We start from the raw sequence: 115,343 nt of genomic DNA, 5'->3' as shown, positions 1-115,343 counted from the left end.
CCTGGAGAAGCTAACGGCACTCGTTTAAACCAAGCCTCGGAAAGCCGGGATTACCTGGTTTACAGCACCACGGGAGAAGAATTTACGCAAAATCGTCAAGTCCCTATTGGTTCCAACTGGCCGAGCAAAACAACTGATGCTCCTCCGAAACCTGCGGTTATTTATATTACCAAAATTGCATGAGCTTAGTTGCTCAATATTCTCAACTGTTCTAGAATGATTTACAGCGTAATTCTAGACACCACATATTTTTTTTTTGAGAGAATTTCGCAATTCAGTATAAAGCAAATTTGTATCCGCTCTCATAAACACAAAATAGCAAATTTACGTAATAATGGGAACTGTTGTGCTTATGCCAAAGTGACTAAATATACTTTATATCTCTGAGATTTTTACTGCTAATAACTTGTAGCCTTCCGATATTTTTTATGGAGCCAACAGCATTACTTTTTTCAGCGGACATATTATAGGATGAACTGCACACTCGGAGCGTGAATTATTTATAATTTAGCAGAGTTCCTTGAGACACTTCATCTACCTTTTGGCTGAGCCAAGCAAAAACTATCTACTAAAGAAGAGAGCGAATACAAATCGCTAATTGTATGAGTAAATCCTAATTTGATTTGACCATGTTTACAGGGTGGTGGCAAATCTATTGGATACCTTTGACCGCTTTAAATTCAAGCAAAAACAAATCTAACCAACAAAGGAATCTTAGAGAATGTATTCTACAAATCGTCCTGTAAACAGCAGTTTTTCACAAAACACAAACAATAACACTAGCAGTTCCTTACCACAAAGACTGTTTACTCGTCGCGAAGTAATTCCGCCACGTAACGACGTACTTTGGAGAATCGAGCGCGGTGCAGTTCGGACATTAACCTGGAGTGAAGATGGGGCATTCATCACTCTAGGCTACTGGGGTCCGGGAGATTTGGTTGGCTATCCACTTACAACCGTTAAGCCTTACCAAATCGAATGTCTAACCAGCGTTGAAGTAAGCGTTCTACCACCTCAAATGTGGCATCAAGACGTTGAAGCCTTGGTTTCTCACATTCAACAGTCAGAGGAGTTACTTAGTATAGTACATCGCAAACCAATTTCGCTACGTTTGTGGCAATTTTTAGTTTGGTTGAGTGAAAAGTTCGGTCGTGAAGTAGAACAAGGTAAACTTATTGACCTGAACGTTACTCATCAAGAGATGGCAGAAGTATTAAATACAACACGTGTTACCGTAACTCGTTTATTGCAACAGTTTGAAGACGAGCAGGTTTTGGTGCGTCACAAACGTCGCATCATTATACGTTTACCTAATAAAGATGGTAGAAAATAATCATCTTGTTAAATGGTTAATACTGTTAACCACTTAACCTTTTTCTGGTAGAATTAGCTTGTTTATTCATAAGTAGAATCCCTTAATTTAAACTTAATCTTAATTTTTATTAAATAAGAATTTTTAATTTAAGGGTAAAACTTATGATTTTACGTGTAAGCACAATTTTACCGGTGTGAGTGAGAAGATGAGAAAACTAATTTGGGATATTCTGAAACTAAGTCCAGTAATTGCAGCAGCTACAGTTTTTACTGCTAACAGTGCATTTGCAGAAGAAGTTAACCAACAAGTAACGCCTGTTGCTGAGTTATCTGAAGAAACAGATTCGATGGCTCAGGTAACATCAGTATCGCAGTTTTCTGACGTACAGCCAACAGATTGGGCATTTCAAGCATTGCAATCATTGGTAGAGCGTTATGGTTGTATAGCAGGTTATCCTAACGGTACATATCGGGGGAATCGCGCTTTAACTCGTTATGAATTTGCCGCTGGTTTGAATGCTTGTTTGGATAGAGTTAACGAACTGATTGCAGCGGCTACGACAAATATTGTTAGTAGAGAAGATTTAGCAACTTTACAACGTTTACAAGAAGAATTTAGTGCAGAGCTAGCAACCTTGCGCGGTAGGGTAGATGCATTGGAAGCTCGTACCGCTGAAATAGAAGCAAATCAATTTTCGACTACTACTAAATTAGGTGGTGAAGTAATATTCGCTTTCTCTGATGCTTTTGGCGAGGCTATTGGTGATACAGACTTAGAAAGTAGTGCAGATAATACAACCTTTAGCAATAGGGTACGTTTAAACTTTGATTCTAGTTTTACAGGGAAGGATAAATTAAGAGTCCGCTTGGAAGCTGCAAACGTGACCAGATACGATAATGTCACAGGTACCGACATGGCTCGTTTGGGCTTTGACTCAAATAACGATAACGACTTTGATATTGGTGAAATGTGGTATGAGTTTCCACTCAGCGATGCATTACGGGTGAAAATTGATGCCGTCGATGCCGAATTTAACGACAACATGGAAGTTTTTAACCCTGCCTTTGAAAGCAGTGGTAGCGGTGCTATTTCTCGCTACGGACGTTTTAGCCCTATATACCGTCAAGGTGGTGGTGCTGGTTTAACATTAACCTTCGCTCCTAAATCTCCAATCAGCGCATCAGTTGCTTACACGGCTGATGAAAACAGCGACCCCGCATCCGGTCGTGGACTTTTTGACGGTAATTATACAGCCATCGGTCAAGTTAGTTTCAAACCAAGTAAAGCCATTGGTCTTGGTCTTACCTATGCTCGTAGATATCAAAATCAAGAAGGTGGCGTTAGCTTATTTAATTCTACAGGTAGCATTCTTGCCAATCAGCCCTTTGGTGAAGTTGCAACTACTGCCAACCACTACGGCGTACAAGCTTTAGTAAGCCCCACTTCTAAAATAGCTCTTTCTGGTTGGGCTGGTTTTTCAGACGCAACAGCCAAAACCGGACCAAATCAAGGTGCGGATGCCGAAATGTTCTACTGGGCTGCTGCGTTGGCTTTCAGAGACTTTGGAACAAGAGGTAGTACCCTTGGTGTGATCTTCGGTCAACCACCTAGAGTAACCAGTAATGATATTGCTGATAGTGAAGATGAAGATGCTTCTTATCACTTAGAAGCGCTTTATAAATTGCCTATCAATGATAATATTGCTATTACTCCTGGCGTGTTGGTGATTTTCAATCCAGAATATGATAACGATAACGACACCATTTATGTAGGTACTCTTCGTACTACTTTCAAATTCTAAGATGGTGCGAGCAATTTTAATTTTATAAACTTTACGAAGCCTGTTTTTGCAGGCTTTTTTTGTGATTATCTTTAAAGAAAGCAGCAGCTTGAATCCAATCGGAAATTTTAACACAAAGAAGCTCGGTATCTTAAAGGTACCGGGCTTCTGAGTATTTTGGGTTAATTCAAATTCACATCTTGCAGCATTGTTGTTAAGCCTAAATTCCCGCCTTGTAAGCCGGAGGCTTTCTCGCAGAGAAATTGATTGATGCGGCTAATAGACAAAGTACGTTAAAACGCACTAAAAGCCTTATTCAGTCTTGTTTAGAAGACTTTGTATGTGAGCCTTGGAATAAATTCCAAGGCTGTTGTTGGTAATCGTGCAAGATGTGAATTTAAACTGACTTTTAAAAGTAAACTTCAAATAAGCTCGCTACATATAGTAAGTATTGTGATAAAAAATACCAATAAAAATTAAAAAATCTGCTATAAAACTTTAAATAGAAAACGAACGCTAATATACCTATAAACGATAATTACCTACCAAAAATATATAAAAACAAGAAGAAATCTGCAAAAAGTGTATTAGTTTACTTGTTTTAACTACTATATATAGATTTTAATTAAACACAACAGTCATCAGTAAATATTCGTAAAATAAAAAACGAATAACTTGATGCTGCCCCAAACGGTAGGTGTGAGTGAGAGAAAAAATGACAAAGCTTTTCTGGAACGTTTTCAAGTTAAGTCCAGTAGTTCTTGCTGCAACATTTTTCGCTGCTAACGGCGCATTCGCTGGTGAAGCAACCGAAAAGACCACTTCTGTTGCCGAGCTATCGGGGGAATCTAACAACATTGGTCAAGTAACATCCGTTTCCCAGTTTTCCGACGTACAGCCCACCGATTGGGCATTCCAAGCATTGCAATCTTTGGTTGAGCGCTACGGTTGTATTGCTGGTTATCCCAACAGCACCTTCCGTGGAAACCGTGCTTTAACCCGTTACGAATTCGCTGCTGGTTTGAACGCTTGTTTAGATCGCATGAACGAATTGATTGCGATCGCAACCGAGCAAGTTGGTTCGGGTGACATGGAAACCTTGAAGCGCTTGCAAGAAGAGTATGGTGCTGAATTAGCTACTCTACGCGGTCGTGTAGATAGTGTGGAGTCCCGCACTGCACAATTGGAAGCTAACCAGTTCTCCACTACTGCTAAGTTAAGCGGTGAAGTTGTATTTGCAGTTTCTGGTGCTTTTGGCGATGAGAAAGCTAATGGTAGCTCAGATGACGTAGAAGACAACGTAATCTTAACAAACCGCGCTCGTTTGAACTTTGATACCAGCTTTACTGGTAAAGACAACTTGAGAGTTCGTTTACAGGCTCGCAACACTCCCGATTTTAATGGTGCAACAGGCACCAGAATGTCTCGCTTGAGCTTTGATGGTGATAACGGTAACACATTTGACCTCACCGAATTAAACTACAGCTTTAATGTAAAAGGAGTTAAGGCTAAGCTTGACGTTAATGAGGCTGATATCTACGAAAACGTCAACGTATTCAACCCCTTGTTCCAAAGCAGTGGTGGTGGTGCTATCTCTCGTTACGGACGTTTCAGCCCTATCTACCGTGCTGCGAGCGGTGACGCTGGTTTAACAGCAGTGTTAGGTGGTAAGAAGTCTCCGATTAAATTGAGCGGTTCTTATAGCTCTGGTAATCCAGCTGACACCGAGACTGGTATTTTCAATGGCAACAATGCTTTCTTAGGTCAGGTAGAAATCCAGCCTATAAAAGCTTTGAACATAGGTGCAACTTACGTGCGTCGTTTCGATGATGGCAGTGACACTAACGTTACTGGTAGCACGGGTAGTAGCATAGCTGGCAATTCTGCTAGAAGACCTTTTGGCAGTGGTGTTGCAACTACCTCCAACCACTACGGTGTACAAGCTGCTTTACAACTCAACAAAAAGACAACTCTTGGTGGTTGGTACGGTTTTGTTGATGCAGATGAAACTAGTGGTACTGGAGATTCAGAAGTTGAGTATTGGGCTGCTACACTCGGCATAAAAGACTTTGGTGCTAAGGGTAATACCTTGGGTTTAATCTTCGGTCAGCCACCTAAATTGACTCAAATCAGTGGTGTTGCAGGTGCTACTAAAGACGAAGATACTTCTTACCACTTAGAAGGTCTTTACAAGATGAAGCTTAACGACAACATCGCCGTTACTCCTGGCTTGTTAGTAATCTTCAACCCCGAACACAACAACGATAACGATACTGTTTACGTAGGTACATTACGTACAACCTTCAAGTTCTAAATCGATATCTATAAAAGAGTTCAAAATAACTAGACAGTAGGGAGTAAGTAAGTTACTGCTCCCTGCTTTTTTAGTAAGTAGGTAGGTGTAATTAAATATAAGATAAGACCTCACCCTCAATCCCTCTCCTTAGTAAGGAGAGGGAAGCGATACGGCAGGGTGAGGTTTTATATTTAATTTGACCCACTTGTCTATAAATATACGAAGATTCATCTTAAAATTTAGCAGCATCAAAAATTTGCTCCACTGTTAAATTTAACTCAGGGAATACTTTTGATTGAATGGCTCCACTTGTTAATGGAGTTCTGACATACTGACCATTTACTAATTCACACAAAGTAAAAGTTGGTTTTTTTGGACTGCCAATAAACTCTTTACCACCAAGACCTAAATAATCAACAATCCAGTATTCGGGTATGCCAATATCGCTGTACTCGTCAAACTTTAATGCGTAGTCGTCTTGCCAATTTGTACTAACCACTTCTACAACTAATGGAACTGTTGCGCTTTGAGAAACAGTAGATTCCTTTCTATACAATGGCTCGTTTGCTAAATTACGCTTGTCTAATACTAGAACATCGGGCAAAAAACCAGAATTTTTACCAATTGGTTTTATTAATACTTTGGGAGCAATAAAGTAAGGTAAATCAAAATTTTCAAATTTGGCTAATAATTTTCTAATCAAAAACCCTGTAACGTTTTCATGTTCCCCGATTGGTTGAGCCACTTCTACAAGTATCCCATTATGTAACTCATATCTCTTATCTCCCGTTTCTAATTTGACAAAATCTTCAAATGTGATTAAGGTTTCTGTTAATATTTTAGGTAGTGTTTGAGTCATTTTTTCCCTTTAGTATTTATTAATCGGGCATTCTTTGGGAATTATCCGCAGGTAGCCTATCGTTACTCCAAGCCCACCACACATGAGAGCAGTTACAGTAATAAAATTCTTGCCATTTTCGACGATACCCTTCTGTAACTACAGGGGAACGTCTATTTATCCAAACCTTTTCGGCTTCACGACTGGTTGAGCCACACTTAGGACAGCAAAATTCAAAAGCATGAGTGGCTTGAGAAGTCCATTGGGGAGCTACAGGAGCAAAAGCATCCATAAAAATTAATACTTAGTAAATATTGGGGATTGAACATTGGGCATAGGAAAGCCTTCTATTTACTTTACTATTTTCAGCTAAGTATTTTCAGATAAGACAAAAAAATTAGTAAGTAATGAATTTGTAACGGCTGGAGATTGCAACCGAGCCTTTCAATGACTCAAAATAGTTGAGCGCGGGTATTTTTCTATAAATAAATAAATTAGATTGGTTAAAAATAGACTTAATAATTACTACTTGAGTCGAGTCTATAACGTTTGAATAAAAGTATCTATTAAGAAAAAAAATACTCATAAACTTCTATTCCCAATTCTCAATTACCAACTTTTAATTATGGAGCCAAAGGTAGAAATTCGCCGTTTGTCAGATTTAATGCCTGCTTCAGCTAGGAATACGATAAAAATAATTAGTAAACCGGAACAAACAAAAGTAATTGATGCATCGTTTCCATTACCTTGGCATCGAGAAAGACCTATATATATTAACTTTGATTTGTGGCGCAATCTGACAAAGCAACAACGGGATTTATTACTGTTACGTACTGTTAGCTGGTTAACAGAAATACAGTGGTTTAAACCAAATATATATCAAGGTGTGGCGTTAGTTGGACTTTTTGGTGGTTTGATAGAAGCGGCTCAAGGTGATGCAGTAGGAGTAGTTGCCGCTGGTGGATTAAGTGCGATCGCCCTTCTGCGTATGTACCGCAACAATCGTTCTCAAGAGTCGGAAGTTGCTGCTGATATGGCTGCGATTCGTTTGGTACAGCGACGAGGTTATAGCGAAGCGGAAGCAGCAGAATATCTTTTAAAAGCAATCGAAACCATTGCAAAAATCGAAAAGCGTTCTATTTTAAACTTCATCGAATTGATTCGTTGTTCAAATTTGCGAACAATGGCAGGTTTTTCAGAGTTAGGAGTTAAAGGATTTTAGATTTTGGATTAATAGTTAGTTTCTCGGAAGTAGGAATTAATAAGTAGGTTGGGTTACACACGAAAAAATTTATTGAATCTGTAACGAAAATCTAGATTAATCGTGTTGTAACCCAACATCATGATTGTAGATAGATATGATTAAATACGAGCGAGCAATGCAATGTTGGGTTACGACGCTTCAGGAAATTATTTGTTACTTATTAAATATTTTGTGCGCCTAACCCAACCTACCAACGATTAATTACCAATTCCCAAATCTAATTATTCACAGTGAAAAAGCTTATATTCGTAACCGTCAATACTTGGTAAATCTCGATTGTCTGCAATACAGTTATTAACTTCTGCTGGTGCGTGAAAGTTTACCAGCCATAAATCAATTGGTCGTGATAATCTTTTTAATGTATTTTGCAAAGTAATTGTAGGGGCTTTTCTATCTTTATCTTGATGAGCAAGTAGAAATCTTACGTTTAAGTTTTGATTTAAGTTTTGATTTGAATCTGCAAGCTTAAATTCTCTGGCTACTCCAATAGTTTCCCCTATTTGAACGTGGGTTTTTTGAGTAGTAGCGATAAGTACTGGGTTTTGGGATGTTTTTTCGATTAATTTTACAAATAAATCTGGACGATAATATTTTTGATATCCTAAATTGCAAACGACGGTAATTGAACTAATAAATCCCATTAGCAAAATTATCGCGACTGCTTGTTTACCCGTGACTCCCCATCTAATCTTTTCTGCGCTTTTATTATCGCAAATTGTTGCTAAAATAGCTCCTACTAAAACCATTACTGCGGGAAAATAAACAAAGTTATATCTAGCACCGCGTGTTAAGTCAATTCCGAGAAAATAAGTAAATATAAAAAATAAAGTGATTGCTCCTAAAATAAAGCTAGATAATGCCTGAATTATTAACTTATTTTCCGATGATGATAACTGCACTTTATAACTACGAATCAAAATCGGTATTAACCAAATAAAGAAAATAATCATTCCCAATCCAGAAACAATTACCACTGCTAATTGAGATGCTTCAACTGGTAATAAGGAAATCATTGTAATCCAAGCGGCTATTGCTTGAAAAATTGGACTAATCCAAGCAAATCCAACACGCTCTCCTTGAATCCAATCGGTTAAATCATCACCGTAACTATTGTTAATAAATATTGGTATCCATATTAATCCCGCAAAAAATGTCCCAAGAGCAACTGCATAAATACGTTTCCACGGAGAACTCAAAAAACTAAAAGTGTGTTCAACTACTGTATTTTTGTTTCTCCACTCTTTCCACATCGTAAACATCAAAACAAAAACTTCGGCACAAAGAGTCAGAGCAAAAAAGTAATGAGTTGCAATACCTAAAGCGTTAACTATTACCCAACAAAATGCGATATTAATAGGTAATTGAGTGCGATTCTTTATATGACGTAAGGTAATAATTAAACAAGCAAGAGATGCTATAACCCACAGAATAGCTAAAGTATAATGACGGGCTTCTTGCGCTAAAAAAATACCAAATGGCGACACTGCCATCATTGCAGCAGCTAAATGACTTATCAAACGGGAACGAAACGCCAACCAGCTTAAACCAAATATTGCTGGAATTGATAATCCACCGAATATTGCAGCCAGCAAACGCGCACCCCATACAGAAACTAAACCTGCATTTGTGGGAAATAACTTCAACCACAAGTGAGTCAATACGAAATATATTGGCGGATGGTTACTTTCATTAAATAAATTAGTTAAAACATCGCTGACACCAGCTGAGGGATTTGGCTGTAGCGGTTGCAACAAAGTATTAATAGTAATAGCTTGGTTTAAAGGTACTCCTAAAAAACTATTTCCCAAACTAAATACTAAAGTCGAAAATTCATCAGTCCAAGGAGATTTACCAGACAAATTAGTCAAACGCAAGCTAATTCCGATGACTAGCCAAACTAAAAGCAGTAAAATGTGAAACCACCGGGAATATATGCGAGCCATAGCTAAGTGTCAACTCATCTAGTTCGATAGTAGACGCTCTTATATAATTAAAGTTCGCCTTTTAAATAATATAATTATTTAAAACTATTTGACTTGCGTAACTCGCCAACTAAGTTTAAGATTCACCCAAAAATTCCATACGGTAGCTACGGCAATAGCAATTAAATTTGCAATATAACGATTAGAAATAACAAAATTAAATACTAAATTCAAAACCAACACATTAATTGCTAATCCTGCAAAACAAATTATATTAAACTTCAAGAATCGCTTCAAACGTTGTTTCAGTCCTTTTTGTTCCATCGCGACATCGGCAAAAGTCCAAGCATCATTCCACAAGAAATTATTAAAGATAGCTATTTCTCCCGCAATAATTTTACTACGAGTCAAAGGCAAACCTAAAGTATTTGGGTCGCTGAGTAAATAAAGTATTGTCATATCTACGAATACTCCGCTTAAACCCACCAAACCGAAGCGAATAAATTTACCGATGGGAAAACCCCAGCGCAGGCTTAATTGTGCTACCTTTTCCGAAGAAAAACGCAGCCTTAACAAGTGACGAATATAGTCAAGATAATGCTTCCAACTCACTTTGCTTTCTCCATCTTGACGCTCGCAAAATACATAACCAACTTCAGCGATTTCGTCTACTTTTCCTCTTCCTAAAACTTCTAACAGAATTTTGTAGCCTATAGGATTAAAAGCGATATCTTCTATGCAGCTACGACGCACCATAAAATAACCGCTCATCGGATCGGAAACTCTACCCGTGACTCGCGGTAATATAATCAATCCTAACAATTGAGCGCCGCGAGATAACAAACGCCGAATAAAACTCCAGCTACTTACGCCACCACCATTCACATGGCGACTCGCAACAGCTAAATCGGATTTTTTTTCAATAGCATTTAATAATTGCAACAATATATGGGGTGGATGCTGCAAATCTCCATCAATTACACCTAATATTTGCCCTCTAGAATTTTGCCAGCCCCGAATTACCGCAGAAGAAAGCCCTCGTTCGTTTTCCCGTCGCATCACCTGTAAGTGCGGGAATTCTGAAGTCATCGACAAAGCGACTTCCCAAGTACCATCCGGGCTATTGTCGTCAACTATAATTAGCTCGTAATCTCCTGGTATACTTTCATCGAGCAAGCGAGTTAATGTTCTGACGATTTTATTGATATTACCAGCTTCAAGGTAAGTGGGAATAACCAATGAAAATAAAATGCTTTGATTGGCAATACCCGCTCTAGGTGGTAATCGAGGAATCCGTAACTCTCCGCTTGGCACTGATAAAAGATTCTTCGGTTGGATGATACTCATGAAGAAAAATAATAAGCTGGCAAAGTGCTTTTAGTTATTATGCTTGAAATTCACTTTTTTAGAATGGGTACTATGAGTTATTAGTTCGGAGTTAAAAGTTAAAAGTTAATAGTAATATTTATCCTAACTCTCCTTGTCTCCCCATCCCCCCACTCTCCCCCTTCTCACTCAATTCGGTAATTTACGTTACAAACCGATATTACCTGTAAAAATAATATATATGCCTTTATGTGCCTTCATTTTTGAAAAACGCTATTTTTTCCAAAAATTACTATGAAAGTTTCTGTCAAAAATACAGTCGATGCAATTCTTGAATGTGCCTTGAGGGGTGATGATTTATCTCCTGAAGAAGGAATTACGTTATTAAAACAAACCGACAACAGCGTTATAAATGCTATCAACACAACAGCCGACAAACTACGATTTTCCCAAGCCGGAGATACCGTCACTTATATAATTAATCGAAATATTAATTTTACTAACATATGCGAGCAACACTGTAGTTTCTGTGCATTCAGAAGAGATGACGGTGATGAAGGTGCTTTCTGGCTGGATTGGGGACAAATTTTAGAAAAAACTACAGACGCAGTAAAAAGAGGTGCCACAGAAATCTGTATGCAGGGAGGATTGAACCCCGAAGCCAAAATAGATGGTAAATCTTTAACTTACTATCTCAAATTAGTAGAAACCATCAAGCAAGATTTTCCTCAATTACACCTTCATGCTTTTTCCCCCCAAGAAATACAATTTATCGCCAAACTTGATGGACTAAATTATGCCCAAGTAATAGCCGCTTTACAAGAAGCTGGTGTAGGCTCCATGCCAGGAACAGCGGCAGAAGTACTAGACGATGAAGTCAGACGCATTCTTTGTCCCGAAAAAACCAACTCAGCAACTTGGTTAGAAATTGTTAGCACTGCCCATCAATTAGGTTTACCCACTACCAGCACCATGTTGTCGGGACATATCGAAACCGTAGAGCAACAAATTGGACATTTAGAAAAACTGCGATCGCTACAAAAAACTGCCGTAAATGAAGCTTATCCGGCTCGAATAACGGAGTTCATTTTGTTACCATTTGTCGGTCAAGAAGCTCCAAAACCCTTACGTAAACGTGTAGGACGCGACCAGCCAGAGTTAGATTCGTCACTATTACTTACTGCTGTAGCCAGAATTTATTTAGGTAACTGGATACCGAATCATCAGCCAAGTTGGGTAAAGCTAGGAATTGAAGGGGCTGCCAAAGCTTTAAATTGTGGCTGTAACGATATTGGCGGCACATTAATGGAAGAGCATATTACCACAATGGCAGGTGCTGTAGGCGGTACCTGTATGGAAGTCGAAACTCTACAGAATACTATTACTGCTTTAGGAAGAACATATCAACAAAGGAATACGCTTTATGAAAAAGTGTGACAATTTTGGATTTTAGATTTTAGATTTACCTGTTTGCAACTGCTCACTGCTAACTGTTCACTGATAACTGCTTCACGCTTCTTCAAAAACGATCCCTACGATACAAATACAAGATACGATGGACGTTGATTTAAGTATTTGTTCACATTCAATGCATATGAAACACTATTGGTCACGTTTACTTGCCTTAGTTTTAGTTGTAGTCATAGGTTTGACTGGATGTTCGGGTAGTCGAGATCAACTCAGTGGAGATTATCGTCAAGACACTCTAAATATAGTCAGTGTATTGAGAGAAGCCTTAGCTTCACCTGATGATGCCGCTGACAAAGCAGCAGTTCAAGCAGATGCACGTAAAAAGATTAATGAGTTTGCAGCTCGTTATCAGCGTAACAACTCTGTATCAGGTTTAAGCTCCTTTACAACCATGCGAACTGCTCTTAATTCTTTAGCTGGACATTACAGTTCTTACCCAAATCGTCCCGTACCTGAAAAGCTCAAAAATCGTTTGGAAAAAGAGTTTAAGCAAGTCGAAACTGCGCTCAGACGTGGTTCGTAGTTACTCTATCTTTTTTTGTTCGCGGTTAGTAGTTCACGAAAAACAACTGCTAACCGTAACAATTTATTAAATTTTCATTATTTCTAATTTATTATCAATTATTCTTTATTTGCTTTAAATCGAAGCTAAACATTAACTGTTTAGACTAATTCCCATAATCATAAATACTGCACTTGTATTACACAATCGGGCTGCAAAAAATCTATCGCTTGCATTTCAAGTTTATACAAAGTGGGCTATAATGCCTAGTTTTTACAGCATTACTTTGATCTTGTTAGAAAATTGCTAAATAGAGCAAGCTTTTAACAAGGGGAGAAGAAATTGCATCGTTACCTTAAACCGAAAAGCAAGTAGTTTTTGGCACAAGTATTAAGAGGATGTTTGAAAAGTATTATGTTTTACTTCCAGCACCTGGGAAACCTAACCCCCCTGCCCCCCTTCCCTATGAGGGAATGGGGGTAATAAGCCTCTCTCCTTTTAGGAGAGAGGTTTGGAGAGAGGTTCCTAGTATAGTTATTGACGCATTCTTACATCCTCTAAGACCTTGTGTATTTTTGGGTTTATTGATAGAAATAAAAAATCAAAAAATGGAAGTATTATATCTAGCTGTAGATACTACGGTATAGTTGACGAGCAATAAAACAAACATATAATTGCTTTTAATTACTTGAAGTTGCCTTCTTGACATTTAGAAAAAAATCGAATAATGATATACGGCAACAGAAATAAGATATTAGAAGTCGATAAAATATAGGCTTCAAAGCTCCCATTGCAAAATTATGTAATAAAATACACGTTACCGAATAAAAGTGTATTGGGGTTGGTAAAAATTTTTAATTTTATTAGTGAATATGTCTAAGCTTGCCTTGAGTGTCGCAAAGCCAAAGTTAATTTTACGACAACTGTTTGCAGTAATTTTCAGTACGACTTTATTTCTTCCTTACCTCAAAAGTCAGCCAGCAAACGCACAAGTAACTAGTTACTGTCACATAACATCTACCGCAGTAAAAGAAAAAGAAAAGTTGCGTTTGTCAGCACAAAAAGGCGATCGCGAAGCCGCAAATCGTTATCAGCAATTAGTGAGACAGCACTCACAAGCTGTAAGTGACTGTCGCAGAAGCACTTGGCCCCAAGTCCAAGCAATCTGGTTGCGCTTGTATCCCTGTGACGTTCAAGCGGGGGCACTTGACAGAATTATGGATAATGTTGTTAACAAAGGCTACAACCAAGTTTATGTAGAAACTTTTTACGATGGGCGAGTATTGTTACCAAAAAACTCGAATCCTACAGTATGGCCTTCCGTACTTCGTGACAAAGGTCAAGAAAACACCGATTTATTGGCGCAAAGCATTCAAAAAGGGCGCGAGCGGGGATTAAAAGTATATTCCTGGATGTTTACCACCAATTTTGGCTATACCTATGCCAAACGTAAAGATCGAGAAGAGGCGATCGCCCGCAACGGAAAAGGTCAAACTAGTTTGTATGTAGTAGATAACGGTTCTCAAGTATTTGTAGATCCTTATAATTTACAGGCTAAGCGCGATTTCTATGAAATGGTAACGGAAGTAACGCGCCGTCGTCCTGATGGTGTACTATTTGATTACGTGCGCTACCCGCGTCAAGCAGGTAAAGATTCCATCGCTACGAGAGTTACAGATTTGTGGTTGTACAGCAAATCTACTCAACAAGCCTTATTTCAACGAGCGCTGAATAACAAAGGATTGGGAATGATTCGGCTATTTTTGAGCAAGGGATACGTTACATCATCAGATATAGCTAAGCTTGACAAACAGTATCCTCAAGAAGGAGAACCCTTATGGCAGGGGCGCACTCCACCGATTCAGCAAAAAGCACTTAACTCTCCACAACAAAGACAACCCTTACTGCAATCAGAATTGTGGCAGCTTTCCGTTGCTCATGCCATGCAGGGTATTCTAGATTTTGTAGCACTAGCAGCTTATCCAGCCCAGCAAATAGGAGTTCCCGCAGGAGTCGTATTTTTCCCCGGTGGAAATAAAACAGTAGGAAAAGGTTACGATTCGCGCTTACAACCTTGGGATAGATTTCCTAATTCCTTAGAATGGCATCCGATGGCTTACGGAAAATGCGGTACTAGTAACTGTATTGTTTCTCAAGTAAAACGAGTTATAGATACCGCTAAACCAGGAACCCAGGTAATTCCAGCCTTAGCGGGAGCTTGGGGTAAATCCATCAGCAATCGTCCACCTTTAGAAAAACAAATGCAGGCTTTAAGTCAATACAAGCCATACATCAAAGGAGTTAGCCATTTTGCTTACTCTTGGCAAAATCCCCAAGATGACAACGATAGAAAATTCTGTCGGGTACGTTAATTTTTTAGGGAGTAGGGAGTTATGAGTTAGGAGTTAGGAGTTATTTTTCCCCTTGTCCCCTTGTCCCCTTTTCTCCCCCTCTACCCCCTCTACCCCCTCTACCCATCCCCCCTCTCAAAAATAACTACAATCTCTGTGGCTGCAACTTCAAATAATCAATAAAATCCAGAAGCTCTGCATCATTTAATTGCTGACGGGAGCGTTTTTGATATCTTTGCTGCAAATATTCTCTTCCTTGTTCGGTACTCCAATTTAAAAGTCTTAAATACTTATCGGATTGAGCAATTAAATTTTCGCGCAATTCAGCAGTTGTAAACTCGGTACTAAATTGTGCTTTGCGATTAATTTTTAAACCGATATTTTGTCCTAAAACTTGCCAGTTAATTTCTTTATGTTCCTCCCAATTTACATCTATACTTCTGTAAGTTGCTGGATTGTAAACTTTACAAAAAACAACTTTTTTATCACCAGGTTCAATGGTAATTGTTAATGGCTGCTGTAATTCTTCAGCACTGACTTTATCCAAAGACATTAACAAACCTTTAGAAAAGTAGGAATCGCTACCCGATCGCACAACGTAGGGCTTATCTGCGAGAATATATAAATCTGTTTTTTCCGTTTCTCCAAATGAAGTTTCTACTTTTTTATTAACTTCGATTCCAGTGATTATCCCAGTCAAAGCTTTATCGTAAATTGGAATCTGCTTTTTTTCTTCAGAAAGTGCGTACCAGCAGTAATCATTTTCTCTGCTCACAAAAATATACTGCAATCTTGGAATTGAGCCAAAGCCTAATTTAATATCCATGTTTCCGTAAATGCTTTTACTAATTAATGTTTTTTACAATCTGCCCTAAATGGCTTTATATATATAATTCCCTCAACAACAGCGAAATCATCACTCAAACTGTATTCTTATTGGCAAGCATAAGAAAATTTATCCCGCAAATACGATTCGACTCTTCCGGGATAAACTAATTAGCCAGTCTATCATCAATTATAGTACTAGTGTATTGTAAAGAAGAAATTAGAAAAATAAATGATGTAGAGACGTAGCAGTGCTACGTCTTCCATCACGTCTGTGGGAATTGCAGTTGCTCTCTATTAACCGCCAAAAAAGTAGTTCATATTGATTTGAATATCAGTACTCGAACCAACTACAAATACAGCCGAATCGCCGAACTTAGGGGGGCCAGTAAGAATTCGAGGATTTCGAGAAAATCCGAAACCTTCTTTAGGTATACCTAAACCGTTCGTATTAAGTTTGCCATCGCCATTTTTATCGTGAAACATTGCGATCGCATAGGTTCCGGCTTTTAAAGCAGGAATATTCAGCTTTGCATCGCGATCGTCAAGCTTAACGCACTGAGCTTTGATAGCACGTTCATTATTGCTAGGAAAACCGCGACTGCTAGAAAAAAGGCTAAAACAAACTTGTCCTGTTTGATTTTTAAGTCCCTTAACTGTGACAGAAAGATTACTATTTACACTACCTTCAGCACTGGGTAAAAATGCTAAATTTCCAATAACACTTAGAAGTGCAATGCCGACTTGAAACTTATTCTTTAGTAAATTCATAGAAATTGCTAACAACAAACTCTTACAGAATAAAGCAAATAAATTACTCTATAAATTTACTAGTACACAATATTACGGCTTTATCAGTGTATTTTACAATTGAGCGTAGTTTTACTCTTAACCCAAAGTATCTGGATCTACACCCAGCGCTTTTAAACGTTCCGCCAGCATTTGCGCCCTATTTTCCGCTTCTTGACGGCGTTCTTCAGCTTCAGTAATACGTTCTTCAGGGGTAAAATATCTTTTTCCTGATTCGTCGTACCAATACATCCATTCTCGCGTGATACCTTGATAAGTTCCTCTTTCGCAACCAATTCCTAAACCAATCTCCGACAACCAAACGGGATTTCCGGACTGTAAAACATATTCGCCATTCATTAACTTATACACTTCCAAAGGTGCTTTGCGGCGACGATGGGGATTGTAAACAACGTAATATAAAATTTCTAATTCAGCATAAAATTCTTTCTTGGTGCTATATTCTCCTCGATAGGTTTGGGAAACAACTTCTAAAACCATACTTGGAAGTTTCTGCTCTTCCCAAAGTACATAACTCAAGCGTAGAGTTTCATCAATAAAACGCTCAACACCCAAACAGAGAAACCCATCGGGGACAATAGCCGGTTTCTTTGCATCATAATAAACTCCCATATCTACCCCAAAAAACCAATCCCGACGTTCAGCCCAAATCAAAGCCAGTATAGCTTTGAGCAAACCGGGAATTAAATCTTGTAATTCATTATCCACAGGAGTTTCGTCAGAGTCTGGTAATTCTTCAGAAGAAGGTAAGCAGTGTAACGGGTTGTAGTTTAGCATGGAAGGTTTACCACAATTGATGCGATTCTATAGATATTTTAGTTAACTATCGCAAAGAGATAAATCGTAAATAAAATCGCCCGCAGGTTAGAAACCTGGGGCTACAAGAACAAAGCCCGTCTGCACGGGCTATTTACAGCATATTTGATCTTTTCAAAATACATTCGGACGGGCAGGGATGCCCATCCCACAAGAGTTTTACAATATGATGGTGTGCCTCATTTATCTGCAAAATGCTGTATTTTTATCAATTATAGGGTGTGTGACTAGGGTGTTGATTCTGTGTCCTTTTAAGGCATAAAAAATCATGCAAAAAACGTGTTTGCCCCCAAGATATTGCCCTCTCCCCCTTCCCCTCTCCCAAATTTGGGAGAGGGGTGCCCGTTAGGGTGGGGTGAGGGAGAAAGATTATGGTTGTTACCGACATAAAAGTTGTATGAACTTTAAGCATAAAAATCTCTCCAAAGTCAACACCCTAGTGTGTGACGCTGCGACAAATTTAATAACTAATTAAAATGCGATTAAGCGTCACGTACCAATAATATTTCTGATTAACTCAAAATTCCCATACGTGTTCGGGATTATTCAATGCAGCGCGAACGTTACTTAAATTAGCCAAGTCTTTAAAAGGGCTAGATTTAGCAATTTCCGTAATCGAATTTAAAGCAATCGCTAACTGTTCGTTATCACCCGATACAAGCGCATTATCAACTACACCAAACAAAGCGCGAAAGTTTTCCGCACGCTCATCAAAAGAGCGATCGAGGTATGTTATTACTAATTCGCGTTGAGCATTAATTCGAGCGATCGCTTCTTTTTCCCAAGCTTCGATATCGCGGCGTTTAGTACGTTCTTGTTCTGCAATTGTAAGGTATTCCGTGTAAGCTGAAACCATTTGTTCAAGAGATTCAGCAGGGTTTAAATTTTGCAGCCCAAAAGTTTTTATTTTCTTAAGTGACATATTTAATAACCTCACAGACTGCGGTATCTAGCAGTAATTGTCGCGGTTGCAGGATTTAATTGTCCTTTTCTATCTAAAACAGGAGTTTTCATGATTTCTGAAATTGCCTTTATCAGTAGCGCTACCTGTTGAAATTTATCTGCGTCCTGATTTAGATCGAAATACGGTAGAGATTCGAGTTCGTCAAGTCCTTTAATTGCGCGGTTATTAAGAGATTCGAGTAAATCTGTTAGCTCGAAAATCCGCTTTCTTACCTGTATTAAAAAATCCCCAACAGATTCAATCTCAGCGATCGCTTTATTAATTTTAGCCTCATATTTTCGCGCCTTGGTTAAAGCTTTTTCACCTTGACCTGCAAATACAAAACCACCAATCAACAAAGCCGGACCAACTGTAATTCCACCTAATACAAGAGAACCAAGTGCCATACCACCGCCACCAGCAGCAAGCGAGCCACCACCTAACCATGCCAAAGTTGCATTTGTCGCAGCAGCACCGCTTAAACCTGAGATAGCAGTTCCCACCGTTCCTCAACCCAACCTACTAACTTTCTTTCTTCTGCGCTCCTCCGCGTTTTCCTTTGCGCTCCTTTGCGTTAAAAAAATATATCCCAAGGCGTTTTTTATTCCGAATTGCTTCTCTTACAACCCCATAAAAAAAAGGACAGGTTTCAAAACCCATCCTTTCATCAAAAAAATTACTTCAAAATCAAACTAATTACCAATCTTCGGCGCACTCATTGACACCGCAGGAACTTCCCGTTGAGCCAAACTCGGTACCGAATCGCGCAATCTTTCGGTTAATTGAATTGTTGTCGCATCGTAAATTTGAGTCAAAATTTTCGGATACAAACCAATTCCGATAATTGGAATCAACAAACAAGCAACAATGAATATTTCGCGGGGTTCGGCATCTATAAGATTCTGAGTAGAAGTCAACTCTTTGTTTTCTTCACCGTAGAAAATCTCCCGCAACATTGACAGCAGGTAAATCGGTGTCAAAATTATACCTACTGCCATTAAGAACACCACGAAAATCTTGAAGGTGTTGCTATAAGCATCGCTGGATGTAAAACCAACGAATATCATTAACTCTGCCACAAAACCGCTCATTCCTGGCAATGCTAAAGAAGCCATCGAACAGGTGGTAAACATGGCAAAGATTTTACTCATTCTTTTACCAACACCGCCCATTTCATCGAGCATTAAGGTATGGGTTCTATCGTAAGTCGCACCAACTAAGAAGAACAAACTTGCTCCAATTAATCCGTGGGAAACCATTTGCAATACAGCTCCACTCAAACCTAAATCGGTGAAGCAACCAATACCAATCAGCACAAAGCCCATGTGAGAAATTGAAGAGTAAGCGATTTTACGCTTCAGGTTACGTTGTGCAAAGGAAGTTAAGGCGGCGTAAATAATATTCACAACCCCCAAAATTATTAAGGCTGGCGCAAAATAAGCGTGTGCATTGGGAAGCATTTGAGCATTCATCCGAATCAATGCATAACCGCCCATTTTTAACAAAATCCCTGCCAGCAACATATGCACGGGGGCTGTAGCTTCACCGTGGGCATCTGGCAGCCAAGTATGTAGGGGAATAACGGGTAGTTTGACGGCGTAAGCTATGAAAAAAGCTGCATACAGCCCCAGTTCCAGCTTGAGGGGAAAATCTTTTGCGGCTAACGTTGCCATATCAAAGGTAATGTTATCGCCGTAAAATGCCATGCTTAGGGATGCAAGCAAGATAAATAACGAAGCACCAGCGGTATACAAGATAAACTTGGTGGCTGCATAATGCCGCTTTTTACCTCCCCAAATTGACAATAGGAGGTAAACCGGAATCAATTCGAGTTCCCACACTAGGAAAAATAACAGCATATCTTGAACTGCAAATACGGCAATTTGTGCGCCGTACATTGCTAGTATCAAAAAGTAGAATAACTTGGGTTTAAAGGTAACTGGCCAAGCTGCTAAAACTGCCAGCGTGGTAATGAATCCAGTCAAAATAATTAGAGGCATTGACAAACCATCTGCCCCTACCGACCAATTTAAACCTAATTGGGGAACCCAAGAATAACTCTCTACCAGTTGCAAATCGGGATTAGAGAAGTCGTACTGGGTGTAAAAAGCGGTAACAATCAGCGCAAAATCGATCAAGCCGACTATAAGAGCAAACCAGCGTACTGTTTTACCGTCTTTATCCGGAATGATGGGAACTAACAGCGATGCTGCTATGGGCAACAAAATAATCGTTGTTAGCCAAGGAAAATTAGCTATATTCATCGAAAAAGTTAGGAAGGAATAATAAATTTTGGCTATCAACTACTAGCTATTAAGTAGCAGTTTTTTTTTGATTTGGCGTTAATGTTCCGGTTGATTTAACAAAAATTGATTGCTTTGGGAATGGGTAATGGGTAATTGGGCATGGGGCATGGGGCATTGGGGATTGGGCATTGAGTGAGAGGAGAAGATGGGGGGATGGTGAGACAAGGGGACAAGGGGACAAGGAGAATTTTAACCTTTAACCTTTGACCTTTAACCTTAATAACTCATAACTCCTAACTCTTACCCTACTCCTCATAAGCTCAAAAAGATGAAGGCAGATAAATTAGTTTTTCTGCCTTCATCCTCATCAATCTAATTCACAAGTAGAAACGTAACATATGACATTTCTACATCAGGTAACACCAAAGACAATTACTAAGCCCAAAACTGCCCCAAAGATAATCAAGGCGTAGAGTTGTGCGCGTCCGGTTTCTATGTACTTGAGACTTTCACCGCTGAAAAGGGTGAAAATTCCGGTGAGGTTAACGGCACCATCGACAACGCGGAAGTCAACTTCTAATACTTGTCTGGCTAAACGACGCAAGCCGAGAACAAATACGCTGTGGTAAATATCGTCAAAGTACCACTTGTTGAGAGATAGCTTGTAAAGCGTTGGAAATTTGGCTGCAATGGCTGCTGGATCGATTTTTTTGACTCGATACATCAACACTGCCAAGATAATTCCGACAACGGCGATCGCTACGGAAAGTCCTGCCATCGTGTAAAACTCGGTGGCATCGAATTCAGCCGTTTTTTCCATCACTTCAGCTAAAGTTTCACTGGGTGGATAGATAAACTCCTCAAAATAATTGGCATAAGGAGTTCCTACCAAACCAATTAGCATCGAAGGAATTGCCAAAACCGCTAAAGGTAAAGTCATCGTCCACGGTGATTCATGTGGTGTATCGCTGTGTCCGTGACTGTCGTGTGAATGGTCGTCATGAGTTTCTGCCAATTCTCCCTGCTTCATTGCTCCAGGGTCAAAATTGGCTGCAACTGCTGGTTTTGTCAACTGCTGCAAAATACTTTCGTCTTTACCCTTGAATTTGCCTTCAAATGTCATGAAATACATTCTAAACATATAGAAAGCGGTAAGTCCGGCAGTTAACCAACCTACAAACCACAAGAATGGGTTAACTGCAAAGGCTGAACCAAGAATTTCATCTTTTGACCAGAAACCTGCAAAAGGTGGAATACCTGAAATTGCCAAACAACCAATCAAAAAGGTAATTGCCGTAACTGGCATATACTTCCGCAGTCCGCCCATTGCTCGCATATCCTGCGCCACAACTGGGTCATGACCGACAACTCCTTCCATTCCGTGAATTACCGAACCGGAACCGAGGAACAGCATCGCTTTAAAGTAAGCATGAGTCATCAAATGGAAGAAACCGGCGGTATAAGCACCTACTCCCATCGCCAACACCATATAGCCAAGTTGGGAAATGGTCGAGTAAGCCAAACCTTTTTTGATGTCGTTTTGGGTAACGGCAATTGTTGCCCCCATAAACGCCGTAAATGCTCCAACATAAGAAATTACGGTCATTGCTGCCGGTACGTTTTCAAATACCGGGTACATCCGGGCAATTAGGAAAACGCCCGCTGCTACCATTGTCGCCGCGTGAATCAACGCGGAAATGGGGGTAGGGCCTTCCATTGCATCCGGGAGCCAAACGTGCAGCGGAAACTGAGCCGACTTCGCTACGGGGCCTAAGAAGACCAATATCGCAAACAATATCGCCAGAGCATTGCTTAAAGAACCAGTTTGTACGAGTTCTGCGAGGCGATCGCCCATTACCTCGAACTCGAAGCTTCCGGTTGCCCAAAAAAGTCCTAAGATGCCCAACAACAGACCAAAGTCACCAACCCGGTTGGTAACAAACGCTTTTTGGGCTGCATCTGCTGCTAACTTGCGATCGTACCAGAAGCCAACCAGCAAGTAGGAACACATCCCTACGAGTTCCCAGAATATATAAATTTGTACTAGGTTTGGACTAACTACCAAACCCAACATTGAAGAGCCAAATAAACTCAAATAGGCGTAAAACCGGACGTATCCTGGGTCATGGGCCATATAGCCGTCGGTGTATACCATCACCAATACAGCCACACTGGTAACAATCGCCAGCATCACCGCTGTAAGGTGGTCAACGGTATAGCCCATATTCAAATGAAAGCTACCTGCTGCTGCCCATTCCAAGGTGCGCGTATAAGTCGGGTGCCCTTGAATTTGACTCCATAACAAACTAAACGACAGCCCCATTGCTGCTGCCATTAAAGAAATTATTAATACGGCATTTAGCTGTCGTAGGCGGTTAGTCACCTGATTAAACGAGATTAAGCCTAAGCCTACCAGCATCGCTCCTAAAAGCGGTAAAACTGGAATCAGCCAAGCATATTGATAGATCACTTCCATCATTGATGCCTACTTTTAGAATTTTTCACTTTTATTAGAACATTGTTACGAAGCAGAAAATGTTTCGTTGCGACAGAGAAAAATCTCCGTCCTTCGTCAATTATCCATCCGCCCCGCAATTGTCCCGGTTGGAACTGTTAACAATTGTGACACACACAATTTTAGTTAAAATACCCCACCCAAGGGGTATTTGGGTGGGGTTATTAAAATAGTCTGATGACAGATTGCTAATTTGAGCTAATAATGCAGTCCCTTGCAAAGTGCTGCAATATAAGGCAATTAGACGCTTTTTAACTGCGTAACTAGCGGCATACCCCAAGGAAATATAGCGATTTAATTCCTTCCACAATTAAAAAAATTTTGCCTTTTCTTTATAGCTTTGTTACACCCACAATAAAATCAAAAGTATTCGCTTCAATAGCTCTTAGCTACACCGCTTGATTTATCTGTTGGTATCACTAATTGAACAATTAGCGGCTTTATTGTAACTCACCGCTAATTGAAGACCACTAAAATCAAAGATTTTTAGCGGGGATCATAAACCGTTTAGCTAAAAGCTAAAAGCGGTGGAGTTTCAAAGATCGATCAAATGACGGATAGAGCGTTTCTGTTTATTTAGGCACCAAGCTTGATCGAGCGACGACTTAATTTTGCTGTTATTTTACTGCTGTAAGTTTGGGGTAAATTCGTATAGCAGTATTTCATTTCATTCAGAGCCGTAAATAAGTCGTCTCTACCGCTAAAACCTTCCAAACGCTTTCTCACTATGCCGTTTTCAATCAATAGCAAGGTGGGAAGAGTTTTTAGTCTGTAGGTAGTAGAGAGTTTAAAATTATCATCGGCGTTCACTCCAACTAACTTAATTTCTTCGCCACATTGAGATGTAAATTGCAATAATAAAGGTTTTATGATGCGACATAAGCCGCACCAAGGTGCTTCAAAATTAACTAAAACTGGAATTTGAGATTCTAAAACTTCTTTTGTAAATGTACGTTCATTAACCGACAACACCATGATGCCTCTTGAACTTAATGGTTTTCATTCATTACTAAAATCGCGTCTGCAATTTGATGGCAACAGCACTTTATAGAATTTTATACTCGTATGTTCTCCAAAAAGCATTACTTACTTGTATAAAACATCTATTTTTTTGTATAGCACTCTTGTCATGTAATTATGACAAATAGCTCGCTGTTGAAATTTTCGACTTTTGGTCAAAGCTGCCGTCATCCAATATAACCTCCCATTACAAAACTGGCGTTAATTATTCACCCTGAAAGGGCAGATGACACGAGCAACCTTCATACTATTAAAACTCTACTTTCCTAAAAAAACACCTCCGAGACAAAGCCATTCTATTTGTGTCACAGCAAATTATTTAAAGATGCCGAAGCAGGCTTATTAGTTAACTCGTTTGTGTTAAGGTTCGCGCGGCTAGGGAAGCGTACCTTATAGTATTACGTGCGGCGAGCGCGTTTCCCTTAGCGAAGTATACCTGTATGGCGATTGAAATAGCCAGCGAGCTTATTTTTACGGAAATTGTAACCCATATCAGGAGAAATGTTTGAATTTATCCTACATCGAACTGGTTGCAACAGATGGGTCGTGGATTCAATATTTTTGCATTTGAGATGCCTGTTGCCTTCTGTGCTTCAGTTCTATTGGCTTACCATTTTACCCTACTAGTTAAACCGAACAAAAAGGGGTGCGACCACCAAATTAAAAGTACAAAGCCAGCAACACCAAGATAAGCAGGTCGTAAGAATTCCTTACCTTTGATAGATTGACGACCATCGATAATTGCAGCAAAAGGAATAGTGCTAGTACGTTGTTTTACTTTTTCAAAAGCTTCACCATAACGCGCATATAAACGGCGATCGCCATGCCATACAGCAAATAAATGGTGGGCTACTAATCCGATAGAGGTAATTAATGTAAAAGTAGTACCTATCCACAGAGTATGAGCAACGCACCAAATTATTTGTCCTACCATTTGTGGATGGCGGGTAATACGAATAATTCCTGTTTCGTACAGGTGAACTTCTGGCTTGGAGATAGCAGCAACTTCCAGTAGATTAAATGTGGAAGGATATAAAAATATAAAAGAAATTGCCGATAATACCCAGACCAAAATCTGTATTCCGGGCACATTTTGTACTTGCCACAGCTGCAAGCCATCATAACGATGGTTAAAAAAATAAATAATTAATATTACAGCCAATATCAAGCTGACAAGTGCAAATAAAATCCGATAAAGCCTTGCTCCAATGAGCTTTTCTGCTTTTGACCGCAGGGCTGCTCCTCCACTGTGAGCAATTGCAAAAGTCAATAACAGCCCTAGCATGACACAATGAGTGGAGGTAAACCAACTCGGCACAATAGTATACATAGATAAAGTAATTTAAAGGCAATTAAATCTAGTACAACCAATACCATATTCCTAAAAAAAACAGGACTTTGGTCAAGATGTTGTGATACTGTCTTTTTCGGGTAATGCGGCTTGCCGTTTAATACGCATTGTTATCATTCATGCCTTGTCAAAATAACGATTAGAAAGTCTGAAAGTCCGAATGTTACCAATATTACTTATGCACCTTTTCGTGGGTTAAGCCTTATGTCTGACCTTCCTTTTACTTTAGATCAGTTACGAATACTCAAAGCAATAGCCGCAGAAGGGAGTTTCAAGCGTGCTGCTGACAGCCTCTATGTCTCCCAGCCAGCCGTGAGTTTGCAAGTGCAAAATTTAGAAAGACAGTTGGATGTGCCTTTATTCGACCGTGGAGGTCGTCGGGCACAGTTGACTGAAGCAGGGCACTTACTTTTGAGCTATGGGGAAAAAATCCTTGGTTTGTGCCAAGAAACTTGTCGCGCCATTGAGGATTTGCAAAATCTTCAAGGGGGTACTTTAATTGTCGGTGCTTCTCAAACCACGGGGACTTATCTTTTGCCTCGGATGATTGGGATGTTCCGACAGAAATATCCAGACGTGGCGGTGCAATTACACGTTCATTCAACTCGTCGCACGGCTTGGAGTGTGGTTAACGGACAAGTCGATTTGGCTATTATTGGTGGTGAGATTCCCGGAGAATTAGCGGATTCATTAGAGAAAATTCCTTATGCTGAAGATGAATTGGCATTAATTATACCTGCATCTCATCCATTCACCAAACTCGAAACCATCCAAAAAGAAGACCTATACAAATTGCAGTTTATTGCTTTAGATTCGCAATCTACTATCCGTAAAGTAATAGATCAAGTGCTAACACGCCACGATATCGACACGCGGCGTTTAAAAATTGAAATGGAACTTAATTCCATTGAAGCAATTAAAAATGCCGTGCAATCTTCTTTGGGGGCTGCTTTTGTTTCTACTAGCGCTATTGCCAAAGAGCTACAAATGGGAATGCTTCACTTTACTCCGATTGATAGCGTGGTTGTTAAGCGGACGCTGTGGTTGATTTTTAATCCCAATCGGTACAGATCCAAAGCCGCAGAAGCCTTCAGTCGAGAAATACTACCTCAGTTTGCCGCTCCTGGGTGGCATATAGATATGTTGAAATCATCACATACTTCCTTGGCAGTAAATGCATTAGAAGTACAGGCATCCAACTTTAAAGAAAGTTAAAGTGTTGTTAAATGTGTTTTGTCATAGTAGTAACTACGAACATGACACCGACTTTATTAGTAAGACAAAAATAATTATACGCTTTTCGACTATTAACCCTTGTTAAGTTGAACGTTGTTGTGTAAATATTTCTGTCGGACTACTTAAAGCCGGACTTTACCGTTCGCAATTTCATGCAAATTGCTCGTGACTATATGACTAACAATGGATATTTACTGTACTCGTCCCCAGTGTCCTCGTCCGCAGAACCATTTTGTAGATTTAGACGATAACGCAACCCTGAGAACGGCACAGCAAAAATACTGTACTGCTTGCGGGATGCCTTTAATTTTAGCCGGACGTTATTTACCTATAAAGCTGCTTGGAAGAGGAGGTTTCGGAGCAGCATTTTTATCGCGCGATCGCCATACCCCTCTAATACGTCAATGCGTGGTAAAGCAGTTTCTACCAGCAGGAGATTTAAGTCCGACTCAGCTACAGTTAGCGCAAGATTTATTTGAAAGAGAAGCAGTAGTTTTAGAGGAGATTGGCTCGCAACACGACCAAATTCCTGACTTATTTGCTTATTTTCCTGTGATAGTTCCTGGCTTGCAATCAAACCAACAAGACCAATTTTTCTATCTAGTACAGGAATATATTGATGGAGAAAACTTAGAAGAAGAATTAACAATTAGGAGGGAATTCTCGGAAGCAGAAGTATTGTTCGTAATGCGTTCAATTCTCCCGGTATTGCAATTCGTTCACGATAAAAATATCATCCATCGGGATATCAAACCTTCCAACATCATGCGCCATCGTAACGGTAAGCTTTTCTTACTAGATTTTGGCGCAGTCAAGCAAGTAACAAACAGTCCGAGTGGGGCTGGCAATTCATCTACGGGAATATATTCCTTGGGATTTGCACCACCAGAACAAATGTCTGGAGGACAAGTATTTCCTTCTACAGATTTATACGCTTTAGCTGTAACTATTATTTTGTTATTAACCGGACAAAAAGATATAAGCGGACTATTTGATGCCTACAGCAACCAGTTACAATGGCGAGACAAAGTAAATGTTAGCTCTCACCTTGCCGAAATCTTAGATAAAATGCTCCGTAGTGCGCCCAATCAACGTTTTCAATCGGCAGAAGAAGTTTTGATTGCACTTGACGATTCCGCACAACCTATACCCATACCCGATACTTCTCTTAATAACCATCAGCCCCAAGTAATATCACAACCAGCACCTCCACCGCTGCCAAAACCAACTACTCGTAGCACACTAGTACCAGCATTCTCTACATTGGAATTATTAGCTGGTTCTGCTTTTAGCGGTATGATGGGTGCTTTAATTTCCATAGCTTTTTTCAGCCTACTTAATTCACCTCCTATTACTTTTGTTATTTGTGCTGTAATTTTAGGAATTTTAATTTTTGCCCAAACCAGGCGATGGATCGAAAAATGGGATTTAGTAATTATTCCTGCGATTACTTCATTAATTATATTTTTTATTCCCTTGTTACAAGGTGAACTTGTCATTCAAGAGATAATTATTTTATCTTTAGCAGCAAGCTTAATTACAGTTGCTCTTACATCACTATTTCGTATTATCTATAAAATATTATCTTTAATTATTTAACTAACCTTAAACATCTCTTAATTTTTAATTAACTTAAACGACTTGATTCCAATTAGTATATTAAGTTCTGTTACATAAATTGTAATTATCAATTATTATTGGTGATTACAAAATGTACTATTGGTAACATACCAAAAAGTTTGTAAATTTAATCAGTTGCAAAGTGTGTTCTTGAATCGCGATTTTTGATCGAGATATATTGCTATTAACTAAAATATCCTAGTTTTAGGATGATTTTTTTAGACTACAAAAAATCAACTCAAGACTTTATTAAAATCTGAGAACGCTATATATAGGAGTTATAGATCGAATGCAATATATTGTTTTCAAATGTATTGCACTCGACAGAAGAAACGTATACATAAAATGTCTTTCTTCGCGATTTAATCAGGCAATATACTCAAGCGATGCAGACAAAGCATATTTAATCTATAGGTATATAAATTCATGTATATAAATTCTGTAGATTATTTATCAAAATTAAGTGATAGGGGCATCTATTTCTAATTTTATTTATCTCTATAAGAGATAGTGCCGACGGAATTAAATTATTCTTTATTATTGTCAATCACTAAATATATGGCGCAAAAAAACGAGACCCCGATTATAGTTTTAGCCCTGCTAATTACTCTCGGTTTAGTAGGTGGAGTATATTGGTGGTTGGCTAATAGCTATGATATTCGACTTGGTTTTTTTGCCAATAATCAATCTCAAGCCAACCTGCTATCAGGGGAGAAAAGCTTTGCTTCCATCGAACAAGTTCCTTCTGGATTGTTTAGCTACGGGGGCAGTACTACATGGGCACCTATTCGTAAAGAAGTTGATTCTGCGATCGAAACTGCTTTACCTAAATTTCAACTCCGCTATACAAATCCAACTACAGCTGCCCCCGGTTCTGGCACTGGTATTAAGATGTTGTTGAACAATCAGTTGGCTTTTTCTCAATCTTCGCGATCGGTGAAAGATAAAGAATACCAACAAGCGCAACAGCGAGGTTTTAAACTTGAAGAAATTCCAGTTGCTATCGATGGTATTGCGATCGCTGTTAACCCTAACTTAAATATTCCGGGGCTTACCTTAACTCAACTCAAAGATATTTACACTGGAAAAATAACTAACTGGCAAGAAGTTGGCGGAGAAAATCAAAAAATAGTACCATTATCCAAAATTAGTGAGGGAGGTACTGTTGAATTTTTCGTTAATAACATTTTGGACAAAGAAAAGTTTGGTCAAAATGTTGAAAAAATTTCGACTACTACTGAGGCTTTGAGAAAAGTAGCTCAAAACATGGGTGGTATATACTATGCTTCTGCACCCGAAGTTGTTGGGCAATGTGGTATTAAGCCTTTACCTATAGGACGAATTCAGTCGAAATTAATTCCGCCCTATAAAGAACCATATATTCCACCAACTGAATGTCCGCAAAAGCGCAATCAATTAAATATGGATGCTTTTAGAAATGATGAATATCCTATGACTAGACGCTTATTTGTAGTGGTTAAGAAAAATGATCAAACTGACGAACAAGCAGGTACTGCTTATGCTAATTTGTTACTCACCGATCAAGGTCAGAAATTAATTTCTAAAGCCGGATTTGTCAGAATTAGATAATGTCTGATATTTTCAAGCTAATAGTCAAATTATCTTTTGACAATTGGCTATTAGCTATTTATTAGAAAACAAAAATATAATATTTAAAATAAATAATTTCCAATGTCACAGAAAAATGAAACTCCAATTCTGATTTTATCTTTACTAATTACCACTTTACTTATAGCCGGTGGATGGTGGTGGTTCAAGAAAAATAGTGATGCTAATATTACTTCTCTTATCAAATCTCAACCGAATAAACCCGATTTGGATACATCAAATACACCAGCAGTTCCTCCAGTTTCAACATCGGGAACGGGTGGTAATACTTTTGCTTCTGTAGAAAATGTCCCTACTGGATTATTTAACTACGGAGGGAGTACCTCTTGGGCACCAATAAGAGAATCAGTAGATAAAAAAATTCAGGCAGAAAAAACCGATTTTCGTCTGCGCTACGTACAACCTTTAAATAGTACGGCTGGTTCCAGTTCTGGTATTGAAATGCTAATCAACGATAGATTGGCGTTTGCTCAGTCTTCAAGACCATTGCTAAATAGTGAATTAAGCCGTGGTAAGCAACGGGGATTCACTCTCCAACAAATTCCTGTAGCTATAGATGGATTAGCAGTAGCTGTTAACCCTAATATAAACGTTCCGGGATTAACTATAGAACAGTTAAAGTCAATTTACACTGGCAAAATAACTAATTGGAACCAAGTGGGTGGTGCAAATATACCAATTCAAGCCTACTCACGTCGCATCAGTGATGGCGGCACGGTAGAACTATTTGTTCAAGACGTTTTGGGTGGTCAGCCTATGGCTTCAACGGTGGAACTTGTATCCACCACCACCCAAGCGCTACGAAAAGTAGCAGCTAGTCTTGGCGGTATTTATTACGCTTCTGCCCCAGAAGTCGTACCTCAATGTTCAATCAAATCCTTGCCGTTGGGGCGAACGCAAGGGAAATACGTTGCTCCCTATCAAGAACCATTCGTCCTCCCTTCAGAATGTCCTCAATCGCGCAACAAATTGAACATTGAGGCTTTTCAGTCTGGTGATTACCCGATTACCCGAAATTTGTTTGTGGTGGTCAAACAAAACGGGCAAACCGAACAACAAGCAGGTGTTGCTTATGCCAACTTTTTACGGACTCAGCAAGGACAGGAACTCATTACCCAAAGTGGGTTTGTCAGAATTCGCTGACACAAAGCTGCCGACAAGCCGGTACATATTAGCTCGCTTTACTAATAGACTCTGCTGGCAAGCAGATTAAATTATCCCCTTGAGTAAGGATTAGACCCCGCTGGCGCAACTTACCCATTAGGCGAGTTACGGTGACGCGAGTCGAACCGATTGCACTGCCTATTTGTGCATGAGTGAGGGGGAAGGGCAGACAATACCCATGAATTACTTCGGGGTCATTTTCGCTCATCGCCGGTTCTCCGTATTCCTCAATTAATAAAGTGAGGAAACCTAAAAGTCGGTCGATTGTGCGTCGCTGTCCTAAGGCGCTCAACCACAACAGTTTACGCTGGTGTTGATACCTAAAGGCATCCATAACTTCGCGGCGAAAATGAGGCCAATTATCTAAATCGTGCCAGTACATCCACAACACTGCTGTTTGGTCAACATGAGCGTATGACTGCAAGGTGAAAGGTGATTGAGCAACAATTTCAAATGGCTGTCCCGCACCGACAAAACCCAAGAATGCTTCTTCAGGAGTTCTGTTAATCCGGCGAGACGTTAATTGTGAAGCAGTGGCACTCACTTGAGCGGTTCCCACCATGCGGATCGCACCCCTTTGCACCAAATACAGCAACCCAGGTCTAGCTGGAATTCGCTCATCTTTGCTAAAGGTGCGGCAGCGATAGTGTTCTTGTGCCCAATCAAGAATTCGTTGCCAAGTTAAAAAAGGACGTGATGCCTCGGAGAAAGAGGATTGAGATTGCATAGGTAACAAAGAGCGTTCGGCTGAAGACAAAGACGACATAAAAAGGTGCAAGGAGTGTCTTTGTGAAAGGCCATCTTAGGCGTTAAACCGCCTGGCCAGCTATCCAAAAGGTAGAAATGATCGCTTCTACTCTTTTGTTATACTCTTACTGTACAATGTTTGTAGTAAAGTTTACCCAGAATTCACTAAATTTTATGCAATTCTAATATTCTTTGACCAAATATAAAGATATGTCTTAAGACGGATGACATAAAATCAATGTTTCTGGGTTTACAGTGTTGTCATCAGTATCTTATGTGCATTAAAAGTTACTAGTGAGTAAATACACAGCAATAATCCAGCTAATATACGGTTATTTGACTAGAGCAATGAGTATTTATGCTCTGTCATCAGAATATAAATATATTGAAAAAAAAGATATTCCTCTATCTAAAGGTAAAAGTGATATTAAAATATCTTATATATCAGGTATAGCGTTTCACCTCTCGAAATCTCATAATTCCCAGACTTTTCCCATAGCTAATTCAATAGCTTCTTACCTATCAGCAGATTTGACCGCTCATTTTACGGTAGAGGTTCTACCTTCAGGTTTGATTCAGATACAAGTCACAGACTCACTTTTAGCTGTTTGGCTGCAAAGTTTTATCGAGCAAAACTGTAGTGTAAAGGCAAGCCCAGTTAACTTCAAAGCTAAGATCGATGGTTTAAGCGATTGTGTATTTTCTATTCAATACGTTCATGCACGCTGCTGTTCTTTATTGAAACTGGCACAACAAGAAAAATTAGTTGACTTTAATATTGACTGTAATAAAAATTCTTCTGAACCCATACCTTGGCTTAAAAGTGATGGACAACTTCGTTTAAACCATCAAGCCGAACGCTGTTTGATTGGAAATTTGGTAAGAATTGTAGATGAGTTACAGCCAGTCATTGTTCGTCCAATTAAATGGGAAGGAGCAGCCCTTAGTTTAGTAAAGGCGTTTGAAGGTTTTTGGTCAACTTGTCGCATTCACAACGACTTAAAAATTACCGCACCAGAACTTGTTATGGCTAGAATCGGATTGCTCATGACTACTCAGTCGGTGTTAAGGTTTCTGCTTGAAGAAAAATTGGGTATATCGGCTTGGTTGGAATTGTGAGTCGGGAGATGGGGAGAGGAGACAAGGGGACAAGGAGATCAAAAACCATCACTTACGACTAATAACTAATAACTCCTAACTCCTAACTCCTAACTCCTAACTATTACTTATTCCCAATGCCCCATGCCCCATGCCCAATTACCAATTACCAACTCCTAACTCCCAACAACTAACCACTAACTCCTCATGAATGAAAGCAATATAAAGTTTTATAACAACTATTGACTAATCAAATAGGTTCAGATATATTAGCCCTTGTGTGAGGAGCGAACCAGTAAGGGCACCGAGACGAAACACGGCCAGTCGTCGGTGCCCTTTCTGATTTCGTAGCATTTATTCGCAACAATCAGATTTTTTGCTACTTCCTAATAAAAATTTTTCAATTGCTGCGGCTGCTCCATCTTGCTCTACATCGGGAGCTACCCAGCTAGCTATATCTTGAACTTGAGTTGGTGCGTTACCCATTGCTACGCCGATACCAGCATATTCGAGCATTTCTACATCGTTAAAGTTGTCGCCAACCGTCATTACGTTGGTTTTTTGCAAGCCTAATAATTCTTCAGCTATATAGCGTACCGCAGCTCCTTTATTTACTAAAGGATTAGTTGCTTCAAAAAAAGTGGCTACGGATTTGGTTAGATAAAGTTCTGCTGGGGTATATTGCAGACGCAAATTATCAAGTAATTTATCGATAACTTCCGTGTCTTGGCACAGAGCGAGAATTTTTGTTGGTTCGTTGTTTAGAGTAGAGCGCAAGTCACCTACAGGAATTGGTGCAATACCGGAACGTTGTCCGTAGATTTTTGTTTCTTCGGTTAATTCTCGGACGTAAAGTTGGTCATTTATATAGAAGTGGACGGATAAAAGCTGACGTAGAGAGGGTTGTTCAAAATAATCCAAGAGTTTTAATGCTACTTCCTTGGGAACGGATAAATGCTGGTGAATTTTTTGGGAAACTGGATCTTGAATCCAAGCCCCTTGATAAGCTATTAACGGTAAAGTAGAGCCGATTTGAGCGTGGTAGTGTAAAGCCGAACAGTACATTCTACCAGTGGCGATCGCAACTTGAATTCCTTTTGCTTGGGCTGCTTTTACTGTTTCTATTACGCGATTGCTGATTTTATTAGATTCTCCGGCAATGGTGCCATCAATATCTAAAACTAGTAGTTTAATATCTTGGGCGGATATATTCCCCATGCTGTTAGATTCCCATTAATATACTTAAGTCCCAGTTAGAGATTAACAGGTGAAGGGAAAAAATATTGGTTAAATTATAGAAACCCGGTTTTTTTGAAAAAGCCGGGTTTCTTAATAACTCAAATTTTGAAGATTTTATGTGATTTCAAGAAGCAATATTTGAAACAGATTTACGACGACGGACAAAAGCTAGTGCTGCAAAAGAACCTAAACCAATTATAGTTCCGGGTTCTGGTACAGCTTTGACAAAATTTCCTTGGGATTTTCTAGCAACTACTTTGAAATCAGGACCCTTAAATGTACCGTCTGCTGAGAGTTGAATTCCACTTAAGTTAGTAACTCCTAACTGGGCTAGGCTGACTCCCCAAGAACCAACTTTTTGACTATTATCAATTTCCTTTGTATCTATTTGAAAACCGGCATCTTGTTGCTCTTTTCTTAATAACTTAATCGCATTACCAATAATATTTCCTGTACTATCAATAGCTTGGACGCTTAAGTCACTGTTCCTACCTCGTTCCCAGAAGAACAAGCTATCTAAGCCCGAATTATCTGCTTTAATAACACTATCGAAAAATACATTGATATTAAATGAACCATTGTCTTCTGTGTCAACAATATTGTTTAAGTTGCTATTTCCTAAAAATTTGGCAATTTCTACTTCATCAGGGTCTTCAGCAGTAATTACAGGGGCGCTAGCTTCATCACCTTTATCTGTACTTGCTGCACCGCTATTTTTGTTGTTGGTTCTCTGTGTATTTTTGTTAATTACAGCTTTGTTAACAAAGGAAAACTGATTAATAGTCTTTTCGTTTTGCTCAATTGATTCTAATAAAATATCTTTTTTAGCATCAGTCTTTTGGGTAACATTAGTTGTGAAACTCGCAGCTTGAGCGGAATTAGAAACAAATAGAACTGTACTAACTGTTAAGCCGATAGAAGTAACTAATTTACTAAATTTCATTTTATTTCCCTTCTCTATAAAATTTATCGTTTTTTTGAAGCAATTTGTTTTGCGCTTCATGTTTTAATTGTGTTCTATCAGGTCTACAATACACATCCGCAAACATCCCGAACAATATTTAAAGTTTAGGAATGCGAAATTCAACTAATTTTGAAGCTAGTTTTATGTTGAATAAAATTAGATATAAAATGCAGCTTTAGTTGTAAACTCCACTAACTCATGAGTGCAAAAAATATTTAGGAATTTGATAAAGATAGTATTGATATTTATAAAGACACTTTAGTTTTATGCTGCATTCAGCTAATAAACCGGGGTTTTTCACTAATGGCTTAGTCAGAAGATGAAGTTTTAGGTTACGTAAGTAAACCCGGCTTGTTTTAATTTATTTGAAATCTTAAATTTCGATTCTTAGTTTTCTGCTGCCGGAATAGTGTTTCGCAGCGGTAAATATAAAATTTTACTTCTCGACTAAAACAAATGTTCCAAAAGGGAACCAACTGATTAAAATAAATAGATGTCCCCAATTACACCTTCTAATCAGTTGACTTCCGATATAAGTTCTCCTAAAAATCCCACATTCGTCTTGGTTGACGGACATTCTCTGGCGTTTCGTTCTTATTTTGCTTTTGCTAAAGGGCGAGATGGTGGACTTCGTACCAAAACGGGTATACCTACCAGCGTGTGTTTTGGCTTTATTAAGTCTTTGCTCGAAGTAATGGAAAAACAACAACCTGAAGCGATCGCCGTTGCTTTTGATTTGGGTTTACCAACTTTCCGCCATCAAGCTGATGATACTTATAAAGCCGATCGTCCGGGAACCCCAGAAGATTTTATTCCCGATTTGGAAAATCTCCACGAATTACTTACGGGATTAAATTTACCAATTTTGACTGCTGCGGGTTTTGAAGCAGATGATGTTTTAGGAACCTTAGCGCAAAAGGCTTCTAATGCAGGATATCAAGTTAAAATCCTCACGGGAGACAGAGATTTATTTCAGTTAGTTGATAAAGACAAGCAAATTAGCGTTCTGTATTTGAATAAGGAAGCTCTACAGCGTTCGAGTAAGGGGTTAAAAGAGTTTCACTCGGAAGAAGTTAAGGAAAAATTAGGGGTTTTACCAACTCAAGTAGTTGATTTTAAAGCACTTTGCGGGGATAAATCGGATAATATTCCCGGCGTGAAGGGAATTGGAGAGAAAACAGCAGTACAGTTGCTCGATACTTACGGTACTCTGGACAAAGTTTATCAGTCTTTAGATGAAATAAAAGGCGCAACTCATAAGAAACTCGAAGCGGGGAAAGAAGATGCGGAAAAATCCAAGTTTTTAGCGAAAATAGTTGAAGATGTTCCGTTAGAAGTTGATTTAGAAGAGTGTAAGTTAAAAGGTTTTGAGAATAGCGAACTCAAGCCAATTTTAGAAAAGTTAGAATTTAGCTCTTTTTTGAAAAAAATTAATCAGCTTCAGCAAAAGTTTGGCGGTGATGTTGAAGAAATAGCACAAGCGGAAGTTATAGAAGTTGAAGATGATGATTTATGGTTTTGGACTTATGAAGAGACATTAGAATCCCAAAAGCAAAAGACTTCTCCAATTCAACCGCGCATCATTGATACGGAAGCAAAGCTTAAAGCACTAGTTAAAATACTCAAAAAAATTAAAAGTACCGAAACACCCGTCGCTTGGGATACCGAAACTACCGATTTAGAACCGCGAGATGCTGATTTAGTTGGAATTGGCTGTTGTTGGGGAAATGAACCCTCGGAAGTTGCTTATATTCCTGTGGGACATAAAAACGGCAATAATTTGGATAAAAATGTTGCTTTAGAAGCCCTACGTCCAATTTTAGAAAGTGCAGATTATCCGAAAGCTTTTCAAAATACTAAATTTGACCGTTTAGTTTTGCGATGTCAAGGAATTAATATTGCAGGGGTAATATTTGACTCGATGTTAGCAAGTTATGTTCTTAATCCCGACAGCAGTCACGGATTGAGCGAACTTTCTCAAAAATACTTGAAATTGACAGCTAAAAGTTACGTTGAGTTGGTTCCGAAAGGTCAAACTATTGCGGATGTTAGTATTTCTGAAGTCGCAGATTATTGCGGGATGGATGCTTATACCACATTTGGGTTAGTCGCAAAACTGCGGGAAGAATTGAACAATTTTCCCCGTTTATCAAAGTTGTTATTAGAAGTAGAACAACCGCTTGAAGAAGTCTTAGCGGACATGGAATATCAAGGAATCCGTATTGATTCAGCTTATTTAAACGAACTTTCGCAGCAGTTAGAAATCGATTTAAAGAAGTTGGAAGAACAAGTACAGGAAATAGCTGGAGAAAAATTTAATTTAGGTTCTCCCAAACAGTTGAGTCAAATATTATTTGATAATTTGGGATTAAATAAAAAGTATTCTCGTAAGATTAAAACCGGATATTCTACAGATGCGGCAACTTTAGAAAGGCTGCAAGAAGACGATGAAACTGGCATTATCGAAGGCATTATTGAATATCGGACATTATCCAAACTAAAATCTACCTATGTAGATGCACTTCCAGCTTTAGTTAGGGAAGATACTAAGCGAGTGCATACAGATTTTAATCAAACAGCAACTTCAACTGGAAGGCTATCTTCTTCCAATCCAAACTTACAAAATATTCCGATTCGTACAGCTTTTAGCCGTCAAATTCGTAAAGCTTTTATCCCGGAAGAAGGTTGGTTGATAGTAGCTGCGGATTACTCGCAAATTGAGTTACGAATATTGGCTCATTTGAGTCAAGAACCAGTTTTGGTAGAAGCTTATAACAATAATCAAGATATACATACCGTTACAGCGCGGTTGGTATATGAAAAAGATGATATTTCTTCGGATGAAAGACGAGTAGCTAAAACTATTAACTTCGGTGTAATTTACGGAATGGGTTCGTTGAGATTTTCCCGTTCAACTGGTATAGATAAAAATCTTGCTAATGAATTTATTAAAAGATTTTATAGTCGATATCCAAAAATTTTTGAATTTTTGGAAAGTTTGAAAAAACAAGCAATTTCTCAAGGTTATGTAGAAACAATTTTAGGGCGCAGACGCTATGTAGATTTTACTAGTAGAAATTTAGTCAACCTAAAAAATGTTAATCCCGAAGAAATTGACTTAAGTAAATTGAAAAATATAGGAGCTTACGATGCGGGATTGTTGCGCTCTGCTGCTAATGCTCCAATTCAAGGTTCTAGCGCCGATATTATCAAAATTGCTTCGATAAAAATACACGAACTTTTGCAAAATTATCAAGCCAGATTATTGTTACAAGTTCACGATGAATTAATTTTTGAAGTTCCTCCTCAAGAATTGTCAGAATTGCAAATCAAGATTAAATCAGTGATGGAAAATGCTTTAGAATTAAGCGTTCCTTTACTGGTGGAAGCAAAAGCAGGTGATAACTGGATGGAAGCGAAGTGAATCAATTATCAATTATCAATTACCAGTTAGGTTCGTAGTAAGCGATTTATCGCTCGGATTAAGTGGCTCAAGCCCTTACTACGAACTTTTGTTAATAAAATTTGTAATAGTTTAAAAATCTTCATCTACAAAAAATTCGGCATCATCTTCATACCGTCGAGAAGTGCTTCGTTTTGAGTTGGATTTTCTCAATAAAGGTTGCAGTACGCTTGCAGCAATGATTCCGACTGCGACAAAAAAAGTCAGTAGTAACCCGACTGGAATTTGAACTGATTCAAATGTTAGAAATCTTAACGATACTGGGGTGGCATTTTGCACTGAGATAATAGCGATCGCCATTATCCACAAGGCTACAATTATTGATAAAAGCAGGTTTACGGTTGTTTTCATAAATAATACAATACATAAATAATACGAAAAAGCACTTGTGGATGTATGAGGTTTCTGATTCAAATAATCCGGTGCTTTAATTATTATCTTTATATTAAAGTAGAATTCAGGTTAAATATGCAAGCAGTAACAGCATCTCTAATAGCTACCCAGTCAATCTAAACTTTTATAGCTTTTTAGTTAAACTTACAAAAATCCCAGTCATTATAGATAAAAGCTAATTTGATTAAAGATTTAGTATTTTAGCAAACAAAAAGCTCTTTAATATCCACACCTATAGTTTCAAGAGTTAAAATATAATTTCTAAGTGCATTACCTTTAACTGGACGCTATCAATTTTAATTGAATTGAGCGGGGTGTAAGAGAGTTTAATATAGTCCGGTTTTGGACAATTGGTTGGTATTTAAGATTAAAACCATACGAAAACGTCCAATTTTTGCCTGTAGATAATACTTAAACCTTGCATTTTCACCGCTGCTATCGCAATGTCAAGCCCTATAAGACTTTTCGCCAGCTATAATCTGTGGAGTTTAATTGCCCCGGCTTCAGGGCAACAACGCTGGCACTGTCAGATGAAACGGGGATTTATTAAAGCACGGCAAGATGAACCCAAAGTTAAAGCTTTATTGAAGGCGAAAGTCACTGCATCCCAGCGTATAGGTTTGCTCGCACAAAAGGGTGTTTATGAGTTTCACCACAATAGAAATCTGCTCAATTCTGTTGATGGTGTAGAAAAGGTTGCACGACTTTTAAAATTAGGAAATTTAGCCGATGAAATTCAAGAACGAGTGCGACAAATTTTAAAAAAATATCAAGATGCGCCTTTACTTTTAGATAAGCGCATTATGTTATTAACTCGTGGAGATGAAGGCTTTCCCAAACCTATTTTTATCGAACGCGAACAGTATCATTTTCGTTTGTATGCAGCGATGGACTGCGTTTTAAACGAATCCGATAGTACACTACATATTATAGATTTTAAAACAGGTAAATCTCCTTTTGACCGCCGACAAGCATTAGTTTATTTACTCGCAGCACGTTATCTGTACCCAAAATACCAGGCGAGCGCCTCATTTTATAATTTGGAAATGGGTAAGAAGTCTCACGTAATTACTGTTAGTAGTAGCGAATTAAAATTGATTGAATTTCATCTGAGCTATATTGCCCAGAAGCATCAAAAAGATTTACAACAATATCATCAAAATACAGAAAATTTTAGTCAAATATTTCCTGCTAATCCCGGTTATCACTGTCGCTTTTGTCCGTTTCAATCTATCTGTGAATTTTCAGTTGCATCAGATGGGGAGTAAGGAATTGGGAATTGGGCATTGGGAAGCAGTTTGTGATTAAAAATTTATTCTTCCTTGACTTAATAGCTTATATCCAACTGAAATCGTTCCAAAACTAATAAAGAAATTCCATAAACTAGTTGGTTTTAAAAGAACTCCTCCACTTAAGAAAACTAACACTATGCCGATGGTGAGTAAAATCCAGCCGAAGTTACCAGTTTCTCTAGGAAAAAATACTAGTGATAAAACACCGCCTATAATTCCTAAAACGGAACCAACTGCTGGCAAGCTTTTATAATAGTATTGATAGTAAGTACTTGAAAATATAATATTTTGACCTAAATAGTAAATGCCGATTAATAGTAGAATTAACCCGATAAATTTAATTAACAATCTGCCCATATTGTTTTAGCTATTTTTCATTTTTAATTATGCTTTATTTTATTTGAGTTTCACTGACAAACACCTGCTAGATTGTACGGAAAAATATTTATTATAATTTTGTAGATTGTAGTTCATAGCTCGTAGCTCGTAGGTTGGGTTAGGCGCATGAAAAAACTAGTTTCCTAGTTAAAATTGGCATTGCGCCGTAACCCAACATTAAATTGTCAGCATTCAAATATCGTTTATCTCAATGGTGATGTTGGGTTACGACACTAAAAATATAGATTATCGTTACAAGTTAAATTTAGTTTTCGCGTCTAACCCAACCTACTAACTATTCCCAATGCCCAATTCCCCATACTAATTTATTTAAAATAAGATAAATCAATGTTCCCGAAATGAATGCTTAAAGCGATATTCAATTCTTCCAATGATTCTACTAACCAATCAATACTGCCAGCAGTTGCTAATTCATAATGATTGAATAAAATTGCAAAGCGTTTGGCTAAATAAGGCTTGGATTTACGGCAAATTAAAATAATTTTTAATAATAATCCTATGGAGCGAATTGAACCTTGATTAGTAATTAAATCAATAAAAGTAAAATGCTGGGGTGATGAAGAACTTTCGACTATTAAAAAGTTAAGTAATTGAGTGCAAGTTCTGACAATTAAAAAATCATTAACTTGTTGATAATCTGCTTGGGGTAAAGTATTTTGTAATTGAGTATATAACCGCTGATGAAATTGATGTTTTCCGTATTCCCAGTCAATTCCAGATATGAGGTATTCGTATAAATCGTCCTTATAAGCACTTAAAGTAGTTGCTTGACTGCTGTAATGTAAAAAGTTGTACGCTAAATCTCTGTAGCTACTTTCACCTTCGACTTTACCAACAAAACTTTTTAAAGCAAGATTTACTTGAGTATCGCTCAATAATGTAGGATTATTTACAGGTTGTATAATTCTATTTTTTCTAGATTCCGAACTATTTGTGGCTATTTGAGAAAGTCTGACTAGATAAGTCACATATTGAGATAAATCAATTTCAAATTTCTTTTGCACCTCGGCTTGAATTTGTTTTACTATCCACTGATGCTCAATAGTTGAATCTTCGCTGAGCAAACATTGTTCGTGTAAGTAAGGATATCGGCGAATTAAACTTACTAAAGATTGATTTTTATTATCTACCAAAGAATTTGTGGTTTTATTTATAACTTGAGCAAGACGCTGTAATGTCGAGTATTGCTCGCCTTTAAGAAAACCTTTTACTAATTCGTGTAAGCTTCTAATAGATTTGTTACGAGAAGTAATAATTCTGTTTCTCGAAGGAGGATTATTAAAAGTAGCAATTAGTTGATATATAGCGTGATGCTTTTGAGGCTGCATATACCAACGATTAATTAAAATGTGACAGCAGCGGTTTAGAAAAAAATAAAATTCTTTTTCAGACTTTTTTGATGCTGTAATCTCGTCTAATGCAGATAAAATTTCTCTTTCAGGGTAATTTGTACCTTCAATAAACAAATTCCGAAAGCATTCAATTGTCTCCGAGGGCGTATGCAACTGCACCAAATCAAACAGATGTTGATATATCTGTTGTTGTGGAGAATCATGTTTGTAGAGATTGGGGTTGACAGAAAGAGTCACGTTTTTATTACCGTTTCCTATAAATTCAGCAATATCAGCAAGTGCTTCGATATTTTAAAATAATTTTTACCGATTGTTTGACAATACTCAAGGTAATTCTATATATAGAATATGGCTACCAAGAATATTTTTGATTTTAGATAACACCAAACACTCTGCATTATTTTTTTTTGAGACAACTGCATCCGAAAACTCCGATCAAATACTTCTAAAAAAAAATATTCTCTCTTCGCATTATTTCCCTTAATCGACTAAATAATCGTGAGCAATAATACTGATTTATGTATCGATTTAAAAATATTTTTATACATTCAGGACTTACGCAACTGGCACAGTGCGATCGCCATTTAGTAGTGCGTATGTATTAAATCAGAAGAATGCGTTTCATAATTTTGTTACTAGAATTAGTAACAAAATTAATGATGTATTTCGTTGTTCAAAATTTTATGAGAAAATTGATATAGGGTGCATTGAAAAATTGATTAGCAATGAGATTTACTAAACTTGATTATTGTCAATACTTACTTAGTAGTCAAATTAACTACACTATAACTAATTTAGCAGAACATTTGAAAAATATTAGTCATGATAAAATTAATTATTATTTAAAAAATGAAAAGTTAACTCCTCGCTTACTTTGGGATAATGTAAAAGATTTAATAGTCCTTGATGAAGATGCTTATATTGTATTTGATGATACGGTTGTAGATAAAAGATTTTCAGAGTCAATAGAAATTGTTAGAAGACAATATAGTGGTAATGAGCATGGCATTGTTAAAGGAATTGGAATAGTAAATTGCATATATGTCAATCCTAAGACGTTACAATTTTGGGTAATAGATTATAGAATTTTCAATCCTGAAAATGATGGTTTAACTAAAATTGACCATGTAAAAAATATGCTCATAAGTCTGGTATATCAAAGAAATTTGCCTTTTGAGACAGTTTTGATGGATACATGGTATGCAGTCAACAAATTAATGCTTTATATTGATAGTTTAGATAAAGTTTATTATTGTCCATTAAAAGCTAATCGCTTAGTTGATGATAGTTTTGGGAAAGAAAAATATAAAAACATTAAATCTTTAAAATGGAGTGATGAAGATTTAGAAAGTGGTAAAATAATAAAAATTAAAGGGTTTACTGCTAATAAAAAGGTGAAACTTTTCTGTGTTACTGTCTCTACCGACAGAACAGATTACGTCGCGACTAATGACTTATCTCAAAGTTCCATAGATGTTGCACAAAAGGTGTGTAAAATCCGTTGGAAAATAGAGGAGTTATGCCTTCGGCACGCTCCGCTAACATCGAGAAATAAAGCAGTTAACTGGTATTGAATCATGCCAATGTCGCAAAGCACGTCTTCAAAGAAATCATATTGCTTGTGCAATGTTAGTCTGGCTTAGACTTAAAAACTTAGCTTATAAAACAGGTGAAACTGTTTATAAAATCAAGCATAACTTACTATCTAATTATCTAATCGAGCAGCTAAAACGCCCAGATATTATCATGTCTCCTGTGTAGCTTTTTATGCGCTCGGTGCGCTTCGCGCACCATAGAAGAGTGCCAGTTGCGTAAGTCCTGACATTAAAGAAAAAACAAGCATATGTTTTTCAAATTACAAAAAACTTGGTTCATTTAGTGAAGAGATGATGAAGCAAGGCAAGGGGGAGAGAGGGGGGGATGGGGAGATGGGGAGACAAGGGGAAATTCCGGCAAGTAGCGAGTAACGAGTAGAGAATGAACAGGTTTTTACTTGCTACTTGCTACTCCTAATTCCTAACTCCCAACTGTTCCCCGTTCCCTAAAAACTTTGTAATTCTTCGAGAATAGTGAACCGAATGTGGTTTATTGCTAATTCACCAATAGAAACTTGTTCTTTTTCGATGCGTTTTCCTTCGGAGCTTAATGTTTCAAAGGAAATGCCTTTACCAATTTCTACATGAAACCAGCTTAAGCCCATGAAATAGCGTGTAGGATGGGGGCCGTCTCTTCCGACATCATCGGGGTTGGATTCCATTGGCAACCAACCGAAGCCGGGAATGTAAAATTCTAACCAAACATGGTTGTAGTCTGGCTGTAAGGGAATACCTTTTTTCTCTGCATAGGGCGGGCATTTATAGCGCCCTACTGTACGGCAAGCGATACCGTTTAAACGACACAGTGCTAATAATAAACCTACGTATTCACCGCATGAACCAGTACCCCGTTCTAAAACAATATCTGGGGTATCGATATGGGGTTTAATGCTGTAAGACAATTTGTCGTAAACGTAATTGCGAATATTGTACATTTTTCGCAATATGTTCGTTTCATTGCCTACTGCTTCAATGGCTGCTTCGCGAACAATATTGCTATCCATTGCTAAGTCGTCATCATCAATTAAGTAACGATTAATAAATTCTGTTGGTAGTGAAGAAGCATTTTCTACGTCGCGGGGAGTAAGACGATATTTGATGCAACGTACTTCTAAAATAGCTTTCCAACCCAAAAGGTGACGCTCTCCAGGAGCTAAAGTATCAAACTTAAATAAGGCTACTCGTTGTCCACCGATTATTTCTTCAGTAAAAGGTAAACCAACTGGTTCAACCTTTATTACCTTTTGACGTTCGGTTTCTGAAGGTAGAGCGATACGCCATTCTAAATTATGTAAATATACCTCTTCTAAAGGGTCTATTTGTTCTACGTAAGACATTTCCAGCAAATAACCATTAGAAACAGCGGTGCGTTTTTCCCGATTGAAATGGTAATTGAGGGGATGAACAAAAGCGCGATCGCGATAGGTTAGTTCGTGGTTTGGTTCTGCGTTGGGATTGTCTCGGATGTAGGGTTCTTCGGATGAGTAAGATACGTAAATACTTTGTTTTTTGCTCGCAGAATCGGTATGTACTGCTATTCCTGTTGGGGATTCAAAAGGTGTGAGTACGCTGAATTGAATTTCACCTGTGGCTCTATCGAGGAAATAAACTGATTGTTCTACGGTATCGCAAACTAAAAGGGCTTCTTCAGTAACGGCTAAGTTTTCCACTCCCACACCAGGAGCGTAAAATCTAGCTATTTCTTTACCCGTATTTCGATTGAAGACAATAATTTTACCGAGTTTTTCACAGCTAACATAAACCGTGGAACCCCAAACAGCTACACCGTCAATAGGATAAGGTAAAGTAGCAAAATGCTCCAAACCCAAAGAATCTAACTTACATGAATAAACGCTATTATCTCGCGTTACCCATAAGGTATCTTCCCACAGCGCCAGACCCGTAACATCCATAAATTCTCGAGTTTGATGGGAATTTATGATTTTTGTATTGTCATTTGAGGGGTCAATTTGCAGTAGATGTCCGAGTCTTGGATCGACAGCAATCAATGTATCTTTTTTAAATACGATGCCGTATAAAGAAGCAACAGCAAACGGTCTAATAGTTTTTTGCCCAATCATCTGGCTAACTGTCAAAGCGGGAAGTACACTCGTCATATTAAGGCAAATCGCTCAAAGGTTTCGCAGGTACTACATTAATTGCGATACTTGTTACTTGGCAATATGTTTAGAGAGATGGGGGGGATGGGGAGAATTTTAAGCTTTGTTATTCCCAATTACCCATTCCGCTTTGGTTTCAGCAGTCGCTCATGGGGGAGGGAGACCCCCAAGACCGCGCTGCTTCACTAATTCCCTTCTTTGTTTCCTCGACTATATAATCAACTACGTCTTCTAATTTGCCCGCACGCTTATAAACTTCCCGCTGACGTGATGCTGCCGTTCCCTTCTGCAAAATTTCTTTAACAATCGCGGAAACTTCATCCCAATCGCCATATTCTTCCAAGGATGGACGCACGAAAGTTAAAAATTTATTAATTAATTCTTGTGCTGGAACGGCGCTTTGTTCTTCCACATCCAATAAATCGGCATCTAAACCGTAACGTGCAGCCCTCCAGTGAGCGGCGCGGATCAGCTCGTGACGGGCTTTCGGGTAAGAATTTTCACTTTTTGCCTGTTCGTAACAAGTATGGGCTAAAGCGCGTGTAAGTCCGGCTAGCATCACCGCTTCATCCACCGTCATACACACATCAGCCATACGAAACTCTACCGTTGGGTACTTTACACACAGCCGCATATCCCAGTAAATCTTAGTTTCTTCTTCTACACTTTTACTTTTAACTAAAGCTTCTACAACTTTTTTATAATCATCTACCGATTCAAAAATTAACGGTGGCCCCGATATCGGCCATCTACCCCAAACTTCGGTACGATAGCTAGCGTATCCCGTATCAGTGCCCATCCAAAATGGAGAAGAAGCACTCAGCGCTAACATCGGAGCTAGCCAAACTCGCGCTCGATTCATCACTTCAACGGCTAAATTGCGATCGCGAATTCCCACATGAACATGACAGCCAAAAATAATTTGTTCTTTTCCTAGCTGTTGATATTCTTCGATCAAATTTTGATAGCGTTCTTTGGGAGTCACATCCTGTTCCTTCCATGTGGAAAACGGATGAGTTCCAGAAGCAGCTATGCGATCGCCATCTTTCGCAGCAGCGTCAATTACTCCCTTTCGCAATCGCACTAATTCCCTACGCACATCAGCCAAAGTTTGACAAACAGGAGTATCTATTTCAATTTGTGAAAGCTGAACTTCCGGATGCACCTTCTCGCCAATTGTTTTCTTCGCAAAAGGTAAAATTTGCTGTACCCGCGAAGTCAATTCCCGCGTTTCGGGATTAAGAATTTGATATTCTTCTTCCACTCCAATAGTGAAATCTTCTGTTTGAGGAGCCATGATTAAATTTTGGATTTTAGATTTTAACAACGGATGCGTGTCTTTTGGATTTTGGATTTTAACAACAGATGATTTTGTGCAGGGATTTTAACATTTGTTTGGAATTGTCATCTACCTAACATTTGACACAAAAAATAATCTTAAATCTTCAGTCTGTGGATTCAATTATCAATTATCCGGAACTTGATTGATCGAGTCAGCGTTAAGTCTTGGGAAGAAATTTGTTTCCCTAGCACCAGTAATATTTCTGTTCCTTGTTTTCTATCTAACCTGCTAAAACACGCTTACTATCAATGGATAAGTAATTTAAACCCTGCATATCAATCAAACTTCTGCTTGATAACTGATAATTGTTAATTGGTAACTGATAATTGAATGGTTATCCCACTAATGCTTTAGCTATGATTGTTTCTTGTAACCATTTCCTTTAACGTACAAAATGTCTGCCCATTCTCTGCCCGAACATGAAGCCGTTTGGCATAGCTTAGAAGTAGATGAAGCGATAGAACTGCTTTCTGGTAATGCAGATACTGGCTTAACGTCTCAAGAAGTTGAATCGCGACTGCAAACATATGGTACAAATGAATTAGTTGAGTCTGGCGGACGCGGTAACTGGGAAATTCTGCTGGATCAGTTCAAGAACATTATGTTGTTGATGCTGATTGCTGTGGCCATTGTTTCGGGGGTTTTGGATTTACTGGCTTTACAGTCAGGTAATTTAAAACCGGGTGAAGTTCCTTTCAAAGATACGATCGCAATTTTGGCGATCGTTATTCTTAACGGTATTTTGGGCTATCTGCAAGAAAGCCGTGCTGAAAAGGCTTTGGCTGCATTGAAAAAACTTTCTTCTCCTAACGTGCGGGTGATTCGCAATGGTAGGTTACTCGATGTGGAAGGTAAGAATTTAGTGCCGGGAGATATTATGCTCCTCGAAGCCGGGGTTCAGGTGGCAGCAGACGGACGTTTAGTTGAACAATCTAATTTACAAATACGAGAATCGGCGCTTACCGGAGAAGCGGAAGCTGTTAATAAACGGGTAGAAATGAAGTTACCTGAAGAAACAAGTTTGGGTGACAGAATTAATTTAGTTTTCCAAGGTACGGAAGTTGTTCAAGGGCGTGCCAAGGTTTTGGTAACTCACACCGGAATGAAAACTGAGTTGGGTAAAATTGCTGAGATGTTGCAGGCTGTGGAAACAGAAGATACACCGTTGCAGCAGCGCATGACTCAACTTGGTAATGTGTTGGTTTCGGGTTCTTTGGCTTTAGTAGCGCTGGTAATTATTATCGGTTTACTTCGCGGTGGGAATTTACAAGAGTTGGTGGAAGTTTCTCTAAGTATGGCTGTGGCTGTAGTTCCGGAAGGTTTACCGGCTGTAATTACGGTAACTTTGGCTTTGGGAACTCAGCGAATGGTTCGTCACAATGCTTTGATTCGTAAGTTACCGGCGGTGGAAACTTTGGGTTCGGTAACTACTATTTGTTCTGATAAAACTGGCACGTTGACTCAGAATAAAATGGTGGTGCAGTCAGTTTGTACCAGCCAAAATATATTAAAAGTAACGGGAGAAGGTTACGTTCCTCAAGGTGATTTTGAAGTTGATGGCAAAAATATTGATATAGAAGATTATCCAGAAATTCCACCTTTATTAGTTCCCTGTGCTGTTTGTAATGATGCGGTTTTGCAGCAGGAAAAAGGTGATTGGATAATTCTTGGCGACCCTACCGAAGGTGCTTTAGTAACCTTAGCAGGGAAAGGGGGAATCGAACAAGACCAGTGGAACAGTAAATTACCCCGAATTGGCGAATTTCCTTTTTCTTCCGAACGCAAGCGGATGAGCGTCATTTGTCAGGTGGAACAAATAGATACTGGTGTTTCAATTATTCCAGATGTTGACCCCGCAATTAGCAATCTGGTAAAGAATAATCAAAATTATTTGATGTTTACCAAAGGTTCGCCAGAATTAATTTTGCAACGCTGTACTCAAATTTTTGCGGGAAATAGTGCGGTTGAACTTACTCAAGAACAACGAGAACAAGTATTAGCAGCAAACGAGCGCATGGCTAGTCAAGGTTTGCGAGTATTAGGTTTCGCTTACAAACCAATATTCTCAAAACCACCAGAAAATTCCGAAGAACAATACGAACAACAACTGGTATGGTTGGGATTGGTAGGAATGCTCGACGCTCCACGTCCGGAAGTAAGAGCAGCAGTACATGAATGTCGGGAAGCGGGAATTCGTCCGGTGATGATTACCGGAGATCATCAACTTACAGCCAAGGCGATCGCCACCGATTTAGGTATTGCCAACTCTGACGATAAAGTGCTGATAGGTCAAGAATTGCAGCGGATGAGCGATGCTGAGTTAGAAAAAAATGTCGATCATGTCAGCATCTACGCAAGAGTTTCCCCCGAACACAAATTACGCATCGTCCAAGCTTTACAGCGTCGCGATAAATTTGTAGCCATGACTGGCGATGGTGTTAACGATGCTCCAGCCCTCAAACAAGCCGACATCGGTATTGCAATGGGAATTACGGGTACTGATGTTAGTAAAGAAGCCAGCGATATGGTGTTATTAGATGACAACTTCGCTACCATTGTTGCTGCTACTAAAGAAGGTAGGGTGGTATATACAAATATTCGCCGCTTCATTAAATATATTCTCGGTAGTAACATCGGTGAAGTTATCGCGATCGCCGCAGCACCGATTTTGTTACCGATGGGAGGAGTCCCCTTAACTCCGCTACAAATTCTGTGGATGAATTTAGTAACTGACGGTTTACCAGCTTTAGCATTAGCGGTTGAACCTCCGGAACCCGATGTCATGAAGCGTCCACCCTTCAGCCCCAAAGAAAGTATTTTTGCTCGTGGTTTGGGTTTCTACATGATTCGCATCGGAATTATCTTCGCCATCATTACTATTATTCTGATGAATTGGGCTTACTACCATACTCATGGGGGAGCCGGTAGTGCAAACGGACTCGATCCCGAACGTTGGAAAACAATGGTATTTACTACCTTGTGTATTGCTCAAATGGGACACGCGATCGCAATTCGTTCCAACAACCAATTAACCATAGAAATAAATCCCTTCTCCAATCCTTACTTGCTCGCGGCAGTTGTTTTAACTACCATTTTGCAGTTAATGTTAGTATACGTTCCACCCCTACGAGCTTTCTTCGGTACGCATATTATCAGTTTGCCGGAATTAGGAATTTGCGTGGGCTTTAGTGCTTTAATGTTTGTCTGGGTTGAATTAGAAAAACTCTTCTTCCGGATAATTGGTAAGAAAAACGTTTAAATAGTTGTTAGTTGATAGTTGATAAGTAGGTAGGTGTAATTAAATATAAGATAAGACCTCACCGCGCCACTTGCTACGTACTGCGGAAACCTCCGCAACGCAGTGGCTTCTCAATCCCTCTCCTTACTAAGGAGAGGGAAGCGATCGGCAGGGTGAGGTTTTGTATTTAATTTGACCCACTTACTTAGTTGATGATCCACACCCTTGGGTGAAAGTTGTTAGTAGTAGACCGGGAGTGAGAAGCGCAACCCACTATAATGGGCGTTTCTAAGTACTAATTATGAATAAGGTCTGTATATTACTCATAGAAGGCTTAAAAATTTATCAACTATTTATTTCGCAATCCCTGTACAAACGTATCGGTTATTAAAATCTAAAATTGCCTAACCATTAACAACTAACAACTAACAACTAACCACTAAGAACTAACCCCTAACTTTCCCCATGTTCCTCAAAACCCTGAGTCTCCGAAATTTTCGCAATTATCAACAACAAATAGTAGAGTTTTCGGCTCCAAAAACTATTTTGGTCGGTGATAATGCTCAGGGAAAATCTAATTTACTCGAAGCTGTGGAGTTACTCGCAACTTTAAAAAGTCACCGCACTTCCCGCGATAAGGATTTGGTTAAGGATGAGGAATCTGTTGCCCAAGTTAGTGCTAGCTTGAAACGAGAATTTGGAGTTAGCCAACTTATTTTAACTTTACGTAGCAACGGTCGCCGCACGGTTAATCTTAATAGTGAAAATCTTCGCCGTCAGATGGATTTTCTCGGTGTATTAAATGCGGTGGAATTCTCTTCTTTGGATTTGGATTTAGTCCGAGGTGGCCCCGAAAATCGCCGCAGATGGCTGGATACTTTATTGATTCAGCTTGAACCTGTATACGCTCATATAATGAGCCAATATCAAAAAGTGTTACGACAGCGCAATGCTTTTCTCAAAGGTAATTCGGAAAATTTACACGAAAAATCTCTAAAATCCCAGTTAGCATTGTGGGATACTCAGTTAGTAATTACTGGTACCAGGGTAATTCGACGACGGGAACGTGCGATACAGAGACTTACTCCAATTGCCAAATTATGGCATTCTAATATTAGTGGTTCTACAGAACATCTTCAGATAAAATACGCTCCTAATATTCCTTTATCAGAAACTCATCAAGGAGAGGTGCAGCAAGCTTTTTTAGATAAAATTAAACAGCGAACGGTTGCTGAAATGCATCAAGGTACTACCCTTGTGGGGCCGCATCGAGATGAAATCGAATTAATAATTAATGACACTCCCGCGCGTCAGTACGGTTCTCAAGGTCAGCAGCGAACTTTGGTTTTAGCGTTAAAATTAGCAGAGTTACAGCTAATTGAAGAAGTTGTCGGAGAACCACCACTACTTTTACTCGATGATGTTTTAGCTGAATTAGATCCCTCTCGTCAAAATCAATTACTTGATGCTATTCAAGATAGGTTTCAAACTCTCATTACTACTACCCATTTAGGTTCTTTCGATTCTCAATGGTTAAATTCCTCGCAAATTCTTACCGTTAGTGGAGGAAAACTATCGGCTAAAGCTACTGTTTTTTGATTTTTTGATTTTGTATTGTAAAGAATTAAAAATTTAAAATTATTTCTTCGCTGAATTCTATTTAATTTATCAAAAAATATATTTAATTATGTAAATTTTAAAAAATTAATAAATTTTATTTCATGAAAAATGGTATAATAACGCGCACTTATTAGAAAAAACTATGAATTAGTTAAATCTATTCCTATAGTCTGATTAACATACTATCAATAATTTGTTAATTAAATAATTAGCTGCCTCTATATAACAATAAGGGTAATTACTCTTATATTTAGCGTGATATAATTTTTTAACCTATATATGTAGCTGTAATTGAAAATAGCAAAACATCCTAGAAAGGTTTTGGTATAACAGTTTTACACCTCTAAGAGGATGTTTGAAAAGTATCGATATAGAACTCATTATTGCTTCGATCCCCCCCTTCCCCCCAATTCATAGGGGGGTTAAAGTCTCCCTTTAAAAAGGGGGATTTAGGGGGATCTCGAAAGTCTAGGGTTTTATTTATGACTTTTTCGCGCATCCTCTAAGTAAAATATTGATATTAAGTATTATGAATGCTACAAATTAAATTACAGTATTCTAAAGTATTCTTTGTACGACTATTAATAAATATAAACAGTTGTTAAAGCTATACTCCTAAAGATATAGGTATTAATAAATAATTTTAGGTTTAATTTTATTTAAATTTAAATATATTCTTCGTGTGGATCTAGCTTACAAGCCTTAGAGGGATTGAATTAATTTTTATAAGCTTGAGAAAATTTAGTAGTATTTAATAGTATTTTTTTATATGAGATATTTAGCGATTACTAGAAAAATATTTTCAGTAAAAAACTCACAATTAGCGATAGAGATTCCACTTTTCAAGTTGTAAAGATAGCCCGTGTTCGTAATTAGAATTATTTGAGTGAATAAACTTTACTGGCTGAATGAAATAAAACCATCGCATCGCACTCAAGTGGGAGATAAAGCCGTTAACTTGAGTCAGATAATTGAACATGGATATCCAGCAATACCTGGATTTGTAGTTTCAGCAGAAATTTTGCATGAATATTTAGAACAAAAAGCTGCTTCTCAAACACTAGTTGCAGAATTAGCTGATTCTTCTTTGCATTTAGATGTTGATAATTGGCGACAACTACAGCAAGTAGCTTTACGTTTGCGCCAAGAAATTATGAGTTCGAGTTTGCCGTCGGGCTTGCAAGCACAAATTTACGAAGCGCTCCAAACATGGGAAAGTCCATCCACCGTTTTTCGTCCAAGTGTCGCACTACCAAATGCAAGCAATAATACGCAAAATATTTCTGGGCTATATGAATGCGTATTTTGCCTTCGCGATGAGAAAGAAATAACTCTGGCTTTAAAGCGGGTTTGGAGTCAATTATTTAGTGCTAGAAGTTTACTTTATTGGCAAAAAACGGGAATTGATTTACGTTCGATTAATTTAGCAGTTTTAGTGCAGCCAATTAACAATGTAATTGCAAGTGGCTCATTAGAGGTTAATCCTTCTAGATGCGAAATTCAAGCAACTTGGGGATTGGGAGTAGCAATTGACTGGGGTGAAGTTCAGCCGGATGTTTATTATGTAGAACCGAAGACTGGTAAGTTGTTAGAACAGCACTTAGGTAATAAAATTCTGGCTTATCGTTGTGAAAACACTGCGATTAATGAATCTTTGCAACAAGGACAAACATCAGTACTTACTTTAGAGAAAACAGAGAAAACTTGTTTGCAAGTAAGTCTTTTAGAAGAAGCACAACAGCAACAGTATGTATTGTCAGAGCATAATTTGCAGGAAATAAGCGAATTAGCACATCAACTTGTTTTTAAACTTGGTAAAGATTACTTAGTTAATTGGACTTTTATCCAAGAAGCAAATTCACCGAAGCTGTACCTGACAAAAGTTAGTCAACCAGTAACTAATTTATCTAATAATTTATCTAATAATTTATCCAATATTTCGCTTAAAGGAATAGGAGTAGCTACGGGGCAAGTATCAGCAAATGCCGTTGTAATTGGAAGTGAACGCATCATCGAACAACTTCCCTTTAATACTATTTTAATAGCATCTCAGATTACTCCTGATTGGTTGCCAGTGCTGCAAGAAATAAGCGGTATTGTGACAGAAAAAGGAGGTTTAACTAGCCATGCTGCAATTATCGCTAGAGAATTAGGTATTCCAGCAGTAGTCGGCATTAAGAACGTTACAAAACTAATAAAAAATGGCGATCGCCTATTTATCGACGGTGATAGTGGGGAAGTAAATCGTCTTGCTCTAAATCACGGTGAAGAGCATATTGAACAGCATATTGATAATGTAATAGTAGAAAACAAGGAAGGAAAACAAAAACAAAAACATTCCTTCTCCAAATCTTCGGTTATCGGTGTTTCCTCTCAAGGTGCAAAATCAACTCATTATACGACATGGGTTTCTTCTTTCCCTTCAATCCCCGATTTATCGACAAACTTACCCATGACTTCCACGCGATTGATGGTTAACTTAAGTCAACCCACTAGGATAGATAAAGCGCTTTCTTTACCAGTGGATGGTGTGGGATTATTACGTTCCGAACTGATGGTATTAAGCATACTTAATCGGGAAAACCCTTACACGTGGATTAGGAACGGACGACACGAACAACTGCTAGATTTATGGACAAAAACAATACTTGAATTTGTGCGTAGTTTTTCTCCAAAACCAGTTTATTATCGTTCCTTGGATTGGCGAACCCACGAACTACCAAACCTTCACCATCATGGAGTGGAAGCAGTCGAACCGGAAACAGCATTAGGCGGTCGCGGTACTTTTAGCTACACGCTTAATTCCGAAGTGTTTGATATGGAACTAACAGCACTTAAAAATGTGCAGCAAGCGGGCTATCATAATATCCGTTTAATGTTACCATTCGTTCGCACTGTAGAAGAATTTTCTTTTTGTCGCCGAAAAGTAGAGCAAGCAGGATTAACCGACATCAAAGAATTTGAACTTTGGATTATGGCAGAAGTGCCAAGCGTACTATTTTTGCTGCCAGAATATGTAAAAGCAGGAGTCCAGGGAATTTCAATTGGTACAAATGACCTAACCCAACTATTACTGGGAGTAGATAGGGATCGAGCAGTATTAGCAAAATCCTTAGACGAACGTCATCCGGTAGTAATGGGTGCTATATCCCGACTAATCGATATGGCAAAAGAAGCGGGTATTCCCTGTTCTATTTGCGGACAAGCTCCAGCACTGTATCCAGAAATCATCGAAAAACTGGTGCAATGGGGAATTACTTCGATATCTGTCGAACCAGAAGCATTGCAGCGAACTTATCAAGCAATTTACCGTGCCGAACAAGGTTTACTTTTACAAGCAGCGCGTCATCAGTTGCGGTGAACAGTCAACAGTGATGAAGTAAGTGCTAATTTGATTTATTGTATTGTTACGAGTAAAAATTGTTTTTATGTCGGCTCGTATCTAATTAGGAGCTTGTATCGACTAACAATTTACTAAACACAATTTTTCAAAATTACATTTACATATATGAAATTAGCAGCGATCGATATAGGTACCAATTCCATTCACATGATTATCGTCGAAGCTACTAGCGGGCGTAGCTTTAATATTGTTGAGCGGGAGAAGGAAATGGTAAAGCTGGGAGTGGGAGTATTTGCTTCTAACTACATTAGCGATCGCGCTTTTAAATTAGGTATAGAAACTATTAGTCGCTATGTTCAATTAGCTAATCGCCTTGGTGTAGATGAGATTATCACTGCTGCAACCAGTGCTATTCGTGAGGCACGCAACGGAGAAGATTTTTTAAACGAAGTGCTGACTCAAACTGGTATTTCTCCGAGAATTATTTCGGGAAAAGAAGAAGCGCGGTTAATTTTTCTTGCCGTTCGTAATTCAATCGCCCTCGAAGAAGACAAAGCTTTGGTTCTCGATATTGGTGGAGGTAGTACGGAAGCAGTTGTAGGCGATCGCTCTAAAATTTATGAAAGCGATAGTATGCCCCTTGGGGTTTTACGTTTGCTAGATATGTTTGAAGGTAAAGGTTCTGTCGGTGCCGAAGGGCGAGGAGTTTTAGAGGCTCACATTCGCTTCGTTGGTGAAAAAATTTTTGAAAAGATAAATAAGATTGGCTTTGAGCGAGTAATCGGCACATCAGGAACGATTCGGACTATGGGAGAAGCAGCGCATATAGCTGCTGGTGGCGAACCATTGCGATCGGTTAATTCCGAAGTAGTACAGCTAGAAGAGATTAATAAGCTTACCAAGAAACTTCTGAAAATGGATCTAAAAGAGCGTGCCGAAGTTGAGGAAGTAAGCGATAAACGCGCCGATGCAATTCATTTAGGGGGAGTGCTACTGGTGCAGCTATTGCAGATGGCAGGAGTTAAAGAAATCACTCTTTGTGATGCTTCCCTCCGAGAAGGAATGATCTTAGATTATGTAGAACGGCATCCTCAAGAGTTTACTACTTTCCCCGAACAAAAAAATTTGCGGCACCGTAAAGCAGCCCATCTTGTTTATAAATATGGATCGGATTGGCAAGAAAATCGCCATGTTGCCAATTTAGCACTACAACTATTCGATCAAACTCAAGAACTGCACGGATACGGCAATTTTGAGCGAGAAATTTTAGAATTTGCGGCTTTACTTCACGATCTCGGACAGTTTATCTCTTTTAAGCAGTATCACAAAAACTCGCGCTTTATTATTGAACAAACCGATCCTAGAGGATTTACCGATGAAGAGATGCTATTAATCGGGCATTTGGTTCGCTATCATTGCAAGGCAAAACCAACTACTAAACACAAAAAGTTTAAAAAGCTCTCCAAATGTCATCGCCGTATTATTAAACTGCTTTCGGGAATTCTCAGGATTGCGGTGGCATTAAACAAAACTAAAAATCAACGAGTCGAACAGATTTCTTGTCAGATATCCGAGGAAAAGTTAGAAATAACTGTTTCTGGTGAGGAAAATCTTGAAGTTGAAATTTGGGATGCTCGTCGCAATTGTGAAGTTCTAGCAGAAGTATTAAATTGCCAGGTTGAGATTCAGAAAAAGTTTGCTTGTTTAAGTACAGACTGAGTTCAAATTTCAAAGGTTCGTAGTAGCGCTTCAGCGCATCCGAAATCCGAAATTATTAGGCGCTAAAGCGCTACTACAAGCCTATGAGAACTAATAAAATTGATTGCTAGTTTTGTATTAGTAAATAATCAACAAAAAAGCTGATAATTGTTCATTGATAATTGACTATCTTAATATCTAAAAATAGCTGCAACTGGTTGATTAGAAGGTATCCGATCGGGTTCAACAACGTATACGCTACCACCATTAATTAATGTATGGGCTGCGGCTAAATCTAATAAATCTTCGTCGCCAGTTTCTTCTTGTTCGTGCAAAGATACTTGTTGCGAACCTTTATCGAACAAACCCCATTTATATTCGCCTTTGGCAACTAACAGCGTATCTATTTTCTGGTAATATGCTGCGGGAACGATTTCTTCAAGTTTGTTAGATGCATTGCCGGTATTATTTCCTGACAATTCGTTGTACAAATCCACAACTTTTTTGTGCGAATTATTCCAATAAGTTTCGACTATAGGTAAAGCTTGTGAATGCAATTCTTGAGGACTAAGAATTTCTGGATTACCCGTAAGAGCATCTTCCATTACATACTGATAACTACTTGCCTGTTTGTACATGGGAATTAAAAAATCTACCCCTGCTAATATTAAAGGCACCTGTTCGTCATGATGCAAAATGTTGTTTTCCAAGCCTTTTGCTAAAGCTTTGAAAAATCGCATAATATTGGTTTTTTGTTCGGCATCATCGGTACCTACACCTTGCCCGTGAAAAATCCCTGCTTGGGCATTTTGCGAACCGCTTCTTCCAGCGGTATGCATTTGTAACTGTTTTTCAGAAACATCATCATATTGCAGCGCTTCATCCAAACTTGTAGGTACATTTTCAAGAGATGTTAAATCAATTTCTTGGCAGCGATAACGAGTACCTACCAACATTCTTACTTTATTTTGACTTAAACCCAAAACGTAAAAACGTCCGTTGTTATTTAAGATTTGTAGTAAAGGTTTAACGTGGAAACGGTCTGAAACCACGACTAACTCTTCAAACTCTAAAGGTACAACATAGTAGCGGAATATATTATTAGAGATAAAAATAGCTAATCCTTGTTCTCCAATTTCTTGCCAAAAGTCTTGTCGATCGAGTTCGTTGGCTTTTTGCAGTAGTTGCGTTACTTTGGTTTCGTCTACACCCGCTTCAATTAAACGATTATGAGCTTCTTTAATTAAATTTTTGAATCTAATTGGGTTTTGCCTAACTTCAGCACCTGCTGCAACCACAGGCATATAAATAGAAATGCTATTATCTTTTGGCTGTTCTACTAAGGTTTTTATTTCCTCTCTGGAAATCAATTTCATCCAAACTTCCTCTTATCAACATGAAATAATTCAATTCAGACCGTTAATATTCAAAACAACGGCCTGAAAGATTGCTACATCAAAACAGTTGAAGCGCAACCGTTCAATATAAACCTATTTCACTGCATCAATAGTGATTTTAACTCTTCCTTGGGGAGGTAATCTTTCTACCGGAGGTGTGAAAAAAGTTTATTCATCTGAGGCTTGAGGTTTGAAAGAAGCTTTTGATGAGTTATTTGCCATACCTTTGTATCGTTGGTTAGTAAAGCTCAAAGTTATTCGTTTCATCAACCAGTGAAGTGCAGTAAGTATAACAAAACTAATACCTAAAATTACTAATGGCTGCTTGCCCAAAATTTCTTCTATACCTTGAGTAATTACAGCATCCGGTTGAGTGACAAAATCCCAACTGTTAAAACGTAAAAACCTTCCCCAGTAAACACCAACCGCAGATAAAGCGTGAGTAATCAATTCCATACCTAAAATCCACTGGCTTTTACCAATTCGGTGCAGGTAATAGCCCATATTGATTAAGGAGATAACGTAAGCTTCAAATCCAGCTAAAATCACCACCAGATAAACGGGAATTAGCACCAGGGTAATTATCCATACCGACTGGATTGTACGGATATCATCTATTAAATGAATTACATCGGTTAGCAAATAAGGTGCGTTTGGCAGAAAAGCGTAGAAAACTGCAAATCCCAACCACCAAACCCAGGAACGACTGCGTTTGTTACGACGAAACAGCCACACACTTAAAGCTAAAGGTATAAAAGCTAGAAATAGATTCCAAGTCATCCAGCGTATATTTATTTGTAAAACTTGGATAACTTTGGTCATTAGTTCAATTAGTTCTGCTTTCATTGCTATTTCCTTATAAACGGACTTATGGGTGTATAGATACAAGTAATTGGCAGTCAGTTGTAAATAAGTACCGACTACCAGTTATTAATGACAATTTTAGCTAGTTATTTTTTGATTAGCTGTGCGATCAAATTCATCTTACTTACATTGTATTCCACAAATTAATTCAATTTTTAACGCATGATTACCCGACTGCTGGGGCCTTTATTTTTGGATTTAGATGCAGATGTTTGAGTGCGACCGCTATCATTCTGACTGCTACTCGAATTTGTAACGTTTGAATTAGTTCCAAAAGAATTACCACCACTGAATTCTATGTTAGTTACAGTGCTAGGACTAGATATGCTTAAACCTGGATTAGTAAAAAGTTTGTTTATAGCAGGGGGAATGGAGTTGTCAGATGGGGTAGGGGAAGATGGGGTAGAGGGGGTAGAGGGGGTAGAGGGGGTAGAAGGGGAAGAAGTTATAGGAGAACTTGAAGGATCAAGATTTGTAGAAGGAATTGATGGAGGAGTGCTGCCACCTGTTGTTGGAGGGGGAGTGCTGCCACCTGTTGTTGGAGGGGGAGTGCTGCCACCTGTTGTTGGGGGAGTGCTGCCACCTGTTGATAGAGGAGTGCTGCCACCTGTGGTTGGGGGAGTTGTGCCACCTGTTGGAGGAGTTGTACCACCTGTTGGAGGAGTTGTACCACCTGTTGGGGGAGTTGTACCACCTGTTGGAGGAGTGCTGCCACCTGTTGGGGGAGTTGTAGTTGTTGGGGGAGTTGTAGTTGTTGGAGTCAGGATTTCTGTACCTTCGGGTACGTTGATATATAGCTTTGTTAAAGGAGAGTTGTCTTTGAGTTTGAAGGATTTGACTGTTGGAGAACCCGGTATGTCAGATTTGAAATCAAATACTGTCGGACTATCCCCACCATTGCGATCGCTATATCGCGGTCCGACTCCGGTAACATTAAAAGTACCTTTATATTTGATTCCTGTCTTAGGGTCGGTGACAATGCCAGTATAAGAAGATTTTTTGACTCCAAATTCATCTTTAACTACCCCTTTAATTACGGTTCCTTCCATGTCAGGTCTACCGTCATACCTGAAGGTTGCCATTTCACCCTCTGAGAGTGCTGGAGAAGTTATAACCGCGTCGAAGGAAGCAACAGGAATACCCAAAAAATCAACGTAGGATTTTAGAGTGCCATCTTTAGTGACGTTTACTACGTGTGATGACTTATAAACTTCCACCCAATTAGGATTTTTTTCAGTTCCGATGTTACGAGAATAAACACCATTAGAATCAGTATCTACACGGGTAGGGTTCTTTGGGTCGCCAAAATTGGGATTAAATTTTGGAAGTTCAAGAGTACCAGATATTGTACCAGTGCTTTGAATTGTGAGTGGCGAAGTGGTAGTTTGCTGAGCAAAAGCGCTTGATGTAGTTAAACCAATAATGGTTGCTACTAAACCGCTGCCAAGAATGGCTGTAAAAGCTGATTTACGGTAATTTTGTTGCTGCATTTTAAAATTGTTTTTTTATTCTGACTAAACTCTGACTCAATATTCAGACTTTTAACGCTGTTAGTTAACACGTTATCTGAAAATAGCAGGTAAAAATAGTTGCACGTAAATACAACTAACGCTATTGATTACATTTACACTAACAGCAAATTAAAACCGGAACGTGGCTCTTAACGTTCCTACTATCAAAGGGTTGTTACTCTGATTGTGATCGGGGTTAAAGACAACGAAAAAGCCCGGAGTTATATCAAGATTTTGGTTTAATTTAGCGCGATAAAACATTTCCACGTGCAAAGATGTAGCATCGCGTCCCCCTGGGGTTCCGTTATCGGAAAAGTTAGGAAAATTGAATCCATCGGGTAAACTACTTGATGTAATTTTTGGTGGCTGTCCAACAACAATTCCTCCTAAATTACCGCGTCTCCCTAAGTTGGGAAAAGCCGCGAATACTGCCCAATTATTGGTTGTGACGCTACCTTGAATATCTTCTGGGTTAGAGAAAGTCCAGCCTCCCCAACCCCCTATTTGCAAATTGGGATTAATACGGTAAGCCACAGTAGCACCAACGGCTTGAGTATCAAAACCTGTATTCGGTGCGAAAGGAGAAGTTAACTGAGCATCACCAACACCAGTTGCTAACAAACTATCGGGAGAGCGGGAATAAAGATAATGCAAGCCAACATCAATATCGTCAGCAGGCGTTACCGTCAACTGAGCGCCAAGGGTATTTCTACCACCGAAAAGTCCACCAACGTTTTTATCTGCTGCAAAACTGGGAAATTGAGCGCTATAAACTCCTTGTAAACTCATACGGTTATTAATTTGCCAATCAAAACCGACACCACCAGTACCGCTACCAACTCCTAAAATTGGGTTGCGTTGAGCAAAGGCAGAAATTGCCCCTTCTCCAGAACCTTCTAAAGGATTGATTCCGCGAAATGTAGAACTAGGATTGACACCCGCAGCACCAACTACAACTCCGAAGTTATTGGAGACGGGGAAACGATAAGACAAATCGTTGATAAATAAATCGTTGTCTGTATCCGACTCAAAACTCAAACGCCCCATATTAGTAAACAAAGACGATGCAGAAGAACCCAAATTTCCTGCATACAAACCAGTTAACAGTAAATCTCTTCCCGTAAACGAAGTCGCTAACGTAATCTGCATACTGTTAGTCAAAGTCAGATTAGTTTCTGCTGTACGCTCTGCTACTCCATCTCTAGGAAATAAATCTACTTCGTTTGTGTTAGTTCCTTGCAAACTAGTGGTAGCTTGTCCAAAAAACCGAGTCGTGGGGGAAAATCGATTTGCTTGTAATTCGTTAGTTCTTTCTTCTAAAGAAATAATTCGTTCTTGCAACTGGTTCAATTCCGATCGAAACTCGTTTTGCAAGCGTTGCAAAATAATTAAATCTTGTTCATCAACAATACTTGCTCCCTTTCTAGCAATTAATTCGTTAATTTTTTGCAAACAAGCATCTATTCCAGTCGCAAATTGATAACGATTGATAACCTTATTACCTCGAAAAGTACCGTCAGAATATCCGAGAGCGCAATTATGACGATTTGCTAGAGACTGTAAAGCGTCAAAAGCCCAATCTGTTGAACTTACATCATCAAGTTCAGATAACGATGTGACTTCTGACATCGGATTTTCTGATTCTAAAGATTTATTTCTGGCAATAGGTTGATGTGATTCATTACTATCTGTATCGAACCTTTGCTCTAAATGTTGAGTAAATTTTGGGATATCTTCTGGTTTATCTAATTTATTAAGAAGCAAAATGCGAACGTTACTGCCAGATGCTTCTAAATTAGATTTTTGTAGAGGTATAGGTTCCGATTTAACTTCTGCTGATTCTGAAGCAAAAGTTTTTTTAGAAAGTTGTTTTTCTTCGGCTTCCTGAGTTAAAGAAAAAGAATCTTTAAACTGAATCTTACTTCTACTTTTTTTAAGTATATTTTGTTGCTTTATCTTTTTCTCGTCTGGTGTAATTACAGTTGGAGACAATTGTAAAACATTTGCAGATTCACGCTCTTGTGATGAATTGCCAGACATTTGAGACTGCTTGCCTTCATCGCAATTACTATAGTTACATTGTTCTTGGCTTGCTAAAGTGCGATTAGCGAAGCTAGATGCCTTCGGCATATCGCGATCGACAAACTCAGGTGAAGCGATCTCAGCCGATGGAGCGACTTCTGTTTCCCGATCCTGCCTTAATTGTTGCTGTGTATTTTCTAAGGGTTCTGGCAGTACTTCCGGCAACTCAGGTACATTAGTTTGTCCTGTTGTTAACACGCTCGCCACCAGCAGACTGATATCACGCATTGTATCTCGCTTTACTAACTCCAATATTTCCTTTCACAGAAACAATAGGTTAGCTTCAGGAATATTTATTAATAAAAGGTTATAAAAAAGACAATATTGAGTGAATATACTGAAGGGATTAGGAAGCAGGGAGGAGTTAAGAGTTAGGAGTTATAGGATTTTGGATTTTAGATTTTAACAACGGATGCGTGTCTTTTAGATTTTGGATTAAAAATTTCCTCATCTCCCCATCCCCAATTCCCAATCCCTAATCCCTAATCCCCAATCCCCAATCCTTACTCTACGGTTTGAGTACAATACTGATTGAGTTCGTTTGCTAAAGTATCAGATTTTTTCGCAGCATCTGATACTTGCTTGAGAGATGTTTCAATATCTTTTTTAGCTTTTCGGACTTGCTCTCTACCAGCTGAGGAGACTTCGGCAGTTTTGGATGAACCGAGGGCTTTGGCTGCGGAGTCTATATTTTTGCTGAAAGTTTGAAAATGTTTGGCATATTGATTTTTGAAGTCTTCGAGTTTTGGATCTTTGAAGTTTTGTCTTTCTATCTTTTTGTTGACATCTTCCAAATCCTTGGCTAACCCCAAACTTAATGTGACTTGCGAGCCTTTATTTTTTTCGATTAGAGAAGTTCCTTCGTTAACAATTTTAATAAGTCGCTGACACTGAGCTTGCTTGGTTTCATTACAGCCTGTGATTAGCAAAGCCATGCTTAGGTTTAGAGAAGCAATTACTTTATATTTATGACAATTAAACATTAATAGTCTACTTATAGCAGTACCGAAATCATAGTATCCGATGATTCCGCAATTTTGCTAACTGTTCCGGTAATTCGCTATTTCAATCAAATTTATATCTAAGTCGCGTATATATATAGATTCGATTGCTCCGGTGGCTCCCGTTCTGATTACCGGGCCTGCTATGATATCCACACTACAGGAAATGATATGTTTTTTGATTTGGGAAAGTGGTTTATTGGTAATAAAACAAATATCTGCCGAACCTGGTGTCTTTTCCTGCTTGGTGCAAATTAATTTTTTGTTGTCCAAATTGCAATGCTTTACGGTTATCAGCGAAGGTAATTATTTGCATACCCAGAACTTGACTGTAAAAATTGCAGGTAGCTTCAATATTGCGAACGGTTAAAACTAAGTGGTCAATTCTATTTATTTGCTCCATGCTGACTTCATAGAAAAGTTTAATTTAACAATTACAAAGCTTAAATTATAGATAGAGAATTATAGATAGAGAATTTTTAATAACAACTATATTAATAGGGGCATCTCATATGATGCCTCTATTCCTCTATTAACTAAAATTACCGGAATTAAAAGTTAAATATTCAATTATTTATGGCTCTTCAGTACCTAGTATGCCAAATTATTAATTAAAAACTAAAATATTGTTTTTTACATGGGTTTAAAGCTCAAAACTGTAAAATAGCTAAAAATGTTAGTTAAAAAACCTAAATCTATTACGTGGTAATCTTTCCAGCTTTTATACGAATGTTTTTAGCATAGTAAGTACTGAAGAGCCTTATTTATATTGATGAAGCTGCTCTACAATATAATCTTCAAGTTCTCGTTTCTCTCTACTGCTAGCATTCCGCTGATAGGTTCTTTTTGTTTCTTGAACAAATTTACGTTTAGCACTCTGAGAAGCACCAGCTTTCATTCCCGATTTTTGCATTTCTTTTTGCAATTCGTCCCAAGTTTTCTCTGCCATTGCTTCCCCTACTTGCACTAATGTTTGTGGTAGCAATCGCTGTGCTTCTTTACGAAAATCTTCGTCCGTATCAAGAGAGGCAAAATCAACAGTTTTAAAATCAACTTCAATCTCGTCAAATTTATTCATCCAATATTTCTCCGATTGTATTTCCCAACTCTTGTTTCTACGGCTTGTTAAAGGTTATCACCAACCTACTGGTAAACCCAAATTTTCTAAGGTTTCATTATCTTTTAACAATGACTCGATGTCGCTATCTACGTGTATGCGACCTCCTGAAAGTACCAAAGCGCGTTCGGTAACTTTACTTAACCAATTTAGATCGTGAGAAGCAACTAATATTACTTTAACTGGTAAATTTAACAATACTTGGGCTAAATTGCGTCGCCATGAGGGATCGAGTCCATTTGTTGGCTCATCCAAAATCAATATATCAGGGTTTAAAGCTAAAATCGCGGCTATTGCTGCAAGTCTTCTTTGTCCACCAGAAAGTTCGTGTGCGGAACGTTTGGCATAAGCTTCTAAGCCAAAGTCCATTAATAATTGTCTCGCTATATCTTTTGCTTCTGCTGCTGGGACACCGTAGTTAAGAGGACCAAAAGTCACATCTTCTAAGATTGTGGGCATAAATAATTGGTCGTTAGCATCTTGAAAAGCAAATCCAATATAACGCCGCACTTCTGATAATGTTTTTGGTTCTAATGGAATATCGTTAATGATAATTTTGCCTTTTGATGGTTGTTTTAAACCAATTAAATTTTCTAATAAAGTGCTTTTACCCGAACCAGTTGGTCCCATTAAAGCAACTCTTTCTCCGGCATTTAATGTAAAAGAAATATCGTGTAATACTGGCTGTTGATTAGAATAAGAATAAGCAATATTTTGAACTTCAACAGTTATTTTTTGCATTGTTAATTTTTAGCTTTTATCTTTTTTAATATTGAAAGACGTTGCATTGTGTACGCCGTCTCGGTCAAATCAATTTATTTTTAATAGGAATTACGCAGCAATAACGGAAAATATAGTGTTCCAGACATTTAAGATCCCCCCAACCCCCCTTAGTAAGGGGGGCTTTGCGTAAGTGCTACTTAAGTCAAAGCCGACTATTTGAAGGGTAGTAGGTAAGAAGCTATAGTCAAACTGCCAGCTAAGATACCCATTGCGAGCAAACCAAAGCGCTCTTTAATTCTCAGCGTCGAATCAATTGGTAACATTCCGTTGTAACCGCGAGCTATCATTGCAGCGTAAACTCGCTCGGCTCTGTCAAGACTGCGGAGATATAAAGCCCCAATCATAGAAGCATTAGCGTAACGAACCCATCCTGTTGCACCGTTCAAACCGCGAAGTTTTGCACTACGCTGCATTTGAGTTACCTCTCCGAGCAAAATTTCTAAGTATTGTCCGGCTAATAGTAATGTTTCTTTAAAAGCCTTCGGAAGAGGTAAACCTTTGAGAGCAATACCAAAACTATGAGGTGGCAAAGTCAACAAAAAGCTATTCATAGTTAGCAAACATATTAGAGAACGAACTAACAAAAAACTAGCTCGTTCCCAACCTAATGGTAAGGCTATAAATGATAAAAATATCAGTTCCAAACCTAATAAACCTGTGAGTTTGCGAACTGGTACGCGCATTGAAACAGCCCAACAAACAGCTATTATTCCATAGGCACCCAGCCAATACCAAGCATTCAATTTCAGAAAAGCTGCCCCAATCACAATTATTAAAGACAGCTGCAATCGTAAAGTTAGAGAAAGTTTATGCATTTTTTGGTTTAACTACTTGTGCTATTCCCCATGCAACGCCGAAGCAAGCTATGCTGCCAATAATCCCAGCGATGCTTGTACCTATACCCTCGGAATTATTAAATGTATAGTCTGCGAAAGGTGTTGGTACCGAAATTCTTACTTGTTCCGCTAAGTCAATAAAGCCACTGTCTTCTGCAACTTTTTCCAAACCATCAGGCCAAGCCGAAGCAAATAAAGATAGCAATCCAGCAATCAGAAAAATGCTCACCACCGGAACAACCCAGCTGCGAATCTGATCTTCATCATTCCCCGGTAACAGATCCGGTCTTGCTTTTACCAAATAAGCCAGCACTCCCCCGGTAATTAAACCTTCACCTATACCAATTAAAATATGTACTCCCGCCATCGCTGGTAAAACTACCCCAAAATTTGCAGTACCCGAAATTGCTAACTCTATGGCAGCAAAAATCGCGGCGATCGGTACACTTACAGCCGCTGCAATCCCAGCAGCTAAATGTAAACGGCTTTTTGAACCTCCGAACAGTCGATGCAAAGTTTGGGTTAAAAGCCAACCTACCCAAACTCCAACGAATCCTATGTTAAAAATATTTGCACCCAAGGCTGTAATCCCACCGTCAGCAAACAGCACTGCCTGAATAATTAATACAATTGCACTACATAAGGCACCTGCCCAAGGACTACCTAACACTATTGCCGCTAAAGTTCCTCCCAATAAGTGACCGCTAGTTCCCCCGGCTACAGGAAAATTAATCATTTGTGCGGCAAAAATAAAAGCGGTAGTTAAACCTAGAACTGGAGCGCGACGTACTCCAAAGGCATCTTTTGAACGAACTAAAGCTACACCCAGCCCAGCCACACTCGCTATGGTAGTAGCCGCAGCTACAGGTACGGAAACAAACCCATCAGGAATATGCATAGTGAAAAGAACTATTACTTAGTACTAGAAAATACGCAAATTAAATACGCAGAATATTAATATAAAACAGAATTTTCACCTTTAATACAATCCCCTGCGGGGGCATTTTACTTAGTTATTACGTATGTTTTTATATCAATTTAATATCTGAAAATATACTTTTTTTGCAAATTGTAAATGAATTTTATTTTGCTAACAACTGCTGTCGGTAATTACTTTTTTGTTTGAAAATAAATTCTCCGAAGAGTTACAAAGAGTAAAGCCAATGAAGTAGGGTACAAATTTAGTTAGTAAATACGTAAGAACGTATCCGATGCGAATACAAGTAATTTATGATAATTTATTTGATTTTTGACTTTTCCTGAGACTGTTTAGATATAGATAAAACTAAACTTATGTCTTCTATATATTTTTATTTATTTAGTTGCAAAAATCAAAAAATTGTTGATAAGAAATACACGTGACTAAGAAGTTTATAAGTAAAAAATAATGGCTATTCAGTACTTACTATGCTAAAAACACTCGCAGAAACATTGGAAGTGTTGCCATGTAATAAATTTAGATTTTTTAACTAACATTTTTAGCTTTTTTACAGTTTTGAGCTTTAAACCCAGTCTAAAAAAGAATATTTTAGTTTTTAAGTAATAATTTGGCATACTAGGTACTGAAGAACCAAAATAATTAATAAACGCATTTCTAACTCCAGAATAAGAATTAAGAAACCAGACTTTTAGGCACCTCAAATTCTTACAGCCCCAGACTTATCCAATAACGAAACTATTATTCCAAAGATATTTACAAGTAATTGACAATAGATCCTAATTATTCTATACTCATTTTCGGACAATACTTGAAAAGACTTATCAATTAAAGAGCTTTAGTAATAGCAATACCATGTCCGATCGCTTTGTTTTCAACAAAGATAAAATTTGGAGTCGTCGTCAACTTCTGAAGCTGGGATTGATAGGGGCTGGTGCATCGAGTGCAGGATTACTTTGGCTTTCACTTAATCAAAGAAGCAAATCGCAAATATTAATCCCGCCAATAGATTCCGATATACCTCCGGAGGAAAACAAACCGATGAAGGCATTGAGGAATTTTGACTATGGCACAATTAAGCAAGAAAACGGACGTAAAATTCGAGAATTCCGCATAACTGCTAAAAATGAGACAATAAACTTAAATAGCGCCGTTTCTTTCAACGTCTGGACTTATAACGGACAAGTACCCGGTCCAACACTTCGAGCTAAAGTCGGCGATCGCGTTCGGATTATCTTCCTCAATAGAGGGGGACATTCGCATTCAATGCATTTTCACGGCACCCATCCGGCTGCATCAGATGGAGTTCGCCCAGTCACAAATGGCAAGGAGACGATTTACGAATTTGACGCAGAACCTTATGGAGTTCATCTTTACCACTGTCATATAGAACCAGTTACCCGTCATATTGCTAAAGGATTGTACGGGATGTTTATTGTAGATCCACCATCACCTCGTCCTCCAGCAGATGAAATGGTGTTGATTATGGCTGGATATGACACTAATGGCGACCATAAGAACGAATTTTATGCTTTTAACGGCATACCTGAATATTATTTAGACCATCCGATCAGAATCTATCAAAATCAGTTGGTGCGTTTGTACGTACTAAATATGATTGAGTTTGATGAAGCAGCAACATTTCACATCCATGCCAACTTCTTTAAGGTTTATCCTACGGGAATGACTTTACAACCCAGTTATGAAAGCGACGTAATTACTATGGGGACTGCGGAACGGCATATCTTGGAATTTTCATATAAATATCCCGGTAAATATATGTTCCATCCCCATCAAGACATAACAGCAGAACATGGCTGCATGGGCAACTTTGAAGTGATCGAAACAAGCAAAACTTGATTGAAAAAATATGATTCTTTATCAACTTTTTCAATAAAATATCTTAAATAATTGATAAATGGTTGCATTAGATGCATAATACCCAAAGTTAAAAAACGACACTGTGTCAAACAAGTGCAATTAACATCCGGTAAAAATACTTGACCGATCAACTTTGAAACACTTTTAGGAACAAGAAAATGAAACCATTTCGCTATATATGTTTGGCTGCTGCGGCTTTTGCAGTAGTTACTTTAAGTTCTTGCATCGGCGATAATACTCCAACAGCAGAAAATGTACCTACAACTGCTCCAGTGGCTCAAACCCAATCTACTGAGGGTGGCGAAGCAAAAGATGTGGGATATATGACCAAAATGGCTTTAATGAAAGGACATCTGATGGTTGCTAAAGAATTGCTGGACAAAAACGAACCGAAACAAGCTGAACCACATATCGGACATCCAGTAGAAGAAATCTACTCTGATGTTGAAAGTCAACTAAAAGAAAAGAATGTTAAAGAATTTAAAAGCACTTTAGACAATTTGCACGATTTAGTTAAAGCCAAGCCTAAAGATGCCAAAGTCGCAACTAGCTTTACATCATCAATGGAAGCGGTGGATGGAGCCATTGCAGCTATACCAGAAGAACAACGCAACAAACCCGAATTTGTGCTGGCTGTAATTAATCGCGTATTAGATACAGCTTCATCTGAATACGAAGCGGCGATCGCCAATGGTAAAATTGTCGAAGATATTGAATATCAAGATTCTCGTGGCTTTGTGCTTTACGCTCAAGATTTGTACAAAGGAATTTCGAGTCAAATGCAGACAGCGTATCCAGAAGCAGACAAAGCGATTACAAGCAGTATGAGCGAACTAACAAAAGCTTGGCCGAGCGTGATTCCTCCGTCAGCACCTGCGAAAACACCAAAAGAAGTAACCACATTGGTAAATACCATTGAGGAAAATGCTCAAAAAGTCATAAAAACTTAAAGTGCTATTACACAAAGGGAATAGTTGAAACCGATCAATTTGAGCAAGTACAAAGTTGAGAAGAGTTTAAAATCAGTTAGAGTTGAGTAAAAGTTAGGAATAGAAACAGAACTCTTTTGAGGAGAAAAAAAGAAGTTATAAATCATACTTTTAACTTCCAAAGTTTCACTGCTTTTCTCCTAACTATTAACTCAATAAATCGCTGCTAACAAAACTTTTCGCGAATTATAGTCTGATGCAAGAACTCGACAACAAAAAAACAATTGACCTGTTAAATGCCATCATGGAATTTGAACTAGCAGGAGTAGTGCGCTACACGCATTATTCCTTGATGGTAACGGGGCCATATCGCATTCCCATTGTGGATTTTTTCAAAGCACAAGCCAGCGAATCATTACTTCATGCTCAACAAGTAGGAGAAATTCTCACAGGAATTGATGGTGGACATCCTAGCCTAAAAATTGCCCCAATGGAAGAAACCTACAAGCACAAAGTTAAAGATATCTTAGAAGAAAGCTTGTCACACGAACAAAAGGCTTTGGATCTGTATAAAAAGTTTTTACATACAGTTGAAGATGCCAGCATTTATTTAGAAGAATTCGCTCGTAATATGATTGGACAAGAAGAGATGCACAATCTTGAATTGAAAAAAATGTTACGCGATTTTAGCTAATTAAACAAGGTGGGCAATTGTTTATTATTTTGCCCACTTTTTTTGAGATGGGGATTGGGGATTGGGGATTGGGAGAGGGGGTAGATATTTTTTTAATTAACTTCTAACAACTAACAACTAACAACTAACAACTAACAACTAACAACTAACCGCAAATGGACTTTAGTGCAGCGCTACCTACCTTTTTAGTAACTCTCCGAGAGGGAGTTGAAGCGGCTCTCGTCGTTGGAATAGTATTGGCAATGCTTGGGAAAGCTAAACAATCCCGACTTAATCCTTGGGTATATGCAGGGGTAGGCGTTGGGATTATTATAAGTGGGCTGATCGGAATATTATTCGCTTCGATAATTCAAGCAGCAGGGGTAATTAATCCTGAATACGCTCCTATAGTTAAACCTTTGATGGAAGCAGTATTCAGCGTTATTGCGATCGCAATGCTTAGCTGGATGCTTTTGTGGATGACAAAGCAAGCGAAATTTATGAAAGCTGAAGTTGAGGGAGCCGTGCAGGAAGCTTTGAAAGCAGATTCTAAAGCCGGTTGGGGGGTTTTTACTTTAGTTTTAATCGCTGTTGTGCGCGAGGGTTTTGAAACTGTTTTATTTCTTGCTTCTAATTTTCAAGAAGGTTTAGTTCCTACAGTTGGAGCAATTTTAGGTATCACAACTGCAACGTTAATTGGTGCGCTGATATTTCAATGGGGAGTAAAAATAAATATCCGCCAGTTTTTCCAGGTAATGGGTATTTTCTTAGTTTTAATTGTTGCGGGATTAGTAGTTGGGGGGCTACGCAAATTTGACCAAGCTTTTACTGCTTTAGCCCTTATAGATAGTAGCTGGGAAAATATTTGTTTTTACAATCAAAGTTTTAGGGAAATTCATTCTTGTATATTAGGCCCAATGATGTGGAATGCATCAAATATATTGCCAGATAAAAAGTTTCCAGGAGTAATTCTCAAAGTACTATTTGGCTATAGAGAACATTTGTATTTAGTTCAAGCAATTGCATACGTATCGTTTTTATTATCTGTGGGAGGTTTGTATTTGCGTAGTATTTTAGGTACTTTACCCACAAATAAAAAGAATATTCCAGCCGGTTAACACTGTTGCCAATTTCCTGTTGCCTATTCCATTCCTGAAAATATTCAATTAGCACAAAAACTACGATTAAGCAATAATTAATAATTACAAAACTTTTTCTTAAACTTTTCCTCAGAGAATTTTAGGAAATTTATATACGGCTTAATTCGCAATAATTTGACTTTTTTTGCATTTTGAAACCAGTATACTTATAAAAAGTAACAAAGAAGTTGGCGACTTCGTTCAGTTCAAAAGACGGCGTTCCCTATTAATCTCATTACTTATTTCACAGATATTGTTGGCTGTCGCAATATCAGCGATCGGCAAGCTATATTTCTATATTCCTATATAGCTTTATAACTTTATTAATGCTATGTGCAAATAGTATTACTATTTATGCTGGCAATCATTACAAAACAACCGCAACCAAAAAGCAGGCATTCCTAACTCTAAGATCCCCCCAACCCCTGCTTTTTAAGGGGGCTTTGCGTAAGACCTATCCATAACTCATAACTCATAACTCATAACTCCCATTCTCCTAATTCCCTATCTTCAAATTATGTTCCTTTGCATTAGATAATGTAGGGGAGCATAATTTTAGAATATTTTTTATTTAATAATCAATGGTTAAAACTCACCGAAAAAAAATTTCAGTGCGTCGTTTAGTTAATCCTGATGGAAACTTTAATGTTGTTCGCAAAGGGGTATCTAGGTTTGATTGGGACGACTTATATCATGCATTGCTAACTCTTTCATGGGTAAAGTTGTTTGCTGTGGTAGGTGCGGGTTATATAATCACTAATGTTTTGTTTGCTTTGATGTATTTAGCAGCAGGAAACGGCATAGAAAATATGCGTGAAGGTAATTTCTTCGATGCATTTTTTTTTAGCGTTCAAACTATGGCTACCATCGGCTATGGTGCAATGTATCCTAAAACTTTGGTTGCTAATATTTTAGTTGCCATTGAAGCTTTGTTGGGACTTTTAGGAGTATCAGTAGGAAGTGGATTGGTATTTGCTCGCTTTTCTCTTCCTAAAGCGCGAGTTATGTTTAGTCGTGTAGCAGTCGTTGCTCCTCATAATGGCATACCAACTTTGATGTTTCGAGTTGCTAATGAACGTCAAAGCTGGATTCTAGAAGCTGAAGTTAATGTAAATTTAGTAACCAGCGAAATAACAGAAGAAGGGCAAGAGATGCGTCGGTTTTATAAGTTACCATTATTTCGCAATCAATCATCACTTTTCGCTTTAACTTGGACGGTTATGCATCCGATACATGAGAGTAGCCCTCTTAACGGCGTAACTTTAGAGGAGATGGTTGAGAAAGAAATGGAAATACTAATAACTATAACTGGAATCGATCAAACCGTTTCTGAAAATATTCACGCTCATTACTCATATATTCCGACAGAAATTCTCTGGAATCATAAATTTGCGGATATTTTATCTAAAACCCGAGATGGTAGACGCAGTGTTGATTATAGTTGCTTTCATGATGCCGTAGCGTTGGAGTGAAGGGGAAATGAGGAGATGGGGGAAGGTTTTTTATTTAATCTATAGGTATAAAAAATTTGTTGTGAAAGTACATCTAAAGCAGGAATAGTAAGCACCATATCTCCTTTCAACGACAGATGTAACTTATTTATCCAGCCTATATATTCACAGTGAATGAAATTAATTGGAGAATAAGTTTTATGGGCTGGTTAAAAAGACTTTTTGGAATGGGTAAACCCAAAGATGCACAGGTAAATCCTACACCGCAACCGCAAGCAGCACCATCTACATCTACATCACAATCGAATAGTACTACTAAATCAATCGCCCCAGAGCGTGTAGGATTAAATGGTGAATACGATCAAAGTGGTTTAGCAAAGCGAGTTGCTTTAGCTTTCGATGAAGATTCCGAATTGGACGATATTGATACTCTTTGGGTTGCTCAAACTAGTTCTACGGTAGTTTTAAAAGGTACCGTTCCCAGCCAAGATATTCTTAATAAAATGGTTTCTGTGGCTAAAAAAGTTAATGGTGCGAGTAATGTTGATACAAATCAAGTTACTGTAGCCTAAGTTTGTAGTTTGTAGTTTGTAGTTTGGGTTAGACACGAAAAAAAAATTTGCAACGACAATTTATATTCATCGTGTCGTAACCCAACATCATAATTATGGATAAACAGTATTATCAACCGCGATAAAGATTCAATTTAATACTGCTTTTTGCTTAGCAATTAATTCTTGCTGAACATCATCTGGTAAAGGTTTTCTCACGGATAAATAAGCCAAAGAGCCAAATAACGGAATTAAGGTAACTAACCAAAATAAAATCCGATTTTTCATTCCTCGTTTCGCCATATCGTCTCCCAAAAGCGCGGGGAAAAGCAGGCAAAGCAGACAAAAATCCAAACTCATTACATGGATAAAACGATCGGTTTGCCACTGTTGAACAAAATCACCCCAGTTTCCTCCCTGTAAACCGTAAGATACCAAAACTATCGCTCCGACACTCAATACAATACCAGTTATCCGGGAATCTAGTACTTTGATAAAAGCGTTCTTTTCACCAACAAAATCAGGATTTGGTTCCCGCAAAGCTAAATAAGGTAATAAAGCAAAAGCACCTACACCAAAAGAAAAAGTTGCAAATATCCAAGCCGGTATTTTTTGTCCTTTGCCATCAATAAACACCATGCAACTGTAGATTAAAGGAAATACACCCATCAAGTTAAATAGCGAAACTATCAAAGGGTTGATTCCTTCCCATTGCCCAGTTGAAAGATTTTTAATTAATTCAAAAGTATCGGGTTGATTCGGAGGAGCAAAAACAAAAGCATATACAGAAAATCCAACCCAAACCGACCAAAATATAATTTTTATCATTATTAAACAGTATCAATAAGCGTGTTTCTTGATGATACCTAAGTGATGAGGGGATGGGGGGATGGGGAGAAGGAGAAGAATAATTAACTCCTAACTCCTAACTGTTGACTGTTAACTGTTCACTGTTGATTGCTGATTGCTTCGGAGAGATATTCGGATGCTGCGGAAACGAGCGCGATCGCATTTTCGTAATTAAGTCTTGTGGGACCTAAAACTCCGACGCTTCCTACTGGTATCGAATCTCGATGATATGTGGATGAAATTAACGTACAAGTACGGATGGGTTCTAAGGTATTTTCCGAACCAATACGGACAGTGACGTGTGGTTTATCTAATTTTTCTAATTCTGTTTCGTCAAATATCAATCGCCATAATTGCTCTTGCTCTTCTTCAAGTAGGTGAATTATGGTTTGTACTTGCTGTATTTGTGAAAACTCTGGCTGTCGTAAAACTTCCGACACGCCACGCACCATGATTTGTGTATTTGTAGGGGAAAAGGTGCGACGAGTCAATTCGACGAGGGATGTTTTTAAATATTCACCGTAGCGCTGAAATTCAATATCTAATTGACTCCAGTCAAGTACAGTTAATTCCATTAAACTTTTGCCGCGTAATTGACTGTTTAAAAAGTTTGAAACAATCTGTAATTCTCTGTCTATTAATTCTACATCGGGTTGATTGCCTTCCGATGCGGAGGGTAAGTCCATCAATGTTGAATGTGTTTCGTAACCATCTGTTACCACAATCAACATGATCTGTCCCGTTTCAATTTGCACTAATTGTAAATGCCGTAATACCGCTGTATTGTTCTGCGGCATTGTGATTAAACTCACACAACCACTCAAACTGGCTAAAATTTGCGTCGCCCCTTGCAATAGTGCTTCTAAACTCCAATCTTCCCATTTTAAACCTCCCTGTAATGCCGCTTCTACCTCTTTGTTTAAACTTTGATTATGTGGAATTAACTGATCTACATAAATTCGATAACCAGAGTCTGACGGTATTCTTCCTGACGAGGTATGGGGTTGATAAAGCAGTCCAGATTTTTCCAAGACTCCCATTACATTACGAATTGTTGCCGAACTTACACCCAAGTCGAACTCTTCCACCAAAGCTTTAGAACCCACAGGTTCAGCTGTCGCTATATAATGACGTACTGTTGCCCAAAGAATATGTTGTTGTCGATTGGTTAGCTGGAATTGCATAGGGAATGGCTGTTTAAACACAGTTTTTATCAATATTAAAAAAAACAAATTTTTGAAATGTTATTAGCAGATATTTAATAACGACCGCATGGTGTACTGCAATACCTTTACACTTACAAATAGTTTTGTCCTGAGTGAGAGTACTATTTAATACAAAAAAGGTTCTTATTTGAATACATTGCCAATACTCTCTATTAAGTATTTTCTCAGATTTATTGATGAAATAGGGTATGTATAGCTACGAATTACCTATTACTCATGAAATAATATTATCAAGCTATATAAGTATAAACACCTTTGACTTTGACCTTTAACCTTCGATCTGTAACCATTAATACTGAGGAACTGAAGGGTCAACTAACATTGAATAAGCATCAATACCCCCGGTAATATTTTTCACGTTGGAAAAGCCTTGAGATGTTAGCCACTGACACATTTGAGCGGAACGAACACCGTGATGACATAGAACTAAAGTTTCCTTGTCAGGTTCCAAACGAACTTGAATGTCGTTTCCCCACTCAGCAAACTGACTTAAAGGTAAATTCATAAAGCCTTCGATGCTTGCCGTTTGGACTTCTTGTGGTTCGCGCACGTCTACAAGTTGGATTGAAGACTCCGAAGAAGACAAACATTTTGCGAGTTCTTCTACAGTGATTTGATTCATGGTTTGACCGAGGTTATTCCCCGTCATGAAGAATTTCTAAAAAAAATCTATATTTATTATGTTGACAGAAAATTCCCCTCTTAGCATCAGCACTAGTAAAAGGGTTTGGGAATTATCCAGGTAAATTGGCTACATCTTGATACTTTTTATGAATATGAGTAAGTAATTGTTCCTAATCCCATAGAATTTTGGATTTTAACAACGGATGTTTCTATTTTGCGGAAAGTTTGGGGTGTAGATTCTCTTCTCTCAAAACTAAGCATCGACGGATTTTGGATTTTGAAAACCACTATATTCACTGCTCAGTTATATAACCTTTCCCTATTCACTGTTCCCTGTTCCCTGTTCCCTTTTTTCCACAAAACGCTTTAATAATGATGGTGCTAAAAAACGCCGCAACGGAAATAGTGTGAAAAGAGTGACAAATAAAAAATTATTATTTCGTTTTGTTGCAGCAAGTGCGATCGCGCTGCTGTTAACTGGTATCGCTGGCTGTAATGGGTTATTTAATCAAAATCCTCTAAATTTAGCCAGCAATACGCAAAAACAACCGAGTGCTGCTGTATTTATTTCTAGGCAAGCACCTGTTATGGTGTCAATGCCAGTAGATCCAAATCGCTTTGAGGTATTGAATGGTGGAGTTAAATTATCCAAGCTGAAAAAAAGTTTATTAGATAATACCGGGCTTGATTATAAAAAAGATGTTCAACCTTGGTTGGGTAATGAAATTACTGCTTCTGTTACGACTGACGATATTGACAAGGATTCTGCAAACGGCAAGCAACCCGGCTATCTAACGGTACTGACTACAAAGGATGAAGAGAAAAGCCGCGAGTTTATCGAACTTTTATTTTCTAAGCGGGTTTTATCTGGAACTTCCTTAGTTGTGGAACAATATAAAGGAGTCAAATTGATTTCCGATATTCCGCAAACGGAAGAAATCAAAAAACCTTTGGCTGCAACGGTTGTAGGCGATAATTTTGTATTGTTCGCTAACGATGCCAAAATCCTGCGAGAAGCAATCAATAACGTTCAAGCACCGGGTTTAAGTTTAATTAGCTTGGATAATTATCAACAAGCCATCAAACAATTAGGTAGCAATCAAGCTGTAAGTTTTCTCAATCTTCCATCTGTCGCAAAATGGCAAGGTTTAAATTTATCATCTCCAACTTATACTACTCAACTAATTTCTTTAGCTGCTAAATCCAAAGGTTTGCTAGCAGAAACTAGTTTCGGAGCAAATTCACCAATACCATTAGCCGAATCCAGCGAAAAAGTAAAAGCACTTTCATATATTCCCGCTACTTCAGGTTTGGTAATTTCAGGAAAAGATTTGAGCAATTTAGATAACAGCAACTTAGCTTTACTTTGGCAGCAAACTGATTCAGCCATATCTAGTGAATCGGGAGAAAATATAGCTTCCCAAATCACTAAACCTTTAACTAATCTGGAAAAACGTTGGGGAATCAATTTAAAAGAAGATATTTTCAGTTGGGTAAAAGGAGAATATGCGATCGCATTATTGCCGAATAGTGAAAATAGAAGTGAAAATAACAAACCTGAATGGATTTTTGTGGCAGAGAAATCTTCAACAACAGCATCCAATATTTCACATTTAGACGAAATAGCTTCTAACAATGGACTGACAGTTAGTTCAATTAGCTTAAACGAGCAAACAATTTCTGCTTGGACGAAATTAACAACTACTGGGAATAAAGCATCTGACTTGAAAATTCAGGCAAAGGTGTTGGGAACTCATACAAGTAAAGATAACTACGAAATTTTTACTTCTTCGATTGAGACGATGGATGAAGCTATTAATAATAAAGAAAATTTCTTTAAAGATAATCGGAATTTTCAAGATAGTATTGCAGCCATTCCCCAATCAAACCAAGGATATGTCTATGTTGACTGGGAAAAAAGTCAAGATTTTATCGAAAGTCAATTACCCATACTCAAGCTTTTAGAAATCGTCGGTAAACCTTTTATCGACAAACTTCAGTCTTTTACTATTAGCAGCTACGACAGCAACAGCGAATTGCTTAAAGCTGGTGTTTTCTTTTTATTGAATGATTAGAAAACAGTTATCAGTTATCAGTTATCAGTGAACAGTTACCAACCCAATTTTATATTTAACCTACGTAAGCCCCGCTTTCTTCGCGGGGTTGGGGGGATCTAAGGTGAAAGCTCCTAATTCCTAACTCCTAATTCCTAACTCCTAACTCTCATGCCTAATGTTTTATAAAGTTGTGAAGAATTTTTCATCAAAAATTAATCTAACATTAATATGGCGTCATTTAACTGATATTAAAGTGCTAATAAGTTGCAAGTTTTGGCTTTATGTCAAAAGTTATAAGTTCAAAAATTAATCGTTCATTCTTTAGACCTTTGTTTTTTGATTTCTAATTTGGTCTAATAAGTGTACGGATACAAAGCTGTCACAAACTTTGTAATTCCGAAATTAGGTAACGTTAGGTTGTATATAAAAGAACTTATAAAATTAATTTAGATATTTCGGGAAGTGTATGTATGAAATTGTGTCGCTCCCAAATTGCATTATCGCTCTTGTGCCTCGCAGGCTTATTTACTGTTGTTACTTCTAATCCCGTAACAGCAAATAACTCTTTCTTTGGGAAAATTAGCTTATCGCCAAACTCGGAAGCTGTCAAAAAAATAGTGACGGGTTATACAGGTGGTTCTTATTCTTTATCCGCAGTTAGTAAGCGTGATCGCAATAAAAATTTGTGCATTGGTTTTGCAGATCCCACACCAGATCATATTCTAGTTTTAGAGAAAGATTTTTCCAAATTAAATATCAAAGTTAATAGTGGTGGCTATGACACTACTTTACTAATAGTTGGGCCAGATGATAAAACAGTTCGCTGTGGTGACGACACTGGCAGAAGTAAAGACGCTAGCATCAACGACAGTAACTGGAAAGCAGGAGAATATAAAATCTGGGTAGGCAGTTTTAAAGCTAGTACAAGACAGAATTACAAACTTTCTTTGCAAGAATAGTTCTAAAATTCCGTACTAATGAATTATAATGAGAAATAGTTAGGAGTTAGAAGTTAGGAATTAGGAGTTGAGAGTTAAGAGTTAGGAGTTAGGAGTGGGGAGTTAAGAATTTTAAATTCTCCTTGTCCCCTTGTCCCCTTGTCCCCTTGTCCCCTTGTCTCCCCATCTCCCATTGTCCCCATAGGACGGTAATATAAACTGTATCTGGTGTAAAGGCTCTCCGAGGGTGCTAATTCGTGTTATCAACATTTATTGCTGACTTTCGTATTATATTTGAACGCGATCCAGCGGCTCGTAACTGGTTAGAAGTATTATTCTGCTACCCTGGTTTGCAAGCTTTGCTACTGCATAGAATCGCTCGGTGGATGCGTCACGTCGGAATACCTTTTCTTCCTCGCTTTACTTCTCACTTAGCCCGCTTTTTGACTGGAGTAGAAATTCACCCTGGAGCAACCATTGGTAAAGGTGTATTTATCGATCACGGAATGGGTGTAGTGATTGGTGAAACGGCAATTATCGGAGATAATGCGCTGATTTACCAAGGAGTTACTTTGGGTGGTACTGGTAAAGAAACTGGTAAACGTCATCCAACTTTAGGAGAATGCGTAGTTGTTGGTGCAGGTGCGAAAGTATTGGGAAATCTGCAAATTGGTAACAACGTGCGTATCGGTGCTGGTTCCGTTGTATTGCGAGATGTGCCTTCAGATTGTACTGTAGTAGGCGTTCCCGGTAGAATAGTTTATCGTTCTGGTGTCAAAGTAGATCCGTTAGAACACGGACGTTTACCAGATGCTGAAGCTCAAGCAATACGCGCTTTGGTAGATAGAATCGAGCAGCTAGAAGAACAAATCGAGCATTTGCAAGAAAAACAGCAAACCGTTTCACAGACTGTTGCAAATGTAGCTTCTAGAGAAAATCATGTTACAAATTCTCATGTTTTAAATGAAGAACATTTGAGAGAACATCATACTAAATGTCGTTTGCAAGATAAAGCGATAGATGAATTTTTGGATGGCTCCGGGATCTAATAGTGAGGAGTTAGGAGTTAGGAGTTAGGTTTTTTCTCCTTGTCCCCTTGTCTCCCCATCTCCCCATCTCCCCCTCTCCCCCTCTCTCTTCCAATTGTGATATCTTACAAATATGTCCTTTACATCCCACATGAAGATGGGTAGGGGGAAATGAATGATTGGAATTTCTTTGACCATAATTTAGATAATCTTGAATTAAATAATTACCGCATTTTTGCGCCTGATTATAAAGCTGAAATTCTGTATTGGTTTAGTCGAGATGATATTCCTAAACAGCAGAAAGAAGCATTTATTCGGGCGCTTGTTAATTTTGATGACGATTGCGGTGGTTTTTATCGATATCGTGCTTATTTCTTAGCTGCGGAAGCTTTAAATTATTTTCCTGAATCTAGCTTTGGCGATCGCATTGTTAAACAGTTGCTCGATTGGAGTTACATTTATTTTGGCTGGCAACTTTTTCCTCAACCGTTGCTAGAAGCTGCAAGAAATACTTTGAAAGTTACGCATAAAACAAGAGTTGTCAAAGCTTTTGAATACTTGCTGCGTAATACTCCGAGTCGATTAACTTTGCAATCTGCTGCGGTGAAGTTGGGAGAATTGGATGTAGGAAATAAGATGGCGATCGCTGCTTTGATTTTACTGCTGGATGTAACGCAAGAGAATTACAAACGCTCAAGTATTTGTCGGAGTATTGGCAAAATTGGTGCTGGGAATCAAGCTGCAATAAACGCTGTTATCAAGCTGATGGAAACAACAGAGGATAAAAGTCTTTGTTGTGAAGCGATTAAGACTTTGGGAAAAATTGGCTGTGGAAATCAAACGGCAATTCTAGCTTTAGAGAAGTTTTTGCAGATAAATCGAGGTGACAGAATTTGTCTTGATGTTGCTGAGGCTTTGTTGTTGATAGATGTGGGTAATGAAATCGCGAAGGATAGTTTGGTTTATATACTTGAAAGTACTCAGGAAATGTATCTTTTAGTTAAAGCTGTAGAGTTTCTACAAGAAGTAGATTCCCGAAATCAAGCAGCTATCAAAGTTTTATCAGAAAGATTGAAAACTTGTGAGGATAATTGTTGTCGTGCTGAAATTGCTGCAAGTTTAGGAAGGTTTGATAGAAATCAAGTTGGAGTTAAGGAAACTTTAATTCAACTTTTGGAGACTTCTGAAAATAATTTTTTATTTGGATTAGAATATTTGAGAATTCTTAATGAAAATGAGCTATATTTTTATCCTCGAATAATCACATCTTTAGTACAATTATATCCGGGCGATACAGAAGTCATTCTGAGCTTCATTTCCTTTATAGAAAAAAGTTCAAACATAAATGATGGTTCTTCATTAGAAATAACTTGTCTAAGAGCTTCAGGCTTGGCAATTTATGCTATTAGCAAGATGCTTCTTGATAAAAATATAGATTTAGTAATCTACCAAGAAAGTATAGCTGCTTTAAGAAGAATTTTACACTCACCAAAAGGCAAAATATTTGAGGTTGATTTGGCTGAAGCTATCTTGCGATTAGAGCCAGAGAATGAACTCGCGGTTTCGATTATTGTAGAATGGATGCAGGTTTATCAATCTGAAAACGCTGCGGCTATTTTGTTACAAGTTGAAAGCCATTATCAAAAAGCAATAAATACTCTGATTGAATTAGATTCCTTAAATAAATTAAGTATTTTATTTCAATACGAGCGTTTGTTGCCAGAAATATACTTAGATAAAATAGCGAAAGAAGATAAAACAGCAAGAGTTTTAATTAATGAATCAATAAGCGCAGAATTTAAACGTTTACTAAATGCAATCGAAAAGGATAAACTTTTTTTATTTAATAATTGTAAACCTGATGAAAATGATGATTTTGATGAAGATTTATTTTCGGATATAATGCAAAACGTCAATTCAATCAATAAATACGCTTGCTTTCCAGAAATTATTACAGCTTTAAAAGGATATCTCAGCAAAAAGTTTTATCAAAATTGTTCTTATCGTCACGATGACGTGTATCAATTTATGTGGAATTGTGCAGAGAAGATGAGCTATCAAGATTTTTATCAAGCTTGGCATAGTTAGTTTGATTTTACATACTGCATCATTCTTAGTTAAGCTTCCCAAACGCCTTGGAATCAATTGATGCGGCTAATAAACCAAGTCTACTAAAGTAGACTAAAAATCTTGCCAGTCATCTTTAGATGACTTTCGCTATTAGACGGGGAATTACATTCCCCGGCGGTTTTGGGAATATTGCAATATGTAAGTAAATTTCAACTCTAAACCTTATTTTCGTTAAACAATTATGCCTAATAATCAAAAACAAGATGAAAATTCCACGCTTAAAAAGTTTCTAAGTTTTTTAGATGAGGATATGAAGAAAAACCCTCAAAATATCAAACCAATCAGTTCCGATTTGCTTAAGCGAATTCAGTCATTGGTAGCAGATGTTGATTTTGATTTGAATGCTCCACTGTCTGAAGATGATGAATAGATTACTAAAATTGTAAAAATATTTGTAGTGCGTAGCGTGTTCGTTAGGACATACATATACATCTTGCTTGCTTTTGATTTTGATTCGCCAACAATTAGCTAATTTTTCCTCTAGCAAAATTGTGCGTTACTCCGCTAAATACGGAGACGTAGCACTGCTACGTCTCTACACACTAGCTGGTTAATGACAAAATTTTGATTTTGAATTATGGATTAACCTCTTTCACATTCCAAACCCCCGTTTCATCCCTTATATAAATAGTCCGATTTTGCGGCTCTCCCCTCAATCGCAAATGATCGACTTTTACAGGTTCAAATAACAGCAAACAAAAGTTATCCAAAGGCTTAACTTCCGAAGGCTGCTGTGGTGAAAATGCTTCGGGGTTGGCTCTGGGTTCTCTCGGATGCGCCCAGGCAAATTGGATACGAGCGTTGTCTGAAAGTTCTTGCCATGTTGATTGCCTAGCTCTTTGCAATTCGGAATCCTGATGGTTGGCATCAATTATTATTATCTTTCCAGCAATGCGGAATTGTTCGCGGCTATTGGTGAAGTACCAGCAAATTTCTCCCGATGATTGATTTTGAATTTCTGTAATCTTTTCGCTGCGAGTGTCGGTAATAATTTTTAACTTATTGGTATCTTCTATAAAACCGCGAAACACCACGGTACGATTAGCCGGTATTCCATCACTGCGGACAGTTGCTAGTTGAAAGTAGCGCGAATGCGGTTGACTGCGATTCTTTTTGAGAGCATTGGCTAAAAACGAACGCCAAGGAGCAATAGACATCTTAGGATTTTAGATTTTAACAACGGATGCTTTTGTTTTGGATTTTGGATTTTAGATTTTGGATTGCGAGTTCTGAAATCAGCTAAAAATTAAAATCCTATCAATATTGACTTTTATTAGCCGCTTAGAAACCAAAAAGAACTTATAAATCTTATTTCTTAATTCCTAACTCCTAATTCCTCACTCTTAACTGCTCACTGCTCACTGTTGACTGTTCACTGATTTTTGTGGCGAAATTTCTAAAGTTGTGCAGTCTTTTATTGTAATGCTACTTGACGTATAGTCTTAATCTGACAGAGAAAAAACGCAATAAAAAATATGGTTCGAGAGCTTGAACGGAAACACGTTGGTGCAGACTTTCCACAAACAGCCCCTGCTGCAAATCCTGTCTTTTTCAGGACTTACAGTCGTCGCCAACAGTCGGAAGGGACGAGAGAATCTTGGAGACAGGTTTGCGATCGCACTCTAAAAGGTTTGGTTGAGTTGGGTAAGCTGACTCAAGATGAATCTGTAATTTTGGAGGGAATGCAGCGCAATTTGAAGGCTTTACCGAGTGGCAGATGGTTATGGGTGGGCGGCACAAATTGGCTGACTCAACCGAAGAATTTTTCGGGGGCTTATAACTGTACTTCTACAAATGTCATTGACTGGAGTGCTTTCGGATTAATGATGGATTTGGCCATGATGGGCTGCGGTACGGGAGCAATTTTAGAACCGAAATATATTAATCAGTTACCTAGTATCCGCAATCGTTTAAAGGTAACGGTAGAAGGTGATATTGGTAAAACTATAGCTAACGAACGCCGTGAATTTACAGAAACAAAAATAGAAGAAAATCAAGCCACTATTTATGTCGGTGATAGCCGTCAAGGTTGGGTAAACTCGTATCAAACTCTTTTAGAATTATCTACTGACGAACGTTTTAACGAAGAAGTTGAAGTAATTGTTGATATCAGCGATATTCGTAAAGCTGGCGAACCGTTGCAAGGTTTCGGCGGTATGGCAAATCCGGTGAAGTTACCGGAACTTTATCAACGTTGTGCTGCGATTCTTAATAAAGCTGTTGGCAGAAAATTAACTTCGGTTGAGTGCTGTTTGTTGATTGATGAAGCGGCTGTATGTATAGTCGCTGGCAATATTAGAAGATCGGCCGGAATGCGTCAAGGTGTCAGCGAAGATACTGCATTCGCAGACGCAAAAGCAAACTTGTGGCAGCAAGGTGAAGATGGCAATTGGCGTATAGATCCAGAACGCGATGCATTACGCATGGCAAACCATACAAGGGTATTTCATCAAAAACCCACTTTAGAAGAATGTGTTAACGCCGTTCGCAAGCAATATTACAGCGGTGAAGGTGCGATTCAATGGGCTGGTGAAGCTGTAGCCAGAGCAAACATTGATTTACTAACTACGCAGGAATTAAAAACTGAATTTTTACAAGCTTATCAACAAGGTAAAGGTAAAGATTGGCTCAAAGAAAAGCATTCTCATCTTGATGACAATGAAATTGAGCATCGTTTAGCTCGTGTAGGGCTAAATCCGTGTGGTAATTGATACTTTTGCCTCACGTAAAAAACCCCGCAAAATCGGTGAAGGCTGAAATGTTGATATTGCTGCGGTATTTCTTAGAATTCAAAAAAAATAAATACCGGAGTAGTTAAGATGAAATCGAAGACTTGCTCTAAATGTGGTGAAGAAAAACCAATCAGTCAGTTTGAAGCTAGGAAAGATTCTAGAGATGGGTATCGTCAATACTGTAGAGATTGTAAAAAATCCCAAACTAGAAAAGCGTGGCAAAAATGGGCTGATAAAGGAAATCTAAAATACTGGAATAGAAGAGCAAGGTCACTGAATAGTAAAGGTTCTAGAAGGAATGGTATTGCAGGTGAAATCATTAGTAACAGTAAGCCATTGACTGGATTGGAGTTAATGGAACTGTACGAAAAATCTCCCTTATGCTTATACTGTGAACTGGAACTTACACCTACAAAAGTTGTGTTCGATCATAAGCAGCTACTGAGCAGGAAAGGTGAACACTCCATAGGTAATTTATCTGTCACTTGTATTGACTGCAATCAGTTAAAGAAAGCTAGGACAGATGGAGAATTCAGGAAGTTTTTATCGAGCTACTTGGCAAGATTCACGCTAATACCGAGGTAATCAAAAGAATTAAAAAGCTTTTGACACCGTACAGCGTAGAGAGTGAAACTAGATTGCAATCAAAAATTGCATCCTAGAATATAAATCTCCAAGAGTGCGGGGCATCCATTATCTATATTTATAAGGATGAAAATGTACGCGGAACTAATGCGAATTATGAAGCATTAGAACTAGGGGATAAAAAGCCTCTAGGTTAACAAAATTGGAAATCATTGGTTCTAATTTTCACTGTAACCTCAGTGAAATTCACTTAAATCAAATAGATCCAGAAAATTACAAAGAACAAGAACAAGCTTTCACAGCCGGTGCTTTATCTGTAGCAGCGCTGTTGAATCATAAATTCTTGGAACCCCGCTATCAATACAGCCGCGAACTTGACCCAATTGTCGGTGTATCTTTTACTGGCTTATTCGACTTTTTCGTTCATGCTTTTGGGGTTGATTGGCTGCATTGGTGGACGGAAGGAAGACCTGCCACAGACCAGGGTTTAGCCTTTAAACGCCGCGAACAAGAATATCTGACTATGTGGAAAGATATCGTACATCGGGTAGTTTGGGAATATTGCGATCGCCATAACATAAAACGTCCAAATCGCTGTACTACGGTGCAACCGAGCGGTACAAAATCCTTGCTTACGGGAGCTTCTCCAGGATGGCATCCACCCAAAGCCCAAAGGTTTATTCGGCGGATAACTTTCCGCAAAAACGATCCTGTCGCTTTGGCTTGTATTGACTACGGTTATGCTGTGGTTCCTTCTCAAACTGATAAAGACGAAAACGGCAACTTGTTAAACGATCCGTTTGACTCTCGCTGTACCGAATGGTTGGTAGAAATTCCCGTCGCCGTACCTTGGGCTGATGTACCTGGTGCCGATCAAATCGCTATTGACAAATTTGGTGCTTTAGCTCAAATGGATTTCTATATGCAGGTGCAGCAATTCTACGTGACTCATAATACTTCAGCCACAATTGAAGTCCGAGAAAACGAAGTAGAAGAGTTAGGAAATCGCATTTATCAAGCAATCCAAAACGATGAAGGCTATATCAGCGCCGCACTTTTAGCAAGATTTGACGACCATCAAACCTTCCCCCGTTTACCATTTGAACCCATCAGCAAACAGGAATACGAAAAGCTGATGCAACAAGTAGAAAACCGCCGCGATACCAGCGATTTTCATAATGCATTGAAACGTTATGATTTCGGTGAATTAATGGAAGCGGGGCCATCGGGATGCGATTCTGATAAGTGCATGATGCCCGAAGAAAAACCCGTGTAACATTGAAGAATGAAGGATAAGTAATAATAAGCCAGAGATATATCATTAAAGTCTTGGGGGATGGGCATCCCTGCCCGTCCGAATCTAAAGCAAAAATGATCTTTTTTCTTCATCCTTGATCCTTTTTCACCTATTGGAGATAAAAAATGTTCCTCGAAGAACTAATGCCACTATTCAAAGAATTCACCCAGCACCCAGCTTCATTTGCTGGCGGATTTGTTTCAGGTATTCTTAGACTCAGCCTTGCTGACGATCCTGTAAAAAGCTGGTTAGCACAACAAACGAATACACCTGCAAGTACTTTCCCTAGTTCTACTAATGGGACACACAATGGTAATGGGCCTCAAACTATTTCAATTGATTAATGTAGATAGTTAACAGAAAGGTTTGATTAACAAATAGTTAAATTAAATAAGGTCTGCTGATTTTCAGTAGACCTTTTGCTTGTTTAAGCACCTGCTTCACGTACTGATATCAAGCAGTATTATAACTAAATTAAAGCGGACAGACTCTCGTGATCATTTTTTTTAATGCTGTGGTTAGAACTATTCAATCCACACAGCGATATTCTAATGGTAAAAAGAATGAATCAAACTTTAATTATTTGTTTTATCTTTAGATAAAAACTTGTTAGAGGTAATAATGTCGAGTACCGCTCTAAAATAATTTTAAATTACCGATCGCTTGCCTTCCTCAACATTTTCTCAATCTGAGTTGGGTCTTTTAATGTGGCTGTTGCGAATAAAGCATTATCTAAACAGTACAGCAGCATCCCAATGCAGGAACAAACATTTTAACCGACACCCTGTAAGGGTGCGGCTACATCTACAAAGCCCCTCCGGGTTCGTAGTATTAGCCCCAGACTTCTAGCCTGCGGGCTTTTTGAAAAATTGGGATGCTCCCAATTGGTACTTACGCAAATAAATTAAGAAAGTATTTATAATCACTGGATTATTAAGTAACAATACTCTCGTAGCTACATTTCAATGCTCAAAAATGCTTTTAAATGCCATTTAAGACACATTTATTAATAAAGGTTTATATAAAATCGCATTTGCGTAACTAAAATACCTCTCTAATATAGAGGCAGCAGCCACAAGTTTTACCTAACCCACGGCTTCTCAGATAAGAAAGGCAGTTATTAAGAGGATTATGATGACAAAAGCAGCAGAACATCAAAACAAAGGCGTGTACGAGATTACAGATAAAGCTCTAGATCGAGATTGTACGACTTTATCGCGTCACGTATTGCAGCAATTTGAAGGCTTTTCCGCACAAGCACAAGATTTAAGTGCGCTGATGAATCGCGTCGCTCTTGCAGGTAAGCTGGTTGCTCGTCACCTCAGCCGTGCTGGTTTAATGGAAGGGGTTCTGGGTTTTACCGGAGATGTTAACGTGCAGGGAGAATCCGTCAAAAAGATGGATGTTTACGCTAACGATGTGTTTATCTCGGTTTTCAAGCAAAGCGGTTTGGTGTGTCGCTTGGCTTCTGAGGAAATGGATGAACCGTACTATATTCCAGAAAACTGCCCTATAGGTAGATATACTTTACTTTATGACCCAATTGATGGTTCATCGAATACAGACACAAACTTAAGTTTGGGTTCGATTTTCGCCATACGTCAACAGGAAGGTGAAGATAAAGACGGACAAGGGAAAGATTTGCTTTCCACTGGTGATAAACAAATTGGAGCCGGATATATTCTTTACGGGCCGAGTACCATGCTGGTTTACACTATGGGCAAAGGAGTTCATTCCTTTACTTTAGACCCCAGCTTAGGTGAATTTATACTTACGGAAGAAAACATTAAGATTCCCGATAGCGGTTCAGTTTATAGCGTTAACGAAGGGAATTTTTGGCAGTGGGAAGAATCGGTTAGAGAATACGTTCGCTACGTTCACCGAACAGAAGGCTATTCGGCTCGCTACAGTGGAGCAATGGTTAGCGACATCCATCGAATTTTAGTTCAAGGTGGCGTATTTCTTTACCCCGGTACGGTACAAAAACCCGAAGGAAAATTACGCTTGCTGTACGAATCTGCTCCTTTAGCTTATGTAATAGAACAAGCAGGTGGCCGCGCTACTACTGGTAGGATGAATATCTTCGATGTTGTACCAGAAAAGCTACACCAACGTACACCTCTAATTATTGGTAGTAAAGAGAATGTAGCTAAAGTGGAATCCTTTATTCAAAATGGCGATTAGGCAGTGAACAGTTAGCAGTGAGCAGTGAGCAGTGAGCAGTGAGCAGTGAGCAGTGAGCAGTGAGCAGGGAACAGGGAACAGTTTATATGGCTTATGGTATGGTTTTACATCTTCATAAGATGCTTCTCACTTTTAAAGTGATTAACTAAAACTAATGTTCGCGTTTTTCGCACACTGATAACTGCTAACTGCTCACTGTTCACTGTTCACTGATTTATTCCTTTAGTGAGAATCAATCGACTGCTACTACGAGCATTAATAGATAAAGACACGTTAATAAATTTCGGAGTGGAATATAACCACATGGGCATCACCACAAATCAATTATTAGAAATCAACAAATACGGTCAAAGTATTTGGATGGATAATTTAAGTCGCGATATTATCCAATCGGGTGAACTGAAAAATATGGTGGAAAATCAAGGTATCAAAGGGATTACCTCGAATCCAAGCATATTTGAGAAAGCGATCGCCGGAAACGCTATTTACGATAAAGATATAGAAGCCGGGATTAGTAAAGGATTATCAACCGAGAAAATTTACGAATCTTTGGCTTTTGAAGATATTCGTAACGCTTGCGATATTTTGCATCCGGTATACGAAGCCACAGATGGATTGGATGGTTATGTAAGTATTGAAGTACCGCCAACTATTGCCGACGATACCCAAAAAACCATTGAAGAAGCTAGACGCTACTTTAAAGAAGTTGGACGGGATAACTTAATGATTAAGATTCCTGGAACAGAAGCGGGTTTACCAGCGGTAGAGCAAGTAATATCTGAAGGGATGAATGTCAATATTACGCTGTTGTTCTCTGTGGATAGTTATGTAAATACCGCTTGGGCTTATATTCGCGGCTTGGAAAAACGAGTAGCTGAAGGTAAAGATATTAGTAAGATTTCCTCTGTAGCTAGTTTCTTCCTCAGCCGCATTGATGCCAAAATTGATGGAAAAATAGACGAAAAGTTAGCGCAAGGTGTTGACGACATCAACTTAGAAGCCAAACTTAAATCCGTCAAAGGAAAGGTAGCGATCGCTAATGCGAAGATTGCTTATCAGGAGTACAAAAAGATTGTTGATGACAAGCGCTGGCAAGCTTTAGTCGAAAAAAACGCTAACGTACAGCGTTTGTTATGGGCAAGTACCAGCACCAAAGATCCCAGCTACAGCGACGTAATGTACGTTGATGAGTTAATCGGGAAAGAAACCGTTAACACCCTACCACCAGTCACCATCGAAGCCTGCGCCGACCATTGCGATGTAGATTCTAGAGTCGAAACCGACGTAGAAGCAGCATACAAACTGATCGAAAGTCTCAAAGATCCAGATATTAACATCGACCTCGATCAAGTCATGGACGAACTGCTTACCGAAGGTATTGATAAGTTTATCAAACCCTTTGAATCCTTAATAAGTTCCTTAGAAGACAAAGTAAAGCACTTATCGCCTGTTTAATAATTAATGGGTAATAGGGAATTGGGAATTGGGAATGGGAAGATGGGGATGGGGAGATAGGGAGATGGGGAGATAAATAATTCCTAATTCCTAATTCCTAACTCCTAACTCCTAACTTTCAATCCAAAATCCCATGCCCCATGCCCAATTCCCCATGCCCCAATTGCCCGCAAATGTAAATCTAAAATCCAAAATCTAAACTATGGTTAGTTTGCTAGAAAATCCACTGCGGGTTGGCTTGCAACAGCAAGGAATGGCTGAACCCCAGATAATTGTTATTTTTGGTGCTTCCGGAGATTTAACTTGGCGTAAACTAGTACCCGCTTTGTACAAATTGCGACAAGAAAGACGGATTCCACCAGAAACTACTATTGTTGGTGTAGCGCGACGGGAATGGAGCCACGAATATTTCCGCGAGCAGATGCGTAAAGGTATGGAAGAAGCCCACGATGGTGTGGGTCCCGAAGAATTATGGAAAGATTTTTCCAACGGTCTTTTTTACTGTCCTGGTAATATCGACGACCCGGAAAGCTACCAAAAGCTTAACGATCTTCTCAGTGAATTAGACGAGAAGCGGAATACGAGAGGTAATCGATTATTTTACCTTTCTGTTGCTCCCAAGTTTTTCCCCGAAGCTATCAAACAATTGGGTTCTAAGGGAATGCTGGAAGATGCCGATAAACATCGTTTGGTTATTGAAAAACCTTTTGGTCGAGATTTAGCATCTGCGAAAAATCTTAATCAAGTCGTACAGAAATATTGTAAAGAAGAACAGGTTTATCGGATTGACCACTATTTAGGTAAAGAAACGGTTCAAAATTTATTAGTTTTCCGCTTCGCAAATGCTATTTTTGAACCTTTATGGAACCGTAATTTTGTAGACCACGTACAAATAACAGTAGCAGAAACAGTAGGAGTTGAAGACCGGGCTGGTTATTACGAAAGCTCTGGTGCCCTGCGGGATATGCTGCAAAATCACTTGATGCAGCTTTACTGTTTGACTGCAATGGAAGCTCCTAATGCAATGGATGCCGATAGTATCCGCACGGAAAAAGTAAAAATTCTAAAAGCTACTAGACTCGCCGACATAGGAGATTTGGCGTATTCAGCAGTACGCGGTCAATATAGCGCTGGCTGGATGAAAGGCGAACACGTACCTGGGTATCACGAAGAACCTGGAGTAGCTGAGAGTTCTACAACGCCTACTTTTGTCGCGACAAAATTTGTAGTTGATAACTGGCGCTGGAAAGGGGTTCCCTTCTACCTGCGTACTGGTAAGCGGATGCCCAAGAAAGTCAGCGAAATTTCCATCCACTTCCGCGAAGTTCCTTCACAGATGTTTACATCGGCAGCACAACAGCAAAGTGCCAATGTTTTAACAATGCGGATTCAGCCAAATGAAGGAATTTCCTTGCGTTTTGACGTGAAAGTGCCCGGAGGAGATTTTCGTACACGTGCCGTTGACATGGACTTTACTTATGGTTCATTTGGTTTGCAAGCGAAATCCGACGCATACGATCGCCTATTCCTTGACTGTATGATGGGCGACCAAACTTTGTTCACCAGAGGTGACGAAGTAGAAGCTGCATGGCAGGTAGTGACACCAATATTAAGCGCATGGGATGCACCAGCAGATCCAGCAACAGTTCCCCGCTACGAAGCCGGAACCTGGGAACCAGTAGAAGCAGAACTATTGATTAACCGAGACGGCCGCCGTTGGCGCAGACTATAGAATTTTAGATTTTAGATTTTGGATTTTAGATTGAGAACAATTGGACAAACAAAAGAAATTAGTCATTTTCGTTGTCTAATTCCTAAACTCTAAATCCGAAATCTAAAATCGTAATCTAAAATCCAAAATCCAAAATCCAAAATTGTTATGACAACCCAAGCACCCACGATTTTTTCACTTCAAGCTCCCAAAGATATTTCGCTTAACGACATTGAGGGCGAACTAAATAAAATTTGGCAAAGTTACGGTATCGGCGGGGAAGATGGAGCGCTTCCAGCTGCTACAAGAGCTACTACATTTACTTTAGTAGTTTACGAACCAGAACAAACTCAATATTTGTTGGCTGCTTTAGGATATTACAGCGGCCCAATTGATGGTATCCTGGGGCCGCAAACCGTATCGGCATTGCGAGACGCACAGAAAGCTCTTGGTTTGGAACGAACTGGTAAAACGAGTCAGGAAGTTTTAGCCAGACTGCGGGAAGAACTTGCTAAACTTCATGGCGGTGGTGAAGCCACAGATAATAATGGTGTTAGTGCTGCCGAGTTCAGCCCAGATGCAGCGAGCGCCAGAATTGCTGACGAAATCGCTTTGCGTAACCCCTGCCGTATTATTAGTTTGATACCCACAGTTGGTGAAGATGAAGGCGTGAAGGCACAAGTTTCAGCTTATTGTCCGATTCAAAAACAATCATCATCTTCGCTGGTTTGTTGCGAATACATCACTTTAACCGGAACTGCCACAGCTTTAGAACGTATTGGTGGTATGATTCCGGAATTATTAATTGGTGGTTTACCCAAATTTATTTGGTGGAAAGCAACACCAGATCCGAACAACGCACTATTCAAGAGACTTTCAACTATATGCGATAACGTTATTGTTGATTCGTGCAACTTTAACGAACCAGAAAACGACTTACTCAGTTTGCAATCATTGATAGAAAATGGCGTACCGCTAGCAGATTTAAACTGGCGGCGTGTAGGAGGATGGCAAGAATTAACGGCAGAAGCTTACGACGCACCAGCCAGACGTAAAGCTTTAACTGAAGTTGATCGAGTAAATATCGACTATGAAAAGGGCAATCCTACTCAAGCATTACTATTTTTAGGTTGGTTAGCAAGTCGTTTAAATTGGCGTGCGGTTTCCTACGAGCAAGAACTTGGCGACTATAATGTTAAACGGTTTAAGTTCATGGCTTCGGATCAACGGGAAATAGAAACTGAATTAGCAGGAGTACCAGTAGCCGATGTTGGCGATATTCCCGGCGATTTAATTGCTATACGTTTAAGCTCCACCAATCCAGACGCAAACTGCGGCACCTTAATTTGTTCCGAAACCGGCGGCTGTATGCGGATGGAAACACACGGTGGTGCCCAATCTGCTGGCGTATTTCAACAAATAACTTCACTTTCCGAGCAAAAAGCCGAAGCTTTGCTTTCTCAACAAGTACAGCGTTGGGGTAAGGAAGCGCTTTTTGAAGAAAGTTTAGCACTTACAACGAAATTGATTAAATTAGCCAACAAGAGTTAGTTGTTAGGAGTTATTGTGTAGAGACGTTGCAGTGCAACGTCTTTTTCTATTTTGATTTGTAGCGATATTAACCGTCTGATTAATGATCTAAAAGCGTTCCGTCGCACATTCTTTTTTCAAGCTTCTGCATATTTCCTAACATCAATTCTTCTAAACTCAAATTAAATTTTGATGCTAGAAAAGTTACAAAATACAATACATCTCCTAACTCACCTTTCATGGATTTAGTTATTTATTCAATTTCAGATTTATCTAATTTTCGATCGTTTCTACAATAACGCTTTAATATTCTTGCGACTTCTCCCGATTCTTCACAAAGCCCTAATCCCAATATAGGCAATTCATTTTTGAAGTTTTGAGCAATTTCAATAGTCCAGTTTTGATAATAATTAGTGTTCATAATTTTCGATTAACAATACTGAATACTTCAACGTAATTAATAAAGAATAGGTTCTTACTTTTGGTAATTAGTCAATATATTCACTTACGAATATATTATGTTTAGTATTTCATGATTCTAGTTACTAATACAGGTGATTATAGTCACTATAATCCATGACATAAATCACATCGAACTCACACTGTTCCGCTTTTGTTTGGCATAGCATGAGGAATTAAAAATAATTTTTAACGAATAGCAGGCAAAAATACCTGTAAAATTCATAATTCATAACTCCTAATTCCTAACTCATACTTCATGTCTTTGATTATTGCAGGGGAACGCAGCGGGGTAGGCAAAACTACGGTTACGCTCACCCTTTTGTCGTGTTTATCTCGTCGTGGTTTGCAGGTGCAGTCTTTTAAAGTTGGGCCAGATTACATAGATCCAATGTTTCACAAGTACGTTACAGGTCGTGCTTGTCGTAATTTAGACCCCGTTTTAACTTCAGAAAATTATGTAAAAGAATGCTTTGATCGATACTCTAATTTAAGTGAATATACTTTAATTGAAGGAGTAATGGGTTTATTTGATGGTGTTTCACAAAATAAAGAAGAAACCTCACCCCTGCCCCTCTCCTTGGTAAGGAGAGGGATTGAGGAGAAAGATAATCCCCATTTAGTAGAAGAAATTAATAATTTTGCAAGTACGGCTCATATTGCGAAGCTATTAAATTTACCAGTATTACTAGTAATTGATTGCAGTCGCTTATCTGGTTCAGTTGCTGCAATCGTTCACGGTTATCGCTCGTTTGACAAAGACATTCAAATTGCCGGAGTAATATTAAACCGTGTCGGGAGCGATCGCCATTTATCTCTGCTCAAAAATGCCCTAGAACCTTTGCAAATTCCCATCTTAGGTGTTTTGAAGCGGCAAGATGATATAGCAATTCGCGATCGCCATTTAGGTTTAGTACCAACAGCAGAGCTTCCCGAATTAAACCAAGTAATAGATAAACTCGTAAATCTCGGCGAAACTTGCTTTGACTGGGAAAATTTATTACCGCTCTTACGAAGCACAGAAATTTCTCCCCCTTCTACCCCCTCTACCCCCTCTCCCCCCTCTCCCCTAAAAATCGCTGTAGCTTATGATAAAGCTTTCAATTTCTACTACCAAGACAATTTAGATATATTGCAAAATTTGGGTGCAGAATTAGTTTTTTGGAGTCCTTTGGAAGACACAGAATTACCCGAAGATATCGAGGGAATGTATTTCGGGGGTGGTTTTCCAGAAGTGTTTGCCGAAGAATTGGCAGAAAATACTAGCGCCAGGGATTTAGTTAAAGCAGCAATTTTTTCAGGAATACCAACAATCGCTGAATGTGGTGGTTTGATGTATCTATGCGAGCAATTGATAGATATGAGCGGTAAATCCTGGGAAATGGTGGGTATTTTGCCAACAACAGCAGTAATGGATAAGCGTTTAACTTTGGGTTATCGTCGCGCTGTGGCTTTACAAGATAGTTTATTAATAGATGCAGGAAAAACAATTTACGGACATGAATTTCATCGTTCCCGGTTAATAGTTGATTCTCATAAACCTTTATTTCAAACTTATAGATTTGATTGCAATGAATTTATGGGGAAAGAAGGATGGGTATCACCGTTTAATGTTCACGCTTCTTATATTCATATGCATTGGGGAAATAGTATCGAAATTCCGCAAAGATTCTTAGAAGTTTGTAGTAAGGGCTTTAGCCCTTCTTCTCGCACAACAAGAAAGGATTAAAGTCGGCACGTAGAACCTATAAATATTCATCATAAGCGGATATAACCCTATCTTCTAATTCCTCAGCCAACCTTTGCATTATACTTGTCAAACTCGGATAAAGTGGCTTTTGCTGCTCAACTACATCTTGAGGTATGTCATTACAATAAATTGGTCCAGTTTCAGATTTATCTTTAGTTCCAACAATGAAATATCCGCAATCCTCCACCACAAAAATAGGAAATAAATGAAAATCACCTTTCCACTCTTTAGATTCGCTGATTGATTCTTCTAATGAGAAGAAAGTTGCTAAATCCCAAGCATTAGGGTGAGGAATAAAAGGATTTACTCCTCCATTTCTCCATTCATAAAGTTCATAGATTTCTTCTGGTAGATAAAACGGAAGTTGTTGAACTTTTGCTTCGATTGCTTCACGGCTTAAACCTTGTGTCATTTTAGCCGGATGATTGGGCATATTTAGCATCATCCAATTGAAGATAAATTCTAGAGTTTCAGTTAAAGCAGACATTTTCTTTACTTAATCCCATTCACATCATTATTCAACTGACGAATTATTCGAGATAGTTCGCGAATTATATTGATTGCTATTTCAGGAGTTTCTTCAATAGCATCATCAAGTTGTTCTTGAGTTAATTCCAAACATTCACAAGCATCTATTGTAGTAGCAGAAGCCGAACGCGGTTGAGTATCAAATACCGCCATTTCACCAAAATATTTTCCTTGTGGAATAACAGTAAGTGTTCTGTTATTCATATGAATTTTGACTTTTCCCGAAACAACAATATATAGAGATTGTCCTTGCTCTCCCTGTCGAAAAATACTGCAATTTGGCGGGAACCAAAGTTCGTTCATGGCAGAAGCCAATTGAACAATAAAATCATCCCGTAATTCTTTAAATATGGGAACTTGACGTACAAATAATAAACGATCGACGCTGGTTAACATGGAAATAATAGTTAGGAATTAGGAGTTAAGAGTTAAGAGTTAAGAGTTAGGAGTTAGTAATTATATAATTAATTGCTTTTACTTGTATTCCTAGCTTATTTATATAGTTAAACAAATAAAAATTATTATAGTCTATGAAAACTGATATATTGCACCATTATCGTTAAGCCCAAAATCCCGCCTTGAAATCAATTTCAAGGCTCATATACAAAGTGCGTTAAAACGCACTAAAATCCCACCTTAGTCGTCTTTAGACGACTTTGTTTTTGAGCCTGGGAATTTATTCCAAGGTGGTTGTTGATAATGGTGCAAAATGAGACTGAAAATTGCATTTTTAGGTAGTTGTGAAAGAAAATGAATCATTTTTAGTCAATTAAAGTTGATCCTCTCTGTCTACTAACAACTAAAAATTATCCACTATCAACTAGTTCTCAATTTTATATTTTTCGATAAATTCATTAACTTGAGCTATGACAAGAGGATGAGAATCTTTTTTTAACTGGGGTATAGCTTTTATAAATAAACGGGGGGATGCAATACTTAAATATGCAACGGCTGCTTCTCTTACGAAACCACAAGGATGACGTAAACTTCCTTCTATTTGTATGGGGTTAAGTTTGATACGAGCAACTTGAGCAAAGTGAATGCAGCAAGCCCAACACCAATCAGAAAGCGAATTTTCTAATTCTAGTAACTTTCGAGTTCGATCGTTTACTGCCATTTGCTCGTATTGCGTATATCCTGTTTCTACAAGCTTTTGCAATTTTTCGGTGGCTGCTATTTTATCAAAAATACTCAGTAAAATACTTTTAGAAGGTAAGTTGATAGTATGCTGTAGAATCTCTATACCTCTTGCTACAGTTACTCGCGATTCGGAATTGAGGTTAAATACCGCAGCGTTAATTTTGTCTAAGGGATAAAGTAATTTTAAAAGCAAAAATAACCGTTCTTTAATATCAATTTCTAGCTCTGAAATAGCTTTCTGAACTAGCCGACATAAAGCTACAACCTTTTTTTTAGAGTGAAAGTTTTGTAGGGTTTCTCCTGTTTTAAACTCTATATAAGCTGCGTATACTTCACCTTGAAATTTAAAGTCTACAGAGGCAGCGTATATTTGACCTAATAATATTAATTCTCCTTCTATTAATGCTTGTACTCTGGTTTCATAACACCTATCTACTAAAGCTGATATTCCAAGTTGCCGATCTCTTTTGAGTAAAACACGGAGTACATGAGATTTGATTTTACCTTTAGATGTTTCTAAATGGTGCCATAAGGTATCGCTTGCTTCTAAAGTCTCAATTTGACTCATTGTTCGCAAAGCATATACCCGCGCTATTTCCGACTGGTAAAAGTCATGTACTAAGGCTGAGAGCATTGGTAAAACTTCATTCCCTAGTTTGACTAAACTTTTCATTACTGTTAGTCTGGTGGGTTTATAGTAAAGCCCTTTTATTAATGCTGAATAATGCTCTTCTAAATGGTTTGCAGCAATCATTTCTAAAACTGCATTGCGTACCTTTAAAGATTCATCTTCTAATAATGAAGGAATATAAATTCGTAAAGATTGTAAGTAAGATGCTTCTGCTAAAGATTTAACTCCCGATACTCGTATTTCTTCTTCAGGGTTAGTCAGCATCCACTGTAGAGTTTTGGTTGCTGCCACTTTTTGCTTTGTTGTCCCTTGAGTTAATAATAATGCCGCAGCTGTACCTCGAATTACAGAATTGTGTTCGGAATCTAGGTATTCTTCTAATTGGTTTAAATTTGGAGAAACTTCTGCAAGGAAAACGTAACGTAGTGCTAAAGCAAATATATTCGGATTGGCTTTGGAAAGAGAGTTTTCTAATAAGCTACGTATTTGAGGCAAATAAGCCGGATTTACATCATATTCAAGCATCACCTGCAAACTTTTATGCTGCAAACCAGGAGTAAGCATTGGTAATTGTGGCGCTAATACTTCTCCTGCTCCTTGAGGATCGATCTGCGATAAAAGTTCTATGCAAGAATGTTTATCATCTTCGTTTCCTTTTTCTTGTAAAGCCTTTATTACAGCCCGCTTAAAGTAAGGTAAATCAACATTTGTAACGCTTAACTGTCCGTTTTCCGCGCTCAAAACTAACAAATCCACGTACTGCGATCGCAATGCCCAAATTACTCCTACACAGATAATAGCGACTATTGCTGTTTCTATAATTAGGACTAAGTTATGCCAGTCAACTGGTATAAAATGGGTTGTAATCCATTGAGTAATTAAAATAATAAATCCAGCAAAACCAGCCGCAGCAGCTTCTGCAAAGCCTCCCGATAATGTTTGTACGCGGCTTCTAACTCTTTCCGGTATCGGTTGGAACAGCAAAGTCGCAGTATTTGCGACAAAGGTATAACGCACAAGTTCATCTAAAAACTTAATCAACGTTAAACCGCATAGCAGTAATAAACCAGGTATTTTTAAACCAAACGTTATTGACAAAGAAGATAATACAGCCAGCACTGTTAATAAAGCACCTACGCCAACAGGTAAAATTGCGGTAGTAAAAAATATTCCCAAACGTTCAATTGCACGACTAGAAACAAATAATTGCGTTGCAAGTTCAAATAGCCCTAATATTCCGCCAAATACACCTAAAAAGCTGGTAATTTCTTTACCTTTAAAAGTAGATTCTAATTGGGAAAAATACTGAAAATCTACTAACAAACCTATTGCTTGTATCAGAAGCCCAAACAAAAATAATCGCAAAGCATAACGTCTTAGAGGGATCGAAAGACGACGAGCGCGGGAAACTTGCGATTTGTTGACTTGGGATTGCGGAAGATCCGAAAAAGCTTGAGGATATTTTTTACTTAAATGTAGAAGAATCCATGTTCCTAAAACAATAACTAAAGCCCCAATTAAAATTATTTTATCCAACTTAAGAAATCGTACTAAAGTTGGTAAGCTAAAGCCCCCAATTACATCAGCTATTAAAATTCCACTGCTTACTAAAGGATAAGTACGCTTAATTTCCTGGATGTTAAATAACTGATTTGCTGCAATAGAAGTATTAAGCTGATTGATAACGTAAAGCGCATCAACCCAAAGCCTTAATAAAAATACGCTAAATAAAGCTAATTGCGAAGCTTGTAAATTTGTAGATAAAGTAATTTGTAGAATTACAGGCAGTAAAATTAAAGGTATTACCATGCAGGGTAAAGCAGCTACAATTACCCACCGCATAGAAAAAATCTTTTGCAGCCAAGAGTAGAGAAAAACCAACGCAATTCCAACCACTGCGCTAGCAATATAAATCAGCGGTAGAGTGTTAGCTCCGTATTTATCCAGAAACAAAGCGATGCTGCTATCTTCTACCCATCTCAATCCAACTGAGGTTGTCGCGTAAAAAGCAAACATCAGTAATGTTCGAGGAGCCTCTTCCGATCGAAGATTTACCCACTTAAGTACTCGTATTAAAATGTTTTTATAGGCAGCTTCTAATTCCATGCGGTTTTGTCTGGTGTAGTCACTCCTGCACCATATAATTTTTGATTACGTTAAGTTACTTAGACTTTCATACAGCAGATTTATAGTGAATTGAGGATTACAAAGCATCCCCTGTTAACAAGAAAATCCTAGAAAGAACGAAAGTGCCGAGCAACTGACTATTAGTTTTCCCAATCAGCACCCCAGACTATCGTTTTTTTGGATTAATTTGGATATTAGTTGTGTTTTGAGAAATATGGGAATGGGTAATGGTGCATTCTGATTAGCGCTCGAAAAACAAAAAGAAACAATACCAAATGATTGACTCTGGTATTGCTTCTTTACAGTTTTGATTTATTTACTAAGACTTACGTGTGCTAATTGTTGTATTCCTGCAAACCCTTATATTAAGAGGCTTCGCGTAAGTCCGGTCAAAATTACTTCTTAGGAGAAAGCAACATCATCATGTTTCTTCCTTCTTTCTTTGGATATTGCTGCACTTCGGCTTCAGCTTCTAAATCTGTCGCCATCCGCTTAAGCAAAATTTCTGCTAAATCGGTGTGTTGAATTTCTCTACCCCGGAACATAACCGTGGCTTTCACCTTATCACCGTCTTTGAGAAAACGCTTAGCTTGGTTAACGCGCACGTTGTAATCGTGATCTTCTATCTTGTAGCGCATCTTCACTTCTTTTACATCAGCCGTATGCTGCTTTTTGCGAGCCTCTCGCGCTTTCTTCTCTTGCTCAAACTTGAATTTCCCATAATCCATAATCCGACAAACCGGCGGATCGGCTTTATCGCTAACCAACACTAAATCTAAATCTTTTTCATCCGCTCTAGTTAGTGCGTCTTGGGGAGTCATAATTCCCAACTGGGCACCATCTGTATCGATAACCCGAATTTTCGGGAAGCGAATTCTTTCATTGATTTGAGGCAGGTCGCGACTTCTTCTTTTCTCTATCACAGGCATATATGATTTTTGGGGAAGTTATTGTTAAGAATTTGGTTTTGGGTGTGGAATGAGATATCTCAGACTCAAAAACTAGTGGAACCTGAATTAAGTATCCTTGTATTTCTAGGATAACTAATTCATAAAAATAAAAATGTTGGTACCTATTTATATTCTACTAACTTTGAAGAGGATTTGGCTCTATAAGTTAATAGAGTTACATAATTACAGCAAACATTAATTATTGTAATTTTTTGTGTAAAAACATTAACGCTGCATATATTACGTATATTCACATGATAACACCGTGAGATATAAAATACATATATCTAAAGGCTAAGTCTTATTATCGCTACTCAAATATAAAATCAAATATAAAATTTCAAAAATGATGATTCGTCAGTACTTGGGATGCGACATTAAATAGTTTTTGAGGAGGGATGAGGGAATAGGGAACGGGGGAAAAGACGATAAATGGTTAATAATCGGAGTAAATAAGTGTATTAATACTTATATACTTGACTTGGCTTTTGAATATTTTTTCTGAAGCTGTATTCTTACCAACTACTGAAGAATCAGAATTATTTAGATTTGAGTATCAGATAAGCTCCTATTATCAATCGAATAGAAAAACTATTACAGTCAAGTTCTGGTAGAAATCTATAATAAAAATAAATGCTGTTGTAGAGAATTTTTAATGGTTAACAGCGTAAATTGGCAGCAAAAAGTTGGAAATCAGCGAGATTGGGTTTGGCGAGGTTGGCAAACTCGGTATACGTATATTCGTCCTCAGAATCCAACAGAGAATAATCTTGCAAAATCTTCCCCTTTGATGCTGCTGCATGGATTTGGTGCAAGTATCGGTCATTGGCGACACAATTTAGAAATATTGGGCGATCGCCATACAGTTTACGCTCTGGATATGTTGGGTTTCGGAGCTTCGGAAAAAGCACCAGCGAATTACAGCGTGGATTTATGGGTAGAGCAAGCATATGATTTTTGGAAAACTTTTATTCGTAAACCAGTAATATTAATCGGGAATTCCCTCGGCTCATTGGTTTCGGCTGCCGCAGCTGCAAAATATCCTGAAATGGTTTCATGTGTGGTAATGATAAATTTACCAGACCCAAATTTAGAAAAAGAAGCTATTCCTGCTTTTTTATATCCCTTAGTCGCAACAATCAAAGGTTTTGTCGCAAATCCTTTATTAATCAAATCGGTATTTTACTTGATACGCCGACCTAATATATTGCGGCGCGGTGCAACCTTCGCTTACGGTAGTCCCGAAACAGTTACCGAAGAACTGTTAGACATATTATCAAAACCTACATTAGATAGAGGTGCAGCGAATGCTTTAACTGCTCTTGTCAAATCTCAAAACAACCCAAATTACAGCCCCAACGTCAAAAAAATATTATCAACCATTACAATACCCATGCTTTTGATTTGGGGAGAGAAAGACAAAATCATTCCCTACGCACTTGCTTCCGAATTCGTTCGTCACAACGAAAACATACAGCTACTTAGCTTAGCAAACATCGGACATTGCCCCCACGACGAATGTCCTGAACAAGTAAATCAAGCGATTTTGGATTGGATTGAATCAGTGAGCAGTGAACAGTGAACAGTTAGGAGTTAAGAATTATCTTCCCCTTGTCCTCATCTCTCCTCATTCCCACTTCAAAACTTTCTCTTTCACCACATTTTGGCCACCGCGAGAAACTCTTAATACTTTGTTAGTAAGAACAAAACGTATATTGCCCTTTGTAGCTATGTATCGATTAGCTTTTGCATCGTTTTGATTCCCTAAACTTAATGGAAGATTAACTATTTGATTGCTTTTTCTAGTAACACTTACATAGCTACTAGGATTTTCATTACCACAAATATAAATAAAGAAGTTTTTGGTTTCTGCTTGAGCAAAAGTATTGTTACCTTCAGGACAACCTTTTGCTAAAGATTTACCATTTGCTTGCACGGCAGTTATTACTTTTTCTCTGAGGATAATCCGACCACGTTTAATTATGAACATTTCATAAGGAGTAATGATATACGCTATTTCACCCTTAATAGCAGTATAGGTTTCTCTGGCTTTTCTAGTAATAGGTATTGTTATTTTATTATCTAAATTCTTCGGGATACGAACGTAATATCCTAAAGGATTTTTATCATCTCCCCTACAAATATAAACGTAATATTTTGCAGTATTAAAAGAACGTATAGGTAACAAGTTTGCAGACGGGCAGATTTTATTTATAGCAAGCTGAGTAGAGTTATTCATTACAGAACCAGTATTTTGAGAATCTACTTCTACGTTGTTATTTCCTAATGATGATTTCATATTGAACAACAAAATACTGCTCACCAAAGCTGACTGCAAAGCTTTTCGGCGAGCTAGTTTTCTATTAAAAAATCTCATATTTAATTCATATTTACAGATAATACTTACAAAACAATAAACAGGAAAATCACCGCCATAACATTATCGTGTTTGGCGTGAAATATCGGTGTTATTGCTGATGAACAACTATAAGTATTATCATATGCATAATTATTTAATACAACTACCTTGCAGGTATTTTCATATATTCTTTACTAAAAGAATAATTTAGATAAAATTATTGCGATAATTACGGATTAAGAAACCCAGTTTGTTGAAAAAAGCGGGTTTCTTGGGAAATAAATTTTGAAACTCATCCGCCGATGTTTACAATTTCAACCAATTGAAAATATCGCCAACCGTTAACCGCAATTCTTTGATAAAATCGGGAACGGGCAATAAATCATCAACTTCTCGTAATAATTCTGGTTGCTGTCCTAATGGAAATACTAATATAGAACGTTCGTCGGGGTCGATTAACCAACCTAATTGAGTTCCATATTTAAGACAATGTAAAATATTTCCTGTTACTTTAGTTTGGCTTTGATCTGGAGAAAGAATTTCAATAGTCCAATTGGGTGCAGCTTGAAATACATTGGCAATATCACCGTTTTGATCCAAAGGTATGCGTTCCCAGGTAAATACCGCTACATCTGGTACAATTGAACGTCCGCCGAAAGTGCATCTCAATTCAGGAAAAGCTAGTGCAACTCGTTTTGATTTGGTTATTAAATTAACAGTAGTAACTAATTCACCCTGTAATCTACTGTGTTTTCCTTGTGGCGTAGGTTTTTGAATGATTTGCCCATCAATAAATTCGTTTGCAGGTTTGACTTCTGGTAATTCAAGAAATTCTTCTAAATTTAAAGTTTTGGATTGTATACGTACCATTGCATTAGTCTAGGGAAAGGGAATAGGGAATGGGGAATGGGGAATAGAAAGAAGTTAAATTGATAATTGTTAATTGATTCACTCACACTCTCGTTTCGTAACTTGATGACGATAGCGAAACATTCCGTCTAATTGCGATTTAACTAACCAACCACTGATAAAATCTGCCGATTCACCACCAGGTAACGAAAAAGTAATTTCATCAGTCAATCGAGTTTTACCATTTTCCGATTCAAAGTTATGGTGATGTCGCCAAAACTCAAAAGGGCCAGATATTTGTTCTTCAATAAAAAAGCGATATTCTTCAGTTTCTGTATGACAAGCAACCCAAGTTATAGATAATGGCCCCAAGAATAAGCGAAATTCCGTTTTAGCACCAATACCAAATCCTCCCTCGCGACGAATTACTTGTATTGATTGCCAAGGTGGAATCAATAGTTTAACAACATCAGTCCTTTGGTGAAAATTCCAAACAACTTCTACAGGTGCGTTAATAATTGAGGAGTGTTTAAAATCTAACATTTGTCAGTTAGCAGTTAACAGTTAGCAGTTAGCAGTTATTAATTATCAGTTATTTACTCTTCGTAGTCTGTATCAATTTCAATATCGAGTGTGTCTTGATCAATCCGTATATATAAAATGTTTGGACGACAACATACTTGACAATCTTCAACGTAAGTTTGTTGAAAACCCTGGCTGATATCAATAAAAGTTAAATTTGCTTCGCCGCAGTAAGCGCAGTAATATTCAGCAGTGTTTTGCATAATCAAAGATCAAAGTTTAAAGGTTAAAGGTCATAACTTCCAACTCTTAACTATTTACCATGCCCAATGCCCAATTCCCAATGCCCTAACTCCTAACACCTAACTTTTTACTGCTAACTGGTAACTGATAACTGTTGACTGTTAACTGCTTCATTGAGATGCTTTTGCAGTGTAGACTGTGGCAGCGGCCCTTGCAAGTGATTCCAAGGTAATATTTGCTCTGTTGGCCAGTTTTCGTAAACGTAAAAGTCTAATGGGGGAATTTGCCCTTTTAATTCTTTGAAAGCACGTTTGTAGCTACCTAATGAATCTCCAAAGTTGCGGGTTAGTTGCAAAAGTCGGGATAATCTTCTATCTCCTCTTGACAACAAAGTTTGAATAATCGACCAATTATAGCTTTCCGGACGAAAGTCTATTCCTTGCGGCTTTAACTTTTTCTGCAATAATTTCAATCGTTTTTCTGCTTCTTTATTGACTCCAAACCATTGAAAAGGTGTATGGGCTTTGGGGACAAAAGTACTGCATCCCAACGTTAAACGCAATCCGGGAGCAGCTTTTTTGAGATTCTGCATCATGATTACAGTTGCATCTAAATCCTCTGCTGTTTCACCTGGAATTCCCACCATTCCGTAAAGTTTTAACCCTTTTAATCCGCCTTTTTTCGCGTTTTCTGCGGCTTTGATAATATCTTCCTGCTCAAGCTTTTTATTAATGATTTTTCGTACTTTTTCAGAACCACTTTCCACGGCAATTGTCAAGGATTTGGTTCCTCTTTGAGCCAAAGTTTTAGCTAATTCTTCTGTTACCGTATTAGTTCTCACCGAAGCGATACTTAAACGAACATCTTCGTATTTTGGCTGATTTATATAGTCTAATAAACTCTCAAATTCGGGATGTTGAGTTACCGAAGCGCCCAACAATCCCAAACGATTTGTTACTTGTAAACCTCTTTCAATTGCGGGAATTAAGGAATCATTTAAACTTGCAGTTCTAAAAGGTAAAGTCAGATAGCTTGCCAAACAAAAACGGCACATTTCCGGACAGCTTCTGACAACTTCCACCATGAAAATTTTTTCCCAAGCCGCCTTTTCAGTTACTACCGTTGATGCCGATAAAGTGTTGCCGCGATAGGTTTGCTTGTGAACTTCTGCGGGAATATCCGACGAAATTGGTTTGATAGATTTTATCGCACCATCTGAACTAAGATACTCAACTTCGTACAAACTGGGAACGTAAATTCCCGGTACCCGTGCCAGCGCTTTTAATTTTGTTTCTCTATCTGCGTTTCTAACTTCTTTGTAAGCATTAATAAAATCATTTAAAAGATTTTCGCCATCTCCCAGCAAAACCACATCGAAAAAATCAGCATAAGGTTCGGGATTAGCCGTTAAAACCGGGCCACCACCAAAAACTATGGGATGATTATCTTGGCGATCGCTCGACTTAATCGGAATATCCAAAGATTCCAACGAATTTAAAATATTCACATAATCCAACTCCCACGACATCGAAAAACCCAAAATTTCCGGGTTTCGGGGCAAAGTTTCGCTAATATCGGTAAACAAGCGACTCACCTGTAAATCCGCACGCATAGCCAAAGTAGCCCACACCACCTGATAACCCAAGCTAGTGATTCCCACAGTGTATTCATTGGGAAAAGCAAAAATAACCGGAATAGCGTCGGTATCGGGAGTAGCCCGAGTGAATAAAAGGCGTTCCTTAGCAAATAAATCGGATGTCACAGGCGTTTTCTTTGAGATGTTTTACCATATTTAATTTTAAGATATAGAATTGCCAGGTTAAAAAGTAAAGTGAAAGCATTAGCCAAAATAACCGCGATATCCTGACGCAGAATTCCGTATATCAACCATAAAAAAACACCGATGATAAACGTAATTAACATCGCGTAAGAAACATCATTGGCTGACTTTGTTTGCCAGGTTTTGATCATCTGCGGTAAAAAAGCAGTCGTAGTTAAAGTCGCAGCGAGCAATCCTACAATTAGCATTGGTTGTTTTGAGGATAATGTGCTTTATATTTCTTCATGTTAGTGGATAAATGTATTCAACGCATCAAAAAAGCCCTCACCCTCGAAGAGTGGGGCTACATGAGCAAAACCCACCTGCGTGGGTTGAATGGGTCGTTTTTAAGTGTAAATTGCCTAAATTCTCTGTATCTCTTCCTCTGCGCTCTCTGCGTCTCTGCGGTTTTTTTAATCCGTTTATAGAATAAATCTTTTGTAAGGGAGGCAAATTGCGGTATAGATTTTCTTCCCAGCTTTACTGCACAAAATCATAGAACGTAATGCAAACACCTGCTCGATCTAAAACTACAAATTCTTTACAACCCCAAGGTTTGGCTTCTAATTTGCCATTCGGATGAATTATATCGTCCCCCTTGGCTAGAAATTCTTCATAAAGCTGTTCGATACCTTCAACCCGAATACGAAATGATGTTCCCTCAGCAAGATGCTTGTAGTCATTTTGAACAAGTAAAATTTGTATTTCATCTCGCTCAACTATCGCCATTTTTAGGGGTTTACCTTCTGTATGAGTTGTCGTAAAACCCAATTTTTCGTAAAATTCGATGGCTGTTTCGACATCTTTACCAGCAGGAATTAAGGGACTGAGATTTTTTAGTTTGGGTAAGTTATCCATGATGTTAATTATCAATATAAAGGAATTTAAGTAATGAAATTACCAATTGTACTTATAGGTTCCTCGAATACATCTAAAACTTCGGTAGGAAAGTTATTAGCGCAGCAACTAAATTTACCTTTTATTTCTCTGGGAGAAATCAGTGAGAAATATTATCTGGAAATAGGTTTTAATAAAGTACAACAAGAACAAGCTTGGGAAGAAAACGGCGGTGATGGTTATTATCGCTACATGATGCCATTTGATGCTTATGCGATTGAACGAGCGCTGTCCGAACATCGAGAATCTGTAATAGAATTTGCTGCCGAGCATTCGGTATACGATGATGCTCAATTAGAAAAGGTTGAACAAATTTTACAGCCATTAACCCATGTGATTTTGCTTTTGTATTCTCCCGATATAGAAGAATCATTACGAGTGCTTAAGGAAAGTAATCGTGCTGTTGTGAATGGGATGGATATAAACGAACATTTTGTTAAACATCATTCTAATCATGATTTAGCCAATTATGTTGTTTATACCAAAGATAAAACACCAATTCAAACCTGCGAAGATGTTCTGAGCAAAATTAATCCCAGCGATTCTGATATTATTTTGATTGGTGCGATGAATACGGGTAAAAGCACAATTGGCAAACTCTTATCACAAAAGCTAAATCTTCCCCAAGTTTCTATGGATGAAATTAGATGGGAGTATTACAAAGAAATTGGTTGGGAATCCGATACAGAGAAACAAATACGCGGACAACAAGGATTTGCAGGAGTTTACCGTTATTGGAAGCGATTTGAACTCTATGGAATTGAACGTCTTTTCTCAGAACACAGCAATTGTGTAATTGATTTTGGAGCGGGACATTCTGTATATGAAAACGAAGCCGATTTTGCTCGCGCTAGTGAATTACTCTCTCCCTATAAAAATGTTGTATTACTGTTACCATCACCAGATTTATATGAATCAGTTGAGATTTTGAAACAGCGAAATATGTTCACAATCAACGGTATGGAAATAAACCGTTTTTTCATGACTCACCCTTCAAATCAAAAGTTAGCAAAACAGGTAATTTATACTAAAGGGAAAACACCTGAAGAAATTAAACAAGAAATTCTTTGTTCTTAGTAAGCTATTTATCGCTTTCTTAAGCAATATCTTCGTTTAAGAAGAGGACTAAAGTTCTTACTACGAACCAGCAGAATTCAAACTTGTTTTTCAAATTATAAATTTTTTCTCTGCGCCAAAAACTCATCAAATAGTTCAAAAAATCAATATTATCGAAAAGAACTTCTTGTCTATCTAATTTAATTCAAATTACTTTATGACGACCATTAATTTTCGTAATAACCCTTTGTTGAGCCAGTATATAACTTTATCTGCTTAGCAGAAATTCTGCTTTCAATCAAAAATTGTATTGATTAATAACTGAACAGTCCCGATTAAGCTGTTTTACGATTATTAGCAACTTTATATTCAATTAATGACCGCCGTTTTCCGATTAATTTACGAAATATAAATTCAATTTGACCTATTAATTCAGGAATTTTACCAATCAAGCAGAATATTGCATATAAAATTGCTGATTTATGATTTATTTGACGTTTTTTACGCGAACTAATATAAGTTTTTCCTAACATTAGGAGATAAGCTACTGGTAATATAGCTAAACACCATGCTCCGATTTGCCAGAACATCAGAAGAACTACACTAGGTAATAATAATGTCCAAAACCAGATACTCAGACATTGCTTAACACGATATAGTTCTGTACTCAAACCATGTAACCATGCTTCTTCTGCATAGGCAAAACCACCTCTGCGACAGCGTTGCCACCATTGGCTAAAATATTGCATTTGCACATCATGAAGCGAAGTATCGACATCAAGACGTATAATTTTACCTTTTTGCTCCCGAAGACGATAGCATAATTCTGGCTCTTCCCCTGCAATCAAAGTTGAATTAAAACCACCTACTTCCAAAAAACTAGAAATTCGCATCATTGCTTCCGGACCACATTCTTTAACTTCACCAATAGGAGTAGTCCATTCCAATTCAGAAAGTTGATTATATAGGGATTTTTCAGGAAATTCTTCACGTCTTCTGCCACAAACTACCACCACATCTGAATGATTGATTAATACTTGAGAAGCAGTTTCTAGCCAACCATCAACGAGAATAGCATCACCGTCTAAAAATTGCACAAATTTTAGACTTGGTTTTAAGGTTAATAAATGCTCTAATCCAGTATTATAAGCACGAGCCGCACTAAAAGAAATAGAAGGATCTAGCTCGATAACTTCAACTCCTAAATTTTGGGCAAAACTAACACTACCATCAGTTGAACCAGAATCAACATATACTAAGCAATCATTTTTATTAATAACAGAATTAAGGGATTTTTCTAAGCGTTCTCCTTCATTACGACCAATCACTACAATACCTATTTGTTCTAGATTATTCGTTCTTGCAGATGCAGTTGAATTTTGTGGAGAGATATCCATTTTTTTATATAAAGCTATAGTACTGTTTGTCTAAAAAACTAAAATCTCAAAAATATTAATATCTTAAATCTTCTAAAGATTGATGATTTAAAAATTGCCTATTACTATAGTTGGTTAAAGATTGTTGAGCAGCTTCCAAAATTTCTATAATTTCTAAGCCAATCAAACCGCTAGTTTGAGGTTTGTCAATTCCTTGAATACATTTTACAAAATGTTCTAATTCTAAACGCAGAGGTTTATTACTATTTATAGAATAATATTCGGTATCTCCATAATGATAAGATAATTGTGAATCGATAGAAGTATGATTAAATTTATCAACTTTAACTCTACGATCGTAAATAATTATTCCTTCTGCTTCAACTGGATCGTAAACTAGCATTTTACGATCGCCAACAATTGTTAATTTTTGAATTTTTTCAGGTTCTAGCCAACTTACACGAATTGTTGCTAATATTTGTTGAGGATACTCTAAGCTTAAAGTTGCGACATCATAATTTTTAGCATTGTTTATATTAATACAAGCTTTACCACTAGCAGTTATAGATAAAGGGCGTAGAGATAAAATGTGTCTCAATATAGAAAGGTCATGAATAGCTAAATCCCAAAGTACATTAACATCAGAACGAAATAATCCTAAATTGCCTCGGACTGAATTTATATAGTGGATTTTGCCCAATTCATTAGTAAGAATTAATTTCGCAATTTTTTGTATTGCTGGAGAATATTCAAAAGTATGTCCTACTAATAAAATCAGCCCTAGCTCATCAACTAATTCAATTAATTTTTGAGATTGAATAGAAGATACTGTTAGTGGTTTTTCAACTAAAATATGTTTGCCTGATTCTAATGCTGATTTGGCTAATTCATAATGACTTATAGCAGGAGTAGCAATAATAATAGCATCTAAATTGCTATCTAATAATTCATCAAACTTTGTTGTTGCCTTAAAAGTAGGATATATTTTACAAATCTCTTCAAGATTAGATGACTTTAAATCACAAATGCTTTCCAGAAATACTGTATTTAATGAAGATAAATTATGAATAATTTTTTGTCCCCAATAACCACAGCCAACTACACCTATTTTAATAGGTAAACTGGTTTGCACGTGTTGATTGTAGTTGATATGATTTGCCATATTCTTTAGGCTCTTCAGTACTTGCTATGCTTAAAAAAAATCGCACAAATATTGAAAGCATTGCTATGTATGAGATAATGGTATTTTTTTTATCACCTTTTTTGCTTTTTTATGGTTTCGATGTTCAAACCTACGTTAAAAAGTACTCTGTATGATGTTTAACTAATTATTCGGCATACCAGGTACTGAAGAACTATTTTTTATTCCTTTATTAAAGATTTTTAGACAGAAATAGGACTTACGCACTCGTAACGGAAAACAAGGCTTTGCGATAAACCGCACCTCCGGTGATGAGCCACACCTTCGGTGAATACTATCTTCCTCCGGGAGACGCTACGCTAACGTACAGCGAATAATCACCTAAGCACGTAGTTCGTGCGTAAATCCTCAGAAATAATCTTTGATCTAAAACTTACAGCACTTGGAAGCATCTAAATAAAAAGATTTAGTCAAGTATGTATGAAGCAATTATCAAGCATTAATACAAAAATATTATTCACATATATAACTCACGTCTTAATGCTTCAATTCCTATACTCAAATCAAAACCCCTCTAACTCCGATACAAACAGATTTGATCTCAACCGTTGTAAAAGTTAAGTTTTTGCACACCCTCTCGTAAGTAATGAGGGAATTACGTGGATTTTGCTTAAGCCATACGGGCAGGCTGCGCCAACAATAATCAAACCGGATTCCTATAGCAGTTTTCGGTAGTTACATTAAAGCCTACAAAACTTTACACTGCCCCTGAAACCTTAATAAATGGTCGCACAATACTAAAGCTATCATTGCTTCCACCATCGGAACTGCCCGTGGTAATACGCAAGGGTCATGTCTTCCTTTCGCTGCTAAAACTCCCGATTCACCTGTTTTAGTAACTGTATTTTGTTCTTTTCTAATAGTTGCTGTAGGCTTAAATGCTACGCGAACTATGATATTTTCGCCGTTAGATATCCCGCCTTGAATACCGCCGGAACGATTTGTCACGGTGCGAATATTGCCTTGATCATCGGTGTAAAATTCGTCGTTATGTTCGATTCCGGTAAGCAAAGTACCTGCAAAACCAGAACCAATTTCAAAACCTTTACTTGCGGGAAGAGACATGACACCTTTAGCGATATCGGCTTCTAATTTATCAAAAACTGGCTCACCCAAACCTTTGGGAACTTTACGAGCAACGCATTCCACTACTCCACCAATGGAATTGCCATCTCTACCAACTTGCTCGATTAATTCCACCATTCTTTCGGCACATTCGCTATCGGGGCAGCGGACGATGTTGCTTTCAACTTGTTCTAAAGTAACTGTTTCAGCGTCAACTTCGCCTTCCAAATCCTTGATGCGCTTGACGTAACCGATGATTTCCACACCTGCAACTTGATGAAGGATTTTTTTGGCGATCGCACCTGCTGCAACTCTACCAATTGTCTCTCGTGCCGATGATCTACCACCACCTTGATAGTTACGAATACCGTATTTCGCATCATAAGTAGCGTCAGCATGAGAAGGGCGGTACATTTGCACCATCTCGCTGTAATCTTGGGGACGAGTATCTTTATTTTTAACTAAAATTGATATCGGCGTACCTAAAGTTTTTCCCTGAAACACCCCCGAAAGAATTTCACATTTATCGGCTTCTTTACGAGGTGTAGTAATTTTACTTTGTCCAGGTCGTCTTCTATCTAATTCTACTTGAATTTCCTCGGCTGAAATTTGCAATTGTGGCGGACAGCCATCAATTATTACTCCCACACCACCACCGTGGGATTCGCCGAAAGTAGTAACGCGAAATAAATTACCGAAAGTATTACCCATGATGATGTTACGGAGATTTTAAGTTTACGTATTTTACAGTAAGGTCTTGTTATGGCTTTAAAGACACATACCTAGAATATATTTTTACCTTAACTATTGCTAGGGGTATGGTTTTGGTATTTATGCAGATTTTTTAGATGATTAGCGGTGTAAATATAGTCCGCGTAGGCGGAGTTCGCTTGTGTAGGCGCGGTTGAAACCGCCAGCTTTCCTATAAATTTTTGTAAACTTCGCGATCGTTACGTTTTCCAGCCCGAAAAACATCAACTAACTTGTTTTCATCATCTATCGTATACAAGATTCGGTATTCACCTTGGTCAACTCGATAACCTCCTTCGTAGCCTTTAAGAACACTATAATCTTGTCGAGGATTACCTTGAAGTGAAAGTATTTTTGAAACAACTTGCTTATATTGCTTTGGTTGCAATTTAAGCAAATCTTTTTCGGCAGTCTTAGCAATTCTTAAAGTGTAGCGCTCACTCATGGACACTGCGACGAGCCGCGTCAATCTCTTCTAAAGTCGTAAAACCATCATTTTGCTCAACTGCATCACGAAGTGCGGCAGAGTCCATTGCATCATCCAAAGCTTCCAAGCGTTTCAAATCTTCTAAGCCAATAACTGCTACAACAGACTTGCCGTGACGTTGAATTAATATACGCTCCCCTTTGTACTCGGCACGACTAATAAGAGATTGAAAATTAGCACGAGCTTCAGTTGCACTAACAATAGTCATAATGAATCACTCTAAATAAATAAGGATAAGGAAAACGTAAAATGTACAAAATTAACTAAATATACAAATTGTACATTTTGTATATTTATAATATCATAGCAAGATCGCGAATTTACTATGGGAAAAATACTTTTTAACCACAAAATCCCCAACAAAAAAGCGCCCTCCCCATTAGGGGAAGGCGCTTTATGCAAGCTAAAACTTATTTCAATTTTAACTAAATTATTTAATTTTTAACCGTTGATTGCGGGAGCGCTGATTGCAACAGGAGCGGATTCGCCAGCAG

92 protein-coding genes and 3 pseudogenes (1 of these 95 running past the window's edge) are annotated in these 115,343 nt (G+C 38.2%); 42 read left to right on the top strand and 53 right to left on the bottom strand.

Going from position 1 to position 115,343, the window contains the following annotated elements; all coding sequences use genetic code 11:
• The 4 genes from ACM03V_RS00475 to ACM03V_RS00460 all read left to right on the top strand — a co-directional run.
• Nucleotides 1-183, top strand: the 3' portion of a protein-coding gene (locus tag ACM03V_RS00475; RefSeq protein WP_414618783.1) for a PhoX family protein. It extends 2,052 nt beyond the left edge of the window; 183 of the gene's 2,235 nt are visible here — the last part of the coding sequence; its start codon lies off the left edge, out of view; the stop codon is at nt 181-183.
• 538 nt (nt 184-721) lie between these two features.
• Nucleotides 722-1,333 carry a Crp/Fnr family transcriptional regulator gene (locus ACM03V_RS00470; protein ID WP_414618782.1) on the top strand — a complete coding sequence of 204 codons (612 nt, stop codon included), beginning with the start codon at nt 722-724 and terminating at the stop codon, nt 1,331-1,333.
• A gap of 187 nt (nt 1,334-1,520) precedes the next feature.
• Nucleotides 1,521-3,116 (top strand): iron uptake porin, encoded by a 1,596-nt coding sequence (locus ACM03V_RS00465; protein ID WP_414618781.1) that lies wholly within the window; start codon nt 1,521-1,523, stop codon nt 3,114-3,116.
• Between the two features lie 694 nt (nt 3,117-3,810).
• Nucleotides 3,811-5,409 carry an iron uptake porin gene (locus ACM03V_RS00460; protein WP_414618780.1) on the top strand — a complete coding sequence of 533 codons (1,599 nt, stop codon included), beginning with the start codon at nt 3,811-3,813 and terminating at the stop codon, nt 5,407-5,409.
• Nucleotides 5,410-5,623: 214 nt separating this feature from the next.
• On the opposite strand, the gene ACM03V_RS00455 is transcribed toward ACM03V_RS00460, so the two are convergent.
• Both ACM03V_RS00455 and ACM03V_RS00450 read right to left on the bottom strand, forming a co-directional pair.
• Entirely contained in the window at nt 5,624-6,250 is a 627-nt protein-coding gene (locus ACM03V_RS00455; RefSeq protein WP_414618779.1) for a Uma2 family endonuclease, read from the bottom strand.
• A 19-nt stretch (nt 6,251-6,269) separates the two neighbouring features.
• Nucleotides 6,270-6,521 (bottom strand): hypothetical protein, encoded by a 252-nt coding sequence (locus ACM03V_RS00450; RefSeq protein WP_414618778.1) that lies wholly within the window; start codon nt 6,519-6,521, stop codon nt 6,270-6,272.
• A gap of 333 nt (nt 6,522-6,854) precedes the next feature.
• Between ACM03V_RS00450 and ACM03V_RS00445 the strand changes: the two genes are divergently transcribed.
• Nucleotides 6,855-7,451: a DUF3318 domain-containing protein gene (locus ACM03V_RS00445; protein ID WP_414618777.1), complete on the top strand. Its 597-nt coding sequence runs from the start codon at nt 6,855-6,857 to the stop codon at nt 7,449-7,451.
• A gap of 263 nt (nt 7,452-7,714) precedes the next feature.
• Here ACM03V_RS00445 and ACM03V_RS00440 read toward each other — a convergent pair whose 3' ends face one another.
• Together ACM03V_RS00440 and ACM03V_RS00435 are read right to left on the bottom strand one after the other, a co-directional pair.
• Nucleotides 7,715-9,436, bottom strand: a complete 1,722-nt coding sequence (locus ACM03V_RS00440) for a glycosyltransferase (protein ID WP_414618776.1) — start codon at nt 9,434-9,436, stop codon at nt 7,715-7,717.
• Between the two features lie 84 nt (nt 9,437-9,520).
• A complete protein-coding gene (locus ACM03V_RS00435; protein ID WP_414618775.1) occupies nt 9,521-10,762 on the bottom strand; it encodes a glycosyltransferase in 1,242 nt (413 codons plus the stop codon).
• A gap of 273 nt (nt 10,763-11,035) precedes the next feature.
• Here ACM03V_RS00435 and cofH point away from each other — a divergent pair, with 273 nt between their 5' ends.
• The 3 genes from cofH to ACM03V_RS00420 all read left to right on the top strand — a co-directional run bounded on the left by cofH (nt 11,036) and on the right by ACM03V_RS00420 (nt 15,085).
• The gene (cofH, locus tag ACM03V_RS00430) at nt 11,036-12,178 is read left to right on the top strand and encodes a 7,8-didemethyl-8-hydroxy-5-deazariboflavin synthase subunit CofH (RefSeq protein WP_414618774.1); all 1,143 of its coding nucleotides are present in this window, start codon (nt 11,036-11,038) and stop codon (nt 12,176-12,178) included.
• A gap of 157 nt (nt 12,179-12,335) precedes the next feature.
• Entirely contained in the window at nt 12,336-12,734 is a 399-nt protein-coding gene (gene psb27 / locus ACM03V_RS00425; RefSeq protein WP_414618773.1) for a photosystem II protein Psb27, read from the top strand.
• Nucleotides 12,735-13,585: 851 nt separating this feature from the next.
• On the top strand, nt 13,586-15,085 hold the full coding sequence (locus ACM03V_RS00420) for a family 10 glycosylhydrolase (protein ID WP_414618772.1): 1,500 nt from the start codon (nt 13,586-13,588) through the stop codon (nt 15,083-15,085).
• Between the two features lie 124 nt (nt 15,086-15,209).
• On the opposite strand, the gene ACM03V_RS00415 is transcribed toward ACM03V_RS00420, so the two are convergent.
• The 9 genes from ACM03V_RS00415 to ACM03V_RS00375 form a co-directional block, all read right to left on the bottom strand.
• Nucleotides 15,210-15,890 (bottom strand): hypothetical protein, encoded by a 681-nt coding sequence (locus tag ACM03V_RS00415; RefSeq protein ID WP_414618771.1) that lies wholly within the window; start codon nt 15,888-15,890, stop codon nt 15,210-15,212.
• 296 nt (nt 15,891-16,186) lie between these two features.
• Nucleotides 16,187-16,660: a DUF2141 domain-containing protein gene (locus ACM03V_RS00410; protein ID WP_414618770.1), complete on the bottom strand. Its 474-nt coding sequence runs from the start codon at nt 16,658-16,660 to the stop codon at nt 16,187-16,189.
• A gap of 117 nt (nt 16,661-16,777) precedes the next feature.
• Entirely contained in the window at nt 16,778-17,476 is a 699-nt protein-coding gene (locus ACM03V_RS00405; protein ID WP_414618769.1) for a Uma2 family endonuclease, read from the bottom strand.
• Between the two features lie 556 nt (nt 17,477-18,032).
• Entirely contained in the window at nt 18,033-18,437 is a 405-nt protein-coding gene (locus ACM03V_RS00400) for a hypothetical protein (protein WP_414618768.1), read from the bottom strand.
• Nucleotides 18,438-18,448: 11 nt separating this feature from the next.
• Complete coding sequence (locus ACM03V_RS00395) at nt 18,449-18,961, bottom strand: hypothetical protein (RefSeq protein ID WP_414618767.1); 513 nt, start codon at nt 18,959-18,961, stop codon at nt 18,449-18,451.
• 189 nt (nt 18,962-19,150) lie between these two features.
• Entirely contained in the window at nt 19,151-20,716 is a 1,566-nt protein-coding gene (locus tag ACM03V_RS00390) for an NAD(P)H-quinone oxidoreductase subunit 4 (RefSeq protein WP_414618970.1), read from the bottom strand.
• Between the two features lie 400 nt (nt 20,717-21,116).
• Nucleotides 21,117-23,180, bottom strand: coding sequence for an NAD(P)H-quinone oxidoreductase subunit 5 (locus ACM03V_RS00385; RefSeq protein WP_414618969.1), 2,064 nt, complete (start codon nt 23,178-23,180; stop codon nt 21,117-21,119).
• A gap of 615 nt (nt 23,181-23,795) precedes the next feature.
• Nucleotides 23,796-24,194 carry a thioredoxin family protein gene (locus ACM03V_RS00380; RefSeq protein ID WP_414618766.1) on the bottom strand — a complete coding sequence of 133 codons (399 nt, stop codon included), beginning with the start codon at nt 24,192-24,194 and terminating at the stop codon, nt 23,796-23,798.
• A gap of 652 nt (nt 24,195-24,846) precedes the next feature.
• Entirely contained in the window at nt 24,847-25,569 is a 723-nt protein-coding gene (locus tag ACM03V_RS00375; RefSeq protein WP_414618765.1) for an NnrU family protein, read from the bottom strand.
• A 225-nt stretch (nt 25,570-25,794) separates the two neighbouring features.
• Between ACM03V_RS00375 and ACM03V_RS00370 the strand changes: the two genes are divergently transcribed.
• The 4 genes from ACM03V_RS00370 (at nt 25,795) to ACM03V_RS00355 (ending at nt 31,218) form a co-directional block, all read left to right on the top strand.
• The gene (locus ACM03V_RS00370) at nt 25,795-26,805 is read left to right on the top strand and encodes a LysR family transcriptional regulator (protein WP_414618764.1); all 1,011 of its coding nucleotides are present in this window, start codon (nt 25,795-25,797) and stop codon (nt 26,803-26,805) included.
• 204 nt (nt 26,806-27,009) lie between these two features.
• On the top strand, nt 27,010-28,425 hold the full coding sequence (locus tag ACM03V_RS00365; RefSeq protein ID WP_414618763.1) for a protein kinase domain-containing protein: 1,416 nt from the start codon (nt 27,010-27,012) through the stop codon (nt 28,423-28,425).
• Nucleotides 28,426-29,004: 579 nt separating this feature from the next.
• Nucleotides 29,005-30,036: a PstS family phosphate ABC transporter substrate-binding protein gene (locus ACM03V_RS00360; RefSeq protein WP_414618762.1), complete on the top strand. Its 1,032-nt coding sequence runs from the start codon at nt 29,005-29,007 to the stop codon at nt 30,034-30,036.
• Between the two features lie 102 nt (nt 30,037-30,138).
• Nucleotides 30,139-31,218 carry a PstS family phosphate ABC transporter substrate-binding protein gene (locus ACM03V_RS00355; protein ID WP_414618761.1) on the top strand — a complete coding sequence of 360 codons (1,080 nt, stop codon included), beginning with the start codon at nt 30,139-30,141 and terminating at the stop codon, nt 31,216-31,218.
• Between the two features lie 28 nt (nt 31,219-31,246).
• Here the strand turns inward: ACM03V_RS00355 and ACM03V_RS00350 are convergent, their stop codons facing one another.
• Nucleotides 31,247-32,005: a Crp/Fnr family transcriptional regulator gene (locus ACM03V_RS00350; protein ID WP_414618760.1), complete on the bottom strand. Its 759-nt coding sequence runs from the start codon at nt 32,003-32,005 to the stop codon at nt 31,247-31,249.
• A 275-nt stretch (nt 32,006-32,280) separates the two neighbouring features.
• Between ACM03V_RS00350 and ACM03V_RS00345 the strand changes: the two genes are divergently transcribed.
• Nucleotides 32,281-33,105, top strand: coding sequence for a DALR anticodon-binding domain-containing protein (locus tag ACM03V_RS00345; protein WP_414618759.1), 825 nt, complete (start codon nt 32,281-32,283; stop codon nt 33,103-33,105).
• A 333-nt stretch (nt 33,106-33,438) separates the two neighbouring features.
• Here ACM03V_RS00345 and ACM03V_RS00340 read toward each other — a convergent pair whose 3' ends face one another.
• Together ACM03V_RS00340 and ACM03V_RS00335 are read right to left on the bottom strand one after the other, a co-directional pair.
• Nucleotides 33,439-34,302: a Cof-type HAD-IIB family hydrolase gene (locus tag ACM03V_RS00340; protein ID WP_414618758.1), complete on the bottom strand. Its 864-nt coding sequence runs from the start codon at nt 34,300-34,302 to the stop codon at nt 33,439-33,441.
• Between the two features lie 145 nt (nt 34,303-34,447).
• A complete protein-coding gene (locus ACM03V_RS00335; protein WP_414618757.1) occupies nt 34,448-35,266 on the bottom strand; it encodes an exosortase-dependent surface protein XDP2 in 819 nt (272 codons plus the stop codon).
• A gap of 514 nt (nt 35,267-35,780) precedes the next feature.
• On the opposite strand from ACM03V_RS00335, the gene polA reads away from it, so the two are divergent.
• A complete protein-coding gene (polA, locus tag ACM03V_RS00330; RefSeq protein WP_414618756.1) occupies nt 35,781-38,711 on the top strand; it encodes a DNA polymerase I in 2,931 nt (976 codons plus the stop codon).
• 111 nt (nt 38,712-38,822) lie between these two features.
• On the opposite strand, the gene ACM03V_RS00325 is transcribed toward polA, so the two are convergent.
• Nucleotides 38,823-39,101: a LapA family protein gene (locus ACM03V_RS00325; protein ID WP_414618755.1), complete on the bottom strand. Its 279-nt coding sequence runs from the start codon at nt 39,099-39,101 to the stop codon at nt 38,823-38,825.
• A gap of 485 nt (nt 39,102-39,586) precedes the next feature.
• Here ACM03V_RS00325 and ACM03V_RS00320 point away from each other — a divergent pair, with 485 nt between their 5' ends.
• Complete coding sequence (locus tag ACM03V_RS00320) at nt 39,587-40,411, top strand: PD-(D/E)XK nuclease family protein (RefSeq protein ID WP_414618754.1); 825 nt, start codon at nt 39,587-39,589, stop codon at nt 40,409-40,411.
• A gap of 36 nt (nt 40,412-40,447) precedes the next feature.
• Here ACM03V_RS00320 and ACM03V_RS00315 read toward each other — a convergent pair whose 3' ends face one another.
• Nucleotides 40,448-40,792 (bottom strand): hypothetical protein, encoded by a 345-nt coding sequence (locus tag ACM03V_RS00315; RefSeq protein ID WP_414618753.1) that lies wholly within the window; start codon nt 40,790-40,792, stop codon nt 40,448-40,450.
• A gap of 347 nt (nt 40,793-41,139) precedes the next feature.
• Nucleotides 41,140-42,423, bottom strand: a complete 1,284-nt coding sequence (locus ACM03V_RS00310) for a hypothetical protein (protein WP_414618752.1) — start codon at nt 42,421-42,423, stop codon at nt 41,140-41,142.
• A gap of 488 nt (nt 42,424-42,911) precedes the next feature.
• On the opposite strand from ACM03V_RS00310, the pseudogene ACM03V_RS00305 reads away from it, so the two are divergent.
• Nucleotides 42,912-43,947: pseudogene (locus ACM03V_RS00305) on the top strand (transposase).
• 280 nt (nt 43,948-44,227) lie between these two features.
• On the opposite strand, the gene ACM03V_RS00300 reads toward ACM03V_RS00305, so the two are convergent.
• Both ACM03V_RS00300 and ACM03V_RS00295 read right to left on the bottom strand, forming a co-directional pair.
• Nucleotides 44,228-45,898: a transglutaminase domain-containing protein gene (locus tag ACM03V_RS00300; protein WP_414618751.1), complete on the bottom strand. Its 1,671-nt coding sequence runs from the start codon at nt 45,896-45,898 to the stop codon at nt 44,228-44,230.
• A 139-nt stretch (nt 45,899-46,037) separates the two neighbouring features.
• A complete protein-coding gene (locus ACM03V_RS00295) occupies nt 46,038-47,198 on the bottom strand; it encodes a carboxylate-amine ligase (RefSeq protein ID WP_414618750.1) in 1,161 nt (386 codons plus the stop codon).
• A 439-nt stretch (nt 47,199-47,637) separates the two neighbouring features.
• On the opposite strand from ACM03V_RS00295, the gene ACM03V_RS00290 reads away from it, so the two are divergent.
• The 4 genes from ACM03V_RS00290 to ACM03V_RS00275 all read left to right on the top strand — a co-directional run bounded on the left by ACM03V_RS00290 (nt 47,638) and on the right by ACM03V_RS00275 (nt 57,163).
• Nucleotides 47,638-50,502: a cation-translocating P-type ATPase gene (locus tag ACM03V_RS00290; protein WP_414618749.1), complete on the top strand. Its 2,865-nt coding sequence runs from the start codon at nt 47,638-47,640 to the stop codon at nt 50,500-50,502.
• Between the two features lie 444 nt (nt 50,503-50,946).
• The gene (gene recF / locus ACM03V_RS00285) at nt 50,947-52,080 is read left to right on the top strand and encodes a DNA replication/repair protein RecF (protein WP_414618748.1); all 1,134 of its coding nucleotides are present in this window, start codon (nt 50,947-50,949) and stop codon (nt 52,078-52,080) included.
• A gap of 907 nt (nt 52,081-52,987) precedes the next feature.
• Complete coding sequence (locus ACM03V_RS00280; protein ID WP_414618747.1) at nt 52,988-55,462, top strand: putative PEP-binding protein; 2,475 nt, start codon at nt 52,988-52,990, stop codon at nt 55,460-55,462.
• Nucleotides 55,463-55,609: 147 nt separating this feature from the next.
• On the top strand, nt 55,610-57,163 hold the full coding sequence (locus tag ACM03V_RS00275) for a Ppx/GppA phosphatase family protein (protein WP_414618746.1): 1,554 nt from the start codon (nt 55,610-55,612) through the stop codon (nt 57,161-57,163).
• A gap of 170 nt (nt 57,164-57,333) precedes the next feature.
• On the opposite strand, the gene ACM03V_RS00270 is transcribed toward ACM03V_RS00275, so the two are convergent.
• The 10 genes from ACM03V_RS00270 to ACM03V_RS00225 form a co-directional block, all read right to left on the bottom strand.
• Nucleotides 57,334-58,518 carry a hypothetical protein gene (locus ACM03V_RS00270; protein WP_414618745.1) on the bottom strand — a complete coding sequence of 395 codons (1,185 nt, stop codon included), beginning with the start codon at nt 58,516-58,518 and terminating at the stop codon, nt 57,334-57,336.
• 189 nt (nt 58,519-58,707) lie between these two features.
• Nucleotides 58,708-59,385, bottom strand: coding sequence for a DUF1361 domain-containing protein (locus ACM03V_RS00265; protein ID WP_414618744.1), 678 nt, complete (start codon nt 59,383-59,385; stop codon nt 58,708-58,710).
• Nucleotides 59,386-59,558: 173 nt separating this feature from the next.
• Nucleotides 59,559-60,893, bottom strand: coding sequence for a hypothetical protein (locus ACM03V_RS00260; RefSeq protein WP_414618743.1), 1,335 nt, complete (start codon nt 60,891-60,893; stop codon nt 59,559-59,561).
• Nucleotides 60,894-61,043: 150 nt separating this feature from the next.
• Nucleotides 61,044-63,224: an iron uptake porin gene (locus tag ACM03V_RS00255; RefSeq protein WP_414618742.1), complete on the bottom strand. Its 2,181-nt coding sequence runs from the start codon at nt 63,222-63,224 to the stop codon at nt 61,044-61,046.
• 275 nt (nt 63,225-63,499) lie between these two features.
• Nucleotides 63,500-63,931: a hypothetical protein gene (locus tag ACM03V_RS00250; RefSeq protein WP_414618741.1), complete on the bottom strand. Its 432-nt coding sequence runs from the start codon at nt 63,929-63,931 to the stop codon at nt 63,500-63,502.
• Nucleotides 63,932-64,193: 262 nt separating this feature from the next.
• On the bottom strand, nt 64,194-64,400 hold the full coding sequence (locus ACM03V_RS00245; protein ID WP_414618740.1) for a VOC family protein: 207 nt from the start codon (nt 64,398-64,400) through the stop codon (nt 64,194-64,196).
• A gap of 357 nt (nt 64,401-64,757) precedes the next feature.
• On the bottom strand, nt 64,758-65,075 hold the full coding sequence (locus ACM03V_RS00240; RefSeq protein WP_414618739.1) for a hypothetical protein: 318 nt from the start codon (nt 65,073-65,075) through the stop codon (nt 64,758-64,760).
• A 57-nt stretch (nt 65,076-65,132) separates the two neighbouring features.
• Complete coding sequence (locus ACM03V_RS00235) at nt 65,133-65,855, bottom strand: energy-coupling factor ABC transporter ATP-binding protein (protein ID WP_414618738.1); 723 nt, start codon at nt 65,853-65,855, stop codon at nt 65,133-65,135.
• Between the two features lie 194 nt (nt 65,856-66,049).
• Nucleotides 66,050-66,712: an energy-coupling factor transporter transmembrane component T family protein gene (locus ACM03V_RS00230; RefSeq protein WP_414618737.1), complete on the bottom strand. Its 663-nt coding sequence runs from the start codon at nt 66,710-66,712 to the stop codon at nt 66,050-66,052.
• Nucleotides 66,705-67,631 (bottom strand): energy-coupling factor ABC transporter permease, encoded by a 927-nt coding sequence (locus ACM03V_RS00225; protein ID WP_414618736.1) that lies wholly within the window; start codon nt 67,629-67,631, stop codon nt 66,705-66,707. The genes ACM03V_RS00230 and ACM03V_RS00225 overlap by 8 nt, the downstream gene beginning before the upstream one ends.
• 894 nt (nt 67,632-68,525) lie before the next feature.
• Here ACM03V_RS00225 and ACM03V_RS00220 point away from each other — a divergent pair.
• The 6 genes from ACM03V_RS00220 (at nt 68,526) to ACM03V_RS00195 (ending at nt 74,315) form a co-directional block, all read left to right on the top strand.
• Nucleotides 68,526-69,530 (top strand): multicopper oxidase domain-containing protein, encoded by a 1,005-nt coding sequence (locus tag ACM03V_RS00220; RefSeq protein WP_414618735.1) that lies wholly within the window; start codon nt 68,526-68,528, stop codon nt 69,528-69,530.
• Between the two features lie 179 nt (nt 69,531-69,709).
• Nucleotides 69,710-70,501 (top strand): hypothetical protein, encoded by a 792-nt coding sequence (locus ACM03V_RS00215; protein WP_414618734.1) that lies wholly within the window; start codon nt 69,710-69,712, stop codon nt 70,499-70,501.
• A gap of 235 nt (nt 70,502-70,736) precedes the next feature.
• A complete protein-coding gene (locus tag ACM03V_RS00210; protein WP_414618733.1) occupies nt 70,737-71,174 on the top strand; it encodes a ferritin-like domain-containing protein in 438 nt (145 codons plus the stop codon).
• Between the two features lie 155 nt (nt 71,175-71,329).
• The gene (locus ACM03V_RS00205) at nt 71,330-72,271 is read left to right on the top strand and encodes an FTR1 family iron permease (protein ID WP_414618732.1); all 942 of its coding nucleotides are present in this window, start codon (nt 71,330-71,332) and stop codon (nt 72,269-72,271) included.
• A 602-nt stretch (nt 72,272-72,873) separates the two neighbouring features.
• The gene (locus tag ACM03V_RS00200; RefSeq protein WP_414618731.1) at nt 72,874-73,764 is read left to right on the top strand and encodes an ion channel; all 891 of its coding nucleotides are present in this window, start codon (nt 72,874-72,876) and stop codon (nt 73,762-73,764) included.
• Nucleotides 73,765-73,943: 179 nt separating this feature from the next.
• Complete coding sequence (locus ACM03V_RS00195; protein WP_414618730.1) at nt 73,944-74,315, top strand: BON domain-containing protein; 372 nt, start codon at nt 73,944-73,946, stop codon at nt 74,313-74,315.
• A gap of 129 nt (nt 74,316-74,444) precedes the next feature.
• Here ACM03V_RS00195 and ACM03V_RS00190 read toward each other — a convergent pair whose 3' ends face one another.
• The 3 genes from ACM03V_RS00190 to ACM03V_RS00180 all read right to left on the bottom strand — a co-directional run bounded on the left by ACM03V_RS00190 (nt 74,445) and on the right by ACM03V_RS00180 (nt 77,018).
• Entirely contained in the window at nt 74,445-75,125 is a 681-nt protein-coding gene (locus tag ACM03V_RS00190; RefSeq protein WP_414618968.1) for a DUF2834 domain-containing protein, read from the bottom strand.
• Between the two features lie 116 nt (nt 75,126-75,241).
• Nucleotides 75,242-76,327, bottom strand: a complete 1,086-nt coding sequence (gene hrcA / locus ACM03V_RS00185) for a heat-inducible transcriptional repressor HrcA (protein WP_414618729.1) — start codon at nt 76,325-76,327, stop codon at nt 75,242-75,244.
• 331 nt (nt 76,328-76,658) lie between these two features.
• Nucleotides 76,659-77,018: a rhodanese-like domain-containing protein gene (locus ACM03V_RS00180; RefSeq protein ID WP_414618728.1), complete on the bottom strand. Its 360-nt coding sequence runs from the start codon at nt 77,016-77,018 to the stop codon at nt 76,659-76,661.
• Nucleotides 77,019-77,409: 391 nt separating this feature from the next.
• On the opposite strand from ACM03V_RS00180, the gene ACM03V_RS00175 reads away from it, so the two are divergent.
• The 5 genes from ACM03V_RS00175 to ACM03V_RS00155 all read left to right on the top strand — a co-directional run bounded on the left by ACM03V_RS00175 (nt 77,410) and on the right by ACM03V_RS00155 (nt 83,516).
• Entirely contained in the window at nt 77,410-79,068 is a 1,659-nt protein-coding gene (locus ACM03V_RS00175) for a DUF3352 domain-containing protein (protein ID WP_414618727.1), read from the top strand.
• 452 nt (nt 79,069-79,520) lie between these two features.
• Nucleotides 79,521-80,009: a hypothetical protein gene (locus ACM03V_RS00170; RefSeq protein ID WP_414618726.1), complete on the top strand. Its 489-nt coding sequence runs from the start codon at nt 79,521-79,523 to the stop codon at nt 80,007-80,009.
• Nucleotides 80,010-80,245: 236 nt separating this feature from the next.
• A complete protein-coding gene (gene cysE, locus ACM03V_RS00165; RefSeq protein ID WP_414618725.1) occupies nt 80,246-81,037 on the top strand; it encodes a serine O-acetyltransferase in 792 nt (263 codons plus the stop codon).
• Between the two features lie 150 nt (nt 81,038-81,187).
• On the top strand, nt 81,188-83,104 hold the full coding sequence (locus tag ACM03V_RS00160) for a HEAT repeat domain-containing protein (RefSeq protein ID WP_414618724.1): 1,917 nt from the start codon (nt 81,188-81,190) through the stop codon (nt 83,102-83,104).
• A 223-nt stretch (nt 83,105-83,327) separates the two neighbouring features.
• Entirely contained in the window at nt 83,328-83,516 is a 189-nt protein-coding gene (locus ACM03V_RS00155; protein WP_414618723.1) for a type II toxin-antitoxin system PrlF family antitoxin, read from the top strand.
• Between the two features lie 205 nt (nt 83,517-83,721).
• Here the strand turns inward: ACM03V_RS00155 and ACM03V_RS00150 are convergent, their stop codons facing one another.
• Nucleotides 83,722-84,303: an Npun_F5749 family FMN-dependent PPOX-type flavoprotein gene (locus ACM03V_RS00150; protein ID WP_414618722.1), complete on the bottom strand. Its 582-nt coding sequence runs from the start codon at nt 84,301-84,303 to the stop codon at nt 83,722-83,724.
• 318 nt (nt 84,304-84,621) lie between these two features.
• Here ACM03V_RS00150 and nrdJ (ACM03V_RS00145) point away from each other — a divergent pair.
• The 8 genes and pseudogenes from nrdJ (ACM03V_RS00145) to opcA all read left to right on the top strand — a co-directional run.
• Nucleotides 84,622-85,851 (top strand): annotated as a pseudogene (nrdJ, locus tag ACM03V_RS00145) (ribonucleoside-triphosphate reductase, adenosylcobalamin-dependent); the annotation flags it as partial.
• A 114-nt stretch (nt 85,852-85,965) separates the two neighbouring features.
• Entirely contained in the window at nt 85,966-86,463 is a 498-nt protein-coding gene (locus tag ACM03V_RS00140) for an HNH endonuclease (RefSeq protein WP_414618721.1), read from the top strand.
• A 205-nt stretch (nt 86,464-86,668) separates the two neighbouring features.
• Nucleotides 86,669-87,739, top strand: a pseudogene (gene nrdJ / locus ACM03V_RS00135) (ribonucleoside-triphosphate reductase, adenosylcobalamin-dependent); the annotation flags it as partial.
• Between the two features lie 146 nt (nt 87,740-87,885).
• Complete coding sequence (locus ACM03V_RS00130; RefSeq protein ID WP_414618720.1) at nt 87,886-88,104, top strand: hypothetical protein; 219 nt, start codon at nt 87,886-87,888, stop codon at nt 88,102-88,104.
• Nucleotides 88,105-88,894: 790 nt separating this feature from the next.
• Nucleotides 88,895-89,944 carry a class 1 fructose-bisphosphatase gene (gene fbp / locus ACM03V_RS00125; RefSeq protein ID WP_414618967.1) on the top strand — a complete coding sequence of 350 codons (1,050 nt, stop codon included), beginning with the start codon at nt 88,895-88,897 and terminating at the stop codon, nt 89,942-89,944.
• A 309-nt stretch (nt 89,945-90,253) separates the two neighbouring features.
• Nucleotides 90,254-91,399, top strand: a complete 1,146-nt coding sequence (gene tal, locus ACM03V_RS00120) for a transaldolase (RefSeq protein ID WP_414618966.1) — start codon at nt 90,254-90,256, stop codon at nt 91,397-91,399.
• Between the two features lie 202 nt (nt 91,400-91,601).
• On the top strand, nt 91,602-93,131 hold the full coding sequence (zwf, locus tag ACM03V_RS00115) for a glucose-6-phosphate dehydrogenase (RefSeq protein WP_414618719.1): 1,530 nt from the start codon (nt 91,602-91,604) through the stop codon (nt 93,129-93,131).
• 147 nt (nt 93,132-93,278) lie between these two features.
• Nucleotides 93,279-94,661, top strand: a complete 1,383-nt coding sequence (opcA, locus tag ACM03V_RS00110) for a glucose-6-phosphate dehydrogenase assembly protein OpcA (protein WP_414618718.1) — start codon at nt 93,279-93,281, stop codon at nt 94,659-94,661.
• A gap of 79 nt (nt 94,662-94,740) precedes the next feature.
• Here the strand turns inward: opcA and ACM03V_RS00105 are convergent, their stop codons facing one another.
• A complete protein-coding gene (locus tag ACM03V_RS00105) occupies nt 94,741-94,881 on the bottom strand; it encodes a MazG nucleotide pyrophosphohydrolase domain-containing protein (RefSeq protein ID WP_414618717.1) in 141 nt (46 codons plus the stop codon).
• A gap of 12 nt (nt 94,882-94,893) precedes the next feature.
• On the bottom strand, nt 94,894-95,061 hold the full coding sequence (locus ACM03V_RS00100) for a hypothetical protein (protein ID WP_414618716.1): 168 nt from the start codon (nt 95,059-95,061) through the stop codon (nt 94,894-94,896).
• A 297-nt stretch (nt 95,062-95,358) separates the two neighbouring features.
• Between ACM03V_RS00100 and ACM03V_RS00095 the strand changes: the two genes are divergently transcribed.
• Entirely contained in the window at nt 95,359-96,828 is a 1,470-nt protein-coding gene (locus ACM03V_RS00095; RefSeq protein WP_414618715.1) for a cobyrinate a,c-diamide synthase, read from the top strand.
• A gap of 16 nt (nt 96,829-96,844) precedes the next feature.
• Here the strand turns inward: ACM03V_RS00095 and ACM03V_RS00090 are convergent, their stop codons facing one another.
• From ACM03V_RS00090 to infC, 4 genes are all read right to left on the bottom strand, one after another.
• Nucleotides 96,845-97,336 carry an SMI1/KNR4 family protein gene (locus tag ACM03V_RS00090; RefSeq protein WP_414618714.1) on the bottom strand — a complete coding sequence of 164 codons (492 nt, stop codon included), beginning with the start codon at nt 97,334-97,336 and terminating at the stop codon, nt 96,845-96,847.
• A gap of 5 nt (nt 97,337-97,341) precedes the next feature.
• Nucleotides 97,342-97,773, bottom strand: a complete 432-nt coding sequence (locus ACM03V_RS00085) for a cyclic nucleotide-binding domain-containing protein (protein ID WP_414618713.1) — start codon at nt 97,771-97,773, stop codon at nt 97,342-97,344.
• Between the two features lie 424 nt (nt 97,774-98,197).
• Nucleotides 98,198-101,254 (bottom strand): MFS transporter, encoded by a 3,057-nt coding sequence (locus ACM03V_RS00080; RefSeq protein ID WP_414618712.1) that lies wholly within the window; start codon nt 101,252-101,254, stop codon nt 98,198-98,200.
• Nucleotides 101,255-101,670: 416 nt separating this feature from the next.
• Complete coding sequence (infC, locus tag ACM03V_RS00075) at nt 101,671-102,204, bottom strand: translation initiation factor IF-3 (protein WP_414618711.1); 534 nt, start codon at nt 102,202-102,204, stop codon at nt 101,671-101,673.
• A gap of 676 nt (nt 102,205-102,880) precedes the next feature.
• Between infC and ACM03V_RS00070 the strand changes: the two genes are divergently transcribed.
• Nucleotides 102,881-103,807, top strand: a complete 927-nt coding sequence (locus ACM03V_RS00070; RefSeq protein ID WP_414618710.1) for an alpha/beta fold hydrolase — start codon at nt 102,881-102,883, stop codon at nt 103,805-103,807.
• A gap of 45 nt (nt 103,808-103,852) precedes the next feature.
• Here ACM03V_RS00070 and ACM03V_RS00065 read toward each other — a convergent pair whose 3' ends face one another.
• The 7 genes from ACM03V_RS00065 to ACM03V_RS00035 all read right to left on the bottom strand — a co-directional run bounded on the left by ACM03V_RS00065 (nt 103,853) and on the right by ACM03V_RS00035 (nt 108,875).
• Complete coding sequence (locus ACM03V_RS00065) at nt 103,853-104,602, bottom strand: hypothetical protein (RefSeq protein WP_414618709.1); 750 nt, start codon at nt 104,600-104,602, stop codon at nt 103,853-103,855.
• Between the two features lie 288 nt (nt 104,603-104,890).
• Nucleotides 104,891-105,454, bottom strand: coding sequence for a Uma2 family endonuclease (locus ACM03V_RS00060; protein WP_414618708.1), 564 nt, complete (start codon nt 105,452-105,454; stop codon nt 104,891-104,893).
• Nucleotides 105,455-105,532: 78 nt separating this feature from the next.
• Entirely contained in the window at nt 105,533-105,976 is a 444-nt protein-coding gene (locus ACM03V_RS00055) for an SRPBCC family protein (protein ID WP_414618707.1), read from the bottom strand.
• Between the two features lie 53 nt (nt 105,977-106,029).
• Nucleotides 106,030-106,218, bottom strand: a complete 189-nt coding sequence (locus tag ACM03V_RS00050; RefSeq protein WP_414618706.1) for a CPXCG motif-containing cysteine-rich protein — start codon at nt 106,216-106,218, stop codon at nt 106,030-106,032.
• Nucleotides 106,219-106,331: 113 nt separating this feature from the next.
• Complete coding sequence (locus tag ACM03V_RS00045; protein ID WP_414618705.1) at nt 106,332-107,960, bottom strand: B12-binding domain-containing radical SAM protein; 1,629 nt, start codon at nt 107,958-107,960, stop codon at nt 106,332-106,334.
• A complete protein-coding gene (locus tag ACM03V_RS00040; protein ID WP_414618704.1) occupies nt 107,957-108,226 on the bottom strand; it encodes a SemiSWEET transporter in 270 nt (89 codons plus the stop codon). Before ACM03V_RS00040 ends, ACM03V_RS00045 begins: the two co-directional genes overlap by 4 nt.
• 271 nt (nt 108,227-108,497) lie before the next feature.
• Nucleotides 108,498-108,875: a VOC family protein gene (locus tag ACM03V_RS00035; protein WP_414618703.1), complete on the bottom strand. Its 378-nt coding sequence runs from the start codon at nt 108,873-108,875 to the stop codon at nt 108,498-108,500.
• A gap of 33 nt (nt 108,876-108,908) precedes the next feature.
• Here ACM03V_RS00035 and ACM03V_RS00030 point away from each other — a divergent pair, with 33 nt between their 5' ends.
• The gene (locus ACM03V_RS00030) at nt 108,909-109,991 is read left to right on the top strand and encodes a shikimate kinase (protein WP_414618702.1); all 1,083 of its coding nucleotides are present in this window, start codon (nt 108,909-108,911) and stop codon (nt 109,989-109,991) included.
• 314 nt (nt 109,992-110,305) lie between these two features.
• On the opposite strand, the gene ACM03V_RS00025 is transcribed toward ACM03V_RS00030, so the two are convergent.
• The 5 genes from ACM03V_RS00025 to ACM03V_RS00005 all read right to left on the bottom strand — a co-directional run bounded on the left by ACM03V_RS00025 (nt 110,306) and on the right by ACM03V_RS00005 (nt 115,057).
• Nucleotides 110,306-111,367, bottom strand: coding sequence for a glycosyltransferase family 2 protein (locus ACM03V_RS00025; RefSeq protein WP_414618701.1), 1,062 nt, complete (start codon nt 111,365-111,367; stop codon nt 110,306-110,308).
• 55 nt (nt 111,368-111,422) lie between these two features.
• Nucleotides 111,423-112,508, bottom strand: a complete 1,086-nt coding sequence (locus ACM03V_RS00020) for a Gfo/Idh/MocA family protein (protein ID WP_414618700.1) — start codon at nt 112,506-112,508, stop codon at nt 111,423-111,425.
• A 726-nt stretch (nt 112,509-113,234) separates the two neighbouring features.
• Complete coding sequence (aroC, locus tag ACM03V_RS00015) at nt 113,235-114,323, bottom strand: chorismate synthase (protein WP_414618699.1); 1,089 nt, start codon at nt 114,321-114,323, stop codon at nt 113,235-113,237.
• Nucleotides 114,324-114,534: 211 nt separating this feature from the next.
• A complete protein-coding gene (locus ACM03V_RS00010; RefSeq protein WP_414618698.1) occupies nt 114,535-114,807 on the bottom strand; it encodes a type II toxin-antitoxin system RelE family toxin in 273 nt (90 codons plus the stop codon).
• Nucleotides 114,800-115,057 carry a type II toxin-antitoxin system Phd/YefM family antitoxin gene (locus tag ACM03V_RS00005; RefSeq protein WP_414618697.1) on the bottom strand — a complete coding sequence of 86 codons (258 nt, stop codon included), beginning with the start codon at nt 115,055-115,057 and terminating at the stop codon, nt 114,800-114,802. Before ACM03V_RS00005 ends, ACM03V_RS00010 begins: the two co-directional genes overlap by 8 nt.
• Nucleotides 115,058-115,343: the final 286 nt, after the last annotated feature.

Source organism: Calothrix sp. CCY 0018, assembly GCF_963920925.1.
Classification (GTDB): Bacteria; Cyanobacteriota; Cyanobacteriia; order Cyanobacteriales; family Nostocaceae; genus Rivularia.
Note: the sequence above shows the minus strand (reverse complement) of the source record. Positions and strands in the feature narration are given on the sequence as shown.

Bases quoted from the DNA above. Each gene is read 5' to 3' on its own strand.
- ACM03V_RS00205 (WP_414618732.1), top strand. From the start codon at position 71,330: ATGGACTTTAGTGCAGCGCTACCTACCTTTTTAGTAACTCTCCGAGAG.
- ACM03V_RS00255 (WP_414618742.1), bottom strand. From the start codon at position 63,224: ATGCGTGATATCAGTCTGCTGGTGGCGAGCGTGTTAACAACAGGACAA.
- ACM03V_RS00290 (WP_414618749.1), top strand. From the start codon at position 47,638: ATGTCTGCCCATTCTCTGCCCGAACATGAAGCCGTTTGGCATAGCTTA.
- ACM03V_RS00470 (WP_414618782.1), top strand. From the start codon at position 722: ATGTATTCTACAAATCGTCCTGTAAACAGCAGTTTTTCACAAAACACA.
- ACM03V_RS00065 (WP_414618709.1), bottom strand. From the start codon at position 104,602: ATGAGATTTTTTAATAGAAAACTAGCTCGCCGAAAAGCTTTGCAGTCA.
- opcA (WP_414618718.1), top strand. From the start codon at position 93,279: ATGACAACCCAAGCACCCACGATTTTTTCACTTCAAGCTCCCAAAGAT.
- ACM03V_RS00295 (WP_414618750.1), bottom strand. From the start codon at position 47,198: ATGGCTCCTCAAACAGAAGATTTCACTATTGGAGTGGAAGAAGAATAT.
- ACM03V_RS00300 (WP_414618751.1), bottom strand. From the start codon at position 45,898: ATGACGAGTGTACTTCCCGCTTTGACAGTTAGCCAGATGATTGGGCAA.
- ACM03V_RS00035 (WP_414618703.1), bottom strand. From the start codon at position 108,875: ATGGATAACTTACCCAAACTAAAAAATCTCAGTCCCTTAATTCCTGCT.
- ACM03V_RS00325 (WP_414618755.1), bottom strand. From the start codon at position 39,101: ATGAAAACAACCGTAAACCTGCTTTTATCAATAATTGTAGCCTTGTGG.
- ACM03V_RS00455 (WP_414618779.1), bottom strand. From the start codon at position 6,250: ATGACTCAAACACTACCTAAAATATTAACAGAAACCTTAATCACATTT.
- recF (WP_414618748.1), top strand. From the start codon at position 50,947: ATGTTCCTCAAAACCCTGAGTCTCCGAAATTTTCGCAATTATCAACAA.
- ACM03V_RS00360 (WP_414618762.1), top strand. From the start codon at position 29,005: ATGGCGCAAAAAAACGAGACCCCGATTATAGTTTTAGCCCTGCTAATT.
- ACM03V_RS00005 (WP_414618697.1), bottom strand. From the start codon at position 115,057: ATGACTATTGTTAGTGCAACTGAAGCTCGTGCTAATTTTCAATCTCTT.
- ACM03V_RS00245 (WP_414618740.1), bottom strand. From the start codon at position 64,400: ATGGAGCAAATAAATAGAATTGACCACTTAGTTTTAACCGTTCGCAAT.
- ACM03V_RS00340 (WP_414618758.1), bottom strand. From the start codon at position 34,302: ATGGGGAATATATCCGCCCAAGATATTAAACTACTAGTTTTAGATATT.
- ACM03V_RS00240 (WP_414618739.1), bottom strand. From the start codon at position 65,075: ATGAATAAATTTGACGAGATTGAAGTTGATTTTAAAACTGTTGATTTT.
- ACM03V_RS00400 (WP_414618768.1), bottom strand. From the start codon at position 18,437: ATGTCACTTAAGAAAATAAAAACTTTTGGGCTGCAAAATTTAAACCCT.
- ACM03V_RS00020 (WP_414618700.1), bottom strand. From the start codon at position 112,508: ATGGCAAATCATATCAACTACAATCAACACGTGCAAACCAGTTTACCT.
- ACM03V_RS00040 (WP_414618704.1), bottom strand. From the start codon at position 108,226: ATGCTAATTGTAGGATTGCTCGCTGCGACTTTAACTACGACTGCTTTT.
- ACM03V_RS00105 (WP_414618717.1), bottom strand. From the start codon at position 94,881: ATGAAAGGTGAGTTAGGAGATGTATTGTATTTTGTAACTTTTCTAGCA.
- ACM03V_RS00220 (WP_414618735.1), top strand. From the start codon at position 68,526: ATGTCCGATCGCTTTGTTTTCAACAAAGATAAAATTTGGAGTCGTCGT.
- ACM03V_RS00270 (WP_414618745.1), bottom strand. From the start codon at position 58,518: ATGAAATTGATTTCCAGAGAGGAAATAAAAACCTTAGTAGAACAGCCA.
- fbp (WP_414618967.1), top strand. From the start codon at position 88,895: ATGACAAAAGCAGCAGAACATCAAAACAAAGGCGTGTACGAGATTACA.
- ACM03V_RS00180 (WP_414618728.1), bottom strand. From the start codon at position 77,018: ATGACGGGGAATAACCTCGGTCAAACCATGAATCAAATCACTGTAGAA.
- ACM03V_RS00350 (WP_414618760.1), bottom strand. From the start codon at position 32,005: ATGTCGTCTTTGTCTTCAGCCGAACGCTCTTTGTTACCTATGCAATCT.
- ACM03V_RS00415 (WP_414618771.1), bottom strand. From the start codon at position 15,890: ATGGATATTAAATTAGGCTTTGGCTCAATTCCAAGATTGCAGTATATT.
- ACM03V_RS00460 (WP_414618780.1), top strand. From the start codon at position 3,811: ATGACAAAGCTTTTCTGGAACGTTTTCAAGTTAAGTCCAGTAGTTCTT.
- zwf (WP_414618719.1), top strand. From the start codon at position 91,602: ATGGTTAGTTTGCTAGAAAATCCACTGCGGGTTGGCTTGCAACAGCAA.
- ACM03V_RS00225 (WP_414618736.1), bottom strand. From the start codon at position 67,631: ATGCATATTCCTGATGGGTTTGTTTCCGTACCTGTAGCTGCGGCTACT.
- ACM03V_RS00085 (WP_414618713.1), bottom strand. From the start codon at position 97,773: ATGTTAACCAGCGTCGATCGTTTATTATTTGTACGTCAAGTTCCCATA.
- ACM03V_RS00465 (WP_414618781.1), top strand. From the start codon at position 1,521: ATGAGAAAACTAATTTGGGATATTCTGAAACTAAGTCCAGTAATTGCA.
- ACM03V_RS00365 (WP_414618763.1), top strand. From the start codon at position 27,010: ATGGATATTTACTGTACTCGTCCCCAGTGTCCTCGTCCGCAGAACCAT.
- ACM03V_RS00250 (WP_414618741.1), bottom strand. From the start codon at position 63,931: ATGGCTTTGCTAATCACAGGCTGTAATGAAACCAAGCAAGCTCAGTGT.
- hrcA (WP_414618729.1), bottom strand. From the start codon at position 76,327: ATGCAATTCCAGCTAACCAATCGACAACAACATATTCTTTGGGCAACA.
- ACM03V_RS00375 (WP_414618765.1), bottom strand. From the start codon at position 25,569: ATGTATACTATTGTGCCGAGTTGGTTTACCTCCACTCATTGTGTCATG.
- ACM03V_RS00355 (WP_414618761.1), top strand. From the start codon at position 30,139: ATGTCACAGAAAAATGAAACTCCAATTCTGATTTTATCTTTACTAATT.
- aroC (WP_414618699.1), bottom strand. From the start codon at position 114,323: ATGGGTAATACTTTCGGTAATTTATTTCGCGTTACTACTTTCGGCGAA.
- ACM03V_RS00215 (WP_414618734.1), top strand. From the start codon at position 69,710: ATGAAACCATTTCGCTATATATGTTTGGCTGCTGCGGCTTTTGCAGTA.
- infC (WP_414618711.1), bottom strand. From the start codon at position 102,204: ATGCCTGTGATAGAGAAAAGAAGAAGTCGCGACCTGCCTCAAATCAAT.
- ACM03V_RS00195 (WP_414618730.1), top strand. From the start codon at position 73,944: ATGGGCTGGTTAAAAAGACTTTTTGGAATGGGTAAACCCAAAGATGCA.
- ACM03V_RS00160 (WP_414618724.1), top strand. From the start codon at position 81,188: ATGAATGATTGGAATTTCTTTGACCATAATTTAGATAATCTTGAATTA.
- ACM03V_RS00370 (WP_414618764.1), top strand. From the start codon at position 25,795: ATGTCTGACCTTCCTTTTACTTTAGATCAGTTACGAATACTCAAAGCA.
- ACM03V_RS00380 (WP_414618766.1), bottom strand. From the start codon at position 24,194: ATGGTGTTGTCGGTTAATGAACGTACATTTACAAAAGAAGTTTTAGAA.
- ACM03V_RS00385 (WP_414618969.1), bottom strand. From the start codon at position 23,180: ATGGAAGTGATCTATCAATATGCTTGGCTGATTCCAGTTTTACCGCTT.
- ACM03V_RS00435 (WP_414618775.1), bottom strand. From the start codon at position 10,762: ATGAGTATCATCCAACCGAAGAATCTTTTATCAGTGCCAAGCGGAGAG.
- ACM03V_RS00095 (WP_414618715.1), top strand. From the start codon at position 95,359: ATGTCTTTGATTATTGCAGGGGAACGCAGCGGGGTAGGCAAAACTACG.
- ACM03V_RS00030 (WP_414618702.1), top strand. From the start codon at position 108,909: ATGAAATTACCAATTGTACTTATAGGTTCCTCGAATACATCTAAAACT.
- ACM03V_RS00090 (WP_414618714.1), bottom strand. From the start codon at position 97,336: ATGTCTGCTTTAACTGAAACTCTAGAATTTATCTTCAATTGGATGATG.
- ACM03V_RS00200 (WP_414618731.1), top strand. From the start codon at position 72,874: ATGGTTAAAACTCACCGAAAAAAAATTTCAGTGCGTCGTTTAGTTAAT.
- ACM03V_RS00130 (WP_414618720.1), top strand. From the start codon at position 87,886: ATGTTCCTCGAAGAACTAATGCCACTATTCAAAGAATTCACCCAGCAC.
- ACM03V_RS00050 (WP_414618706.1), bottom strand. From the start codon at position 106,218: ATGCAAAACACTGCTGAATATTACTGCGCTTACTGCGGCGAAGCAAAT.
- ACM03V_RS00420 (WP_414618772.1), top strand. From the start codon at position 13,586: ATGTCTAAGCTTGCCTTGAGTGTCGCAAAGCCAAAGTTAATTTTACGA.
- ACM03V_RS00010 (WP_414618698.1), bottom strand. From the start codon at position 114,807: ATGAGTGAGCGCTACACTTTAAGAATTGCTAAGACTGCCGAAAAAGAT.
- ACM03V_RS00150 (WP_414618722.1), bottom strand. From the start codon at position 84,303: ATGTCTATTGCTCCTTGGCGTTCGTTTTTAGCCAATGCTCTCAAAAAG.
- ACM03V_RS00440 (WP_414618776.1), bottom strand. From the start codon at position 9,436: ATGGCTCGCATATATTCCCGGTGGTTTCACATTTTACTGCTTTTAGTT.
- ACM03V_RS00445 (WP_414618777.1), top strand. From the start codon at position 6,855: ATGGAGCCAAAGGTAGAAATTCGCCGTTTGTCAGATTTAATGCCTGCT.
- ACM03V_RS00140 (WP_414618721.1), top strand. From the start codon at position 85,966: ATGAAATCGAAGACTTGCTCTAAATGTGGTGAAGAAAAACCAATCAGT.
- ACM03V_RS00450 (WP_414618778.1), bottom strand. From the start codon at position 6,521: ATGGATGCTTTTGCTCCTGTAGCTCCCCAATGGACTTCTCAAGCCACT.
- ACM03V_RS00100 (WP_414618716.1), bottom strand. From the start codon at position 95,061: ATGAACACTAATTATTATCAAAACTGGACTATTGAAATTGCTCAAAAC.
- ACM03V_RS00070 (WP_414618710.1), top strand. From the start codon at position 102,881: ATGGTTAACAGCGTAAATTGGCAGCAAAAAGTTGGAAATCAGCGAGAT.
- ACM03V_RS00410 (WP_414618770.1), bottom strand. From the start codon at position 16,660: ATGAATTTACTAAAGAATAAGTTTCAAGTCGGCATTGCACTTCTAAGT.
- ACM03V_RS00210 (WP_414618733.1), top strand. From the start codon at position 70,737: ATGCAAGAACTCGACAACAAAAAAACAATTGACCTGTTAAATGCCATC.
- ACM03V_RS00230 (WP_414618737.1), bottom strand. From the start codon at position 66,712: ATGCATAAACTTTCTCTAACTTTACGATTGCAGCTGTCTTTAATAATT.
- cofH (WP_414618774.1), top strand. From the start codon at position 11,036: ATGAAAGTTTCTGTCAAAAATACAGTCGATGCAATTCTTGAATGTGCC.
- ACM03V_RS00055 (WP_414618707.1), bottom strand. From the start codon at position 105,976: ATGTTAGATTTTAAACACTCCTCAATTATTAACGCACCTGTAGAAGTT.
- ACM03V_RS00265 (WP_414618744.1), bottom strand. From the start codon at position 59,385: ATGAAAGCAGAACTAATTGAACTAATGACCAAAGTTATCCAAGTTTTA.
- ACM03V_RS00275 (WP_414618746.1), top strand. From the start codon at position 55,610: ATGAAATTAGCAGCGATCGATATAGGTACCAATTCCATTCACATGATT.
- polA (WP_414618756.1), top strand. From the start codon at position 35,781: ATGTCCCCAATTACACCTTCTAATCAGTTGACTTCCGATATAAGTTCT.
- ACM03V_RS00170 (WP_414618726.1), top strand. From the start codon at position 79,521: ATGAAATTGTGTCGCTCCCAAATTGCATTATCGCTCTTGTGCCTCGCA.
- ACM03V_RS00080 (WP_414618712.1), bottom strand. From the start codon at position 101,254: ATGGAATTAGAAGCTGCCTATAAAAACATTTTAATACGAGTACTTAAG.
- ACM03V_RS00405 (WP_414618769.1), bottom strand. From the start codon at position 17,476: ATGCTAAACTACAACCCGTTACACTGCTTACCTTCTTCTGAAGAATTA.
- ACM03V_RS00025 (WP_414618701.1), bottom strand. From the start codon at position 111,367: ATGGATATCTCTCCACAAAATTCAACTGCATCTGCAAGAACGAATAAT.
- ACM03V_RS00335 (WP_414618757.1), bottom strand. From the start codon at position 35,266: ATGAAATTTAGTAAATTAGTTACTTCTATCGGCTTAACAGTTAGTACA.
- ACM03V_RS00315 (WP_414618753.1), bottom strand. From the start codon at position 40,792: ATGGGCAGATTGTTAATTAAATTTATCGGGTTAATTCTACTATTAATC.
- ACM03V_RS00260 (WP_414618743.1), bottom strand. From the start codon at position 60,893: ATGCAGCAACAAAATTACCGTAAATCAGCTTTTACAGCCATTCTTGGC.
- psb27 (WP_414618773.1), top strand. From the start codon at position 12,336: ATGAAACACTATTGGTCACGTTTACTTGCCTTAGTTTTAGTTGTAGTC.
- ACM03V_RS00060 (WP_414618708.1), bottom strand. From the start codon at position 105,454: ATGGTACGTATACAATCCAAAACTTTAAATTTAGAAGAATTTCTTGAA.
- ACM03V_RS00320 (WP_414618754.1), top strand. From the start codon at position 39,587: ATGTCAAGCCCTATAAGACTTTTCGCCAGCTATAATCTGTGGAGTTTA.
- ACM03V_RS00155 (WP_414618723.1), top strand. From the start codon at position 83,328: ATGCCTAATAATCAAAAACAAGATGAAAATTCCACGCTTAAAAAGTTT.
- ACM03V_RS00235 (WP_414618738.1), bottom strand. From the start codon at position 65,855: ATGCAAAAAATAACTGTTGAAGTTCAAAATATTGCTTATTCTTATTCT.